The organism is Paraburkholderia tagetis, from assembly GCF_022213065.1.
In the GTDB taxonomy this organism is placed as follows: domain Bacteria; phylum Pseudomonadota; class Gammaproteobacteria; order Burkholderiales; family Burkholderiaceae; genus Paraburkholderia; species Paraburkholderia tagetis.
Genome location: NZ_JAKLJA010000009.1, coordinates 57672 through 172326 on the forward strand (window position 1 = coordinate 57672; position 114655 = coordinate 172326).

Sequence of the window (114655 nt, forward strand, 5' to 3'; positions counted from 1 at the left end):
GCCTCACTCGCTGCGCAAAAGTGGAACGCGAGCGGCGAGCTCGGCCTCGTGGTGGGCGCGACGTTTCCGAAGGAAATCGAGACGGTGCGTGCGCTCGTCGGCGACATGCCGCTCCTGATTCCGGGCATCGGTGCGCAAGGCGGCGATGTCGAAGCCACGGTGAAGGCGGGCCGCACCGCCAACGGCACGGGCATGCTCATCAACTCGTCGCGCGCGATTATCTACGCGAGCAAAGGCGAGGATTACGCGCAGGCGGCTGCAAGGGCTGCTGAGGAAACGCGCGACAGGATCAACGCGTATCGCTGATGCCGGCAGGCCGGTGCGCAGGGCACCGGCCCGCCTTGGAGTCTGTATTCGCGCTTCCCGAAACTAAGAAAGATCCTCGTGTATTTGAAGTAATTAAGAAAAGTCCCATTCGATACCCGACGCTCCCTCAGTAAGATCTGAGCCGTTGTGGGCGAGCTGTAGGAGAGATTCGTGATTTCCTCCGCTTGTTCATCGGAGTTCCGGCACGCGCTATTGGCCTGCTTCTGTAGGGGCCAACGCGTGATTGCCCTGGCTCGCAGCGCCGGGCGCGCAGACCAGCCAGGCAAATGTCTCGTTCCCGGTCGACGAATGGCGATCGTCGCCAGTCATCAGGCGACGCTCCAACGGAACACGCTGTAGGGAGCGTGTCGCGGATGGTCGGTGTGACCATCCGCATTTGGCAGGGCTTTTGCGGCGCATCCATGGGTGCGCCGCTTCTTTTTTGTGCACGGCGCCCGCACGGGCGCTTCAAAAAAGCACTCGCGTTCCCGAACGCAGCTCAATCCTTTCTTGCGGCCGCTATTCCCGCTATCCCAGCCGGCTTGCCGAATAGCTCGAGGATCCCGCGATGCAGCGGGTATTTGTCGACGAGCGCATTCACATCCGCAATCTCGAACTCGCTGAACTCGAACCCCGGCGCAACCGTGCAGCCCACGAGCGCATACGTGGACGGGTCGCAGCAGCGCGCCGCGAACCAGTGTCCTGCGGGCACCACCGCCTGAAATACCGTGCCCGGATGATCGAGCGCGTGGCCGAGCTTGCGCGTGGAGAGGACGCCGCGCTCGTCGATCGAATGAATCTCGACGGGCGAGCCCGCGTAGAAGTGCCACAGCTCGTCGGACCGGATGCGGTGCCAGGCCGAATAGGCGCCGTTCGCGAGGAGGAAGTAGATCGCGGTCGAGGCCGCGCGCAGGCCTTCGTCGGCCGGTGTGCCGTCGCGGCGGACCAGCTTGTCCGAACGGTAGGTTTCGCTGTAGTAGCCGCCTTCCGGATGGGGTTCGAGCCCGAAGCGGCGGATCAGTTCGTCGACGGCGCTGCCGGCATTCCGGACGCTGGCCGGGGCGGTTGAATTCTCGATGGTCATGGGTGCGGGCCTCCTTGTCCTTGTCGATCGCACGACGCTGTCAGGTTTGGCGTAGGGTCGGTCATCTCCGGGCGTTGGGCGTTCGAGGAGGCCGGACGGCTTCAGCGTTCCTTTTCGTCGATCAGCGCCAGCAGCCCTCGCAGCGCATGGGTTGCAGCCTGCACGCGGATCTGTTCGCGGTCGCCTTTGAAGACCAGCGTTTCGACGCTCGTGTGCAACCGGTTGCTCCAGCCGAACGACACCATGCCGACCGGTTTTTCCGGCGTGCCGCCACCCGGGCCGGCGACGCCTGTGATGGCGAGCGAAACTTGTGCCCGGCTGTTGCGCAGCGCGCCTTCGGCCATCGCGCGCGCGACTGGCTCGCTCACGGCGCCGTGCTTTTCGATGAGCTCGGCCGGCACGCCGATCATCTCCGTCTTCGCCTGATTCGAATACGTGACGAAGCCGCGTTCGAACCAGCCGCTGCTGCCGGAAATGTCGGTGATGGCGGTGGCGACCATGCCGCCGGTGCAGGACTCGGCGGTGGCCAGCATGATCCGGGCGTCACGCAGCTTGTTGCCGGCGCGGATGGCGAGTTGGTGAACGACGGAATCGGTAGACATGAAGAAGTGTCCGTGGCGGTGTGGCGGTTTGTGTTCGCTTGTGTTCTTTTGGGGAGCGGTGGCGGCGTGTGAGGCGTGCGTGGCGCTCAGACCGACATGCGCCAGAGCGCGACCACGAGCAGCGTGAAGAACGCGGCAACGAGGTCGTCGAGCATGATGCCGAAGCCGCCCTTGAAGCAGCGCTCGAAATAGCGGATGGGCGGCGGCTTGACCGTGTCGAAGAGACGGAATACGACGAACGCCCAGAGTTTGCCCATGAAGCCGATGGGCGTGATCATCAGCAGCACGAGCCAGAACGCGACAATCTCATCCCAGACGATGGCCGAAGGGTCTTCGGTACGCAGCGTCTTCGCGGTGAAGCCGGTGATGCCGATGCCGGCAAGAAAACCCACGACGATCAAGAGGCCCCAGTCAAGCACCGTGAAGTAGCGGTTGAGCACCTCGAAGGATGCCCATGCGAACAGGGTGCCGGCCGTGCCCGGCGCGAGCCGCGAAAGTCCGGCGCCGAAGCCGAGCGAGATGATATGCAGCGGATGCGTGAGCATGAACGGCGCGTCGGCGCGGCGCGGTCCCGTGCTGGCGGTGTTCGCGGCGTTGGGGCTTGTGGCGCCGTTCGCACCGTTTGTACCGTTTGTACCGGGCGAGCCGGAAACGGGCTGGCCGGCCGTCGCGAGTTTGTCGGCGGGCGAGGGCGTGGGGTCAGTCTGCATGGAAATGATCGAAGCCTTGCAACGTCAGATTGAGCGGCGCACCGGACGCGTCGCGCCACGCGATCGCGGGCCACGCCTGCGTGGTGCGCCTTGTTTGCGCATCGACCGCATCGGCGGTCCCGGCCGATGCGGGGGAGGCGGCCGTCTCAGGAGAAGTTATTGTACCGATGCGCGTCACGCGCACGCCCGCCTGTTGCGCCGCTGCCTCGACGGCCCCGCGCTGCGCTTGCGCCGCCGTGAAGCAGAGTTCGTAGTCGTCGCCGCCGGCGAGCGCACATTGCAGCTGTAGCGCGCGCGGCAGGCGCGCGAGCGCGTCCGAGAGCGGCAGCGCGTCCACGTCGATCTCGGCATTCACATGCGAACGCTCGAGGATGTGCCGCAGGTCGCCGGCAAGGCCGTCGGAGACGTCCAGCGCCGCGCGTGCGATGCCGGCGAGCGCGAGGCCGAGCGCAACGCGCGGCTCGGGGTATTCGAGCGCGCGGCGAAAATGCGTGGCGTCGGCGCCATCGATCCGCGCTTGCGGCCAATCGCCGCGCAGCACGCCCAGACCGGCACGCGCGTTGCCGGGCGTACCCGACACCCAGATGTCGTCGCCGGGCTGCGCCGCATCGCGCCGAAGCGCGGCGTCCTGGCGCACGGAGCCGAACACCGTGATGCATAGATTGAGCGGCCCGGCGGTGGTATCCCCGCCAATCAGCTCGCAGCCATACCGGTCGGCCAGCTCGAAAAGCCCGCGGCTGAACGCTTCGAGCCAGTCCTCGCGCGGCTTGGGCAGTGCGAACGCGAGCGTAAAGCCGAGCGGCGCCGCGCCCATCGCGGCGAGATCGGAGAGATTCACGGCGAGCGCCTTGTGGCCGAGCGCGTGAGGATCGACGTCGGAAAGGAAGTGACGGCCCTCCACGAGCATGTCCGTCGAAACGGCCAGCATCTCGCCGGCTGCGGGCGCGATCAGCGCGCAATCGTCGCCGATGCCCAGCGCGGCGCGGCGCGTGTTGGTGCGTGCGCGTCGCGCGAAATAACGGTCGATCAGGGAGAACTCGGAAAGCATGACGAAAGGTCTATGGCAAATGGCTCGGATGGTCTGGCGCGAGCCCCGCCGGCGGGGCGTTTCCCTCGTTCCGGTCGCGGCAGATGCGCTCCATCTGTAAAGAATGCTGTTGTGGATTGGCGCTACAATGCGATCGATCCAGATCTTGCCATTCTAGTCTGCACTCACGTCCTGCCTGCCATGTCGAATTCCGCCACGAACAAGCTTCGCGAAGCCGCCCTCGACTATCACGAATTTCCTGTGCCGGGAAAGATCGCGATTGCGCCGACCAAGCAAATGATCAACCAGCGCGACCTCTCGCTCGCGTACTCGCCGGGCGTTGCGTTCGCGTGCGAAGCGATCGTCGAGAATCCGCTGAACGCCGCGCGCTTCACGGCGCGCAGCAATCTCGTGGGCGTCGTGTCGAACGGTACGGCCGTGCTGGGCCTCGGCAACATCGGGCCGCTCGCGTCGAAGCCGGTCATGGAAGGCAAGGCGGTGCTGTTCAAGAAGTTCGCGGGCATCGACGTGTTCGACATCGAGCTGAACGAGACGGACCCACACAAGCTCGTGGACGTGATCGCCGCGCTCGAGCCCACGTTCGGCGGCATCAATCTGGAAGACATCAAGGCGCCGGAATGCTTCATCGTCGAACGTGAAGCGCGCAAGCGCATGAAGATCCCGGTCTTCCACGACGACCAGCATGGCACGGCTATCGTGGTGGCGGCGGCGTTCACCAACGGTCTGAAGGTCGTGGGCAAGGACATCAAGAAGGTGAAGCTCGTGGCCTCGGGCGCGGGCGCGGCGGCGCTGGCGTGTCTCGACCTGCTGGTCGACCTTGGCCTGCCGCTCGAGAACATCTATGTGACCGACCTCGCGGGCGTGGTCTACAAGGGCCGTACCGAGCTGATGGACCCGGTCAAGGAGCGCTTCGCACGCGAAACCGAAGCGCGCACGCTCGCCGAAGTAATCGAAGGCGCCGACATTTTTCTCGGCCTTTCCGCAGGCGGCGTCCTCAAGCCGGAAATGGTCAAGCAGATGGCCGGCAACCCGCTCATCCTCGCGCTCGCGAATCCCACGCCGGAAATCCTGCCGGAACTCGCGCTCGAAGTGCGTCCGGACGCCGTGCTCGCGACGGGCCGCACGGACTACCCGAACCAGGTGAACAACGTCCTGTGCTTCCCGTTCATCTTCCGCGGCGCGCTCGACGTGGGCGCGACCACCATCACGCGCGAGATGGAAATCGCCGCCGTGAATGCGATCGCGGAACTGGCGCGTCAGGAGCAGAGCGACGTCGTGGCTACCGCCTACGGCATCCAGGATCTGCAATTCGGGCCGGAATACCTGATTCCGAAGCCCTTCGATCCGCGCCTGATCGTGAAGATCGCGCCGGCCGTCGCCAAAGCGGCGATGGATTCAGGGGTCGCGACGCGTCCGATCGAGGACATGGATGCCTACATGCAGCACCTGCAGCAGTTCGTCTATCACAGCGGCACGACCATGAAGCCGATCTTCCAGCTCGCGCGCGCCGCCGAGCCGGAGAAGAAGCGCATCGTGTTCGCCGAGGGCGAAGAGGAGCGCATCCTGCGCGCGGTGCAGATCGTGGTCGACGAAAAACTCGCGAAGCCCATCCTGATCGGCCGCCCGGCAGTGATCGAGCAGCGCATGGCGCGCTACGGCCTGCGTCTTGTCGCGGGTCAGGACTACACGGTCGTCAACACCGACCACGACGAACGCTACCGCGAGTTTTGGCAGAGCTACGCGAAGCTGATGGCGCGCAAGGGCATCACGCAGCAAATGGCGAAGCTCGAAATGCGCCGCCGCACGACGCTGATCGGCTCGATGCTCGTGGAGAAGGGCGAGGCCGACGGCATGATTTGCGGCACCGTCAGCACGACGCACCGCCATCTGCATTTCATCGACCAGGTGATCGGCAAGAAGGCGGGCTGCAATGTCTACGGAGCGATGAACGCGCTCGTGTTGCCGAACCGCCAGATCTTCGTGGTCGACACGCACGTGAACGTCGACCCGACGCCCGAGCAGCTTGCCGAGATCACGATCATGGCGGCCGAGGAGGTGCGGCGCTTTGGCATCGAGCCGAAGGTCGCGCTGTGCTCGCATTCGAACTTCGGTTCGAGCCTCGCGCCTTCGGCGCAGAAGATGCGCGATCTGCTGGAGATCCTCAAGGAGCGCGCGCCGGACCTCCAGGTGGACGGCGAGATGCACGGCGACGTCGCACTCGACGCGAACCTGCGCCGCGAGATCCTGCCGGAGTCGACGCTGGAAGGCGACGCGAATCTGCTCGTCATGCCAAACATCGACGCTGCGAACATCTCGTACAACCTGCTGAAGACGGCGGCGGGCAACAACATTGCCATCGGCCCGATGCTGCTCGGCGCGGCCAAGCCGGTGCATGTGCTGACCGCTTCGGCCACCGTGCGCCGGATTGTCAACATGGCTGCACTGCTGGTCGCGGATGTGAACGCGGCGCGTTAGTTTTTCGGGCAAGCTCGCATCAGGCCGCATCCCCTGCGGTCTGATATTTCGCACAGATGGCTTCGTACCGGCGGCGCGCCGCTCGCCGCCGGTCTTGGACCCGCGTTTCAGGTTGATGTCTGGTGTCGTATGGCACCATTTCCACGGTTGTAAAATTTACCGGTTTGACGCTTGTGCGCGGTCAAGCCCGGTGTGCCCTCGCGGGTGCGTGATTGCTTCCAGGGACCATTAGCGATACCCTTACGTCTTTCATGGTCGTCGAACGCGTGATCCGAGAGGCGGAAATCCGGGGATGGTACGTGCATGGTACGTATAGGACTGCCTGATGATACGACCACGAAAGGTGGCGGCGCATTGGCCGGGTCGGCCCGTGCAAGCCATTGTTTTAGTGGGTATTCTGAAAAGCGTTCAAGCCGGATTCGGCATCTCCGGCGTTTTGCATCGGCGGCGTCAGGCGTTTTTCTGGCGATGGCGCTGGTGTGCTCGCAAGGCGCCGCAGCGCGTACTCAGGCGCCGGACGACGCTGGAGCATCGGTTGGCACGGTGAGCGTGGGCGAGTTGCCGCGCGAAGCGGTCAACACGCTCAGTCTGGTTGCTGAAGGCGGGCCTTATCCGTTCGAGAAGGACGGCGTCGTGTTCGGCAACTACGAGCGGCAGTTGCCGCGACAGCGGCGCGGCTACTACCACGAATACACTGTCCCGACGCCCCGTGCGCACAACCGTGGCGCGCGGCGCATCGTCTGCGGCGGTCCGCTCCGACGCACGGATAACTGTTATTACACCGACGACCACTACGCCAGTTTTAAGCGAATTGTTGAATGACACCGGGAAAAGCAGCATGAGCGATAACACTTACGCGCACGACCCGCAGGTCGCGAGCGATCTGTTCGCGTCCGGCGAGGGCAACCTGTTCCAGCGCGTCATGCAGATGCATCACGACGACCAGCAGCGCGATGCCGCGCGCAGGAGCGAAGCGAATTCATTGAACGAGGAGGCCATGAGCCTGTTTTCGACCGTCAGGCCGAATATCGTCCAGTCGATCCGCGCGTTTCGCGTGCAGGATCTCGCCGACGAGGCGCAGCGGCTGCAACAGCATTTCCTCTACGCGTATTGCGCCAACGCTCAGACCAAGCAGGAAGTGCTCGAAACCATTGCCACATCGTTTCTCTTTCCGAAGCATTTCGGCAAGAACTACGATGGTTTGTACGACTGCCTGACCGATCTGGTGCAAAAGGCCGGTGAACAACCGGGTTTCGTGGTCGTGCTGGATGGCCTGCCGATCGCGCAGAAGTTCGACAAGGACGGGCGCGAGACGCTGCTCGACGTGTTCCGCGAAGCTTCGGAGTACTGGGGCGAGCGCAAGGTGCCGTTCCGCGTCTTTTATTCGTTCGCCTGAGCGATATGCGGCGCCTTGAGGGCGCTATCGCTTGCCCGTCGTTTGCTATTTTTGCTGTTTGATTGCCGTCGCATTCTTGCGACAAAAATACACAGGCCCGCCGCATGATGACATGCGGCGGGCCTTGTCATTTTTACCTGCCTGGCGTTGCCTGCCTTGGCCGGCCCTTTACCAGCCGCCCCAGCGCGCGGCCAGTGCGGCGAGTACGGCGATGCCCGCCGTTTCGGTGCGCAGGATGCGCGGCCCGAGCCCCACGGCGATGAAGCCGTGATCGAGCGCCGCTGCTTCTTCCGGTGACGAAAAGCCGCCTTCCGGGCCCACTAGCACGGTGATCTCGCCTTGCGGCGGGGTGTGCGGCAGGGTTGCAAACGAGACATTCGCGCGCGGCGAAAGGAGCACGCGCAATTCGCCTTCACCAGGCGTTTTGGGCAATGAACCGAGCCACGTGCCGATCTCGCGCGTGGCGCTGACTTCGGGCATGCGGTTGCGCCCGCATTGCTCGCACGACGCCTGGACGATGCGCTGCCAATGAAACTGGCGGCGTACCGCGCGCTCGCCCACGAGGCGCACGACGCTGCGCGAGGTCGTGAGCGGCACGAAGTTCGTCGCGCCCAGTTCGACCGCTTTTTCGATCAGCCAGTCCATCTTGTCGCTGCCGGCAATGCCTTGCGCGAGCGTGAGCCGGTACGGCGGCTCGGTCTCGATGTCGCGGAACGGGCCGACGCGCACCTGCGTGTCGCGACGCTCCATGGCGATAATTTCAGCGCTGAATTCACCGCCCATGCCGTTGAATAGCACGATCGTGTCGCCGGGCTGCAACCGCAGCACCTGAACGTGGCGCGTCACTTCGTCCGGGAGAGTGAAGACGTCGCCGGACTGTAAAGAGTTTCCGACGAAAAAACGGGGCATAAGACAAGTTCTCATTGCTTCATGACAGATGGCGAGCAAGCGCCCAGCGGTAGCCGTCGAGGTCTTCGACCTGAGCAAAACGGTCACCCCAGAATTGGTCCTGCGGCTCGCTCAACGATTTCGCGCCAGCGTCCAGCGCTCGCGCATACACCGCGTCGACATCGTCGACGTAAAGGTAAAAGGATTGGGGGGCGATAGCATCCGTGCTCTTCGGCGTGCGCGCCGTCGAACCGAATGCGCCCTCCGGCGCGAACATCACGATCAACTGATCGCGATAGGTCATTTCCACATGCATCACCGCACCGTCGTCCTCCACGCAATCCCGTACCGCAAAGCCGAAAGCCGCCCGGAAAAACTCGATTGCGGCACGCGCGTCGCGCACCGTCAGATACGGCGTCAGCCACGGCACGCCGGCGGGGCGGGGTGGGGTCATCGGATTCTCCCGGTTCGGGTTTAGGGCGAGGCGGAGTTGCTGGAGGCTGTCTGAGTCGGCTGGCACGCAAAAGAATGTAACGAACTCAGCGATTCTCCAACGTTGCGCTTCCTAAAACTGTAGGAATTGGCCTAGTTTATCGCGGGAGGACTGAGGCGCCGTCAGACGTGCCGCATGCAGGCGCGCACCATACAACCGTGCTCCGCTCAGTTGGCTAACGCGTGCGCAGGTGTCGGGAAAACCGTACAGGGCATCGGCGGTGAGACGAAAGGGGCGCGGCAAGGTCAAGGCAGATAAATCGGACCAAGTTGAGGTAAATATACGGACATGCGGCCGAGCTACCGCCGCCTGGCAGCGCCCATCAGCGCGACTCCCATGCTGCGCAGCCGCGCACCGGATGCGCTCAGGCAGTGTTGGGGGCGGATCTACTTCGAATTCCAGACCAGCCGTGGCCTCGGGCAAATCCTACAGCCAGGGAAAGTCCCCACGATCTGTTAGAATATCGCCCTTTGCAGCCCTCTCCGTTTGCTCTGGCCGTTTGCGTCTTCCTGGCGCCGCATCGCGCGCCGTAGCGAACGTTTTTGCCGAGCTTCCGGAACCAACGCTGCTGCGCGCCTGCTGTTGAACACAGCCGCCCCAAGCCGCTTTTTGTACTCGTTCCCCGGACTCGACATGACGACCTCGTCCTCCCCCGCTACCACTCAATTAATGGCCAACGCGATTCGCGCGCTGTCCATGGACGCCGTTCAGCAAGCGAATTCCGGCCACCCGGGCATGCCCATGGGCATGGCCGAGATCGCCGTCGCGCTGTGGTCGCGCCATCTGCGCCACAACCCGACCAATCCGCACTGGAGCGATCGCGACCGTTTCGTGCTGTCGAACGGCCACGGTTCGATGCTGCTGTACTCGTTGCTGCACCTGACCGGCTACGACCTGCCGATGGCGGAGCTGAAGAACTTCCGTCAGATGCACTCGAAGACGCCGGGCCACCCCGAGTACGGCATCACGCCGGGCGTCGAGACCACCACGGGGCCGCTCGGCCAAGGTCTGGCGAACGCGGTCGGCATGGCGCTGGCTGAGGCGCTGCTCGCCGCCGAGTTCAACAAGGTCGACGCGAAGATCGTCGATCACCACACCTACGTGTTCCTCGGCGACGGCTGCCTGATGGAAGGCATCTCGCACGAAGCCTGCTCGCTTGCCGGCACGCTCAAGCTGAACAAGCTGATCGCGCTCTACGACGACAACGGCATCTCGATCGACGGCGACGTGGTCAACTGGTTCCACGACAACACGCCGGAGCGCTTCCAGGCCTACGGCTGGAACGTGATCCCGCACGTGGACGGCCACGACGTGGACGCCGTCGACGCGGCCATCCAGAAGGCCAAAGCGTCGGACAAGCCCACGCTGATCTGCTGCAAGACCATCATCGGCAAGGGCGCGCCCACCAAGCAGGGCGGCCACGACGTGCACGGCGCGGCGCTCGGCGGCGAAGAAATCGCCAAGTGGCGCGAAGCAGCCGGCTGGAAGTGGGAGCCGTTCACGCTGCCGCAGGAAGTCTACGCAGACTGGGACGCCAAGGCTGCCGGCGCGCAGCTCGAAGCCGCGTGGAACGAGCAGTTCGCCGCATACCAGACCAAGTACCCGGCCGAAGCCGCCGAGTTCGAGCGCCGCATGGCTGGCAAGCTGCCCGCCGAGTGGGCGCAGCAGGCTGCCCAGATCGTCGCCGGCGCGGATTCGCGCAAGGAAACCGTCGCGACGCGCAAGGCTTCGCAGCAGGCCATCGAAGGCCTCGCAGCCGCACTGCCCGAACTGCTCGGCGGCTCGGCCGACCTGACCGGCTCGAACCTCACCAACTGGAAGGCCTCGAAGGCCGTGCGCGCGGCCAAGGAAGGCGAGACCGGCATCCAGTGGGGCAACCACATCAATTACGGCGTGCGCGAGTTCGGCATGAGCGCGGCGCTCAACGGTATTAACCTGCACGGCGGCTACAAGGCGTTCGGCGGCACCTTCCTGACGTTCTCCGACTACAGCCGCAACGCGCTGCGCGTGGCCGCGCTGATGAAGTGCCCGTCGATCTTCGTGTTCACGCACGATTCGATCGGCCTTGGCGAAGACGGCCCGACGCACCAGTCGATCGAGCAGGTCGCGAGCCTGCGCCTGATCCCGAACATGACGCTCTGGCGCCCGGCCGACACCGTCGAAACCGCAGTGGCCTGGACCGAGTCGATTGCGCATCACGGCCCGTCGTCGCTGGTGTTCAGCCGCCAGAACCTCGCGTTCAACGAGCGCACGGATGCCCAGATCGCCAACATCGCGAAGGGCGGCTACGTTCTCAAGGACTGGAACGACGATATCCCCAGCCGCAAGATCATCCTGATCGCCACGGGCTCGGAAGTCGAACTGGCGATGAAGGCCGTCGAAGCGCTGCAGCGCGAAGGCATCGGCGCCCGCGTGGTGTCCATGCCGTCCACGAACGTGTTCGACAAGCAGGACGCCGAATACCGCGAGCGCGTGCTGCCCAAGGGCGTGCGCCGCGTGGCGATCGAAGCCGGCGTGACCGACTACTGGCGCAAGTACGTGGGCCTCGAAGGCGGCGTGGTCGGTATCGACACGTTCGGCGAATCGGCCCCGGCAGGCGTGCTGTTCAAGCACTTCGGCTTCACGGTCGAGAAGGTCGTTGCCACGGCCAAGGCTGCGCTCGACAACTAAGCTTCGCTCTCGGGCCCGCCTTGCGCGGGCCCGTTGTTTTTGAATTCGTTTTTGAATTCGTTGTGCGCGCCCCGTCGCGCCGCCCCAGCGAGGCGGGCCGCGCCAGCAGCATCGGTATCAGGATTTTTCAGCCCTCAGGAGATAAACCATGACCATTCGCGTCGCTATTAACGGCTACGGCCGTATTGGCCGTAACACGCTTCGCGCGTTCTACGAGAACGGCAAGAAGCACGACATCCAGATCGTAGCGATCAACGACCTGGGTGACGCGAAGACCAACGCGCATCTGACGCAATACGACACGGCACACGGCAAGTTCCCCGGCGACGTGTCGGTGGACGGCGATTACCTCGTCGTGAACGGCGACCGTATCCGCGTGCTGGCCAACCGCAACCCGGCCGAGCTGCCGTGGGGCGAGCTGGGCGTCGACGTCGTGATGGAGTGCACGGGCTTTTTCACGACCAAGGAAAAGGCCAGCGCGCACCTGAAGGGCGGCGCGAAGAAGGTGATCATCTCGGCGCCGGGCGGTAAGGACGTCGACGCAACGATCGTCTACGGCGTGAACCACAACGTGCTGAAGGCCGAGCACACGGTCATCTCGAACGCATCGTGCACGACCAACTGCCTGGCACCGCTCGTCAAGCCGCTGAACGACAAGATCGGCCTCGAAACCGGCCTGATGACGACGATCCACGCGTACACGAACGACCAGGTTCTGACCGACGTGTACCACGAAGACCTGCGCCGCGCGCGCTCGGCCACGCAAAGCCAGATCCCGACGAAGACGGGCGCCGCTTCGGCCGTTGGCCTCGTGCTGCCGGAACTGAACGGCAAGCTCGACGGCTACGCAATCCGCGTCCCGACGATCAACGTGTCGATCGTCGACCTGTCGTTCATCGCCAAGCGCGACACGACGGTCGAAGAAGTCAACGCGATCATGAAGGAAGCTTCGGAAGGCGCGCTCAAGGGCATCCTCGGCTACAACGAAGCACCGCTGGTTTCGGTCGACTTCAACCACAACCCGGCATCGTCGACGTTCGACGCCACGCTCACGAAGGTCTCGGGCCGTCTCGTGAAGGTGTCGAGCTGGTACGACAACGAGTGGGGCTTCTCGAACCGCATGCTGGATACGGCGGTTGCTTTCGCGAACGCGAAGTAAGCCCGCTTGTGCCGCCGCCGGGCCTTAAGGTCCGGCGCGTGCCACGAAAAAAACCGCTCCGAAGTCATTCGGGGCGGTTTTTTTTCGACCTTATTTTCCGGCGTCGATGGCAGGCGCCGGGGCGGGCGCGCTGGCGGGCGATGCAGGCGAGGGTGGCCTCGGGAAGTAGACGCCCGCGCGCTGGGCCGCATTGGCGATATGCGCTTCGATGGCTGCGCCCGCAGCCGCGCTGTCACGCGCCTTGAGCGCCGCAACGATCAGGCTGTGCTCGCGATGCGTGGAGAGCACGAGCTCGCGCCGGTAGAACGGCATGCGCTGGCTCTCCTTCATGATGTCGGCGCTGCTGCGCAGGATCGACTCGATCGCCGAATTGCCCGCGAGACTCACGATGCGCATGTGGAATTCGAAGTCCAGTTGCGCGGCTTCGTCGAGCTCCTCGCAGGCGAGCGCCTCATGCAGCATCCCGGTGTTGTGCTCGAGCCAGGCGATGTCGGCGTCGCCGATCGCGAGCGCCGCCATGCGTGCGGCGAAGCCTTCGAGCGCGTAGCGCATCTGGTAGGTGTCGGGCAGCGACGACTGATCGGCAAAGCGCCATGGGTGAGCACTCGTGGCTTGCGCATTCGTCACGTAGACACCCTTGCCCGCGCGGATCGACAGCATGCCGAGCGCTTCGAGCGTCGAAAGCGCTTCGCGCAGCGACGCGCGGCTGATCGCCAACTCCTCGGAGAGTTGCCGCTGGGCGGGCAGGAGACTGCCGACCGGGTACAGGCCGCCTTCGATCCGTGCGCGGATCGTGGCAACGGCGGCGTCGGTAACGGTATGCGGAACGTTCTTCATCGGATGACGTGGAGCACTCGCGTGGTCTGACCTGCATTGTAGTCTTACCCAGCGCACCTGCATGGTGCGCCGCATCAAAACCTTCTGGCGCGGCGCGCGATGGTTGGGCTGGTCTGCTAGCTGGTCTGACCACGCAAGGGTAAACACCGCGCTCAACTTCCTTGACTCCACTATATCGGCTTTCTACTATTCGCCATAACAGATCTGGTCAGACCAGTCGGAACAGTTGATCGCCCCCCCAAGGAGACAGTCGTGAGGAAGTTCTTCAATTCGCTATTTGGCCGTGTAGTGATTGCCCTCGTACTGGGCATCGTAGTTGGTGCGGTATTTCCCCATTTCGCCCAGTCCTTGCGGCCGCTCGGCGACGGCTTTCTCAAGCTCATCAAGATGGTGATCGGACCGATCGTGTTCTGCGTGGTCGTGGGCGGCATGGGTCACGCGGGCGACCTGAAGAAGGTGGGCCGCGTCGGTTTCAAATCGCTGGTCTACTTCGAGGCAATGACGACCGTCGCGCTCGTGATCGGCGCCGTGCTCGCGTATGCGACGCGTCCGGGCGCCGGCATGAACGTGGACCTGCATTCGCTCGATGCGGCCTCGCTCGCGACCTACACGGAGCACGCCAAGAGCCTGAAGGACACCGCTGGCTTTCTGCTGAAGATCATTCCCGATACCGCGTTCGACGCGTTCGCGAAGGGTGACATCCTGCAGATCCTCGTGTTCTCGGTGCTGTTCGGCAGCGCGCTCTCGCTGCTCGGCCCGAAGGCGCAGCGCGTGCACACCATCATCGACGAGCTCTCGCACGTGTTCTTCCGCGTGATGGGCTTCATCATCAAGCTCGCGCCGCTCGGCGTGCTTGGTGCGATCGCGTTCACGACCGGCACTTATGGCGTGGCCTCGCTCAAGCAACTCGGCTTCCTCGTGGTCGTGTTCTACGCGAGCTGCGCGGTGTTCGTCGTGGTCGTGCTCGGCATCGTGATGCGGCTCGCGGGCTTCAACATCTTCAAGCTGATCCGCTATCTGCGTGAAGAGCTTTCGATCGTGCTCGGCACCGCATCGTCCGACGCCGTGCTGCCGCAAATCATGCGCAAGCTCGAATGGATGGGCGTGAAGGACTCCACCGTCGGCCTCGTGATTCCGACCGGCTATTCGTTCAACCTCGACGGTTTCTCGATCTACCTCACGCTCGCCGTGATCTTTATCGCGCAGGCCACCAATACGCCGCTTTCGATTCACGATCTGATCGTGGTGGTGCTCGTGTCGCTCATCACGTCCAAGGGCGCGCACGGTATTCCCGGCTCGGCGATCGTGATTCTTGCCGCGACGCTCTCCGCGATTCCCGCGATCCCCGTGCTCGGCCTCGTGCTGATTCTGCCGGTGGACTGGTTCGTCGGCATCGCCCGCGCACTCACGAACATGATCGGCAACTGCGTCGCCACCGTGGTGGTCGCGGTGTGGGAGCGCGACATCGACAAGGCGCGTGCGAAGCGCGTGCTGAACTTCGAAGAAGGCTACCTCTACGCGCCGGCGGGCGAAGACGAAGCCGATGCACAGATGGATGCCCCGGCGCTCGGCGGCAAGCCTGCCCACGCGCTCTGAACCGAATGCGCCGCCCTGCCCGTGCGGGCGGCCTGTCTTCGAGAGCGTGACCGCGGTGTCCGGCGCGCTCTCGCATATGCAATTGAATATCTTCCCCGACGATGGCATCCCGTGCCGGAGTGTCGGGCGAACTGGCCTGAGCGAGGAGCTCGCATGAAAACCCTGCTGTTGGAACCCTTGACGCGCGAGGCCTTCGCGCCATTCGGCGACGTGATCGAACTCGACGGCGCGCACCATTTCCCGATCAACGGCGGCACCACGGAGCGCTTTCACGATCTGGCGTCGATCGACGTGGGCGAGGCGGGTGGCCGGCCCATCGTCAGCGTATTTCGCGCCCAGCCGCGCGCCTGGCCCATCGAGATCGCGATGATGGAGCGGCATCCGCTCGGCAGCCAGGCGTTCGTGCCGCTCGGCGACGTGCGCTACGCCGTGGTCGTCGCGCCGGCGGGCGAACTCGATCCGACACAATTGCGCGCGTTCTGGGTCGAGAGCGGGCAGGGCGTCAATTATGCGAAAGGCGTCTGGCACCATCCGCTGCTCGCGTTCGATCGCGTGAGCGACTTTCTCGTGGTCGACCGCGGCGGCCAGCAGCCGAACTGCGACGAGCTCGCGCTGGACGGCACCTGGCGGCTCGTGCACGCCGATGAGGCTGTCGCTCTCGCCTGAGCTTCGGCGCGGCTGCTGAGCAGCCCTCGCGACAAGGCCCGGCGCCGCACGCGCCGAATCCCGCCGGGGCGCACGCCTCTCAAAATCGCGGTGCCAGATTATGGCGCCCAGGCACGACGCCCAGGCATGCCCCAAAACGAAAACGCCACGGCAGGTTTGCCGTGGCGTTTTAGCTCGCGCGTGCCGGGGATTCCCCGCCCCGCGCACGCGCGCTGCTCGCTCAGTGCTTGCGGTGCGGGCAATTTTCCTTCGTACAGGCGCCGTACAGCGCGAGCGCGTGCTCTTGCAGCTTGAAGCCACGTTCGTTGGCAATTGACTGCTGGCGTTTTTCGATTTCGGGGTCGAAGAATTCCTCGACGAGGCCGCAATCGAGGCACACGAGATGGTCGTGGTGGCTGCCCTCGTTGAGCTCGAACACGGCCTTGCCGGATTCGAAGTTGCTGCGCGTGAGCAGACCTGCCTGCTCGAACTGCGTGAGCACCCGGTAAACCGTGGCGAGGCCGATGTCGAGCTCCTCGTTCAGCAGGTTGCGATACACGTCTTCGGCGGTGAGGTGACGCACGGCGCTATGCTGAAAAATCTCCAGGATCTTCAGGCGAGGCAGCGTCGCCTTGAGGCCGATGTTCTTGAGATCGGTTGGATTGGTCATGACGATAAGTCCCTGGAGTACAATGCTGGGTTCTTATGTTAACGGGTTTTTGCCGTTCCGGGCAGTTGCGGCGGAACTCGAACGAACGTCCACAGAATACGCGCGGCTTCGCGACAAGCCCGCACGGTGAGGGAAATGATTCCAGAATTCACAACGATCGGCCGTCGCCTGAGCGGCCGCCGCGTGGGGTGCACCCTGCTGGCCGCGGCCGCGTTCGCGACGCTCGCCGGATGCGGCACTTACGACAGCCTGACGCAGCGTGTTGCCCAAAGCATCACGCCATACCGCATCACCATCGTGCAGGGCAACTTCGTCTCGCAGGAAGCCGCCGCGCAGATGCACGCAGGCATGTCTCGCGCCGAAGTCAAGCAATTGCTCGGCACGCCGCTCCTGACCGACATGTTCCACGCAAACCGCTGGGACTATGTCTTCTATTTCAAGCGCGGCTCGACCGCCGTGGTCCAGCAGCGTGATTTCGTCGTGATGTTCGACGGCGACCGCGTGACGAGCTGGTCGGGCGGCGAAGACCTGCCGTCGAACCTCGAATTGCTCGCCGAAATCGACGGCGATAAATCGGGCAAGAAGGTCAAGGCCGTCGCGGCCGCGCCGGCCTCGGGCGCGTCGGCACCTGCCGCCGCGCAGGCTTCGGCCGCAGGCGCCACGGGCCCGACCGTCGGCGACACGGCGCGCACGCCGTCCTCGGAGCTCGGCACCGCCACTTCGCAATTGCCGCTCGACGCGAACGCGCAAGCCGCCGCGGCCGCGAACCGCGCCACGGAAGCCGTGCAGACGCCGTCTGGCCTGACGCCGTCGGTGCGATCGGGCACGCCGACCTCGACCGCGCTGCCGCAGGGCGTGGGCACGATGCCGTCGCAGATTCAGCTGCAGCGCAAGCCGATGCCGCAAATCCAGGGCGTGCCGCCGTCGAACCCCGTGGGTCCGGCTCCCGGCGCGCAGGGCACTGGCGGCAACGAATCGAACCCGCTGCCGCCGTCGCAGAATGCGCCGCTCACCGCGCCGCCCCAGGCGCCGGCGAACTCGAGCACGGGCGGCTGATCCCGGCGCCGCACATCGGGCTCGCGAGCCTGGCTCGCTTCTCGGGGAGTCGGCGCGGGAAAACATACAGGGCCTGGCGCCATGCGCTGGGCATTTCGTCGGCGGCTTCGGGCCGCCGCGCTTTTTGGCAGCGTCCCGCGTCCGCTTGACGGTCGCCCGATGGCCGCTTGATGGTCGCCTGATAGCCGCTTGACACCCATTCGGTCGTCGACGGTTTTTGGCTGGCGGCGCTGCCGGTTTCACGTTCGCAGGAAGAGCCATGAAAATCGCAATCGCCGGAGCATCGGGCCGCATGGGCCGCATGCTCATCGAAACCGTCCTGAATTCCCCCGAGGTCACCCTTTCGGGCGCGCTCGAGCACAAGGGCTCGGCCGCCCTCGGCCAGGACGCGGGTGCGTTCCTCGGCATGCAAACCGGCGTGCAGATCACCGACGATATCGAGCAGGTCTTCGCGAAAAGCGAGTGCCTGATCGACTTCACGCGCCCCGAAGGCACGCTCGTCCACCTGGAGGCCGCGCAGCGCCATGGCGTGAAGGTGGTGATCGGCACGACGGGCTTCGACGCCCAGCAAAAGGCACAGATCGGGGCCGCCGCGCAGAAAGTCGGCATCGTGTTCGCCGCCAATATGAGCGTGGGCGTGAACGTTACGCTCAAGCTGCTCGAATATGCGGCGCGCTTTTTCGAGACCGGTTACGACATCGAGATCATCGAGGCGCATCACCGCCATAAGGTCGACGCCCCCTCGGGCACCGCGCTTGCGATGGGCGAGGCCGTGGCGCGCGCGCTCGGGCGCGATCTCGACGACTGCGCGGTGTACGGCCGCAACGGCGTGACCGGCGAGCGCGATCCGTCGACGATCGGCTTTTCGGCGATTCGCGGCGGCGATATCGTCGGCGACCATACCGTGCTGTTTGCCGGAATCGGCGAGCGTATCGAGATCACGCACAAGTCGTCGAACCGCCTGTCCTACGCGCAGGGCAGCGTGCGCGCGGCGCGCTTTCTGCAAGACAAGGCCACGGGCCTGTACGATATGCAGGACGTGCTCGGCTTGCGCTGAGCGTCATTTGCTGGGCCGACCGCGCGCCAGCGCCACCAGCAGTCGACACGGAGGCAGGCGAGATCCCATGGCAGCGAGTACCGGAGTCATCCATTATCTGCAGACGAGCGACGCCGTCACCCACGCTGTGGCGTGGGTGCTGCTGGCCATGTCGATCGCGAGCTGGTGCTTCCTGCTGGTGAAGAGCTGGGTGCTCGTGCGCGCGAAGCGCCAAGGTCCCCGCGCGGTTGCGCAGTTCTGGCAGGCGCGTTCGCTTGCGGACGGCGTGGGCGCGATGCGCGCGCTCGACCGCGAGCGCGTGTTCCTGCCGCTCGCCGAGGCGGCGCTCGCATGCGCCGAGGCCGACACACCGGGTGTGCTGCTCGCGCGCGTGGACCGTGGCGAGCGCGTGCTGCGGGCGTTGCGCGGCGCGCTCCAGGCATCGCAGCGGCGGCTCGAATTCGGGCAGGTGCTGCTCGCTTCGGTGGGCAGCACGGCGCCGTTCGTCGGGCTGCTCGGCACGGTTTGGGGCATCTATCATGCGCTCGGCAGCATCGCGACGAGCGGCCAGGCGATGATCGAGAACGTGGCCGGGCCGGTGGGCGAAGCGCTCATCATGACGGCGTTCGGCCTGGTGGTGGCGATTCCCGCCGTGCTCGCCTACAACGTGCTCGGGCGCCTTGCACGCCAGCTCGGCGACGATCTCGACGGCTTCGCGCACGATCTGCACGCCTGGGCCTGTGCGCCCGAGGGTACGGCGCCGCGTCGCGAGGGTGCGCAAGGCGCGCAGCGCGAAGACGTGCGCGCCGGGTCCTTTTGATTCTTTCGATCCATTCGATCCGCACTGACCCGCCCATCGACTGCACTGACTGACCGGCAACTCGCGAGGAACGACGCACATGGCATTCGGCGGACTCGAGAAGAAACGCGATTCGGCGCCAATGGCCGATATCAACATGACGCCGCTCATCGACGTCATGCTCGTGCTGCTCGTCATCTTCATCATCACCGCGCCGCTCTTCACGCATGCGATCCGGCTCGATCTGCCGCAGGTCGCGGCCGAGCCCGTGCAGCAGACGCCGCAGACCGTCACGCTCTCCATCGACGCCGCAGGCAAACTTTACTGGAATGCCCAGCCTATCTCGCTCGATGAGTTGCGCACGCGCTTCACCGCTGCGGGCAAGGCGCCCGAGGCCCAGCAGCCCGAGCTGCAATTGCGCGCCGCGCGCGAGACGCGCTATGAAGTCATCGCCCAGGTCATGGGTGCCGCGCAGCAGGCGGGGCTTGCGCGCATCGGTTTCGTGACCGAGCCGCCGCCGCCCGGCCAGCATTGAGTGGGTCGAACAACGGTAGCGCAGAGCGCGACCAACTCAACGGTATAATCACCGTTTCCCTGTAAAAAAGCGGCTGCTGAAGCGGCCGCAGCCAGCGAGCGTCGCGCCCGGGCTTGTGTTCGGGCCGCCGCGCACGACCGGCCCGGTGCATCCGGCACCGAACCAGGCAGAATCCGCCCGAATCCGCGTTCCCCATCCACACCATGCTCGAAAAATACGTTCCCTCCGACGTCGAATCCGCCGCGCAAGGCGAATGGCGCGCCAGCGACGCTTACCGGACGGCCGAAACGGCCGACAAGCCCAAGTTCTACTGCGTCTCGATGCTGCCGTATCCGTCGGGCAAGCTGCACATGGGCCACGTGCGGAACTACACGATCAACGACGTGATGTACCGCTATCTGCGCATGAACGGCTACAACACGTTGATGCCGATGGGCTGGGACGCGTTCGGCATGCCCGCCGAGAATGCCGCGATGGCCAACGGCGTGCCGCCGGCGCAGTGGACTTACTCGAACATCGAGTACATGAAGGGCCAGATGCAGTCGATGGGCCTCGCGATCGACTGGTCGCGCGAAATCGCCACCTGCAAGCCCGACTACTACAAGTGGAACCAGTGGTTCTTCCTGAAGATGCTGGAGAAGGGCATCGCCTACAAGAAGACCGGCACGGTGAACTGGGACCCGGTCGATCAAACCGTGCTCGCCAACGAGCAGGTGATCGACGGGCGCGGCTGGCGCTCGGGCGCGCTCGTGGAAAAGCGCGAAATCCCGATGTACTACCTGCGCATCACGCAGTACGCCGATGAACTGCTCAATGACCTCGACGGCCTCGGCTGGCCCGAGCGCGTCAAGATCATGCAGCAGAACTGGATCGGCAAGAGCTTCGGCGTGAATTTCGGCTTCCCGTATGAGATCGACGGCGAGAAGAAGCTGCTGCGCGTGTTCACCACGCGCGCCGACACCATCATGGGCGTGACCTTCTGCGCGATCGCGGCCGAGCACCCGCTCGCCACGCGCCTCGCACAGGACAAGCCGGAGCTGCTGCCGTTCATCGACGAATGCAAGCGCGGCGGCGTGGCCGAAGCAGATATGGCGACGATGGAGAAGAAGGGCGTCGACACGGGCTTCACGGTCACGCACCCGATCACGAACGAGCAGGTGCCGGTGTGGATCGGCAACTACGTGCTGATGAGCTATGGCGAAGGCGCGGTGATGGGTGTGCCGGGCCACGACGAGCGCGACTTTGCGTTCGCGAAGAAGTACGACCTGCCGATCAAGCAGGTGATCGCAGCGGTTGGCGAGACCTACTCGCTCGACGGCTGGCAGGAATGGTATGGCGACAAGGAGCGCGCGGTCTGCGTCAATAGCGGCAAGTTCGACGGCCTGAACTACCAGCAGGCTGTGGACGCAGTCGCGGCCGACCTCAAGGCGCACGGCTACGGCGACAAGCAGGTCACGTGGCGTCTGCGCGACTGGGGCATTTCGCGCCAGCGCTACTGGGGCACGCCGATCCCCATCATCCATTGCCCGAGCTGCGGCGATGTGCCGGTGCCCGAGCAGGATCTGCCGGTCGTGCTGCCCGAAGACCTCGTGCCGGACGGCACGGGCAACCCGCTCGCGAAGTCGGAAGCCTTCCTGAACTGCAAGTGCCCGAAGTGCGGCGCCGCTGCGAAGCGCGAAACCGACACCATGGACACCTTCGTCGACTCGTCGTGGTACTTCTACCGCTACGCGGCGCCGGATGCGAAGACCATGGTCGACGATCGCACCGACCACTGGATGCCGATGGACCAGTACATCGGCGGCATCGAGCACGCGATCCTGCACCTGTTGTATTCGCGCTTCTGGGCGAAGGTGTCGCGCGATCTCGGCCTCGTGAAGTTCGGCGAGCCGGCGAAGAACCTGCTCACGCAGGGCATGGTGCTCAACGAGACGTTCTACCGCGAAGACGCATCGGGCAAGAAGACCTGGTACAACCCGGCTGATGTGACGGTCACGCACGACGACAAGGGCCGCCCGGTCGGCGCGACGCACAATGGCGACGGCCAGCCCGTGGTGCTGGGCGGCGTCGAGAAGATGTCGAAGTCGAAGAACAACGGCGTCGATCCGCAGGTGCTGATCGACCAGTACGGCGCGGATACGGCGCGTCTGTTCACGATGTTCGCGGCACCGCCCGAGCAGCAGCTCGAATGGTCCGGCGCGGGCGTGGAGGGCGCGAGCCGCTTCCTGCGCCGCGTGTGGACGTTCGGCTATGCGAACGCCGAAGCGATTCAGTCGCGCGCGTCGTTCGACGCAGCCGCGCTTTCGGACGTCGAGAAGACGGTGCGCCGCGAAGTCTATGGCGTGCTCAAGCAGGCCGACTTCGATTATCAGCGTCTGCAGTACAACACCGTCGTTTCGGCGGCGATGAAGATGCTCAACGCGATCGAAGGCGCCAAGGGCGCCGGCGCGGGCGTGCAGCGCGAGACCTTCGGCGTGCTGCTGCGCGTGCTGTATCCGGTCGTGCCGCACCTCACGTTCGAGCTCTGGAAGGCGCTCGGCTACGCCGACGAATTCGGCACGCTGCTCGATGCCCCTTGGCCCAAGGTCGACGAAAAGGCGCTGGAGCAGGCCGAGATCGAACTCGTGCTGCAGGTGAATGGCAAGGTGCGCGGCGCCGTCACGGTGGCCAAGGATGCGGGCAAGGACGTGATCGAAGCGGCCGCGCTCGCCCACGAGATGTTCGCGAAGTTCGCCGAAGGGCGCGCGCCGAAGAAGATCATCGTCGTGCCGGGCCGTCTCGTGAACGTCGTGGTCTGACATGACGTGCTGGCGGCGGAGCATGATCGACGCATCGTGCGCCGCCGCCGTTCTGAACCAGGGAGTCCAGGTGATTCGCAGATCGTTCCTGTTACTGGCGGGCAGCGCGCTGATGCTTTCGGCGTGCGGGTTCCAGCTGCGTGGCGAGCAGAACTACGCGTTCAAGCGCCTTGCCGTCGTTGGCGCGTCGCCGCCCGTGACGGCGCGTCTCACGCGCATGGTCGAAGGCGGCAGCGATTCGGTCGTGGTCGACTCGACGACCAATGCCGACGCCGTGCTGCGCGTGAGCGAGTCGCGCAGCTTCAGCACGCTCACGCTGAACTCGCTCGGCGTGGTCGAGGAATATCAGGTCAACTATTCGCTGAACTACACGCTCACGGCGCCGGACGGCTCGCCGCTGATCCAGCCGAGCTCGATCGCGCTGAACCGCGCGATGACCTATAGCGACCAGTACTCGACCGCGAAGGTCTCCGAATCCGATCTGCTCTTCGCCGACATGCAGAATGATGCCGTCGATCAGCTTACGCGCCGTCTCGCGGTTTTGAAGACCCTGCATCCCACGCCGGCCCAGGTCGTGCCGGGCGTCGCGCCTCGCGCGCCGCTGCCGCCGCCGCCGCTGTGATGCGCGTCTCGTCTTTCTTCTAAAGCGCGCCTCATGCAACTGCGACTGGACGCACTCGAGCCGCACCTCGCCAAAGGCATGGCGGGCCTGTACGTCGTCTACGGCGACGAGCATCTGCTCGCCCAGGAAGCGTGCGACCGCATTCGTGCGAGCGCGCGCGCCGCGGGCTTCACCGACCGCTCGGTGTTCACCGTCGAGCGCGGATTCGACTGGAGTGCGCTGCTCGGCGCGAGCCAGTCGATGTCGCTCTTCGGCGACCGCCAACTGGTGGAGCTGCGTATCCCGTCCGGCAAGCCCGGCAAGGAAGGCGCGGATGCGCTGAAGACGCTCGCCGCATCGGCGAAAGCGGCCGCGAATCCCGACGTGCTTACGCTCATCGCGCTGCCGCGTCTCGACGCGGCCACGCAAAAGTCCGCGTGGTTCACGGCGCTGGCGGACAGCGGCGTGGCGATCAAGATCGATCCGGTCGAGCGCGCGGCGCTGCCGAACTGGATCGGGCAGCGCCTGGCGCTTCAGGGGCAACGCGTCGCGCCCGGCGAAGACGGTCGGCGCGCGCTGCAATTCGTTGCGGAGCGCGTGGAAGGCAACCTGCTCGCGGCGCATCAGGAAATCCAGAAGCTCGGGCTGCTGTACCCCCAAGGCGTGCTGAACTTCGAGCAGATTCACGACGCTGTGCTCAATGTCGCGCGCTACGACGTCTTCAAGCTCAACGAAGCAATGCTCACCGGCGACGTCGGGCGTCTCGCGCGCATGCTCGATGGGCTGGAGGGCGAAGGCGAGGCTTCCGTGCTGGTGTTGTGGGCAGTGGTCGAGGAAGTCCGCACGCTGCTGCGCATCAAGCGCGGCGTGGCGGCGGGCAAGCCGCTCGCAATGCTGCTGCGCGAGAACCGCGTTTGGGGGCCGCGCGAGCGGCTCATCGGCCCCGCGCTCTCGCGGCTTACCGAGGCGACGCTCGAGCGCGGTCTCGCGCTCGCGGCGCGGCTCGATCGGCAAGTGAAAGGGCTTTCGGGGCAATCGCGCGCCGACTGGCGCAATGCGTTGCCGCCCGATGCCTGGGACGGCTTGTTCGAACTGGCGATGACGGTTGCTGCGCCGCGCGACACCGGTGCGCCGGCACGGTCGGCCCCGCCCGCGCGTGGCGCGGCGGCGGGGCGCGCGCAACCAGGCAGCCCAGCCGCGGCAGCGGCCGCAGCCGCCTCACGACCGCGCACCGCAGGGCCGGGGCGCAGGCCAGGCTAGTTGTGCTGGCCGGGCTTACCGCTCCGGCACCTGCAATCGGCTTCGTTCGGGCTATGGGTGTCACGCGCTGTCTGCGGCGCCCGAGCGGCGCCGGCTCCAGGGCGCGCGAAGCAAAGCCCGCCCGCTGGCTTTAAAATCGACCTAACCTGAACCGCGCAGCATCGGACCGCTTCGACCGGGCGCGCCGCATCACGACAGAAACCATGGATATCGACCAGTACATGACCGACCTCGGCCGCCGTGCTCGCAAGGCTTCGCGCGCGATGGCCCGAGCCTCGACGGCCGCAAAGAACGCCGCGCTCGAAGCTGTTGCGCAGGCGATCGAACGCGAGACCCAGCACCTGAAGGACGCCAACGCCCGCGACCTCGCGCGCGCGAAGGAGAAGGGCCACGACGCGGCGTTCATCGACCGCCTCACGCTCTCGGACAAGGCGCTCAAGACCATGGTGGAAGGCTTGCGCCAGGTGATGGCGCTGCCCGACCCGATCGGCGAAATCAGCAACCTCAAGTTCCGCCCGAGCGGTATCCAGGTCGGCCAGATGCGCGTGCCGCTGGGTGTGATCGGCATCATCTACGAATCGCGCCCGAACGTGACCATCGACGCGGCGGCGCTATGTTTGAAGTCGGGCAACGCCACCATTTTGCGCGGCGGCTCCGAGGCGCTCGAGTGCAACACGGCGCTCGCGAAGCTGATCGGCGAGGGGCTTGCAGCGGCCGGCCTGCCGCAGGACGCGGTGCAGGTGGTGGAAACCGCCGACCGCGCGGCGGTGGGCAAGCTCATCACCATGACGGAGTTCGTGGACGTGATCGTGCCGCGCGGCGGCAAGAGCCTGATCGAGCGCCTGATGGCCGAAGCGCGCGTGCCGATGATCAAGCACCTCGACGGCATCTGCCACGTCTACGTGGACGACCGAGCCGATCTCGCGAAGGCGCTCACCGTCTGCGACAACGCCAAGACGCACCGCTACGGCACCTGCAACACGATGGAGACGCTGCTGGTCGCGCGCGGCATCGCGCGCGAGGTGCTGCCGCCGCTTGGCCGGCTCTACCGCGACAAGGACGTGGAGTTGCGCGTGGACGCAGCCGCGCGCGCGATTCTCGCGGACGCGAACGTCGCCCCGCTCGTGGATGCCACCGAAGAAGACTGGCGCACCGAGTACCTCGCGCCGGTGCTGGCGGTCAAGATCGTCGAGAACCTCGACCAGGCCGTCGAGCATATCAATCACTATGGCTCGCATCACACTGACGCCATCGTCACCGAAGACCACGATCGCGCGATGCGCTTCCTGCGCGAAGTAGATTCGGCCAGCGTGATGGTGAACGCCTCGACGCGTTTTGCCGACGGCTTCGAGTTCGGCCTTGGCGCGGAAATTGGCATCTCCAACGACAAGCTGCATGCGCGCGGCCCGGTCGGCCTGGAAGGGCTGACCTCGCTCAAATACGTCGTGCTGGGCCACGGCGAAGGGCGGCAATAGTCGTCGAGCCCGATTCGAGCCGATTCGAGCCGACCGGTGCGCGTGCCCCCAAGGGTGCGCGCATTTCCCGCACGCCGTCCCCGCACGCCGTTTCCACAATTCGTACGCCGATAACAACAAGGATCGCCGATGCTCTGGGTCAAGACGTTTCACATCGTTCTGATTGCCTCGTGGTTCGCTGGCCTGTTCTACCTGCCGCGCATCTTCGTGAATCTCGCGATGGAGACCGAACCCGCGGCCACCCAGCGCCTGCTCATCATGGCGCGCAAGCTCTACCGCTTCATGACGATGATCGCCGTGCCCGCGCTGCTGTGCGGGCTGTGGTTGTGGCTCGTGGTGGGGATCGGGCGCGGGCAAGGATGGATCCACGCGAAAGTGGGCGTGGTGGTGCTGCTCATCGCCTATCACGCGTATTGCGGGCGTCTGCTCAAGACCTTCGAGCGTGGCGAGAACCGCCGCTCCGACAAGTGGTATCGCATGTTCAACGAGCTACCGGTGCTCGGCATGCTGGCTGCGGTGGCGCTCGTCGTCATCAAGCCTTTCTGACGCTCGCCCCTTTTCTTCCTCTCCCACTTCTTCCTTGACGGGCAGCATCAGATGCTGCCCGATTCCTTGCGGCGCATGCGTGCCCCGACGACGCGCCAGCCGTCCTCTCGTTTCATGAAAACATCGGCAAAGCGGTATTCGACCGGCTTGAAGCCCTGCGCGGGCGTATAGCGGTTGATGCCGGTGACGACGGCCAGATCGCCGAGCACCTGAACGCGTACGTCTTCCAGCACCTGTGAGCCGCCCGGCGGAAGTGCGGCAGCGGCGAGCAAATCGCGTTTCGATCGATGCACGCCATTAGGCAGGACTTCAAAGAATTTATCGTCCAGCAGATCGTTGAGCATGGAGCGGTCGCCGGTGGCGGCCGCCTGGGTCCATTGGTGTTCGAGAACTTGCAGATGGACCGCTTCGCTCGTAACGGGACTGCTGGGGACGGCGGCAAAGACAGCGCTGGCTGTCACGCAAGCGGCGGCGAGGGCGAACAGATGTTTCATGACGTTTCCTGGGTTGATCCGGCGAACCGGGCGGCTCGCAAAGACGGGAAACGATCGAATGATCGCCGGCGATGGCCGGCTAAAGAGGCGTTGAGCGCGAAGACCGCGCGATACGCGGGATGTTGTGTCCGCGTTTCCCGACATCAAAAGTGTATTTATCTGACGGATCGCCAGATATAGGACGAGTCTCAAAAGCGAAGAGGCAGTTCACGTGGTCAATGCGCAACACGAAGCGATATGTGGCATTACGCCGCAATTTTAAGATGAGTGGAGGGGCTAATTGTATGGGTAAGTGAGGCGCTCTCCTCTGGAGAAATGTCTGAATTTGAAAGCATCAAATCCATTAGGCGTGGAAGATTCTTATTTTTATTTTTAAAAATAAGAATCTGTAGGTTTATTTCTGACAAATTTCCTGTTTTTACTGTATTCAAGGTGGCGTTAATTGGCTTGAGGTGTGATGGTTTCTCAGTTAAATCTGTAGTACTTTGGTTTGGTTGTTATTCAACTATTAGGCGTGCCTGGGGCGATTTGTCAGGATCTTTGAGTGTGTCAGGGGCCTTTGCTTCGAGCCAATCAGCACTTTTTTCATGGCCTCTTTCTTTGGGAGTTTTCTTATATTCGCTGTTTTTCATGGTTAATAGAGTTACGCCTTGTTAATACCCTTGCGTATTGAGTGTGACTGAAAATTCTCAGTTAATTCTGACGGCATTGGCTTTCATGGTTTAACTGGAAGGACATATAGGTCAGTGAATTTTCAGGCTCAAGGGAATTGCATTGGAGCGGCTTGTGAATCCGCTCGTAACGCGTCTGCGTGAAATGTGCAGGCGCCGGTTGAGATCCCGTCTTTAATCAAGGTAAGGCAGAGAATGAACAAGACATATCGATCAATCTGGAATGAGTCCACGGGGACGTGGGTTGCTGTGCAGGAAAACGCCGCGTCACGGAGCAAGCGCTCATCGAAGCCGATTGTTTTGGCCACCAGTGCGATGGGAATTGCGACTGGTCTGCTGTCGGCGTCCGCGTTTTCCGCAACAGCCGGGACCGTCGGGCAGGGCGGCCTGGAAATCTGCTCGGGGGCGAAGGGCTACGCCTGGGGCTCGTCGGGTGGCAGCGAGGCGTTGGATTGCTCGACGGATGGCAAGGGCACGAGCGACGGGCTGGCCTTCTCCTTGAATAATGCCGGCGACACCAACGGCGGCTACGGATTTGGCGCCTCGACGGCGCAGGTTGCCGGCTATCAAAACGGTCAGCTCGACATCAAGGGAACGAACATCATGGTCGACGGACCTACGACGTTCCACGATGTCGTCACCATGAGCAACCAGAAGATCGTGCAACTCGCCTCAGGGGAAGTCTCGGCGGTCAGCGCGGACGCCATCAACGGTTCGCAGCTCTACGGCTCGGTCGAGAGCGTGGCAAAGAACTTCGGCGGCGGCGCAGCCATCGCGCCGAACGGCGCCATGACCTCGCCTTCTTACGCGCTGTCCGGCTCCACCTATAACGATGTGGGATCGGCACTGGCGGCATTGAGCGGCGAGTCCGGCAATGCGGTCCATTACGACTCTTCGGCACATACCGAGGTGACGTTGGGTGGCGCCGGCGCGACGGCGCCGGTAGCGCTGCACAACGTGGCGGCGGGTGCCGTGAACGCTAACAGTACCGATGCGGTGAACGGCGCGCAGCTCTACAGCGTGAACGATACGGTCACGAACATCGACAACAGCGTCGTCAAGATTCATAACACGCTGACCACGTCTGGCTGGGGCGCCCAGGCAACGTCGTCGAATCCGACCGGTTATACCTATGGCGGCTTCATCATGGACGCCAAGGGCAACGTAAGCAACCCGTCCGTCCTCTATGTGCCGAACACCATTGGTACGGCGAATTCGCAGATCGTTCTCGATCCGGGCCACGGTAACAGTGCCTACTTCGTGAACGGCGATCGTACTCAAGGCCTTCTGCCGAAGGGCACGGTCATCAGCAACGTTGCAGACGGCGTTCAGGATACCGATGCGACCAATGTTGGCCAGGTGGCGGAGATGATCGCGTCGCAAATACCTGGTGGCCTGGTGCAGGCGCCACGGCGGCTCATGGCCACGCGGCTGGGTGCTTCGCCGTCTGGGTCTGGCGTCGATCTCTCGACTGCAGACGGGCTGCCGTATAAGACTGCGGCGTATTACTCGCAGGTGCGAGGTACCGGAAATGCATCCGGTTCGACGTCGCCGACCGACGTGGCGCGTGCGAACGCCGCCGGCAGCATTGCCATCGGCTCGAATACGGAAGCGGACGGCGGCGGGAGCACGGCAGTGGGCGTCCAGTCGCTCACGACGGCGAACGATACAGTGGCGCTGGGCTCCGGCTCGGTCGCCAACGTGGCGAACACCGTGTCGGTGGGCAGTGACGGCACGGCCAGGCGCCTGGTGGTCAACCCCGACGGCAGCACAACAACGGTTCAGAGTCAGGCCAATACGCGCCGTATCGTGAACATGGCAGCGGGCCAGGGCGATACCGACGCGGTTAATGTGTCTCAGCTCAAAGGCATAACGAGCGCGCTGGGCGGTGGTGCCGCCGTGAATGCCGATGGCTCGATCGCCGCACCGACCTATGCCGTGGCGGGTGGCACGTATTCGGACGTAGGGACCGCGCTGAACGCGATGGACACGACCACGTCCGCCGGATTGGCCAATGCAGTGTCGTATGACACGTCGGCACACGACAAGGTGACGCTGGGCGGCACCGATGCAAGCTCACCGGTGAAGTTGACGAACGTGGCTGACGGCGCGCTGAGCGCATCGAGCACGGATGCAGTAAACGGTGCGCAACTGTTCGCCACGAACGAGAACGTGTCGAACCTCGCAGGCTCGGTGACCACGATCCAGGGCGACATCACGAACATCAACGGTCAGTTGGCCGATGCCGTGAAGTACGACTCGTCGGCGCACGACGCGATTACGCTGGGTGGCGAAGGCACAACTTCGGCGGTGGCGCTGCACAACGTGGCGGAAGGTGCGCTGAGCGCATCGAGCACGGATGCAGTAAACGGTGCGCAGCTGTTCGCGACGAACGAGAACGTGTCGAACCTCGCAGGCTCAGTGACCACGATCCAGGGCGACATCACGAACATCAGCGGTCAGTTGGTCGATGCCGTGAAGTACGATTCGTCGGCGCACGACGCAATTACGCTGGGTGGCGAAGGTGCAACTTCGGCGGTGGCGCTGCACAACGTGGCGGAAGGTGCGCTGAGCGCATCGAGCACGGATGCGGTAAACGGTGCGCAGCTGTTCGCCACGAACCAGAATGTGTCGAACCTCGCAGGCGATGTAACCAACATCGCGGGCGACGTCACGAATCTGGCGGGCAAGGTAGCCGACGCGGTGATATATGACACGTCGGCGCACAACTCTGTAACGTTGGGTGGTTCCGGCGCAACCACGCCGGTAGCCCTGCATAACGTTGCAGCGGGTGTGACGGCCAATGACGCAGTGAACGTGAGCCAGTTGACCTCTGCCGGCTTCAAGGTGGATTCGTCGACGGGTGCCGTGCTGAACAAGGCGGTCACATTCGACGAAGGATCGATTGCGTCGGGCTCGCCGACCGTTACGCTGGAACCGGGCACCGGCAATAGCGTCTACTACCGCAACAGTAACCGTAATGACGGTTTTCTGCCTAAGGGAACGGTCATCAGTAACGTTGCAAGCGGCATTCAGGACACGGATGCAGCCAACGTTGGTCAGGTGTGGGACATCTTGAACGGGCAGGACAACAGCCAGGCCAACGCCAGGGTGATGATGCCGCAGTTGCTCATGTCGTCTCGCACACTCCTTGGCGCATCGTCGGGGTCGGGTGTCGATCTTTCGACTGCCAATGGAGCACCTTACAAGACAGCAGCCTATTACTCGCAGGTTCGTGGCACGGGTAACGCATCCGGCTCGACGTCGCCGACCGACGTGGCGCGTGCGAACGGTGCTGGCAGTATCGCCATTGGCTCGAACACGGAGGCGGACGGTGGCGGTAGCACGGCAGTGGGTATCCAGTCGCTGGCGACCGCGAACGACTCGGTCGCTTTGGGCTCCGGCTCTGTGGCGAACCTGGCAAATACGGTGTCGATGGGCAGTGACGGCACGGCCACGCGTACGGTGGTCAATCCGGATAACACTACAACCACGGTACAGAGTCAGGCCAATACGCGGCGCGTCGTGAACATGTCGGCGGGCCAGGCCGATACCGATGCGGTGAACGTTTCGCAGATCAAGGGCATAACGAATGCGCTGGGCGGTGGCGCTGGCGTGAACGCAGATGGTTCGATTGCGGCGCCGAACTATGGCGTTGCAGGCACCAGCTATTCGGACGTGGGCTCGGCGCTCGCGGCGCTGGACGCGAAGCAAGGTGGCTCCCCAGACGCAGTGATTTACGACACCGCGACACATGACACGCTTACGCTGGGCGGCACAAAAGCCACGGCGCGTGTTGCGTTGAAGAATGTCGCGAACGGTGTGAGCACGTATGACGCGGTGAACGTGGCGCAGCTCCAGGCGATGGGCGCGAACGTCGACAGCTCGGGCAACGTGACGAACGCGTTTGTTGCGTACGACGACACGTCGAAGGGCTCGGTGACGTTCGGCGGCAAGGGCTCGACCGCGCCGGTAGCGCTGCACAACGTGGCGAACGGTTCGGTAGCCAATGACGCGGTGAACGTGGCGCAGCTCCAGGCGATGGGCGCGAACGTCGACAGCTCGGGCAACGTGACGAATGCGTTCGTTGCGTACGACGACACGTCGAAGGGGGCGGTAACGCTCGGCGGCAAGGGCTCGACTGTGCCGGTCGCGCTGCACAACGTTGCGGCAGGTACGGTGAGCGCGGCGAGCTACGATGCCGTGAACGGTTCGCAGCTCTACGGTCTGGCCTCGAGCACGGCAACTGCGCTGGGCGGCTCGACCGTCGTGAATGCGAATGGCACCATCAGCGCGCCGAGCTATGACCTTTCGGGCACGACTTACCACGACGTTGGGACGGCGCTTTCGGCGGTCATGGACGTCGCGAAGGGGGGCAGTCCGGATGCGGTGGTATATGACACGCCGTCACACAGCAAGATCACGCTGGGCGGTGCCAACACCACTAGCGGTCCTGTTCAACTGACGAATCTCGCGAACGCCACGCAGGCGAGCGACGCCGTGAATCTTGCGCAGCTTCAGGCGATGGGCGGGACTGTCGACAGCTCGGGCAACGTAACGAATGCGTTCGTTGCATACGACGACACGTCGAAGGGCTCGGTGACGTTCGGCGGCAAGGGCTCGACCGCGCCGGTAGCGCTGCACAACGTGGCGAACGGTTCGGTAGCCAACGACGCGGTGAACGTGGCGCAGCTCCAGGCGATGGGCGCGAACGTTGACAGCTCGGGCAACGTGACGAACGCGTTTGTTGCGTACGACGACACGTCGAAGGGTGCGGTGACGCTCGGCGGCAAGGGTTCGACCACGGCCGTAGCGCTGCACAACGTGGCAAATGCGACGGTAGCCAACGACGCGGTGAACCTCGCGCAGCTCCAGGCAATGGGCGCGAACGTTGACAGCTCGGGCAACGTGACGAATGCGTTCGTTGCGTACGACGACACGTCGAAGGGCTCGGTGACGTTTGGCGGCAAGGGCTCGACTGTGCCGGTCGCACTGCACAACGTCGCGGCAGGTACGGTGAGCGACGCGAGCTTCGACGCAGTGAACGGCTCGCAGCTTTACGGCTTGGCCAGCTCGACGGCCACCGCGCTTGGTGGCAAGACGAAGGTCAACGCGGATGGCACGATTACCGCGCCTACCTATGTCGTGGAGGGCAGTTCGTACAACGACGTTGGCTCTGCGCTCGACGCAATCGCAGCTGTCGCGACTGGCGGTTCGGTCGACGCAGTGATGTACGATTCGGGCAAGCACAACATGATCACGCTTGGCGGCGTCAACGGCACCGTCGGCCCGGTCAAGCTGACGAATCTCGCGAACGCCTCGGAAGCGAGCGACGCTGTGAACCTCGCACAGCTCGAAGCGATGGGTGCGAACGTCGACAGCTCGGGCAACGTGACGAATTCGTTCGTCGCGTACGACGACACATCGAAGAGTTCGGTGACGTTCGGCGGCGCGGGTGCGACTTCGGGTGTTGTGCTGCATAACGTGGCGGCCGGCGCGCAGGATCTGGACGCCGTCAACGTCGCGCAGTTGAAGGCCGCTGGCCTGAATGTCGACACCTCGGGCAATGTGTTGAATGCCTTCGTGGCCTACGACGACACGTCGAAGTCGTCGATCACGCTGGGCGGCGCGGGTTCGACCATGCCGGTCGCCATCCACAACGTGGCGAACGGTGCGGCGGCCAACGACGCGGTGAACGTTGCGCAGCTCCAGGCAATGGGTGCAAACGTCGACAGCTCCGGCAACGTGACGAATTCGTTCATCGCGTATGACGACTCCACGAAGAGTTCCGTCACCTTCGGCGGTATCGGCTCGACCACGCCGGTCAAGCTGCACAACGTCGCGGCGGGTGCCGTCACGGCAAGCAGCACCGATGCAGTCAACGGCGCGCAGCTGTACAACGTCGCGTCGAGCACGGCCAGCTCGTTGGGCGGTGGTTCGACGGTCAATGCCGACGGTTCGATCTCGGCGCCGACCTTCACGATCGGCGGCGACACGTACAACAATGTGGGTGGCGCACTTACGGGCCTTGATGGCCGCGTGACGAACATCGAGAACACGGTGACCAACATCGCGGGCTCGGTGGCCAATGCGGTCCAGTATGACTCGTCGGCACATGACAAGATCACGCTGGGCGGTACGGACGCTTCGACGGCGGTCAAGCTGACCAACCTGCAGGATGGCGAACTTTCGGGCAGCAGCACGGACGCCGTCACGGGCGCACAGTTGTACGCGACGAACGTGGAGGTCTCGAACCTGAACCAGGCGATTCAGAACATCAACATCAACGGTTCTGAATACATGTCGACCAACACGACGAACGGCCCGGCTTCGGCCACGGGCTCCAACTCGATCGCGGCGGGCGGCGGCGCAACGGCTTCGGGTGCGAACTCGACGGCAATGGGTGACAAGGCCGCGGCTACGGCTGACAACTCGGTTGCGCTGGGTGCGAACTCGGTTGCCGATCAGGCGAACACGGTGTCCGTCGGTTCCACGGGTAACGAGCGTCGGATCACCAACGTTGCGAACGGCGTGGCTCCGACCGACGCGGCGAACATGGGGCAGTTGCAGAGCGGCATGAATCAGCTGCAGAGCGGCATGAACTCCGTGGCGCGTAACGCATACGGCGGCGTCGCGGCGGCAACGGCGCTGACGATGATTCCTGATGTGGACCAGAACAAGACCATTGCGATTGGTGTGGGCACGGCCAACTTCAAGGGCTATCAGGCGGCGGCAATCGGGGCATCGGCTCGCATCACCCAGAACATCAAGGTGAAGCTGGGCGGTGGTTACGCATCGGGTGGCGGCGCTACCTACGGTGGCGGTATGTCGTACCAGTGGTAAGCGCCTGATGACGGAGGCGGCGCAGTCTGGCCGTTTCCGTGCACGTTTTGCCATTCATCGTTCAGTTCTCGCAGCTTGAACGCAAAGCGGACTCCCTCGGGAGTCCGCTTTTTTCATTGACGATTCGTTTCGCGTGCGCCGAATCGGCGCGACGCGTTTAGCTGTTCGCGTCCAGCCTCCGTCGCGCGATGATGTCCTTCGCGCTGGAGAGTTTTTCTGCCAGCGCAGGGCCGCGCTGCAGCGCCACGCCCACCGCAAGGATGTCGCCTATCGCGAGATGCGAGGTGCGCGAGGTCATCGGCGAGAAAATGTCGGTGTCTTCGTCGACGTTCGCGTGCAGGCCCACGCTCGCGAGGCGCGCGAGCGGCGACGTGCCGTGCGTGATTGCGATCACTTTCGCGCCCCGGCTGAGCGCTGTTTGCGCTGCATCCACGACGTCGCGCGTACGCCCGGTATTCGAGATGGCGACGACCACGTCGCCCGGCCCGAGCAGCGCCGCCGACATCAGGAACGTGTGCGGGTCCGAATAGGCGATGCTCGGCATGCCGAGCCGAAAGAACTTGTGCTGCATGTCCTGGGCCGCGATGCCCGAACCTCCCGCGCCGTAGAACTCGATGCGCGATGCCTTGGCGAGCAGGTCGATGGCGGCGCCGAGCGCGTCCGTGGAGAGGTTGTTGCGCACCTGCACGAGTGCTCCGATCGTCCGGTCGAGCACCTTTGCGGCGACGCCGGGTACCGGCTCGTCCGGACGCACGTCGCGGTAGACAGCGGGCATCTCCGTGGGCAGGTCGGCGGCCACGGCCTGGGCGAGGCGGATCTTGAATTCGCGAAAGCCCGAGAACCCGAGCGCGTGGCAGAAGCGCGCGATGGTCGGCTGGCTTACGCCTGCGCGCTGGGCGACCTCGGTCATCGAAAGGTCGAGCAGTTCGCGCGGCGCTTCGACGATGTAATCGGCGAGCTTGCGCTCGGACGGGCGCAATTGTTCGCGTATGGCCTTCACTTGGGACAGCAGCATCGGAAAACTCGCACTATGCTGAAAGATCCGTGGACTATAGCGGATCGATGGATATGTACAAAAACTACAAGAATCGGCGAAAAGATGCAAGGCGGGTTTGGTCCGGGCAAGTGCTGATGCTGTAAACGCGGGATTATTCAGCGTTCGCATGATTCGATTCCTGGGCAAGGCTGGGATTGCTAGCTTGTAGTTTTTCTACTAACATCGCTCCATCGCTGACCGGATCGCGCGATGCGTCCCCGAGCGTCCCGCGAGATAAAAATGGAAGGAGATTCGATGGTTTCCCCGCATTCGCAGTTGATGAAGGTCACGCAGCGCGTGATCGAGCGCAGCAAGCCAACGCGCGAGGCCTATCTCGCGCGCATCGCGGCGGCGCAGGACCGTTTCCCGGCGCGCGGCGCGCTTTCGTGCGCGAATCTCGCTCACGGCTTCGCCGGTCTCGAGGGGCGCGACAAGATTGCCATCAAGGCGATCCGCGAGCCGAACATCGGCATCGTCTCGTCCTATAACGAGATGCTTTCGGCTCACGCGCCGTATAAGGATTTCCCCGACATCATCAAGAAGGCGGCCCGCGACGTCGGCGGCGTCGCGCAGTTCGCCGGCGGCGTGCCCGCGATGTGCGACGGCGTCACGCAAGGCAATGCCGGCATGGAGCTGTCGCTGTTCTCGCGCGAAGTGATCGCGATGAGCACGGCGGTCGCGCTCACGCACAACATGTTCGATGCGGCGCTGTGCCTGGGTGTGTGCGACAAGATCGTGCCGGGGCTGTTGATCGGCGCGCTGCAATTCGGCCATCTGCCCACGATTTTCGTGCCCGCCGGTCCGATGACGAGCGGCATCTCGAACGACGACAAGGCCAAGGTGCGCCAGAAGTTCGCGACCGGTCAGTGCGATCGCGAGGCGCTGCTCGAATCCGAGGCGGCTGCGTACCACGGCCACGGCACCTGCACGTTCTACGGCACGGCCAACAGCAACCAGATGCTGATGGAGGTCATGGGCCTGCACCTGCCGGGCTCGGCGTTCATCCATCCGCACACGCCGCTGCGCGACGAACTCACCGCCGCGGCTGCGCGCCGCGTGCTCGAGCTCACCGTGGAGCGTGGCAACTACACGCCGATCGGCCATGTGGTCGACGAGAAGGCCGTGATTAACGGCATCGTCGCGCTGATGGCGACGGGCGGCTCGACCAACCATACGCTGCACCTCGTGGCGATGGCGCGCGCGGCGGGCATCATCATCGACTGGAACGATTTCGACGAGCTTTCGGCTACGGTGCCGCTGCTCGCGCGCGTCTATCCGAACGGCAAGGCCGACGTGAACCATTTCCACGCGGCGGGCGGCATTGCCTTCCTCGTGCGCGAGCTGCTCGATGGCGGTCTGCTTCACGAAGATGTGAAGACGGTGGCGGGCGAGGGCCTGCGTCACTACACCGAAGAGCCGAAGCTGCTCGACGGCAAGCTCACGTGGGTGCCGGCGGTCGAGAAGAGCGCCGATACGGCCGTGCTGCGCCCGCTTCCCGAGCCGTTCCAGCCGGACGGTGGCCTGCGTCTGATGCAAGGCCGTATTGGCCGCGGCGTCATCAAGATTTCGGCGGTGGCGCCTGATCATCGCCTGGTGCGCGCGCCGGCCGTGGTGTTCGATTCGCAGGAAGCCGTGCAGGAAGCGTTCGATCGCGGCGAGCTCGAGCGCGATTTCGTGGCCGTCGTGCGCTTCCAGGGCGCGCGCGCCAACGGCATGCCGGAGCTGCACCGTCTCACGCCGCTGCTCGGTGTGCTGCAGGACAAGGGCTTCCACGTGGCGCTCGTGACCGACGGGCGCATGTCGGGTGCGTCCGGCAAGGTGCCGGCCGTGATCCACGTCTCGCCGGAAACGCTGCTGCACGGGCCGATCGGCAAGGTGCGCGACGGCGACATCGTCGTGATCGATGCGGTCGCCGGCGTGCTGGACATCGAAGTGGATGAGGCGGAGTGGAGCGCGCGTCCGGTCGCGCAGCCCGCGCATCAGGAAAGCAACGAAGTGGGCTTCGGCCGCGAGCTGTTCGGTGTTTTGCGCGCCGCAGCGGCGCCGGCGGAGCTGGGCGCGTCGGTGTTCGGTCCGCTCGTCGGCGAAGTGCCGGCCACGCCTGCCGCTGTGGGCGCCGCTGCGTCTGCCGCACAAACGACGAACTGAACGACGCAATTGCGCGCCGTAACTGAGTGACGCAACTGAGTGACGCAACTGCGCGCCAAACTGAATTCATCATCAAGGAGCCTGATCATGGCAACAAGCACGGTGGCCGACATTGTCCGCCTCGGCCCGGTGATCCCGGTGCTGGCATTCGAGACGTCCGAGCAGGGCGAGAACGTTTCGCGCGCGCTGCACGCGGGCGGAGTGAAGGTGCTGGAGATCACGCTGCGCACGGCGGCCGGCCTCGAGGCGATCGAGCGCGCCGCGCAGATCGCGCCGGACATCGTCGTCGGCGTGGGCACGATCACCAAGCCTGAGCACTGCGCACTCGCGAAGAAGGCTGGCGCGCAGTTCGGCGTTTCGCCGGGCCTCACGCGCGAGATTCATCAGGCGTCGCTCGATGCCGGCCTGCCGCTGCTGCCCGGTGTCATGACGCCGACGGACATCATCGTGGCGATGGAGCTCGGCTACGAGATCGTCAAGTTCTTCCCGGCGGTGCCGGCCGGCGGCCTCAACATGCTGCAGGCCTTTCATGGCCCGTTCCCGACGCTCAAGTTCTGCCCCACCGGCGGCATTACCGCCGAATCCGCGACCAACTTCCTCGCGCTGCCCAACGTGGTCTGCGTGGGCGGTTCGTGGCTCACGCCGAAGGCGGCGCTCGCCGCCCAGGACTGGGCCGAAGTGACGCGTCTCGCGCGTGCCGCGAGCGAACTGGCGCGCCCGGTGCGCTGAGGTCGTCTGAAGTCGCATGTTGTACCGGTACTGCGGGCGTTCGCGCCCTGATTTTTCATGACACATCCACGAGCCGCGCAGGCTGTGCCCCTTGGGGCGCGTCGCCTGCGCGGCTCGTTTGTCTTTCGCTCGTTTTTCAGGCGCACGGCGCCGAAAATCGCTATAACGTCTACAAACCCGGCCCTCGATAGCCGGGCCCTTCCGCACGGCCGCGGAAGGACAATGAACAACTAACTGGAGAAGAGCCTCATGGGAGTGGCCCACGGCAGCACGCTGCTGATTTATGCGGTCGTCGCGATCGCTGCGCTGATCTTCATGATCACGCGCTGGAAGGTCTATCCGTTCCTCGTCCTGATCATCGTTTCGCTGTTGCTCGGCCTTGCCGCCGGCATACCGATGGATCAGATCGTCAAATCGTTCGAAACCGGCAACGGCAACACGCTCGGCCACATCGCCGTCGTGGTGGGCCTCGGCACCATGCTCGGCAAGATGATGGCGGAATCGGGCGGCGCCGAGCGCGTCGCCACGACGCTCATCCGCTGGTTCGGCGAGAAGAACATCCACTGGGCGATGATGTTCGTCGCGATCATCGTGGGCTTGCCGGTGTTCTTCGAGGTCGGCTTCGTGTTGCTGATTCCGATCGCGTTCAACGTCGCCAAGCGCACCGGCAAATCGCTGCTGCTCGTCGGCTTGCCGATGGTGGCGGGCCTGTCCGTCGTGCACGGCCTGATTCCGCCGCACCCGGCCGCGCTGCTCGCGGTGCAGGCGTATCACGCCGACATCGGCAAGACCATCGCTTATGGCCTGATCGTCGGGATTCCGACCGCGATCGTCGCGGGTCCGCTCTTTGCGCTGCTGATTCACCGCACGGTCAAGCTGCCCGAGAATAATCCGCTCGCGGCGCAGTTCATCGGCGACCTGAAGCTCAAGGACGATCATGAGCTGCCCAGCTTCGGCGTCACGCTTTTCACGATCCTGCTGCCCGTGATCCTGATGCTGGTCGGCAGTTGGGCGGACCTCGTGTTCACGCCGAAGTCGTTGCCGAGCAATCTGCTGCACTTCGTCGGCACTTCGGACGTCGCGCTGCTGATTGCCGTGCTGGTCAGCTTCTGGACCTTCGGCGCGCAACGTGGCTTCAATCGCGCGCAAATCCAGAAGTTCTGCGGTGACTGCCTTGCACCGATCGCGGGCATCACGCTGATCGTGGGCGCGGGCGGCGGCTTCGGCCGCGTGCTGATGGACGGCGGCATTTCGAAGGAGATTGTCTCCGTGGCGCAGTCGGCGCATCTTTCGCCGCTGCTGTTCGGCTGGTTCGTCGCGGCGCTGATCCGTCTCGCGACCGGCTCGGCCACGGTCGCCATGACCACGGCTTGCGGCATCGTCGCACCGGTTGCGGCCGCGAGCGGCGCGGCAGTGAGCCCCGAGTTGCTCGTGCTCGCGACGGGCTCGGGCTCGCTGATTTTTTCGCACGTCAACGACGGCGGCTTCTGGCTGATCAAGGAATACTTCGGCATGACCGTCGGCCAGACGTTCAAGACCTGGTCGCTCTGCGAGACCATTATTTCGCTGATGGGTCTCGGGCTGACGTTTGCTCTCGCGACTGTGGTGTAAAGAGGAGCGGTAAATGATCCTGATCGCAATGGGTGTGTCGGGTGCGGGCAAGACGCGCATCGGCGAGTTGCTGGCTGAGCGCCTGCATTGCAGCTTCACCGACGGCGACGCTTTTCATAGCGAAGCCAACAAGAAGAAGATGCACGACGGCATCCCGCTCACCGACGATGACCGCTGGCCGTGGCTGCGCACGATCCGCGCGGCCATCGAGGAAAAGCTGCGTGCGCACGAGACGGCCGTGTTCACGTGCTCGTCGCTCAAGCGTTCGTATCGCGACATCCTGCGTGGCGGCGACCGCGACGTGTGCTTCGTGTACCTGAAGGGCAGCATCGAGGTGCTGCACGAGCGTCTGGCGTCGCGCACGGGCCACTTCTTCGATCCGTCGCTGCTGCAAAGCCAGCTCGACACGCTCGAAGCGCCGGGCGTGGACGAGGCGATCGAGGTGAGCATCGAGCACACACCCGAGCAGATCGTCGACGAGGTGATGAAGCAGCTGGAGACGCGTCGCGCGAGCTGATCGCTCAATGCGGATGTGAAGGATGTGACGGATATGAAAAAAGGCGCTTCGTTCATTGTGAACGAAGCGCCTTTTTGTTTGCTTTGGGTTTGTAACGGCGTGCTGGCTGCGCCGATGCGGGCGAACCCGCCGGCGCGGCGCGCAGTGCTTACGAAATGCGCTTGGCCAGTTCCGCTGCCTTGCCGATGTACGACGCGGGCGTCATCTCGAGCAGACGCTTTTTCGCGTCTTCGGGAATCGCCAGGCCGCCGACGAACGTCTGCAGCGCTTCGCGCGTGATGCCCTTGCCGCGTGTGAGTTCCTTCAACTGCTCGTACGGATTCTCGATGCCATAGCGGCGCATGACCGTCTGCACTGGCTCGGCGAGCACTTCCCACGTGGCGTCGAGGTCGTCGTTCAAGCGCTGCGGGTTCACTTCGAGCTTGTCCAGACCGCGGATCAGCGCGTCGTATGCGAGCAGCGAATAGCCGAACGCGACGCCGATGTTGCGCAGCACCGTCGAGTCGGTGAGGTCGCGCTGCCAGCGCGAGACCGGCAACTTGTCGGCGAGGTGGCGCAGCGTGGCGTTCGCGAGGCCGAGGTTGCCTTCCGAGTTTTCGAAGTCGATCGGGTTGACCTTGTGCGGCATCGTCGACGAGCCGATCTCGCCGGCCTTGGTCTTCTGCTTGAAGTAGCCGAGCGAGATGTAGCCCCACACGTCGCGGTCGAGGTCGAGCAGGATCGTGTTGGCGCGCGCGACGGCGTCGAACAGTTCCGCCATATAGTCGTGCGGCTCGATCTGGATCGTGTACGGGTTGAACACGAGCTTCAAACGCTTCTCGACGACTTCCTTCGAGAACGCTTCCCAGTCGAATTCCGGATACGCCGAGAGATGCGCGTTGAAGTTGCCCACCGCGCCGTTCATCTTGCCGAGCAACTCGACCTTTTCGATGCGCTGGATCGCACGTGCGAGACGCGCCGCGACGTTGGCGATTTCCTTGCCGAGCGTCGTGGGGCTCGCGGGCTGACCGTGCGTGCGCGAGAGCATCGGCTGGTCGGCGTGCGCGTGCGCGAGCTTCACGAGGCGCTCGTACACCGAGCGCAGTGCCGGCAGGACCACATGCTCGCGGGCGCCCGCGAGCATCAGGCCGTGCGAGGTATTGTTGATGTCTTCCGAGGTGCAGGCGAAGTGGATGAATTCGCTCGCGCGCTCCAGTTCCGGCTGGCCCTTCACCGATTCCTTGAGCCAGTACTCGACGGCCTTCACGTCATGGTTCGTCACGCGCTCGATGTCCTTGATGCGCGCGGCGTCGTGCGCCGTGAAGTTCTCGGCGAGCTTGAGCAGGAATTGCTCCGAGGCTTCCGAGAAGCGCGGCACTTCCGCAAAGCCGGCTTGCGAGAGCGCGATCAGCCAGTGGATTTCCACGGTCACGCGGTTGCGCATGAAGGCGGCTTCCGAGAGCCAGTCGCGCAGGGCTTCGGTCTTCGAGGCATAGCGGCCGTCGAGCGGGGAGAGCGCGTTGAGCGCGAAGAGGGTATCGGGACGAGTGTCGGACATGATGGGGACGTAACGTATGGCGTTACGATCAGAAAGGAACCGGGGGGAGCCGGATATTTTATCACCACGCTGACAGGGGCCGGGCAGGAAAGCCATCTGCAAGGGCCGAGCCCCGACACCAGCCGCGAGAAACGCGAGTGGGCGCTTTCGAACTCCTCTGACGGACTGGCGATATGAGACGGAGATATCGTAACGAGGTCGGCGGCGTTCGCCGCCTTGTGCTTTCCCGATCAGCATGAACCACGAATCCGTTCTTTCCTCGTCCGGCGCTCCCGGCCATGAGATCGCCATGCTTCTCGAAGCCGGCCTCGAGCATCATCGCGCGGGCCGGCTCGACGAGGCTCAGGCGCTTTATCGGCGTATTCTCGAATCGCGACCGGATCATCCCGGCGCGCTGCACTACCTCGGCGTAATGGCGCTCAATCGAGGCGACTTTGTGAGCGCGGCTGAGTTTATGGATTGCGCGCTCGCGCAAGTGCCCGGCGACGCTGAAATACTCTCCAATCGCGGCGTGGTCGCGGCGCGGCTGGGCGATCATGCCGCCGCCGCCGCGTTGCAGCGCAAGGCTATCGAGATCGCGCCTGACTTCGCCAACGCGCACAACAATCTTGGTAACGCGCTGATGGAACTCGGCGATTTCGCGTGCGCGGAGCAGCACTACCGGCGGGCGCGCTTGCTCGACCCGCGCTCGGCGCATTTCGCGTTCAATCTGGGCCGCGCGCTCGAAAAGGCCGGCCGCGCTCCGGAGGCTATTGCGCAGTATCAGGACGCGTGTGCGCTCGAACCGGACGACACGCAAACGCTCATGCATCTCGGCAAGCTCCTGCGCGCGGCTGCGGAGCATGCGCAGGCCGCGGCCTGCTTCGAGCGGATCGTCCTGCTCGAACCGGAGAACGCTAACGCGCACTTCGAGCTGGGTTACGTCTACGACGCGATGCACCGGTATGAGGAGGCGATTCCTCACTATCGGCGCGCGGTGGCGCTCAAGCCCGACGCGGCGGGCGCCGTGAACAATCTCGCGTTCGCGCTCACGGCACTCGCGCGCTACGACGAAGCAGAAGTGAACTATCGCCGCGCGCTCGAACTAAGTCCAGGCCTGCCGGAACCGCAGTTCCAGCTCGGCATGCTGCTGCTTCGGCGCGGCGAATATGCGAGGGGCTGGCCGCTCTTCGAAAACCGCAAGACCACGACGGTCGGCAAGCCCAATTATCGCAAGCTGCCGTGCGCCGAATGGCAGGGCGAGCCGCCAGCGGGCAAGCGCTTTCTGATTGCGCGCGAGCAGGGCGTGGGCGACCAGATCCAGTTCGTGCGCTACGCGAGCCTGCTTGCCGCGATGGGCGCGCAGGTCGACGCGTGGGTCGCGCCGGAACTGGCCTCGCTCGCCGCGACGGTGCCGGGCGTGGCGCATGTGCTCGACACCGCGCCCGGCGACACAGCGCTCTCTGAGCGCTACGACTACTGGTGCGACGTGATGAGCTTGCCGCTGAAGTTTCCCGGCCGGCCGATCCATGCGCCTGTGTCCTACATGCACGCCGATGCCGGGCAGGCCGTCGCCTGGCGCGCCCGCGTGGACGCGCTCGCGGGCGGCGCAGGGCGCCGCATCGGGCTCGTCTGGGCCGGTAATCCACGCCACCTTTTTGATGCGTTCCGCTCGGTGCCGCTCGCGACCTTGTTGCCGCTCGCCGCGCTCGAGGGCAATGCGTGGTTCGCGATCCAGAAGGGACCGGGCGCCGCGCAGCTTGCCGACGTGGCGGGGCGCTGGCCCCTTCATGCACTCGGCGACGATCTCCACGATTTCGCGAGCACAGCCGCGCTCATCGAGAGCCTCGATCTCGTGATCACCGTCGATACCTCGGTTGCGCATCTCGCGGGCGCGCTCGGCAAGCCGGTGTGGGTGCTGCTTGCCGCACAGCCCGACTGGCGCTGGGGCATGGGGCGCACCGATTCGGTCTGGTATCCGTCGGCACGGGTGTTCCGGCAGTCCACGCTCGGCTACTGGGGTGGCGTGGTGAGCGAGCTGGAGGCCGCGCTGGCGACCGAACACAGCCGAACGGGAACCGAAGCCGGACGAACCAAAAGAGACCCGGGCAGGCTCGAGCGGGCCTAGAATGCGGACTTCTCATCCGCACTCTGGCTTCGCATGGAACTCAAATGGCTCGAAGACTTCGTTTCGCTAGCGGAAACGCATAGTTTCAGCCGCTCGGCCGAGTTGCGGCATGTGACGCAGCCGGCGTTCTCGCGTCGCATTCAGGCGCTCGAAGCGTGGCTCGGCACCGAACTGATCGATCGTTCGGTCTACCCCACGCGGCTTACCTCGGCGGGCCAGGTGTTCTACGAGCAGGCGCTCGCGATGCTCTCGCAGTTTCACGAGGCGCGCACGCTGCTGCGCGGCCACACGGCCACGCCCGCCGCGACGATCGAATTCGCGGTGCCTCACACGCTCTCGCTCACGTATTTCCCGCGCTGGCTTCAACGCATCGAAGCGAAGCTCGGCCGAATCCACACGCGCCTGCGCGCGCTGAACGTGCACGATGCAGTGCTCTCGCTCGTGGAGGGCGGCTGCGATCTCGTGATGGGCTATCACCATCCGAGCCACCCGGTGACGCTCGATCCGGCGCGCTACGACACGCTCACGCTCGGCATCGAGCCGATCAGCCCGTACTCCGCGCCGCAGCGCGCGGGCCGCGCGCGCTACACGCTGCCCGGCACGGCCGATGCGCCCTCGCCGTATCTCTCCTACACGCCGAACGCCTACCTGGGCCGCATGACCGAGGTGATCGTCGCCAATGCGCCGACGCGGCTGTACCTGGACCGCGTCTACGAAACCGACATGGCCGAAGGCCTCAAGGCGATGGCGCTCGCGGGCCACGGCATCGCATTCCTGCCGCACAGCGCGGTGGAGGACTCCGTCGCGCAAGGCAATCTGATCCGGCTCGACCGCGGCACGCGCGGCGTGCCCGAGGGCCAGTTCACGCTCGACATGGAGATTCGTCTCTATCGCGACAAGCTCGCCTCGCAGGGCGACGACGCGCGCGAAGCGCTCGTGCGCGCGCTCTGGGACGTGGTGAGCGACGAGGTCGCGCGCGGCTAGCGCGACGCCAGCACGATGCGGCTGCGGATCGGTGAGTGATTGCGCGAAACTTACGGCGCTGTAACCCGATCGCCATCCCCCTCCACCATATAGTCGCCGGCGACAGCTTCTTTCGATTTTGGAAACGTTATGCGCGAAAAGCATAATGGGATGATCAAACGGCATTGGATTTCGTGTGGGTGTTTTCTGACAATGGCACCACTTCATCGATCGCTGGAGCGTTCATGTCTTCCCAATCGCAGTCTGCAGTGTCTTCGGTTCCGTCCTATCTTCATGCGGACGATCTCGGTCCGTGGGGCAACTATCTTCGTCAGGTCGACCGCGTGGCGCCGTATCTCGGCCCGCTCTCGCGCTGGCTCGAAACGCTCAAGCGTCCGAAGCGTATCCTGATCGTCGACTGCCCGATCGAGCTCGATAACGGCACCGTTGCGCACTTCGAAGGCTATCGCGTACAACACAACGTCTCGCGCGGTCCCGGCAAGGGCGGCGTGCGTTACCACCAGGACGTTACGCTCTCCGAAGTGATGGCGCTGTCCGCGTGGATGTCGGTGAAGAACGCTGCAGTGAACGTGCCGTACGGCGGTGCGAAGGGTGGCATCCGCGTCGATCCGCGCACGCTGTCGCGTGGTGAGCTCGAGCGCGTGACGCGCCGCTACACCAGCGAGATCGGCATCATCATCGGACCGAACACCGACATTCCCGCGCCGGACGTGAACACGAACGAGCAGATCATGGCGTGGATGATGGACACGTACTCGATGAACCAGGGCCAGACGGCCACGGGCGTCGTGACGGGCAAGCCCATCTCGCTCGGCGGCTCGCTCGGCCGTCGCGAGGCAACGGGCCGTGGCGTGTTCGTCGTGGGCTGCGAAGCGGCGCGCCGCAAGGGCCTGTCGATCGAAGGCGCACGCATCGCCGTGCAGGGCTTCGGCAACGTGGGCGGCATCGCCGCGCGCCTGTTCCAGGAAGCGGGCTCGAAGCTCGTGGCCGTGCAGGATCACACGGGCTCGCTTTACAAGTCGACGGGTATGGACGCAGCGGCGCTGCTCGAGCACGTCGCCAAGACGGGCGGCGTGGCGGGCTTCGGCGGCGCTGACATGCTCAGCAACGAAGAATTCTGGACTATCGAAACCGATATCCTGATTCCGGCCGCACTCGAAAACCAGATCACCGAACACAACGCGGGCAAGATCCGCACGAAGATCATCGTGGAAGGCGCGAACGGCCCGACCACGACGGCTGCCGACGACATCCTGCACGACAAGGGCGTCCTCATTATTCCGGACGTGGTGGCGAACGCGGGTGGCGTGACCGTTTCGTACTTCGAGTGGGTGCAGGACTTCTCGAGCTTCTTCTGGACCGAGGGCGAGATCAACGAGCGTCTGGAGCGCGTGATGCGCGAAGCGTTCACGGCAGTCTGGCAAGTCGCGAGCGAGCAGGGCGTGTCGATGCGTACGGCAGCGTTTATCGTTGCGTGCAAGCGCATTCTGATGGCGCGCGAAATGCGCGGCCTGTATCCCTGATCGAAGCGCGATCGCGCTGAGCAAGGCCTCCGGCAGCGGTAAAAATTACGCTTTAGATCGTTGCTGAAAGAAGGCGGGCGGCCCCCAAAAGGGGCCGCCCGTTTGTGCATTTCCCGGTGGCCGTGCGCCCAGGCAACGCCAGGGTCCATCTTTATTCTTTCAATAAAATTACTTTGCTACACTGGCGGCGATTCTTGCCAAGGAGATCAAGGATGAAATTCAAAAAGGCGGCGCTCGTTCTCGCTACCCTCGGTTTCGTTGCTGCGAGTGCGCATGCGCAGGACTCGGGAACGCTGAAGAAAATCAAGGACACGGGCGTCATCGCGCTGGGTCACCGCGAATCGTCGATTCCGTTTTCGTACTACGACGACAAGCAGAATGTGGTTGGCTACTCGCAAGACTTCGCGATGAAGATCGTCGAAGCGGTTAAGCAGAAGCTCAACATGCCTAACCTCAAGGTCAAGATGGTGCCCATCACGTCGCAGAACCGCATTCCGCTCGTGCAGAACGGCACGATCGACATCGAATGCGGCTCCACGACCAACAACGCCGAACGTCAGCAGCAGGCTGCCTTCACGAACACGATTTTCGTGATCGGCACGCGCCTCATGACGAAAAAAGATTCGGGCATCAAGGACTTCGCCGACCTGAAGGGCAAGACCGTCGTGACGACGGCAGGCACGACGTCCGAGCGCCTGCTGCGCAAGATGAACCAGGACAAGAGCCTGGGCATGAACATCATCAGCGCGAAGGACCATGGCGAGTCGTTCATGACGCTTTCCACCGGCCGTGCGGTGGCGTTCATGATGGACGACGCGCTGCTCGCGGGCGAGCGCGCGAAGTCGAACCATCCGGGCGATTTCGTGATTGTCGGCACGCCGCAATCGCATGAGGCATACGGCTGCATGATGCGCAAGAACGACCCCGAGTTCAAGAAGGTCGCCGACGAGGCCATCGCGAAGGTCGAGACCTCGGGCCAGGCCGACGCAATCTACAAGAAGTGGTTCGAATCGCCGATTCCGCCGAAGGGGCTCAACCTGAACTTCCCGGAAAGCGAGGATATGAAGGTGCTCTTCAAGAGCCCGAACGACAAGGCAATCGACTGAGCTTGGCGCAAGCCTGATCGGCGTATAAAACAGAACGGAAGAAGCCGCGCTTCTTCCGTTCTTTTTGTTGGAGGCTCTTCATGTCCTACCACTGGAACTGGGGCATTTTGCTCAGCCCGGTCTCGACGGGCGAACCCACCACCTATCTCGGCTGGCTGATCTCGGGCCTCTGGGTGACGGTCTCGGTGTCGCTGTGTGCTTGGGTGATCGCGCTCATCGTCGGCTCGTTCTTCGGCGTGCTGCGCACGCTGCCGAACAAATTCGCCGCCGGCGCGGGCACGGTCTATGTCGCGATCTTCCGCAACATCCCGCTCATCGCGCAGTTCTTCATCTGGTACTTCGTGCTGCCGGAAATCCTGCCGCCCTCGCTTGGCAATGCGTTCAAGCAGTCGCCGCCGGGCGTGCAGTTCTTCACCGCGTCGGTCATCTGTCTCGGGCTCTTCACGGCGGCGCGCGTGTGCGAGCAGGTGCGCTCGGGCATCAACGCACTGCCGCGCGGCCAGCGCGCTGCTGGTTTTGCGATGGGCTTCACGCAGTGGCAGACGTATCGTTATGTACTGCTGCCGGTTGCCTACCGCATCATCGTGCCGCCGCTCACCTCCGAGTTTCTCAACATCTTCAAGAACTCGGCGGTCGCATCGACCATCGGCCTGCTCGATCTTTCCGCGCAGGCGCGCCAGCTCGTCGACTACACCGCGCAAAGCTATGAGTCGTTCATCTCGGTCACGCTCGCCTACGTGCTGATCAATCTGGTCGTCATGGCGCTGATGCGTTGGGTCGAGGCGAAGTCCAGGCTGCCCGGCTATATCGGAGGCAAGTGATGCATCATTTCGACTGGAGCGGTATTCCGGGCGCGCTGCCTACTCTTTGGACGGGCGCGATCGTCACGTTCAAGATCACGGTGTGCGCGATCATCGTGGGTATTCTGTGGGGGACGCTGATTGCGCTCATGCGCCTGTCGGGCGTGACGCTGCTCGGATGGTTCGCACGGGGCTATGTCACGGTGTTCCGCTCGATCCCGCTCGTGATGGTCCTGCTGTGGTTCTTCCTGATCGTGCCGCAGTTGCTGCAGAGCCTGCTCGACCTGTCGCCCGACATCGACATTCGCCTCGCTTCCGCCATGATCGCGTTTTCGCTGTTCGAGGCCGCGTATTATTCGGAGATCATTCGCGCGGGTATTCAGGCGGTGCCGCGCGGGCAGGTGAATGCGTCGTTCGCGCTTGGCATGCGCTACGGCCAGGCCATGCGCTATGTGGTGCTGCCGCAGGCGTTTCGCGCGATGGTGCCGCTTCTGCTCACGCAGGCCATCGTGCTCTTTCAGGACACCTCGCTCGTCTACGTGATCAGTCTCGCCGACTTCTTCCGCACGTCCACCAATATCGGCGATCGTGACGGAACGATGGTCGAGATGGTACTGTTTGCGGGCGCATGCTATTTCGTGATCTGCGTGATCGCGTCGAGCCTTGTGAAAGGTCTTCAGAAAAAGGTCGCAAGATGATTTCAATTAAGAACGTTTCGAAGTGGTACGGCCCGTTCCAGGTGCTGACCGACTGCACGACGGAAGTGAAGAAGGGTGAAGTGGTGGTGGTGTGCGGGCCGTCGGGCTCGGGCAAGTCCACGCTCATCAAGACCGTCAACGGGCTCGAGCCGTTCCAGCAGGGCGAGATTCTCGTGAACGGACAGTCGGTGGGCGACAAGCGCACCAACCTCTCGAAGTTGCGCGCGAAAGTGGGCATGGTGTTCCAGCACTTCGAGCTGTTCCCGCATCTGTCGATCACCGAGAACCTCACGCTCGCGCAGATCAAGGTGCTCGGCCGCGGCAAGGACGAAGCCACCACGAAGGGCCTGAAGCTGCTTGACCGCGTGGGCCTGCGCGCGCATGCCGACAAATACCCGGGCCAGCTCTCGGGCGGTCAGCAGCAGCGCGTGGCGATTGCGCGTGCGCTTTCGATGGACCCCATCGCGATGCTGTTCGACGAGCCCACCTCCGCACTCGACCCCGAGATGATCAACGAGGTGCTCGACGTGATGGTGGAGCTCGCGCAAGAAGGCATGACCATGATGTGCGTGACGCACGAAATGGGCTTCGCGAAGAAGGTCGCGCACCGCGTGATCTTCATGGACCAGGGGCTCATCGTGGAGGACGACAAGAAGGAAGCGTTCTTCGCCAGCCCGAAGTCGGACCGCGCGAAGGACTTTCTCGCGAAGATCCTGCACTGAGCGTTTCGCGCCGGGCATGAAAAAACCGCGCAGGCCTTCGGGCCTTGCGCGGTTTTTTTTCGTTCGGGCGGCGAGGGTGCTTCGCGCGCGCCAGACCGGTTTTATTCCTGCATTAGCGCAGCCTCATTCGCCCCAAGTCTGCAAGGCGGCCGCAGCTTGCGGATCCACCGCGCCCGGCTGGGCCACGCGCGATGCGCTTGCGGAGGCATCCATCGACGGATTCCTGAGCTTGTCGAGCACCTTCTGCGGCACCGGCACGCTCGCACGCGCGGCGACGTCGCCGTGCTGGAACATCAGCAGGTCGCCGGGGGCGAAGCGCGTCCAGACTTCGTTGTCGGTGAGCGGCGCGGTGGCGATCACGGACACGCGGTCTTCGGGCGTGGTGTATTTCGCGAAGTCGATCGATACGTCGGCGTCGACCAGATGTGCCGTGGAAAACGGCCAGCTACGCACCAGGTAGTAGAGATGCGTCGAGCAATGCGCGAACAGCGCCTGGCCGTTCGACATCAGGAAGTTGAACACGCCGAACTGCGTGATCTCGCGCGTGAGCGATTCCAGCGCCGCGAAAAGTTCGTCGAGCGGCGGCTGTGTACCCGGAAATGCCTTGCGCAGACCTTCCAGCAGCATGCAGAAGGCCTGCTCGCTATCGGTGGTGCCAACCGGCTGATAGATGCCCGAGATGCCCGGATTGAAGTCCTGCAAGTCGCCGTTGTGCGCGAAGATCCAGTGGCGGCCCCAGAGCTCGCGCTGGAACGGGTGGCAGTTCTCGAGCGACGTGTGCCCCTGGGTGGCCTTGCGGATATGGGCGATGGTATTGCGCGACTTGATCGGGTAGCGCTTGACCATCTCGGCGATGGGCGAGCGCGCCGATGCCTCGTGGTCGATGAAGAGGCGGCAGGCCTTGTCTTCGAAGAACGCGATGCCCCAGCCGTCGGCGTGGTGGTCGGTGACGCCGCCGCGCGCCGCGAATCCTGTGAAGGAGAACGTGACGTCCGTTGGCGCGGCGCAGTTCATTCCGAGAAGTTGGCACATGGTGCTTAAAGTACGTAACGCAGGTACCGTTGCGGCGGGTGAGGCCCGACGTGCGACCCGGTACAATGATGATTTTCCAAGCATATCACCGGGCTGCGGCGCGCTGGCACCAAATTTGTCGGATGCATTCCCGGCGGGCGAGAAAGCGCGCTGGCGGGACATTCGTGCCTGGTAGTTGCCGTTCGAGTTGCCGTTCGGGCTGTCGTGCGCGCGCGACGCCGCGCGCCTGCCGCTGCGTCGCTTCGATGCCTTGCTTCGCTGCCTTGCAGTCCGTGCTTTGCCGTCCACGCCTCGTAGCCTAATTTCGCTGTCCGATCATCAGCCGCGCATCGCGCCTCACACTAGCCATGAACGCTTCTACTCCCACGACTCTCACGCTCGCCCGCCCCGACGACTGGCACCTGCACGTGCGCGACGGCGCGATGCTCGCGGCGGTGCTGCCGCACACGGCGCGCCAGTTCGGCCGCGCGATCATCATGCCGAACCTGAAGCCGCCGGTCACGACCACCGAGCTGGCGGCCGCTTACCGCGAGCGCATTCTCGCGGCGGTGCCCGCGGGCGTGCAGTTCGAGCCGCTGATGACGCTCTATCTCACCGACAACACGCCGCCCGAGGAAATCCGCCGTGCAAAGGCGAGTGGGTTCGTGCATGGCGTGAAGCTCTACCCGGCGGGCGCGACCACCAACTCGGACGCGGGCGTGACCGACATCCGTAAATGTGCGAAGACGCTCGAGGCGATGCAGGAAGTGGGCATGCCGCTCCTGGTGCACGGTGAAGTGACGAACGCGGACATCGATCTGTTCGATCGCGAGAAGGTCTTCATCGACCGCGTGATGACGCCGGTGCGCCGCGATTTTCCCGCGCTGAAGGTGGTCTTCGAGCACATCACGACGAAGGACGCCGTCGATTACATTCGCGCGGACCACGCGGCGCCTGGCCTGCTGGGCGCGACGATCACGGCGCACCACCTGCTGTACAACCGCAACGCGCTGTTCCAGGGCGGCATCCGTCCGCATTACTACTGCCTGCCGGTGCTCAAGCGCGAGACGCATCGCGTGGCGCTCGTCGACGCGGCCACTTCCGGCGACGCGCGCTTTTTCCTCGGCACCGACAGCGCGCCGCATCCGAAGGGCCTGAAGGAGCATGCATGCGGCTGCGCGGGCTGCTATACGGCGCTGCATGCGCTCGAGCTTTATGCCGAGGCGTTCGACAACGCCGGCGCGCTCGACAAGCTCGAAGGCTTTGCGAGCTTTTTCGGCGCGGACTTCTACGGCCTGCCGCGCAGCGCGGAAACGGTCACGCTGCGCCGCGAGCAGTGGACGCTCCCGGCGGAAGTGAGCGTCGGCGACGCGCCGGTCGTGCCGCTGCGTGGCGGCGAGACGATCGGCTGGAAGCTGGTTTGAGCGTTGCGACGCCCGGCACAGCGACGCCCGGCACAGCGACGCCCGGCACAGCGACGTCCGGCACAGCGACGCTTGGCACAGCGACGCTTGGCACAGCGACGCTTGGCACGGCGACGCTTGGCACGGCGACGCTTGGCACGGCGACGCCCGGCGTTGCGACGCCCGGTGCGCCGATGCCCGCCACAGCGACGCCCGACGGACCACACCCGAGGCCGCCTCGCCGGACTTTGCCCGAGGGCAGTTTCGCCGACATCGACTGGGCGCGCCCCTGGTTCGCCCAGCACGAAGCGCGCGGCCGGCGCTGGCAGCAGGCCGCGCTGGCGGGCTACGCGCACTATCTCGACGAACTGAACGCGGATGCGCACGCCGCGCGGCAGTTCACGGGCCGCGGCCAGCAGCTCGCGTTCATCGCGCAGGACGATCTTCCCGAGGGCGCGGCCTACGAGGCGCACATTGCCGCGACGGGTTGCGTGCCCACGCGCCACAACCTCCACGACTTCTTCAACGCGCTGGCCTGGTTCGCGTTCCCTCGCATCAAGGCGGCGCTCAACGCGCGCCAGGCGGCGGCGATCGACGTGCTGGGCGTGGGACCCACGCGCGGCGGCGTGCGCGACGCGCTCACGTTGTTCGACGAGAACGCGGTGCTGTTCGCGAGCGCCGACCCCGCGCTCACGCAGGCGCTGCGCGGTTTCGACTGGCGCGCGCTGTTCGTCGACGGACGCGCGGCATGGGAGTCGGCCGCGAGCGAGACGGCGGGGGCGATGGCGGCTGTGATGCACGGTCTGGCACACGCTCCGGCGCGCTGCGAAGTGCACGTGTTCGGCCATGCGCTGCTGGAAAAATTGATCGCACCCTATGCGGCGTGCACGGCGCACGCCTGGGTGGTCGATGTGCCGCCGGCGTACTTCGCGTGGCCGCGCGCGCAGCGAAATGCGTATCTCGACGAAACGGTGAGCGCGACGCTCGCCGCCGACGCGCAACTGAACGGGCGCAGCTTCTCGCCGCTGCCGGTGCTCGGTATTCCGGGCTGGTGGGCGCCAAATGAAGCCCCGTCGTTCTACGACGACATCACGATCTTTCGCCCGGGACGGCGCGCGCGCTGAGCGCGCCGCGCATGACTCATCGGGCGCATCGGGCGCGATATGCCGCCCCGTGCTAATATCGCGCCTGCGCAAAGCAGGCCAGGCAGTCGCGGCCCCGAGGTTCACGCCGAGGGGGCGAGGAAAGTCCGGACTCCACAGGGCAGGGTGATGGCTAACGGCCATCCGTGGCGACACGCGGAACAGGGCAACAGAGAACAGACCGCCGATGGCCCGATTTCGGTCGGGATCAGGTAAGGGTGAAACGGTGCGGTAAGAGCGCACCGCGTCTGCGGCGACGTAGACGGCACGGTAACCTCCACCCGGAGCAATTCCAAGTAGGCAGGCGCGCATCTTCGAGATGCAGGACGGGGCCCCCGTCTCGTCTGCGGGTAGGAAGCTTGAGCGCGTCAGCAATGGCGCGCCTAGAGGAATGGCTGCCACGCGCGGCGTGCCTTCGGGCGTGGCGCGTGCACAGAATCCGGCTTATCGGCCTGCTTTGCCACCTCATTCCCGCCGCGTTTCCTCTCGAAGCGACGGCAAAAAGCCGGCGCACTCCATCGGAGCGCGCCGGCTTTTTTTACGTCGACACGGCGAGCGGATCGAGTGCGATCCCGGCGCGATTCAAGCGTTACTTAAGCCGCGACGATCTCGAACGAGTGCGTGATTTCGGCCGTTTTGCCGATCATGATCGACGCCGAGCAATACTTGTCGTGCGAGAGATTGATCGCGCGCTCGACGGTGGCCGGGTTCAGATTCTTGCCGGTCACGGTGAAGTGGAAGTGGATCTTCGTGAAGACCTTGGGGTCTTCGCTCGCGCGTTCGGCCTTCAGCGTCACGTTGCAGCCGCTCACTTCCTGACGGCTCTTCTTCAGAATCAGGACCACGTCGTAGGCCGTGCAGCCGCCCGTGCCGAGCAGCACCATTTCCATCGGGCGCGGCGCGAGGTTGTGGCCGCCGCCTTCCGGCGCGCCGTCCATGTTGACGAGATGGCCGCTACCCGTTTCGGCTGCGAACGCCATGCCGTCCTGACCCATCCAGCTTACTTTGCATTCCATGCGTTTGCCCCTGCGCAAAAATTCTCGATTTAGCCGGCATTGTAGCCCGGCCCTACTGGTATGTCCGGGGGGACAGGGCGCATCCGGATGATGCGTCCTGATTGAATGTTGCGACGCGGCATCTTGGGAACAAGCCGGAATTCCCTCATGCAATTAGGGATTTTGCTCTAGCCGCCACGTGCGGTTTGGCGCGCCCCATTTCATAGTTGATTGATTTATATAGAAAATATCTGGTTTGCCGCTTGCCTCTTCGTTTTCACATTGTGAGGCCTGTTTTCATGATGTAAATTCCCTTGCATTGCACAAGCCGATCCGTATAATTCATCTCATTGGTTGTCGTGCTTCACGACACCTCAGCATGTCTCCTCCACCCTCCTCCAAAAGGTGGATTAAGCCCGAACAACGCGTTCGGGCTTTTTTTATTTCTACATGACACCAAAAATTTGGCTCGGCTGGATTTTTTCCTTTATAATCGTGGGTTTCCCGCATCCATGCCCGCGGGAAACTGGGAGTCCGTAAAGGGAACCCCAGAACAGGGAGAGCCTGCGCCGGCGCCGACGAGCGTCACCATACAAGCAGGACAGAATCAGGGCACAGCATATTTTTTGGATCGATCATGAAGACTTTTTCCGCCAAGGCACATGAAGTGCAGCGCGAATGGTACGTGATTGACGCGACGGATAAGGTTCTCGGCCGTGTCGCCAGCGAAGTGGCACGCCGTCTTCGCGGCAAGCACAAGCCTGAGTTCACCCCGCACGTCGACACGGGTGATTTCATCATCATCATCAACGCCGGCAAGCTGAAGGTCACGGGCAACAAGACCACCGACAAGAAGTACTACCGTCACTCGGGCTACCCGGGCGGTATCTACGAAACGACGTTCGGCAAGATGCAAGAACGCTTCCCGGGCCGCGCGCTCGAGAAGGCCGTGAAGGGCATGCTGCCGAAGGGCCCGCTCGGCTACGCGATGATCAAGAAGCTGAAGGTCTACGCTGAAGCAACGCACCCGCACTCGGCGCAACAGCCGAAAGCGCTCGAGATCTAAGGGGAGCCCACATGATCGGTAACTGGAATTACGGTACGGGCCGCCGCAAGAGCGCCGTCGCTCGTGTCTTCATCAAGTCGGGCAAGGGCGACATCATCGTCAACGGCAAGCCCATCGCCGACTACTTCTCGCGCGAAACGTCGCTGATGATCGTGCGTCAACCGCTGGAACTCACGAACCACGGCACGACGTTCGACATCAAGGTGAACGTGAACGGCGGCGGCGAAACCGGCCAGGCCGGCGCAGTTCGCCACGGCATCACGCGCGCGCTGATGGACTACGACGCAACGCTCAAGCCGGCACTGTCGCAAGCTGGCTTCGTCACCCGCGATGCACGTGAAGTGGAACGTAAGAAGGTCGGTTTCCACAAGGCACGTCGCCGCAAGCAGTTCTCGAAGCGTTAATTTCGTATTGGCGCTTTGGTTCGCGCCCATTCCTTCGCGGGAGCGGGTGCGATGCCACTGCAAAAGCCGTCCGCGCTTATTGCGCCGGGCGGCTTTTTCGTTTGGATTTCGTTTGGCTTTTTCATGCTGTTGAACAATGAAGCCCGAGACGAGATGCATCAGCCGCAAAAAAGTGGCGAGAAACCCTTGATTTTCTGGGCTTAAGCACGATCTGCCGAAGAGCCCTACAATAGCGGCTAGAAGCTTTTTTGGAGAGTTCGAATGAGCGCTGTCACTGAGACCCCCGTGACTGAAATGCCCGGTCCCTTCGTCTTCACCGACGCTGCGGCTGACAAGGTCAAGCAACTGATCGACGAGGAAGGCAATCCGGAGCTGAAGCTGCGCGTGTTCGTGCAGGGCGGCGGCTGCTCGGGCTTCCAGTACGGATTCACGTTTGACGAGACCGTCAACGAAGACGACACCGTGATGAACAAGAACGGTGTCCAGTTGCTGATCGACTCGATGAGCTATCAGTACCTCATCGGTGCCGAGATCGACTACAAGGACGATCTGAACGGCGCGCAGTTCGTCATCAAGAACCCGAACGCCACGACCACTTGTGGTTGCGGCTCGTCGTTCTCGGTTTGAACGAGCAGCACAGCAGGCATTGAAAAACGGGGCATCAAGCCCCGTTTTTCATTTCCGCGCCCGCGGTTTTTATCGCGCTATGTTGCGATCTCGCTATCTCGGATAAATCGCCCCCAGCACGCGTTCGCCCGCCGCGCCCGTCACGGCCGGCAGATTGCCCGGCTCGCGCGCAACGCAGCGCATCGCGAGCCATGCGAAGGCGAGCGGCTCCACCTGCTGCGGCGGCACGCCCAGCGCGTCGGTTGTCGTGACCGGCACACACGCCACGCCGCCCGTCTCCAGCGCCTTTTGCAGCGCGCCCATCAACGCTTTGTTGCGTGCGCCGCCGCCGCACACATAAACGGCGCGGCAGTCCCCCGCATGACGCTCGATCTCGCGCGCGACGCTCACCGCGGTGAGCGCGACCAGCGTTGCCTGCACGTCGGCCGGGGCGAGCGATTCGAAACCCTTCAGCTTCTCGTCGAGCCACTGGACGTTGAAGAGATCGCGCCCCGTGCTCTTGGGTGGCTGCTCCTCGAAGAACGGCTCGTCGAGCAATACGTTCAGGAGCGGTTGATGCAGATTGCCGCTCGCCGCGAACTGGCCGTTGTCGTCGTAGGGCTTGCCCAGATACCGCTCGGCCCACAGGTCGAGCAGAGCATTGGCCGGGCCGCAGTCGAAGCCGCGCACCGCGCCCGTCGCTGCAAGGATTGTGATGTTGCTGATGCCACCGAGATTGCAGACCACGCGCGTTTGCTCGTGCGAGCCGAACAGCGTCGCGTGAAAAGCCGGCACGAGCGGCGCGCCTTGACCGCCCGAGGCGACGTCGCGGCTGCGGAAATCGGCGATCACGTCGATGCGCGCCAGCTCCGCGAGCAGCGCGGGATTCTGGATCTGCACCGTGAAGCCTTTCTCGGGCCGATGACGGATGGTCTGGCCGTGGGCGCCGATGGCGCGCACCTCGTCGGCGGAGAGATTGCCGGCGCGCAGCAGCTCGTGGCAGCAGACCGCATAGCGTGCCGCGAGCGCATTGCCCGCGAGCGAGGCGCGCACGATCTCGTTCTCGCCGGGCTGCTGGAGCGAAAAGAGCGCATCGCGCAGGCCCTGAGCGAAGCCCACGAAGGCTTCGGCCAGCACCACGGGCCGCTTGCCGTGCTCGAATCGCACGGCGATGCCGTCCACGCCGTCCATGCTGGTGCCCGACATCAGGCCGAAATACACGCCGTCGGCGGGGTATGCGCTGTCTTTGCGTGCGTCGCGTGGCGCCACGATGCTGCTCCTTTCGTGAGTGCGTGAGTGTGAGGCGGGGGGCTGGCGGTGATTATCACGTAAAATTGCGCTCTAAACCCAACGAAACGATCGAAGCATGAGCACCGAGTCCATCTCAAGCAATGGCGCTAACAGCAGCGCCAAAGACGCCTTTCCGGTCACCGACGAAGTCCGTCACGCGCTCGCCGTCACGAAGCGCGGCGTGGACGAATTGCTGATCGAAGAAGAATTCCAGCAGAAACTCGCCCGCAGCGCCGCGACGGGCAAGCCGCTGCGCATCAAGCTCGGCCTCGATCCGACCGCGCCCGACATCCACGTTGGCCACACGGTCGTGCTCAACAAGATGCGCCAGCTCCAGGATCTCGGCCACACGGTGATTTTCCTGATTGGCGACTTCACCTCGCTGATCGGCGACCCGTCGGGCCGCAACGCCACGCGCCCGCCGCTCACGCGCGAGCAGATCGAGTCGAACGCGAAAACCTACTTCGAGCAGGCCGCGCTCGTGCTCGACCGCGAGAAGACCGAGATCCGCTACAACAGCGAATGGTCGATGCCGCTCGGCGCCGACGGCATGATCAAGCTCGCGTCGCGCTATACGGTCGCGCGTATTCTCGAGCGCGAGGACTTCACCAAGCGCTTCCAGGGCGGCGTGCCCATCTCGATCCACGAATTCCTCTACCCGCTGATGCAGGGCTACGACTCGGTCGCGCTCAACGCCGACCTCGAGCTCGGCGGCACGGACCAGAAGTTCAACCTGCTCGTGGGCCGCGAACTGCAGAAGCAGTACGGCCAGGAACAGCAGTGCATTCTCACGATGCCGCTGCTCGAAGGCCTCGACGGCGTCGAGAAGATGTCGAAGTCGAAGAACAACTACATCGGCATCAGCGAGAAGCCCAACGACATGTTCGGCAAGCTCATGAGCATCTCCGACACGCTGATGTGGCGTTATTTCACGCTGCTCTCGTTCCGTCCGATGGACGAAATCGAAGGCTTCAAGCGCGAGATCGAAGCGGGCCGCAACCCGCGCGACTTCAAGGTGCTGCTCGCGCAGGAGATCGTTGCGCGCTTTCACTCGCAGGGCGACGCCGAGCGCGCGCTCGAAGACTTCAACCACCGCGCGAAGGGCGGCGTGCCCGACGACATCCCGTCGGTCACGCTCGCGGGCGCGCCGCTCGCGATCGGCCAGTTGCTCAAGCAGGCGGGGCTCGTGCCGTCCACGAGCGAAGCGCTGCGAAATATCGAGCAGGGCGGCGTGAAGATCGACGGCGCCACCGTGTCCGACAAGGGCCTGAAGGTCGAAGCGGGCGAGTTCGTCGTGCAGGTGGGCAAGCGCCGCTTCGCGCGCGTGATGCTCACCGCGTGATGACGGTTCGCGTTTTTGCAGGCCTGGGCGCGATGCACGTGCGCACGCTGAAGGAGCGCACGCGATGATCGCGCTGATTCAACGTGTGCGTCGTGCGGAAGTTCGTGTGGATGAGCGCGTGACCGGCGCGATCGGCCAAGGCCTGCTTGCGCTCGTTTGCGCGGAACGCGGCGACACCGAAGCCAGCGCCGACAAGCTGCTCGCGAAGCTGCTGGGCTACCGCGTGTTCAGCGACGCGGCGGGCAAGATGAACCTGCCGGTGCAGAACATCGACGGCAACGGCACGGCGGGCGGCCTCCTGCTGGTCTCGCAGTTCACGCTTGCCGCCGATACCAACAGCGGCCTGCGTCCGAGCTTTACACCCGCCGCGCCGCCCGACGAAGGGCGCCGTCTGTTCGACTATTTCGTCGCCGCTGCGCGCGACAAGCACCCGACAGTCGAGACCGGCGAGTTCGGCGCCGACATGCAGGTCTCGCTCGTCAATGACGGACCGGTCACGTTCTGGCTGCAGGTGCGCAATTAATCCACGACGCAGCCACGACTACGCAGCCACGATTACGCAGTCCCGACCACGCAGCCATGACCACGCAGATTCTCTTCATTCGCCACGGCGAAACCGCCTGGAACCGCATCAAGCGCATCCAGGGGCACATCGATATTCCGCTCGCCGGGAGCGGCGTCGAGCAGGCCCGATTGCTCGCAGCGCGTTGTGCGCGCGAGGCGCGCGCGGGTGTACGCCTCGACGCGATCTGGTCGAGCGACCTGATGCGCGCGCAACAAACCGCGCAGCCCATTGCCGAAGCGCTTGGGTTGTCGCTCCAGCTGACCGAAGGCCTGCGCGAGCGTAACTACGGTGCCTTCCAGGGCCACGACAGCGACGCCATCGCCGAACGCTTTCCCGACGAATACGCGCACTGGCAAACGCGCGACCCCGGTTTCGCTCCGCCCGAGGGCGAGTCGCACCGCGCGTTCTACCACCGCGTGCTGCACGCGCTGGAGCCGATCCTCGCTAAGCATCGCGATGGGCGCATCGCCTGCGTCGCGCATGGCGGCGTGCTCGATTGCATCTATCGCTTCGCGAACGGCCTCGCGCTCGACGCGCCGCGCGCCTGGCCGCTGCTCAATACGAGCGTGAACGTCGTCGACTTCGAGCGCGACGGTGCGGTGACGCGAGCACGCGTGGTCGCGTGGGGCGACGTCTCGCATCTGCCGGCCGCGAGCGCTGACGACAGCTTCAGGCACGCGTCCAGTCACACCGCCGAAACGAGCCGCTAACACCACGCGGTCCGTAGCGCCGGTCGTCTCGCGACCGGCGCGTTTCACCGCAGCAGCGTCCGCTGCGAACGTCAAGTCTCTTACCTGCCACTTTCAATGGCTTTCCAAAGGCCAACCGCAAACTGGTTGCGCCTGCTACCATTTGCCAGACCTTGGTGCTTCGCCGCGCGTTGAAGAGGGACGCGCACATCACGTGCAGGCGATGTCGGCGAGGCCGGGGTTGCGTACGAAAAAGCGAAAGGCAGTTTTTGGAACTGCAGTGACAAGAACAAACCGCAGGAGATTCTCAATGACGTTCAAGCTTCACAAGCTGTTGCCGGTGAGCGCCGCTGTCGTGACGTTCGCCGCGAGTCTGGCCACGGTGTCGGCCAATGCTTGCGCAGACGAAGTCGTCAAGATCGGTCACGTGGGTCCGCTCACGGGCGGCTCGGCCCACCTCGGCAAGGACAACGAAAACGGCGCGCGTCTCGCCATCGAAGAGATCAACGCGAAGGGCCTCACGATCGGCGGCCAGAAGGTCACGCTCGTGCTCGACGGCCAGGACGACGCGGCCGACCCGCGCCAGGCCACTCAGGTGGCGCAGAAGCTCGTCGACGACAAGGTCGTGGCCGTGATCGGCCATCTGAACTCGGGCGCGTCGATTCCTGCATCGAAGATCTATAGCGACGCGGGCATCGTGCAGATCTCGCCTTCGTCGACGAATCCGACCTACACGCAGCAGGGCTTCAAGACCACCTATCGCGTGGTGGCGACCGACGCGCAGCAGGGTCCCGCGCTCGCCAACTTCGCGGCCAAAAGCCTGAACGTGAAGACCGTTGCCGTGGTCGACGATTCGACCTCCTATGGCCAGGGTCTCGCGAACGAGTTCGAGAAGACCGCGAAGTCGCTCGGTCTGAAGGTCGTCTCGCACGATGCGACCAACGACAAGGCCGTCGATTTCCGCGCGATCCTCACCAAGATCAAGGGCGAGAACCCGGACGCGATCATGTACGGCGGCATGGACGCCACCGGCGGCCCGTTCGCCAAGCAAGCCAAGCAGCTTGGCCTGCGCGCGAAGGTGCTGGCGGGCGACGGCGTGTGCACGGAAAGCCTCGCACAACTCGCGGGCACGGCCGCCGACAACATCGTCTGCTCGCAGGCCGGCATGGCGCTTGAGCGCATGGACGGCGGCGCGGCCTTCTCGGCGAAGTACCAGAAGCGCTTTGGCCATGCGGTCGAATACGATGCGCCGTTCACCTACGATGCGGTGTACATCGTCGTCGATGCGATGAAGCGTGCGAACTCGACCGACCATGCGAAGGTCCTCGCGCAGATTCCGGGCACCGACTACAAGGGTGTGATCGGCGAAACGGTGTTCGATTCGAAGGGCGACCTGAAGCACGGCGTGATCTCGCTCTACAACTACAAGGCGGGCAAGAAGACGCTGCTCGACGTGGTGAAGATGTAAGACGCGCCCGGTCTCGAACCGGTCGGCGTTTCCGATGGGCGGCCAGCCTGCGCAAGCAGTCTGGCCGTTTTTCGTTGCGTGCGGGAAGAACGAAGGAGCGGCGGGCTCAGGGCGCCGGAGGCGCGGCCGCGCGCCGGCGCGCGCGCTTCGAGACGCCGTTGACGAGCGCCCAGCGCAACACGGGCGCGACCGCGCGCATGCCTGGCTGCACCATCGCGCGGCGGGCGAGGGCGAAGCGGTCGAAGCCGAGCATCTGCTGCGCGAACGGCGGTAGCAAGGCGATGCCCGCGTGGCGCATCAGCGCGCCGGCGGGGCGCATCGCCGGGCGCGGCACCGGCGCTTCCATCAGTACGCGCACGACTTCGCGCGTGCGCTCGCTCGCGACGAGCTCGGGGCGCATCGCTTCCAGATACGCGGCGACTTCGGCGCGCGAGCGCGGTACCTCGGTTGCGCCCAGCAACTGCGCGATGAGCGCGACTTCAGCGTAGTACTGGTCCTGCGCTTCGCCCGGCAATGCGGGATTCACATAGCGCAGATACGCGGCGAGAAAGCTCGATACCTCGGCCACGTGCACCCACGTGAGCAGCGCAGGGTCGCTCGCGCGATACGCGCGGCCATCGGGCGCGGTGCCCGTCACTGCGAGGTGGATTTTCTTCACGCGCTCGATGAGCGCGAGGGCGTCGGCGCGGCTGCCGTAGGTCGTGCCGGAGATGAAGGTCGCGGTGCGGCGCAGGCGGCCGAGAATGTCGGCGCGAAACGTCGAGTGGTCCCACACGCCCGCGAGCGCGAGCGGGTGCAAGGCCTGAAGGAGCAGCGCGCTGATGCCGCCCGTCATCATCCCGGCGAAATCGGCATGCACTTTCCAGCAGATGGTGTCGGGGCCGAAGAGGCCGGGATCGCCGGGCGGCGACGAGTAGTCGAGCTTCGGGCCGCTGCCCGTGGTGAGATGCGTGACGTTTTCGGCGAGCGTCATGCGCAGACGCTGCGCGATCTGGCCGACGAGGCCCGTCGGCTCGGGAGCGTTGGGAGGACGGCCGGCGTGATCGGACATCGTGTTCTTGCTCGCGCTGCGTCGTGCCTTGCCGCGCCTTACGGCGCGTCCGGGCTCCAGTCGCCGCCCGTCGATGCGTTGTCGGGGACGATCAGGCCGAAGTGCCGGTAGGTGAGCTGCGTGGCCACGCGTCCGCGCGGCGTGCGTTGCAGGAAGCCCTGCTGGATCAGGTAGGGCTCCAGCACATCTTCGATGGTGTCGCGCTCTTCGCCGATTGCCGCCGCGAGGTTGTCCACGCCCACCGGGCCGCCGTCGAACTTGTGCAAGATCGCTTCGAGCAGTTTGCGGTCCATCAGGTCGAAGCCCACGGGATCGACGTCGAGCATCTTGAGCGCGGCGTCGGCCACTTGCGAGGTGATCGTGCCGTCGGCCTTGACTTCGGCGTAGTCGCGCACGCGGCGCAGCAGGCGGTTGGCGATACGCGGCGTGCCGCGCGAGCGGCGCGCGATTTCGAGCGCGCCGTCAGGGTGAATATGCGCGCCGAGCAGCGCAGCCGAGCGCTGCACGATGCGCGAGAGCTCGCTCGCGTTGTAGAACTCGAGCCGCGAGACGATGCCGAAGCGGTCGCGCAGCGGGTTCGTGAGCATGCCCGCGCGCGTGGTCGCGCCCACGAGCGTGAACGGCTGGAGGTCGAGCTTCACGCTGCGCGCGGCCGGCCCTTCGCCGATCATGATGTCGATCTGGTAGTCCTCGAGCGCCGGATACAGGATTTCCTCGACGACCGGCGAGAGCCGGTGGATTTCGTCGATAAAGAGCACGTCGTTCGCTTCGAGATTGGTGAGCAGCGCCGCAAGATCGCCCGCGCGTTCGAGCACGGGGCCGGAGGTCTGCCGCAGATTGACCCCCATTTCGCGCGCGATGATGTGCGCGAGCGTGGTCTTGCCGAGGCCAGGCGGGCCGAACAGCAGCACGTGGTCGAGCGGTTCCGAGCGGCGTTTCGCGGCCTCGATGAAGATTTCGAGCTGGCCGCGCACCTTTTCCTGGCCGACGTACTCGTCGAGCTGGCGCGGGCGCAGCGCGCGCTCGAATGCCTCCTCCTTGGACGAGGCCGGCGTGGCGGCGATCACGCGGCTGGCGCCGGCGCCGGATGTGCGGTCTGCGGCGAGTTTGTCGGTTTCGATCATGCAGCGATTGTACCGCGCAGGCTATGCGGCGGCGGGGCCGTTCCTCGCGCCATGATGGCGTCGCAACTAACAGCGCGCTGCGAGCCTGCTGCGTGCTCGCTGTGAGACTGCTGTGAGCCCACTGCGGGCAGGCGCGAAGGCGATCAGGCTTTCGAGAGCACTTTCAGCGCGAGCTTGATGCCTTCGGAGACGCCCGTGCCGGCCGGCACGCTCTTGATGGCGGCGAGCGCTTCCTTCTCCGAATAGCCGAGTGCGAGCAGCGCGTTGAGGATGTCGTTCGCGTGATCCGAAGGCGATGCCGCGGCGGCCATGGCGCCGAGATCGGCACCGAGCTTGCCCTTGAGTTCGAGCAGCAGGCGCTCTGCGGTTTTCTTGCCGATGCCTGGCACGCGCGTGAGGCGCGCCGAGTCCTGCAACGTCACGGCCTGCGAGAGATCGTGCACGCTCATGCCCGAGAGCACGGCCAGCGCCATGCGCGCGCCGATGCCGCTGATCTTGAGCAACTCGCGAAACGTCGCGCGCTCTTCGATGGTGCCAAAGCCGAAGAGCAGATGCGCATCCTCGCGCACGATCATCTGCGTGAGCAGCACGATTTTTTCGCCGGTGCCGGGCAGGTTGTAGAACGTGCTCATCGGTACATCGACTTCGTAGCCGACACCGTTGCAGTCGATGAGCAGGTGCGGCGGGTTCTTTTCCAGCAATACGCCGGCAATGCGACCGATCATGGCGGATTCAGTGATGAGGGAAAGGGCAAGTGTAGCGGAGCGCGCCGTGCTGCGGCGTGCTTCTCGATTACGTTGGCACGACTGAAGGCGGCACGGGATACTGGCCCTTTGCAACTGCCATTACACGGTTTCGACGCTGCGGCCTCCGGCCTCGACTGCATTCGCGTAATACTTTTTGCCATCGCAGTACAGACCGCGCGGGTCGTATAGCGCACATGGCCACGAAGTAAAGTGCGCAACCGAATCGTGAACGTGCTCGGCCAGCAGTCCGTCCACGGCGGCGGGCAATGCCTCTTGGTTATCCCATGCTTCGAGGATCAGGTCTTCATACGCAGTTCGCTTGCGCGGCTCCGGTGGCGGCCAGTCGCGATTGCTCGCAGGGCGCACAATGGGATTGCGCAGATACGTCACCTGTTGCACGAGTCTGCGTTGTTCGCGCAGCAGTTGCCGAGCCTGTTCCTCAGGATGCGATGGAACGTCATAAGTCCACTGAGTGGGATGGCACTCCGGATGGTCGGAGTCAGTCGCAGGGGGCACGCTTTCACAGGCGGCACTGACTTTTCCGTACAGCCGTCCGAGTACGCGCGTTTCACGGGGCTGACGCTCCATGGCTGCGCGCCACTGGAAATTCAGGCGGCGATGTGCGTGTATCAGTGATTCAACGTCGTCTCCTTCTGCTGCTGGCAAGGCAGCCATATAGCCTTGGTATAGCGCGACAACTGGATCGTTATCGGCCAACGTGTAGTCTTCACGTAGTTTGGGATCAAGCTGCTTCGGCAATTGCATTGGCACTCCGGCCCGGATGGCCTCGGCCAGCATGTGGCGCAGCGGGATTCGCGCCAACCGGTTGCTGCGCCCCTGTACGTCCGGCTCGTACCCGCCGCCCACGTCCGAGTGCACGCCGGGATAGATCACTTCCTCACAGTTGCCCGGATAGACACGGTCCACTCGGACGGAATCTAGCGGGAACGCTTCACGCACCTCGTGCGCGGAAACGAAATGCACGCAGCGTTCGACTTCGGGCAGAATCGCCAGGGCACTGGCCCAATCGAGATGCAGCGTTGGCCCGCCGACCGACGCCACCGTGTCGAACAGCCCCATAAACTTGATGCGCACCGGCGTGCGCTCCCCGAAGGGGGCCTGCCAGACCAGACCACCATCCGTACGTTGGCATTTCGTTCTAGTCAACCGGCGTACAAAGGCCCGTGCTTCGGTCGCGCCGCGCGAGAAGCCGAAGACAGAAACGCTAATGAACTGCATGGCCTTCCACGCAGCGGAACCCCACTCGCGCTCAAGAATGCGCGAGAATTCCGCCAGTGCATACTGGATGCGCATCTCACCGCCCTTGCCCAGACCCAGACCCGCAGCGCCGCCTCTGTCATCCATAAGCTCGTCGGTGTAGCCCATGAACTTGGGTACCTTGAATGGGGTGCCCACGCCAGGGATATATGTTGGCGTGGCTCCTCTGCCTTCTTTATCTCTGGTTGCGGCGCGATACAGCTTGGCGACATTCGAAAGGCGCTGTAGCGGCTCGTCGATGTCAAGATTGTTGCCGGTGCCATCGAAGAAAAACGAGAGCTCGGGGTATAGACGGCACTTGGTATCGCGCAGCGAAAGCGGGCCAGCCTTGTTGGCAGGCGAGAGCAATTCCCCCATTTTTTTTCTGCCGCCCTCCCTTGCAGCGTCGAAGAGTCCATCGTCCGTAATGGGGGCACCAGCTTGGCGTACTGTCATGGCGTAGCGGTTCCTTTGTGGTTATTTGTCGGCACAACCAGATCGATTGGGCGAAAATGCGAGTTCTGCCGTGTCAAGGTTACGCAGGATCACGCAGACGTAGGCGTCGTCCTTCATGGGATCACGGTCGCTGTGAGGGCCGTTGGGTGGGAAATAAGCAGTAACGGTTCGCTGTTCGCGCTTTTTCAGAACGACCTTGGTTTGAGGATCAGACTCTTGGCCCCACGTCCACCGGACTGTCACCGGCTGGCGCCAGTCCTTGAGGCCTGGATAGCAACACGCAGCAGCGCTGCCGCCTGAGTGCTCATCAACATTTCCAGCCCAGTATTTGTCCACGAAGATATTTGTCGCGTACCGGTCCGTATGGTTGACCGGCACCATCGCCATCGCCTGGCCTTCGCTGGCGAAGGGATCATCGGGCAGGGCATGGCCGCAGGCCGAAAGCGCGATCACTGTGCCCACTGCAAGAAAAGTGGTACGCCGGGGCATCGCTAGTGAGCAGGCTGCGACGAAAGAGTACACAGAAAGGCGCTTTTTCAATCCGGGCATAGTCGGATTTCCTTTTTTGTTGACTGCATTGTTAGGCAGCCCGTCGCGATGGCAATGGGCCGCAATCGTCGGAGATGGCGTAATGGTTCCTTTGTCGCTACCTGTCGGCACAACCAGATCGATTCGGCGAAAATGCGAGTTCTGCCGTGTTGAGGTCACGCAGGATCACGCAGACGTAGGCATCGTCCTTCATGGGATCGGGATCGCTGTGTGGACCGCCAGACGGGAAGTGCGCAACGACCGTGTGCTGCTCGTCCGGCATAGTTACGGCATTCGTTTTGGGATCTTCCTCCCAGCCCCATGTCCACCTGATCGTGACGGGCTGACGCCAGTCTTTGAGACCGGGATAGCAGCACGCAGCAGCACCACCACCAGCCTGATGCGTTACGTCCCCCGCCCAGTACTTGTCCACGAAGATATTTACCGCGTACCGGTCCGTATGGTTGATCGGTACCATTGCCATCGCCTGGCCTTCGCTGACGAAGGGATCATCGGGTAAGGCATGGCCGCAGGCCGAAAGCGCGAACGCTGCGCCCACCGCAAGGACAGTGGTACGCGGAGACATCGCCAGTGAGCCGGCAGCGACGAAAGAGTACGCACAAGGGCGCTTTTTCAATTCGTGCATAGTCGGATTTCCTTCTTGTTGACTGCATCGGTAGGTAGCCAGTAGCGATGGCAACGGGCCGCAATCATGGGAGATGGTGTACCGGTTCCTTTGTTGTTATCTGCTGGCACAACCAGACGCTGAAGGCGAAAATCTGAGTTCCGCTGTATTCAGATCGCGCAGGATCACGCAGACGTAGGCATCGTCCTTCATGGGATCACGGTCGCTGTGTGGACCGCCGGAGGGGAAGTGCGCAACGACCGTGTGCGGCTCGTCCGGCATAGTCACGGCATTCGTTTTGGGATCTTCCTCCCAGCCCCACGTCCACCTGATTGTGACGGGCTGACGCCAGTCCTTGAGACCGGGATAGCAGCACGCAGCGGCACCACCACCAGCCTGATGCGTTACGTTCCCCGCCCAGTACTTGTCCACGAAGATATTTACCGCGTACCGGTCCGTATGGTTGATCGGCACCATTGCCATCGCCTGGCCTTCGCTGACGAAGGGATCATCGGGTAAGGCATGGCCGCAGGCTGAAAGCGCTACGGCTGTTCCAACCGCCAGTGCGGCGGTATGCAGAGACTTCGCCGAACGTGCAAATGCGGCTTTGAACCACGTAAGGCGGCGGGGAATAACTACTGGAAGCTTGCGGAACACATCCCGGTGATATGCCTGCCGTCCGCGTATGGCTTGCAGGTCCGCCATGGGCTGACCTCCTTGCTGATTGTCTCGGATGGGACGCAGCCATGTACCTCGGGATTGCAGGATGATAGGAGGCCGCAATATGGGGCTAATTCCGCCCTTGAAGGCTTTTACCGTGCGAGCACCGTCGATTCAATTCAGCAAAGTCTGAAAACTCATCGCTTATTATCAGGACGCAAGTCGCTGGCGAACTATCCGTCTCGGTACAGCCATCCGGCGGGTGGATAACGTACCCATCGGCATCGTTGCGACCTACCTCATACACGTCGCTACGGCTGCCGGTGACATCGTTCGACGGTGGCTTGGAAAGCCGCACCGGACTTTGTTCGGAGATCAGCGGAACGGAATATTAGCCCCGCCGTTACCCAATCAACCGCCCGCGCCGCACGCGCACGCCCTTCTTCGCGAGCGTGGGCGCGATGCCGCCGAGCGTCGCGAGCGCGTCGCCGCTGTGCGCGTGGCAGATCGCCATGCCGAGTGCGTCGGCGGCATCGGTGCCAGGCGTGCCCGTGAGGCTCAAGAGGCGCACGACCATCTGCTGCATCTGCTCCTTGGTCGCGCGGCCATAGCCCACCACGGCCTGCTTCAGTTGCAGCGCGGTGTATTCGGCCACCGGCACGCCGCCCGAAACGAGCCCGCAGATCGCCGCGCCGCGCGCCTGGCCGAGCAGCAATGTCGACTGCGGATTGACGTTGACAAAGACTTTTTCGATGGCCGCCTGGTCGGGCGCGTGCTGGCGGATCAGCGTGGAGACGCCTTCGAAGATGGTGCCGAGGCGCGTGGGCAGATCGGCATCGGCAGTGCGGATGACGCCGCTTGCGACATACGTGAGCTGATGGCCGTGACGCTCGATCACGCCGAAGCCGGTCACGCGCAAGCCGGGGTCGATGCCGAGAATTCTCATGAAATGCGGGAAAAACGGGTGTGCCTGGAATGTGCCTGCGATGGTACAACGAACGGCACAGGGGCCGCGAGCCTCGATGCATGAGGCGCCGGGCGCGCGCGGCGAAGAAAAAAGCCCGCGGGACGTCCGTCCAGCGGGCTTTGCGGCGAGGCGGCAGCGTGTGCAAAACGCGTGCAAAACGCGTGTAAAACGCGCGCCGCTCCCGGCCATCAATGAAGATCGATGACGATCAGTGACGGAAGTGGCGGAAGCCCGTCATCACCATGGCGATGTTGTGCTCGTCGGCGGCGGCGATCACTTCGTCGTCGCGCATCGAGCCGCCCGGCTGGATCACGCAGGTCGCGCCCGCGTTGACCACCACGTCGAGGCCGTCACGGAACGGGAAGAACGCGTCCGACGCGACTGCCGTGCCCGCGAGCTTGAGACCTGCGTTTTCGGCCTTGATGCTGGCGATGCGCGCCGAGTCCACGCGGCTCATCTGGCCCGCGCCCACGCCCATCGTCATGCCGTTCGCGCAGAACACGATGGCGTTGGACTTCACGAACTTCGCGACGCGCCATGCGAACATCAGATCGTCCATTTCCTTCGGAGTGGGGTGGCGCTTGGTCACCACGCGCAGTTCGTGCGGCTGCACGTTCTTCGCGTCGAGCGATTGCACCAGCAAGCCGCCGCCCACGCGCTTCAGATCGAACGTGTTATGGCCTTCGCCCAAGGCGATTTCGAGCAGACGCACATTCTGCTTCGCCGCGAACACGGCCTTGGCGGCGTCCGAGAACGACGGCGCGATCAGCACTTCGACGAACTGCTTCGACACGGCCTGCGCAGCCGCTTCGTCCACTTCGCGGTTGAACGCGATGATGCCGCCGAACGCCGAGGTCGGATCGGTCTGGAACGCCTTCGAATACGCCTCGTGCGCGTTCGCGCCCACGGCCACGCCGCACGGATTCGCGTGCTTGATGATCACGCAGGCCGGCGCGTCGAAGGTCTTCACGCATTCCCAGGCGGCGTCCGAGTCGGCGATGTTGTTGTACGAGAGCTCTTTGCCCTGGATCTGCGTGTAGTTCGCGAGCGCGCCAGCCGGCGCTTGCAGGTCGCGGTAGAACGCGGCGCTCTGGTGCGGGTTCTCGCCGTAGCGCAGGTCCTGGACCTTGTCGAACGCGAGGTTCAGCACGGCCGGGTAGGTGTTGCGCGACTTGTGCTCGAGCGCTTCAGTGAGGCTCGTGAGGTAGTTCGTGATCGCGCCGTCGTACTGCGCCGTGTGCGAGAACACCTTGGTCGCGAGGCGGAAGTTGGTGGCGTAGCTCACGGTGTTGCCGTTCGCGCGCATCTCTTCCAACACCTTCGCGTAGTCGGCGGGGTCGACCACGACGGTCACGTCGCGGTGGTTCTTCGCCGCCGAGCGCAGCATGGTCGGGCCGCCGATGTCGATGTTCTCGATCGCGTCTTCCAGCGAGCACTCTTCCTTCGAGATCGTCTGGACGAACGGGTAGAGGTTCACGACCAGCAGGTCGATCGTCGGAATGTCGTGCTTTTGGAGCGCGGCCATGTGCTCGGGCAGGTCGCGGCGCGCAAGGATGCCGCCGTGAACCTTCGGGTGCAGCGTCTTCACGCGCCCATCGAGCATTTCCGGGAAGCCGGTGTAATCGGCTACTTCGGTGACGGAGAGACCTGCGTCCGCGAGCAGTTTCGCGGTGCCGCCGGTCGACAGGATCTTGACGCCGAGGTCGGACAGCGATTTCGCGAAATCGACGATACCGGCCTTGTCGGAGACGGAGATGAGCGCTTGCTTGATCATGATGGGGGGGAGAAGTTGCCGAGGGATCGAGGAGTCCGCGCCAGAAGTCCAGTACCAGTGCCGTCCGTAAGAGCGGTGACGGTCGTTACAGCGGGCCGTTACAGCAGGCCGTGCTGCTGAAGCTTCTTGCGCAGCGTGTTGCGGTTGATGCCGAGATACTCGGCGGCCAGCGACTGGTTGCCGCCTGCCTGCTCGAGCACCACCTCGAGCATCGGTTTTTCGACGCACGCCATCACCATTTCGTAGACGTCGTGCGGGTTGCTGCCGTCGAGATCCTGGAAGTACATGCCCAGGCTCTCGCGGACGGATTGTTCGATGTTGTGCTTGCTCATGCTGCCAGTCGATCGGTGGGTTCGCGCTCGCCATCCGTGCCGTTCTCGTCGTCGACGTAGACGAGGCGCTCGGAAACGGCCTTTTGCTCGTCGAAGAACTGGTTGACGGCGGCGAGTTGGTCGCGTGTGGTGTCCAGCGTGTTCATGCGATGCCGGAACGCATTGGCGCCGCAAAGGCCGCGAGTGTACCAGCCGATATGCTTGCGCGCAGTACGCACGCCCGTAAACTCGCCATAAAACGCGTAGTGGTCCTCCAGATGCTCGTTCATGATCGTCTGGATTTCATCCACGCGCGGGGGCGGCAGCAGCTCGCCCGTGACGAGAAAGTGCTCGATCTCGCGAAAGAGCCACGGGCGCCCCTGCGCGGCGCGGCCGATCATGATGGCGTCCGCGCCCGTGAAGGCGAGCACGTCGCGTGCCTTTTGCGGCTTCGTGATGTCGCCATTGGCAACCACCGGGATGCCCGCCGCGGCTTTGACCGCCGCAATCGTTTCGTATTCCGCGTCGCCGTGATAGAGATCGGCGCGCGTACGCCCATGCATGGTGAGCATGGAAATGCCGCTTTCCTCCGCAATCCGCGCGATGGTGAGCGCGTTGCGGTGCTCGCGGTCCCAGCCCGTGCGAATCTTGAGCGTGACGGGCACGGCGTCGGGGCCGATGCCCACGGCGTCCACCACGGCCTTCACGATGCGCGCGACAAGCGGCTCGTTTTGCAGCAGCGCGGAGCCGGCCGCCACGTTGCAGACCTTCTTGGCCGGGCAGCCCATGTTGATGTCGATGATCTGCGCGCCGTTGGCGACGTTATAGCGCGCCGCTTCGGCCATCATCTCCGGGTCGGCGCCGGCGATCTGCACGGCGATGGGCTCGACCTCGCCCGCGTGGTTGGCGCGGCGCATGGTCTTCTCGCTTTTCCAGAGCTGCGCGTTGGATGCAACCATCTCCGAGACTGCGTAGCCCGCGCCCAGGCGCTTGCACAACTGACGGAACGGCCGGTCCGTGACGCCCGCCATGGGGGCGACGAACAGGTTGTTGCGCAGGGTGTGACGGCCAATTGTGAACATGTTGCGCGGACGAAAGCGGGAGGGCGCCCGGCGGGCTTCGACGGGTGTCGAAGGCGTTGGCGCGGCTGCGGCTCGAAAAGGGGAAACGCGTATTTTAGCGTTAACGAGATGGGTGGTCTCGGCTTGCGGACCCTGGTGTTGTTTGAGGCTTAACGCCTTCTTATCGAAACGCGATTCGACCCTTTCCTTTGCGAGCAGTGAATCGGCGGCGCCGATTGGTCATATCAATTCCGCTGCCCGAACATCATCTGCCGCGCGAGTGCCGTCTTGACCGGCGGCGCGAACTCGAGCGCCGTGAGCGCGAGGCCGCGCAGCGCCGCGAGCGGCGCGAAGTCGATGGTGAACAGGCGCGCGAGGGTGTCCGTCGCACCGATCGTCATGCGACGGTCGAAGGCGCGGCGGCCCGCGAAGTCGGCGAGTGCGAGCGGCGTGGCGCCGTGCTGGGCGAGGGCATCGGCGAGCGCGTGGGCGTCGCGCAGGCCGAGATTCAGACCTTGGCCGGCCACGGGATGCAGCGTTTGTGCCGCGTTGCCCACAGCCGCGATGCGGTTGTGGCCCGAAACCAGCGTGTCGAGTGCGTTCAGACCGAGCGGAAATGCCGCGCGGCCATGTATCTGCGTGAAGCGGCCCATTCGCGGGCCGAAGGCGGCGCCGAGCTCGGCGAGGAAATCGCCGTCGGAAAGCTGCGCGCGACGCTCGGCCTCGAGCGGCGACGAGCACCACACTAGCGCGTAGTCCGCGCCGCGCACGCCGCCCATCGGCAAAAGCGCGATCGGGCCTTCATTCGTGAAGCGCTCCCAGGCCACGTGCGGCTGCGGCGCCGAAACCGTCACCACGCCGACCAGTGCGGTCTGGCCGTAGTCGCGGGTGCGCTTCGGGGCGTGTTTCTGGTCATGGTTGGGCGTTTGTCCGGCTGCGGCGTGCTCGTGTGCGTGATCGTGCGCGTCCACGTCCGCGTCCGTGGCGGAGCCGGCTTCGCTCGAAGCGCTGGCGGATGCCGCGTGGTCTACCTCGGCGGCCCAATCGCGCATGGCCGATTCGTCTTGTTCCTCGTCCAGATCCGCCTCGGTACGCCGCGGTTTGTGCGCGGCCGGCGTTCGATAGAGCCCGCCTTCCGCGTTCACGAGAATGCGCGTGTGCAGCGTGCGCGCGACGCCCGCGCTTTGCACGGACAACGTCACGCGGTCGTGCTCGACGACCGGCTCGTGCGCATGCGTGTGATGGAGCCAGTGCACGCGCGTGCCGCGCACCGCGTGCGCGAGCGACTGCACGATCGCGCCATAGCGCGCGACATAGCCGAGTGCGGGCAGGTCGTAGTCGTGCCGGTCGATGAGCGTGCGGCCGAAGCGGCCGCGCTGCGAGACGTGGATGCGTTCGATGGGCGTCGCGTCCTGCGGCCACGCGAGCGCCTGCAGCAGCGTGCGGCTGCCCTGCGAGACGGCAATCGCGCGCGGGTCGCCGGCGCTGTCGTCCGGCTCGCGCGCGTCGATCAGCGCGACCGAGAGCGCCGCCGTCGCGCTGCGCCGCGCGAGCCAGCCGGCGAGCGCGAGCCCGACCGGCCCCGCGCCGACGATGACGACGTCGTACTCGCTGGGCGCGTGCCCGGTTCCGCTCGTGGTCCCGCTTGTTGCGTTCACTGCATTCATGTCGCTGCGTTCAGTTCAGATCGTTGGCTTTTTTGCTGCGCGCTCGAGCGTGCTTGTGCGTGCTTATGCGCGTGCGGCGGCTCGCCGGGGGGGGGGGGGGGGGGGCGCGTGCCGCTCGCGCGACTCATGCCGCTCACGTAAATCGAGTGGCTCACGCGCTGCGGCGCGCGTCCTGCATCAGCGCCTCGATTTCGTCGACGGTCACGGGCACGTCGCGCGTGATGAGCTCGCAGCCCGTGTCCGTGACGATGGCGTCGTCTTCGATACGGATGCCGATGTCCCAGTAGCGCTCGGGCACGTCTTCGGCGGCGCGCACGTAGAGGCCGGGCTCGACCGTGAGCGTCATGCCGGGCCGCAGCGTGCGCCAGGGCGGCGCGACGGCGGCGCCCGACGCAGCGGCGCCCGCCGCGTTCGCGGAGTTCGCGGAGTTCGCGCCATTTGCGCCATTTGCGCCATTCGTGGCCCCGCTGGGCTGCGCGCCTCGTTCGCGATAGTCGCCCGCGTCGTGCACGTCCATGCCGAGCCAATGCCCCGTGCGATGCATGTAGAAGCGTGCATAGGCGCGCTCGGCGATCACGTCGTCGACGCTCGCAAAGCGCTGCTTGTCCACGATGCCCGTATCGAGGAGCCCTTGCGCGAGCACACGCACGGCGGCCTCATGCGGCGCCTCGAAGTTCACGCCCGCGCGCGTGGCGTCGATGGCGGCCTGCTGCGCCGCGAGCACGATTTCGTAGAGCTCGCGCTGGGCGCTCGTATAGCGGCCGCTCGCGGGGAAGGTGCGCGTGATATCGGAGGCATAGCCGTTCAGCTCGCACGCAGCGTCGATCAGGATCAGATCGCCTTCGCGCACCACCGCGTTGCCGGCCGGATAGTGCAGCACACAGGCGTTCGCGCCTGTCGCGACGATCGAGCCGTAGGCGGGCGCCTGTGCGCCGTGCTTGCGGAAGGTGTAAAGCAGCTCGGCTTCGATCTCGTATTCGCGCATGCCGGGGCGGCACGCCTGCATGGCGCGCACGTGCGCGAGCGCCGAGATCTTCGCGGCGCGGCGCATGGTGTCGAGCTCGTGTGCGTCCTTGACGATGCGCATGTCGTCGAGCAGCGGCACGAGATCGTACGCGGCGGCCGGCGCGGTGACGCCGCCGCGCGACTGCGCGCGCACGGCATCGATCCAGCGTTTGACCTGCGCATCGAAGCGTTCCGAGGCCGCCAGCGCGTAATGCAGCGCCGGGCGATCGGCGATCAGGCGCGGCACCTGGGTGTCGATCTCGTCGACGGGAAACGCGGCGTCAAAGCCGAATGCCTCGCGCGCGCCGTCAGGCCCGAAGCGAAAGCCTTCCCACGTTTCGCGCTCGACGTTCTTCGCGCGGCAGAACAGGATCGCGGCGGGCTGGTTTTCGCCCGCGCTCGCATCGAGCACGAGCAGCGCCTCGGGCTCGGTGAAGCCGGTGAGGTAATAGAAGTAGCTGTCGTGCCGATACGGAAATTCGGTGTCGCGGTTGCGCGCCGCCTCGGGGGCGGTGGGCACCAGCGCAATGCCGCCGCCTTTTGCGCGTAACGCGGCGAGCACGCGTTCGCGGCGCGCGCGGTACAGCGCGGCGCCGCCGTCGGGGCCGCGCGGCGCATCGGCTGCGGCGCGCGAGGCGGCCGAGGCGCTTTCCGTGAGGGTCGTGTCCATCGTGCGATTGTAGCGCCTGGGTGTGACCCGCATTGGAACCCTCGGCGGCCGGGCCGTTCGCGGGCTGACGGCGCCCGCTGTTGCATCGAGCCGACAGGCGCGGGTCGGAGAAATCCAGCGCTACAGTAGGCGACCCGTCAGAATTTGACCATTCCAACGTATACTTCCGCCGGATTCCAGAAAAGGCAGGTGCGATGAAACTTATCGGTTCGCTCGGCAGCCCGTATGTCCGCAAGGCGCGGATCATGCTCGCCGAAAAGAAAATCGACTACAAGCTGGTGCTTGAAAACGTGTGGGGCGCCGATACGGCGATCCACGATTTCAACCCGCTCGGCAAGGTGCCATGTCTCGTGATGGAGGACGGCGAAGCCGTGTTCGATTCGCGCGTGATCTGCGAATACGTGGACATGCTCTCGCCGGTCGGCAAGCTGATTCCGCAAGGCGGGCGCGAGCGCGTGGAGGTGCGGTGCTGGGAGGCGCTCGCCGACGGCATGCTCGACGCCGCCGTGCTGATCCGCGCGGAAGGCACGCAGCGCACGCCCGAGCAGCGCAGCGAGGCGTGGGTCGCGCGCCAGCAGCGCAAGATTCGCGAAGGCCTGAACGCGATGGCCAAGGGCCTCGCGGGCAATGCGTGGTGCGCGGGCAACCGCTACACGCTCGCCGACATCGCGGTGGGCTGCGCGCTCGGCTATCTCGACTTCCGCATGCCGGAGCTCGACTGGCGCGATCCGCATCCGAATCTCGCGCGGCATTTCGAGAAGCTCATGCAGCGGCAGTCGTTCGTGGATACGGTGCCGCAGGCGTAGTGACGGAGTGACAGAGGTTGCGCGCCCGCTGCGAGAGCGTCGCGCGCGCCACCCTCAAATCATCAGACGATTTTCTCCACATCGGGCGCGAACGAATCGCTGCGCGCGACCGGCCACCACTTCTCGTACAACTGATAGCGATAGCGCCCTTCGACGAGGTCGCCGGGCTTCAGGTACCTGAGCAATTCCGACATCAGCTTCACTTCATACGACGACACGCGGCGCACGATGTGATGCGCCCGCAGATCGGCGGGGCTTTCGAGACCCGCGGCCTGGAGGATTTCCTGCAGCGCGTGCAGCGTATTGCGATGGAAGTAGTAGACGCGCTCGCCCTTGTCGGGCACGTTCAGCGCGTGCTGGCGCGCGGGGTCCTGCGTGGCGACGCCCGTGGGGCAGCGGTCGGAGTGGCACTTCTGCGCCTGGATGCAGCCCACCGCGAACATGAAGCCGCGCGCCGAGTTGACCCAGTCCGCGCCGATCGCGAGCGTCTTGGCGATATCGAACGCGGTGATGATCTTGCCGCTCGCGCCAATCTTGATCTTCTCGCGCAGGCCGATGCCCACGAGCGTGTTGTGCACGAGCAGCAGGCCTTCCTGGAGCGGCGTGCCGATATGGTCGGTGAACTCGATGGGCGCCGCGCCCGTGCCGCCTTCGGCGCCGTCCACGACGATGAAGTCGGGCAGGATGCCGGTTTCGAGCATGGCCTTGGCGATGCCGAAGAACTCCCACGGATGGCCGATACAGAGTTTGAAGCCGGTGGGCTTGCCGCCCGAAAGCTTGCGCAGACGCTCGACGAATTCGAGCAGGCCGCGCGGCGTGGAGAACTCTGAATGGCGCGCCGGTGAGACGCAGTCCTGGCCCATCGGAATGCCGCGCGTCTCGGCAATCTCGGGCGTGACCTTCGCGGCCAGCAGCATGCCGCCGTGACCCGGCTTCGCGCCTTGCGAGAGCTTCACTTCGATCATCTTGACCTGCGGCTCCTGGGCGAGGCGCTGGAACTTCTCCGCGCTGAACGTGCCGTCTTCGTTGCGGCAGCCGAAGTAGCCCGAGGCGATTTCCCAGATGATGTCGCCGCCGTTTTCGCGGTGATACTTCGACATCGAGCCTTCGCCGGTGTCGTGCGCGAAGCCGCCTTTCTTCGCGCCCAGGTTGAGCGCGCGGATCGCGTTGGCGGACAGCGCGCCGAAGCTCATCGCCGAGATATTGAAGATCGACATCGAATACGGCTGCTCGCGCTGTGCGCCCACCAGCACGCGGAAGTCGCTGCCCGCGAGCCTGGTCGGCGCGAGCGAGTGGCTGATCCATTCGTGTCCCACTGCCTTCACGTCGAGCTCGGTGCCATACGGGCGGCTATCGACGGTGTTCTTCGCGCGCTGGTAGACCACGCTGCGCTGCACGAGCGAGAAGGGTTTTTCGTCGGTGTCGTCTTCGACGAAGTACTGGCGGATCTCGGGCCGCACGAATTCGAACAGGAAGCGCAGATGGCCCCAGAGCGGATAGTTGCGCAGGATCGCGTGGCGCTGCTGGGTCATGTCGTAGATGCCGAGCGCGACGATGAGCGCGGGCACGATGGCGCACAGCCACGACAGATGATGGAGTGCCGATGCGATCACGCAGGCTGACAACAGCAGCACTGCACACCACATGGCGAGGTAACGTCGGGAAAACATGGGGAACTCCTCGATCTTTTGATTCGCTGCGCGAGGCGGGTTGTGGCCACGCGCGCCAGCCGCGCCCGGGTGAGGCGCCAGCGTGCCCGAATGATGCCGCAAGTTTGTGAAGTTGGCCGGGAGGACGGCAAAAGGCCGGAGGAGAGGAAAACCGGGGGAACAGCGGAGCGCACGGGGTGCGGATCGCGTGGCGCTGGGTGCGCCGCGCGAGCGAACTTACGCCTGGTCTTGTGCCGCCGACGCGGCGAACTGCGCGGACTTCTTGCGCGGCGAGCGCTTTTTCTTCGGCGCGACCGGGGGCGGCACGGCAGGCACGTGCGGTTCCAGCGTCGTCACGGCTTCGATGATGCCGCCGCCGAGGCACACGTCGCCGTCGTAGAGCACCGCCGACTGGCCCGGCGTCACGGCCCATTGCGCCGTGGGGAAGTGCAGCGCGAATTCACCCACACCCACACCCGCACCCGCACCCGCACCCGCACCCGCACCCGTGCCCGCACCCACGTCGCCTTCGATGCCCACGGGCGCAGCCTTGAACGAGCAGGGCGCGTCGGCCTGGCGGTAGCGCGTTTTCGCGCCGCACGCGTGGCCGTCGGCGGGCGGCTCGCCCGCGACCCAGCTCACGTTGCCCGCGCGCAGTTCGTGCGCGAGCAGCCACGGATGATCGTGGCCCTGCACGACGTAGAGCGTGTTCGTGGCCATGTCCTTGCCCGCGACGAACCACGGGTCGCCGCTACCGTCCTTGCTGCCGCCAAGGCCGATGCCCTTGCGTTGCCCGAACGTGTAGAACGCGAGGCCGATATGCTCGCCCACGACCTTGCCGTCGGGCGTCATCATCGGACCGGGTTTCGTCGGCAGATAGCGGTTCAGGAAGTCGCGGAACGGCCGCTCGCCGATGAAGCAGATGCCGGTCGAGTCCTTCTTTTTCGCGTTGGGCAAGCCAATCTGTTCGGCGATCTCGCGTACCTTGGTCTTCGGGATTTCGCCGAGCGGGAACATCGTCTTCGAAAGCTGCGCCTGGTTCAGACGATGCAGGAAGTACGACTGATCTTTCGTGTGATCGAGCGCCTTCAGCAGTTCGAAACGTCCATTGTTCTCGCGCACGCGCGCGTAATGGCCCGTGGCGATGGTCTGCGCGCCCAGCGTCATCGCGTGGTCGAGGAAGGCCTTGAACTTGATCTCGGCGTTGCAGAGCACGTCGGGGTTCGGCGTGCGGCCCGCCGAGTATTCGCGCAGGAACTCCGCGAACACGCGGTCCTTGTACTCGGCGGCGAAGTTGACCGCCTCGACGTCGATGCCGATCAGGTCCGCGACCGACACCACGTCGATCCAGTCCTGGCGCGTCGAGCAGTACTCGCCGTCGTCGTCGTCTTCCCAGTTCTTCATGAAGAGACCGACGACGTCGAACCCCTGCTCCTTGAGCAGCCATGCCGTAACCGACGAATCGACGCCGCCCGACATGCCTACCACGACCTTACGTTTGCTCATTTGTCTGCTGCCTTGTTGCTGCTCTCAGCCTGCTTTGGGTCCTTCGGTCCCGCTTTAGGTCCAATCGCGTGCGTGTGCACGAAGTCGAGCGGCACGCGTTTGCCCGCGAGGTAATCGTCGACGCACTGCATGACGAGCGGCGTGCGATGGCGCGCGCTTGCAGCACGCAGTTCGTCGACGCTCATCCACAGCGTGCGGACGATGTCCGGATCGAGCGCGCGTTGTTCCGGCTCGCTCGCCACGCTGCCGCAGTAGGTGAAGCGCAGATACGTCGTGCCGCTTTCGCCGGGCTTGCCGAAATGCGTCATGTACATGCCGATCAGTGCCTCGGGCGCGAACGCATAAGCGGTTTCTTCCAGCGTCTCGCGCACGACGGCTTCATGAAGCGTCTCGCCGGCTTCCAGATGCCCGGCGGGCTGGTTCAGGCGCAAGCCCGCAGGCGTGTGCTCCTCGACGAGCAGAAAACGCCCGTCGCGCTCGACGATTGCCGCCACGGTGACGTGGGGTGCCCAGGTTTCATTATTCATGGGCCGCTATTTTACCGGCACGCGCACAACGCTGCCGGGGGCCGGATCGCGCGTCCGGCAACGCGATGCAGACGGCATGCGCAACGCGAAGGCCGCCTGCACGTGGTCTCGCCGACCGGCCGGTCGGATATCTAAAAGTGTTGTGTGCAGTGCACAAAAAAGGGCAATTCCGGCTTATTCCTGCTTCAGTCGCGCTGGCGGTTTCGGTTAAAGTGGTGCGGCAGTTTGCCGTTGCAACAGAAAGCCGGCGAGCCTTGTCGGCCTCACACCGCTCGATTAGAGCCAGATTAGAAAGAAAGCAGGTCGAGGAGGAAACAGCGATGCATATCGGAGTGCCCGCGGAAACCCGGGCGAACGAGACCCGCGTGGCCGCGACGCCGGAGACAGTCAAGAAGTACGTCGCGCAGGGTCACACGGTCACCATTCAGGCAGGCGCCGGCACCGGCGCGAGCTTTCCCGACGACGCCTATGCGGCCGCGGGCGCGCAGATCGGCAACGCGGCTGCCGCGTTCGGCGCCGAGCTCGTGCTCAAGGTCCAGTCGCCATCGGTCAGCGAACTGGCGTTCATGAAGCGCGGCGCGGTGCTGGTCGGCATGCTCGACCCCTTTAACGCCGAGAACGCTGGGAAGCTGGCGGAGGCAGGCGTGACGGCGTTCTCGCTCGAAGCCGCGCCGCGCACCACGCGCGCGCAGAGCCTCGACGTGCTCTCCTCGCAGGCCAACATCGCCGGTTACAAGGCGGTGCTGGTGGCCTCGAACCTCTATCCGCGCTTCATGCCGATGCTCATGACCGCCGCCGGCACCGTGAAGGCCGCGCGCGTGCTGATCCTGGGCGCGGGCGTGGCGGGCCTGCAGGCGATTGCCACGGCCAAGCGCCTGGGCGCCGTGATCGAGGCCTCGGACGTGCGTCCGGCCGTGAAGGAGCAGATCGAGTCGCTGGGCGCGAAGTTCCTCGACGTGCCCTACGAAACCGATGAGGAACGCGAAGCGGCGCAAGGCGTGGGCGGCTACGCGCGGCCCATGCCGCCTTCGTGGCTCGCGCGCCAGTCGGCTTTGGTGCACGAGCGCGCGAAGCAGGCCGATATCGTGATCTCCACCGCGCTGATTCCGGGCCGCGACGCGCCCACGCTATTGCCCGCTGAAACCGTGCAGTCGATGAAGCCGGGCTCCGTGGTGATCGACCTCGCGGCCGGGCGCGGCCCCGTCGCGGATCAGGCCACCGGCCGGCGCGGCGGCAACTGCCCGCTCACCGTTGCCGACGAGGTGGTCACGCAACACGGCGTGCAGATCTGCGGCTACACGAATCTCGCGTCGATGGTGGCCGCCGATGCCTCGTCGCTCTACGCGCGCAACCTGCTCGACTTCCTGAAGCTGATCGTGACCAAGGAAGGCGCGCTCAATATCGATCTCGCGGACGACATCGTCGCGGCCACGCTGCTGGCACGCGACGGCGCCGTTACGCGCAAGACCTGAGGAGACCCGGCGATGGAACTGATCAACCATACCGTCATCAACCTGATCATCTTCGTGCTGGCCGTGTATGTGGGCTATCACGTGGTCTGGAACGTCACGCCCGCGCTGCATACGCCGCTCATGGCCGTGACCAATGCGATCTCCGCGATCGTGATCGTGGGCGCGATGCTGGCGACCGGCCTCACGGTGGGCGGCGCGGGCAAGTTCTTCGGCACCTTCGCGGTGCTGCTCGCGGCCGTGAACGTGTTCGGCGGCTTCCTCGTCACGAGGCGCATGCTGGAGATGTTCCGCAAGAAGGAACCGAAGAAGCTCGCCGCGTCCGGCAACAAGGAGGGCGCACGATGAGCATGAACGTCGTTACGCTGCTCTACCTGGTGGCGTCGGTCTGCTTCATCCAGGCGCTCAAGGGCCTCTCGAACCCGCGCAGCGCGCGCGCCGGCAATATGTTCGGCATGGTGGGCATGGCGATTGCCATTCTCACCACCCTTGCGCTGATTGCGAAGCAGTCCGCGCAGTTCGGCTCGAACCTCGGGCTCGGTCTCGGGCTCTTGTTCGGCGCGCTGGTGGTGGGCGGCGGCCTGGGCGCGTTTGTGGCCGCGCGCGTCGAGATGACCAAGATGCCGGAGCTGGTGGCCGCCATGCACTCGCTGATCGGTCTCGCGGCGGTGTGCATCGCCTATGCCGTGGTCTCGGAGCCGGCCGCGTTCGGGCTCGTGGCCGAAGACGCGCCATATGCGGGCTTCCTTCCTTACGGCAACCGCATTGAGCTCTTCATCGGCACGTTCGTGGGCGCAATCACGTTCAGCGGTTCGGTGATCGCCTTCGGCAAGCTCTCGGGCAAGTACAAGTTCCGCCTGTTCCAGGGCGCGCCGGTGGTCTACCCGGGCCAGCATCTGATCAACCTGATGCTCGCGCTGGGCATGATCGGCTTCGGCATCCTGTTCTTCCTCACGCAGTCGTGGCTGCCGTTCATCATCATGACGGCGATCGCGTTCGCGCTGGGCGTGCTCATCATCATCCCGATCGGCGGCGCGGACATGCCCGTGGTGGTGTCGATGCTGAACTCGTACTCGGGCTGGGCGGCGGCGGGCATCGGCTTCTCGCTGAACAACGCGATGCTGATCATCGCCGGGTCGCTGGTGGGCTCGTCGGGTGCGATTCTCTCGTACATCATGTGCCACGCGATGAACCGCTCGTTCTTCAACGTGCTGCTGGGCGGCTTTGGCGCCGAAGCGGGCGGGGCGGCGGCGGGCGGCGCGCAGGAGCAGCGGCCGGTGAAGTCGGGCTCGGCGGACGACGCCTCGTTCATGCTCGGCAATGCCGAAAGCGTCGTGATCGTGCCCGGCTACGGGCTTGCCGTGGCGCGCGCGCAGCATGCGTTGAAGGAGCTCACGGACAAGCTCGTGGAAAAGGGCGTGGACGTGCGCTACGCAATTCACCCGGTGGCAGGCCGCATGCCTGGGCACATGAACGTGCTGCTCGCGGAAGCCGAGGTGCCCTACGACATGGTGTTCGAGATGGAGGACATCAACAACGAGTTCGGCCAGACCGACGTGGTGCTGGTGCTGGGCGCGAACGACGTGGTGAATCCGGCGGCGAAGAACGATCCGAAGTCGCCGATCGCGGGCATGCCGATCATCGAGGCCTACAAGGCGCGCACGATCATCGTGAACAAGCGTTCGATGGCGGCGGGCTACGCGGGGCTGGATAACGAACTGTTCTACATGGACAAGACCATGATGGTGTTCGGCGATGCGAAGAAGGTGATCGAGGAGATGGTGAAGGCGGTGGAATAAGCGCCATTGCCGAAGTTTCCCGGCCACGAAAAAGCGCGCAGCGATGCGCGCTTTTTTACGCCTGCATTAGAACCACAAGCACAAGCGAAAGCACAAGCACAAGCACAAGCACAAGCACAAGCACAAGCACAAGCACAAGCACAAGCGCATGCGTACCCATACGCGGCGTTACTTCGACGGCGCTTCTACGCGTCGCAAATAGTCGGCGAGCCGCCTGCCGCTTACGTCGGGAAACGGTTCGAGCACTTCCACGTCGTTCATCCGGGCGATGTTGAAGTTGCGGAAGTCCTCGCGCATTTCGCACCACGCGCCGACCGTCCACTGCGCGCCCCAGTACACGAGTCCGAGCGGCCAGATGCGCCGTTCGGTATGCGCGCCGATGCGATCGCAATACGCGAAGCGAACCACGAGCCGCGCGTCGACGGCGCGATGCAACGCGTCCACCTTCTCCGAATACGCGGGATCGACGTGATACGACGGCGCGAACACGGCGATGCGCTCGAGCACTGCGCGCTTCTCGGCGGGCATGGCCGCGGCGATCTTCGCGAGCGCGCCGCGCGCACCGCCCGCGAGCACGGCGCCGCCCCAGGATTCGGCCATGCGCGCGCCCACGGCGAGCGCGGTGAGCTCGTCAGCGGTGAAGGTGAGCGGCGGCAGGCTAGCCGTGCGGGCGAGCCGGTAGCCGATGCCCGCTTCGCCTTCGATCGGCACGCCCGAAAGCTGAAGGTCGCGCACGTCGCGATAGACGGTGCGCGGCGACACCTCGAGCCACTGCGCGAGCTGCTGCGCGGTGGTGAGGCGGCGACCGCGCAGCAGCTCGGCGATGCGGAAAAGGCGGTCGGCTCGGCGGGTCATGGTTGGGCGGGCCAGAACGGTGGACGGGGTCCGGACTTGCTGGGCGGACTGCGCTGCGGGCGGCGCTCGTGCTCGTGTTCGCTTTTGCTTTCGCGCGGTAGCGCAGATGATAGCGCCGCTCAGCCCAGCTTGGCGGCGTGCAGGCCCACGCGGTTGCCTTCGGTATCGATGAAAAAACCGATATAGCCGTAATTGTTGGGCAGCTCCAGCGCGGGGCCTTGCTTCTTGCCGCCGGCCTTTTCCACGCGGTCGAGCACGGCCGTGATCGACGGATGCGCGTTCAGATACACGAGCACGCCCTTCGGGTCCGGCTTGGCGTCGCGTGGATTGAAGACGATGCAGCCGCCGGTTTCCGCCTCCGTGTGGGCGAACAGCGCCATCGGCACCCCGCCGACCACCTCGCGCTGCAGCGCCGTATCGAAGGCGGTTTCGTAAAACGTGGCGGCGCGGTCCAGGTCGTGCGCGGGGATTTCGAACCACGAGATGACACGGGAAACTTCATGGGAAACTTCGGTCGACATGATGCGCTCCTCGGATGCCAATAGTGTCGATGGCGGATGCGGTGAAATGGCGGCGGCTGGCGGGATGCCGTGGCGCCGGCCTGCCCGCTGCGCCGCTGCGCGCCGCGCGGGTCGGCGTAGAGACAGTGTGCTGAGGTGCTACTGACAGCGTGCTGTCAGTAGCTTTGACAGGACGATCCCGGGACCGTCATTGCCCGGCACAGCGCGGTGTCTGCGTACGTTTTCGAGAGAGAGGCGCGCGCAAATCTGCTGTAATCGGCGGGTCTATTCTCTTGGTCCGGCGGCTCGCGCTTCATGTCTCCAAACATCTCCATCATCACGCCCACGGCCAACCGCGAGGCCTTCCTGCCGGCGATCGCGCGCTGCGTGGCGCGTCAGCAAGTCGACTGGGAGTGGCTCGTGCTCGACGACAGCCCGCAGCCCAGCGCCTTCATGCGCCAGCTCGCCGACACCGATCCGCGCGTGCGCTACTACTGGTCGAAGCAACCCATGTCGATCGGCGCGAAGCGCAATTTCCTCGTGGGCGAGTCGCGCGGCGAGCTGATCGCCCACTTCGACGACGACGATCACTACGCCACCCACTATCTCTCGGGCATGGTGCGGCTGTTGCACGAGAGCGGCGCGCAGCTCATGAAGCTCTCGACGTTCTGGATGTATGCGCCGCATACGCAGTTTTTAGGCTACATGGACCTGAATGCGCGCGTGGGCCTGCATTACGTGCTCAAGGGCAAGGAAGTGGGCACGGTGACCTTTCACGAGAAGATGCAGATTGGCGCCGATTTCATTCTTTTCTACGGCTTTGCCTACGTGTACCGCAAGGCGCTGTTCGACATCGCGCGCTTCGACGATGTCAACCTGTGCGAGGACGAGAGCTTCATCCGCCGTGTGGTGGAATCGGGCCAGAAAGTGCTCGCCGCTGAGGACACTCAGGCGAGCTGCCTGCATCTGATCCACCCGGCTTCAACCTCGCGGTGCTTTTCGCGCCACTCGCTGCCGGCTTTCCTGCTGCCCAGGCTCTTTCCGGAGTACGAAGGATATCCGCTGCCCGTCGAGCCGGGCGGCACGGATGTCGGGCCTGCGCGAGTCTGAATTTGCGTCTGACGCGGAGTGTGTCTAAAGCAGGGGTGAGGGCTGTGCCGCCATGAGTGGACCATGCGCCTGGCAGCGCATGGTCTCGATGGCGATCAGCCGTTCTGGTCGGCGCTGCCCGGGCCCTTGCCGGCGGCGGCATCCTGGCCGGCGTTCGCGGGACGCTGGCGCACGCTGCCCGCGATCAGGTCGAAGCGGAACAGGCGGCATTCGAGCGCGCCGTTGAAGAGCGGCGTCTTGGCCGCTTCGCGCAGGCGCAACTGGCCCGGCAGCTTGCGGTCCGAGGTGAGGAAGAATGCGCGCCAGCCGGTGAAGCGCTGCTTGAGCGCGTCGCCGAGCGCCTGGAAGAATTCGGCGTCGGGCGCGTCGGTGTGGACGCGGCGGAAGGCTTCCTGAGCCTCATCGTCGTCGCGCATCTCGCGGGGCGCGCGCGCCTCGCCGCGCGCATTGCGCCCGCGCACCTCGATACGCTCGCCATACGGCGGATTCGCCACGAGGATCCCGTTGCCTTCGGCGGGCGGCGTCATGTTGCGCGCGTCGAGCTGCTTGAGCGGCACGTTGCCGAGACCCGCGCGCGAGAAGTTGGCGCGCGCCTTCTCGAGCATGACGTCGGAAATGTCGCTGCCGAAGATGCGCAGTTCCGGCGCGTGGCTCATGGCCGCGTTGCGCGCCGTGTTCGCTTCGCTCTTCAGATGGCGCCACGCGGCGGCGTCGGCCTGCTTCAGGCGCTCGAAGCCGAAGCTGCGCGAAAGCCCAGGCGCGATGCCGAGCGCGACTTGCGCGGCTTCCGCGAGAAACGTGCCGCTGCCGCACATCGGGTCGTAGAGGGGCATCTCGGGCGTCCAGCCGGTGAGGCGCAGGATGCCGGCGGCGAGGTTCTCGCGCAGGGGCGCGGCGCCCTTGTCCAGACGCCAGCCACGCTTGAAGAGCGGCTCGCCCGAGGTGTCGAGGTAGAGCGTGCAGTCGTTTGCGGTGAGGAAGGCGAACACGCGCACGTCGGGGTAGGCGGTATCGACGCTCGGACGCGCGCCGGCCTTGTCGCGCATACGGTCGCAAATCGCGTCTTTCACGCGCAGCGTGGCGAATTCGAGGCTGCGCAGCGGCGACTTGATCGCGGTGATGTCGATGCGGATCGTCTCGTTCGGCGAGAACCACTTTTCCCACTGCTGCTCGCGCGCGAGCGCGTAGATGTCCTGCTCGCCGCGATAGGGCCGCTGGGCGAGCTTCAGGAGCACGCGGCTCGCAATGCGCGAATGCAGGTTTGCGGCCATGCCGCCGGCCCAGTTGCCGCGAAAATGCACGCCGCCGGGCACTTCGGCGCCGACCTCGAGCGCGCCGGGCGGCAGGTGCCGCTGCGCGGTTTCGGCCAGTTCGGCGGCGAGCGGGGCTTCGAGGCCGCGCGGGCAGGGAGCAAAGAAATCGAAAGACATGAGAAAGAGAGGTGACGCTGCGGGGGGAAGGCGCCATTGTACGCGCCTTGGCGCGGCGGTTTCAGGCGGCTTGCCGCGCGAGCGGCGTGATGTTGGGGCGAGGCTGCTGGCGGGCTTGCCAAAGATCCCCCTGGATCTGCAAGCCGAGCCAATGTTCCGGTGTGGTGCCGAACGGCAGAGGCTCGATCCGGACGCGGCGTGCCGCGTCCGTCGAAGTATCCGCGTGAGATGTCAGCCCGCCGTTGCGGCGGCTGGCACGGGCTGCGGGCAGGCGAGGCTGGTCACGGGCGACATGCGCCCGGAGGTCTTCGCGCCACGCTTCGTCGTGGCTGTCGCACTCACCTGCGGCGTGGCGGCCAGCGTGCGCACGCCGCTTGCGATGACCTGCGAGAGTGCCGCCACCGCGCGCCGGTGGCCGGCCACGAGTGCGTCATATCCGTCGCCGACGGGCTCGTTGAGCATGCTGCGGCAGGTCATGATCGCCTGCGAGTCGAGCGAGCGCACGCTCCAGACCGCGTCGATGAGGGCATGCGAGCTCGGCCACGATTCGAAGCGCTGGACCTTCACGCTCACGCGGTAGACCGGCACGCCCTCGGGATGCGGCGAGCCGTACACGTCGATGGTGCCGAGCTGCTGCGTGAGATCGCCGGAAAGCGCACGGCGGATCTCGTCGCCGGGCAGCGAGGCCCAGCGTTCCTGCTCGAGCACCTTGACCCGGTTGGCGTCGTCCCACACGACGAGCTGAGCCTTCGCGACTTGCTGCGGCACGTCGACCGGCGCCAGCTCGACGAGCAAAGCCGGATTGCCCGTGGTCGAGGCGACGCCCGCGCGCGCGCCATCGTTGGCCGCGTCGGTGGGGCTCAGCGTATAGAAGTGGCTGCTGGGCGAGGCGCAGCCCGCGAGCGCCGCCGCGAGGGCGAGCGCCGCAAGGGCCGAGGCTGCCGGAAGCCGCAGGGGGAGCCCGCGGAACGTCATGGCTTGTCTCCTGATTTGCCGCGCAGCAGCGATTCGGGATGGCGCTCCAGATAATCGGAGAGCGCGTTGAGGGATTGCAACGTGCGCGTGAGTTCCTGCAGCGCCTGATGCACGTCCGATTGCAGCGGAGAGTCGTGCTGCAGCGTGGATTGCGCGGCGTTGAAGGTCTTCTGCGCCTCGTCGAGCGTGCCGCGCATCTGCGGCAGGATCTCGTCGTTGACCTTGCCGAACAACTGGTTGGCGTTCTTCAGCGAGTCGTTCAGGTTGTTGCCGATCTGGTCGAACGGGATCTTGTCGAGCTTCTTCGCGATGTCGGCGAGCTGCAACTGCAGTTCCTCGAGCGAGTTCGGAATCGTCGGCAACTGCATGGGGTCGCGGTCGAGATCCACCTTCGCGGCCGGCGCCTTCGGGAAGATGTCGAGTGCGACGTAGAGCTGGCCCGTGATCAGATTGCCGGTGCGCAACTGGCCACGCAGGCCGCGCGCGACGAGCCGCTTGACCAGCTCCTGGCTTTGCGCCGTATGAGGTGCGGGCGCTTCGCCGTGGATGCGGCGCGACAGACGCTGCGGATACAGGTTCATCGCCACTGGCATCGTGAAGTTGTGCGCCTTCTGGTCGTACTCGATGCCGATGTCGGTCACCTGGCCGAGCACGATGCCGCGGAAGTCGATCGGCGCGCCCACCGAGAGGCCGCGCAGCGACTGGTTGAAGTACATCACCACGCGCACCGGCGCGCCGTCCGGCTCGCGTATCGCTTCGGTTTCGTCGGCCGCGAGCGTGAATGTCGAGTTGTCGGGCGCCTGCGGGCCCATGGCCTGGCCGGGCGGCGACTGGAACGCGAGGCCGCCCACCACCACGGTCGCGAGCGATTGCGTGTTGATCTTGATGCCGCTCGAATCGAGCTGCACGTTCACGCCGCTGGCGTGCCACCAGCGTGTGTTGGTACCCACGTACTGATCGTAGGGCGAGCGCACGAACACCTGCACCGTCACCCCGTTGCCGTCCTTGTCGAGCGAGTAGCCCGTCACCTGGCCCACCTGGATGCGCCGATAGAAAATGGGCGTGCCGATGTCGAGCGAGCCCAGGTTGTCGCTATGCAGCGTGTAGCGGTGGCCTTTTTCGTCGATGGTCACGGCGGGCGGCGTTTCGAGCCCGACGAAGTCGCTCGTGGTTTCGTCCGAGCGGCCGGCGTCGGCGCCGATGTAGGAGCCCGAAAGCAGCGTGCCGAGGCCCGAGACGCCGCTTGCGCCGATGCGCGCACGCACGACCCAGAAATGGCTGTCCTTCTTGGCGAAGTTTTCGGCGTCCTTGGTGAGCTCCACGGTCACCAGCACGCGCGAGAGATTCGGCGAAAGCTTGATGGCGCGCACCGAGCCGATATCGACGTCCTTGTATTTGACCTTGGTTTTGCCCGGCTCGAGCCCGTCGGCGGAGAGGAAGCTGATCGTGATGGTCGGGCCGCGCGAGGCCACCGACTTCACCACGAGCGCAATGCCGATCAGCGCCGCGACGAGCGGCACGATCCAGACGAGCGAAGGGAGCCAGCGCCTCGGCTTGACGATGTCCGGTTCGGGCAGGTCGGGCGGCAACGAGCCACCGCCTGAAGGCGCGCCGCCGGAGGGCGCGCCGCCAGAGGGCGGGGTCGGTCCTTTCGGACTATTCATGAGGGCGATCCTGAGAGTGTTGCGAGAGTTGCTGTTTATCTTCGTCTACCGGATCCCAGATGAGGCGGGGATCGAATTGCATCGACGCGATCATCGTCAGGATCACGACCGAGCCGAACGCGATCGCGCCAGGCCCCGCTGTAATCACCGCAAGCGACTGGAAGCGTACCAGCGCGACGGTCAACGTGACCACGAACACGTCCAGCATCGACCAGCGGCCGATGAACTCGACGAGCCGGTAGAGCTTCGTGCGCTCGGCCGGGCGCCACGTGGAGCGGCGCTGCGCGGTCGTGCAGAGCAGGGCGAGCACGGACAGCTTGAGCATGGGCACGAGAATGCTCGCAATGAAGACGATCACCGCGAGCGGTGCGTCGCCCGAGGTCCAGAAGTAGGCGACGCCGCTCATGATGGTGTCGTCCTCCTCGCCGACGAGCGAAGCCGTATGCATCACCGGCAGCAGATTCGCGGGGATGTACAGGATCGCGGCGGCAAAGAGCAGCGCCCAGGTGCGCGTCAGGCTGTCGGGGGTGCGCACGTGCATCGGCGAGTTGCAGCGCCCGCAGCGCTCATGCGCGGCCTGGCGCGCGCGCGGCTGCACGTGGCCGCAGGCGTGGCAGGAGATCAGGCCGGCGTCGGTGGCGGTGACAAATTTCATCGGGATGCCTTGGTGCGCGGAGTGTTCATTGCGGGGTCCAGCCCGGGGCGTTTGCGCTGCCGCCGTGCCCCTTCGGCGCGTCCGGATCGCGGATTTCGGGGCTGGCGAGCGGGCTGATCGTGTCGGCCGTGCCGGCTGTGCCGCTGGTGCCGCTAGTGCCAGTTGTGCCACTGGTGCGGGTTGTGCGGGTTATGCCGCCAGGCACCGGGTCGGCGTTGCCAGCGGCTTCGCTCGCTTCGAGCGCCTCCTCGGCGAGCACCGCGGGCACCCCCGGGTCGAGCGCACCTTCCGGGTCGATATCGAGTCCACCGTCGAGGCCGGCTGCGCTTGCGTCGCGGGGGAGGGCATGCCCGGCGGCGCCATCGAAGCCGCCAGAGCCACGTGAGCCGCCCAGGTTACCAGGACCGCCCGGGCCACCGGACCCACCCGGCCCGCCCGAACCCGTTCCGTTGCCCGCCGGACCCGCACCGCCGCGGCGCGCGGCGCGCGCGTTTTCGCGCAGGGCGTCGGCGACGTCCCATAGCGTGCGCGCGTCGAAGGTCAGGACCACGGTGACCATGAGTGTGAGCGCACCGAACGCGAAAAGCGCGGTTTCCGGAATCACGCGTGCGAGGCTCACCATCTTCACGATGGTGATGAGCACGCCCAGCATGAAGACTTCGAGCATGCCCCAAGGCCGCACGAACTGGATCGTACGGAGTACGAGATTGAATCCCGGTGGAATGTAGCCGCGCCGGATGGGCAGGAGCACATAGAGCAGCGCGACCAGCTCGGTGAGCGGGCAGAGGATGGTGGCGAAAAAGACCATCACCGCGACGATCTCCATGCCCTCGTCCCACAGCACCACGAGCGCGCCGAAGAGGCTCGAGTGCGAGGTAATGCCATTGGCATCGAGCTCGATGATGGGAAACGACTGCGCGATGACGAACGTGACGAGCGCGGCGACAGTGATCGCGCAGATGCGATCGAGCTGCGATGAAGCGCTGTTATAGAGCGTGGCGCCGCAGCGCGTGCAGCGTGCGCTCTGTCGCCCGAGCAGGCGAGGCTTGTGGTAGAGCGCGTCGCACTCGTGACACGCAATCAGATTGTCCAGGGCCATGCGGGCAAAAGACGCAAAACGACGTGAACGGAACGAAGGGCGCAGGCGCTGCGGCGCGCCGGCTGCGGCACTGCCGGCCATGTTACCAAAGGAGGCCGATAGCACGTGTTTCCTTCGCTAAAGAGTGAGCGGCGAGCCGCGCGTCCGATGGCACGGGCCGCCATCGCAGCCCGTTCGCCGCCCCTTTGCAGCGCCTTCGCAGCCCGAACGGCGTGGGAGTGTGCCACGTTTGCTGCAACCGCGTGCTGCACCTGCGCAGCGGCCGTGCGCTAGCTCAGACCGAGCCGGCTTCCTGCCGCGGGCGTTGCCGCGCGTACCGTGGTGCACCACGGTACGCGAGCGGCGCCATGCGCGATCTCAAGATGCTTGCCTTCGCGCCACCAGGTTATCTTTCATTCTGAGCGGCCGGGTTATCGGCCATCCCTCCAGGGGGCTCGCGTGGGCGGCGGGTGCGATGGGTGGAGGTTCCGGCGCCCGGGTTGGGGAAGACCATGGAAGCATTGAGCGCACTCGCGCGTTTGACTGGAAGCCGGCCGCGCTTGGCCAGAGCGGGGGTGGCGCTCATGCGGGCCGCGCTCGTCGCGCCGGCCATGCTGGTGGCGAGTGGCGCGGCCTGGGCGCAAATGGACGCGGGCAAGAGTACGCTCGTGGCGATCTCGCGGCAAATGGGCGTGCCCGTGGAGGGCCGCTTCACGAAGTTCGACGCGCAGATCAGCTTCGATCCGGCGAAGCCGGCGGCGGGCATGGCGCGCCTGACGGTCGATACCGGCAGCTACGATCTCGGCGACGCGAGCTACAACAATTCGGTGCGCGGTCCCGAATGGTTCGACGCGAAGGCGTATCCGCAGGCCACATTCGTTTCCACGTCGATCATGTCGACTGGATCGAACCAGTACAGCGTGAACGGCAACCTGACGATCAAGGGGCATACGCAACCCGTCGTGGTGCCCGTCGTGCTCACGCAGCAGGGCGCGACGCAGACCTTCGACGGCACGCTGCCCGTTCAGCGGCTCGGGTTCGGCATTGGCACGGGCGAGTGGAAGGACACCTCGGTCGTTGCGGATGAAGTGCTGGTCAAGTTTCACATCGTCATCGCGCACAAGTAGCGGGCAACGCGTGCGGCGGCGCGGTTGTCTCGCGGCGTTGCCACGAGTCGTCACGAATTGCGATGAGTTTGAGCGGATACCGCAAGCCGACGCCACACGAAAAAAAAGCCGGTTCGCGAGAACCGGCTTTTTCGCTTGATTGCGTTCGATTGCGTTCGAGCGAACCTGGCGCCTTAAACCTGGGCGCCCGCGTTCGGATCGTTCGGATCGTGCTGCTCTTTCTTTTCCTTGACGAGGTCCTCGCGCTTCACGCCGAGCCACATCGCAATCGCCGCGGCCACGAACACCGACGAGTAGATACCGAACAGGATACCCACCGTCAGCGCGAGCGCGAAGTAGTGCAGCGTCGGGCCGCCGAAGAAGAACATCGAGAGCACCATCATTTCCGTACAGCCGTGGGTGATGATGGTTCGCGACATCGTGCTCGTGATCGCGTGGTTGATGACTTCCATGACAGTCATCTTGCGCTCGCGTCTGAAGGTCTCACGAATCCGGTCGAAGATAACCACCGACTCGTTCACCGAGTAGCCGAGCACCGCGAGCACCGCCGCGAGCACGGAAAGCGAGAACTCCCACTGGAAGAACGCGAAGAAGCCCAGAATGATCACCACGTCGTGCAGGTTCGCTATCACGCCGGCCACGGCGTACTTCCACTCGAAGCGGAACGACAGATAGATGATGATGCCGGCGACCACGCACGCGAGCGCCATCAGGCCGTCGGTGGCGAGCTCCTTGCCGACCTGCGGTCCGACGAACTCCACGCGCTGCAACTGCACCTGCGCATCCTGGGCCTTGAGCGTGGACATCACCTGATCGCTTTGCTGCGCCGAGGAGAGGCCCTGCTTGATCGGCAGGCGGATCAGCACGTCGCGCGAGGTGCCGAAGTTCTGGACCTGGGCGTCGCCGTAGCCGATCTTCGCGAGCGAATCGCGCACGGGTTCGAGCGGGACCGCCTGCGGATACTGGACCTCGATGACCGTGCCGCCCGTGAATTCGATCGACAGATGCAGGCCGCGGTGAAACAGGAAGAACACCGCCGCGATGAACGTGATGAAGGAAATCGCGTTGAAGATCAACGCGTGTTTCATGAACGGGATGTCTTTGCGGATGCGGAAAAATTCCATGTTCTTGACTCCGTATCAGCGCGACGAGCCCGGGGTGCCGGGGTCGCCTGGGTTGTTCCGGCGGCGCACGACCGGTTTGGCGCGCGCGGTGCCCTTGGCGCCGGTTTTCGCCGCGGCCTTTTCGGTTTCGCGAGGCTTCGTCGACGAGGCCATGGCGCGGCCCAGGTCGGTGTCGGCGTCGGACGCGCTCAGTGCGGGCGCACCCGAGTTCGTACCCGCTTCCGGCTCCGGACGCCACACCTGACCCACGGCCAGCGACTTGAGCTTCTTCTTGCCGCCGTACCAGAGATTCACGAGACCGCGCGAGAAGAACACGGCCGAGAACATCGAGGTGAGAATGCCGATGCAGTGCACGATCGCGAAGCCGCGCACCGGGCCCGAGCCGAACGCGAGCAGCGCGAGACCGGCAATCAGCGTGGTCACGTTCGAGTCGAGAATCGTTGCCCAGGCGTGCGCGTAGCCGTTCTGGATGGCCAGTTGCGGCGGCGCGCCGTGACGCAGTTCTTCGCGCACGCGCTCGTTGATGAGCACGTTTGCGTCGATCGCCATACCGAGCGCGAGCGCGATAGCGGCGATACCCGGCAGCGTGAGCGTGGCCTGCAGCATCGAGAGCACGGCCACGAGCAGGAGCAGGTTCACCGAGAGGCCGATCATCGAGATCGCGCCGAACAGCATGTAGTAGCAGACCATGAACACGGCGATCGCGGCGAAGCCGTAGACCACCGAGTCGAAACCCTTGCGGATGTTGTCCGCGCCAAGGCTCGGGCCGACCGTGCGCTCCTCGATGATGTCCATCGGCGCCGCGAGCGAGCCCGCGCGCAACAGCAGCGCGAGGTCGGCGGCGGCCTGCGGCGTGGGCTGGCCCGTGATCTGGAAGCGGTCGCCCAGTTCCGACTGGATCGTGGCTACCGTGAGCACTTCGCCCTTGCCCTTCTCGAACAGCACCATCGCCATCGGCTTGCCGATGTTGTCGCGCGACACGCTGCGCACCGAGCGCCCGCCCGCCGAGTCGAGGCGGATGTTGACCGACGGGCGGTTGTGCTCGTCGAAGCCCGCCGAGGCGTCGATGATGCGGTCGCCCGTGAAGATCACCTGCTTGCGCAGCAGCACGGGGCCGACGTTGCCTTGCGTGAAGAGCTCGTCGCCCGGCGGCACCGGGTCGGACGGGTTCGGATGCAGGCCGTTCGGGTCGGCGAGACGCGCTTCGAGCGTGGCCGTGCGGCCGATGATGTCCTTCGCCTTCGCGGTGTCCTGCACACCCGGCAGCTCGACCACGATGCGGTCGTCGCCTTGCTGCTGGATCACGGGCTCGGCCACGCCGAGCTCGTTCACGCGGTTATGCAGCGTGGTGATGTTCTGCTTGAGCGCGGCGTCCTGCACCGACTTCTTCACGGCCGGCGTGAAGGTGCCGACGAGCTGCGTGCCGCCTTCGGGTGCGTTCTGCGTGGCCCACACGAGCTCGGAGACGCCGCCCTGGCTCGAGAGCACCTTGCGCGCCTGCTCGGCCACGGCCGGATCGGCGAAGTTGATCACGACGCTCTGGTTGACGCGGTTCACGCCGCCGTCGCGGATGTTCTTGTCGCGCAGGATCGTGCGGGCGTCCGAAGCGTCGGAGTCGAGCTTCTTGTTGAGCGCGCCGTTCATGTCGACCTGCAGCAGGAAGTGCACGCCGCCGCGCAGGTCCAGACCGAGGTACATCGGCAGCGCGTGCAGCGCCGTCAGCCAGCGGGGCGATGCGCTTTGCAGATTCAGCGCGACGATGAAGTTCGGATCGCTCGGGTCGGGGTTCAGCGTCTTCGCGAGCACGTCCTTCAGGCGCAGTTGCGTGTCCGTGTCGGCGACGCGCACGCGAATGTTCGCGTTCATCGTCGAGTTGTCGAACGTGACGTCGTCAGCCTTGATGTTGTTCGCGGGGAGCGCGGCTTCGATCTGCGCGAGCGTGGTCGAGTCCAGCTTGACCGTGGCTTTGCCGCTCGATACCTGGACCGCCGGCGCTTCGCCGAAGAAATTGGGCAATGTGTACACGAGGCCGATGACGAGCGCCACCAGCATCACGACATATTTCCAGAGGGGGTAACGGTTCATTGGTTGGCCCAACGGGGGAAGGGAATGGCCTGCACGATGTGCGAGCGTCCGACCAAGCCTTCATGATGCCCCTGGCGGGCGTTTCAGTGGCGGGGCCGGACGCGCAAGGCCGCTCGTGGGTACGGCGGCCTGGAGAGGTCGATCGCTAGAGGCTTACAGCGACTTGATCGTGCCCTTCGGCAGGATGGTCGAGACCGACGACTTCTGCACGGTGATTTCCGTGCCGTCCGCGATTTCGACGCCCACGTAGGCTTCGCTGACCTTGGTCACCTTGCCGACGATGCCGCCGCTCGTAATGACTTCGTCGCCCTTGGCCATGGCGCTGAGCATGTTGCGGTGTTCCTTCTGGCGCTTCATCTGCGGACGAATCATGATGAAGTACAGCACGGCGAACATCAGAATGAGCGGCAGGAAGCTCATGAGGCTCGATTCTGCGCCGCCGGCTGTGGAGCCTTGGGCGAAGGCATTGGAAATGAACGACACGTTGGTCTCTCCGTTTATACGATCACTACGATCAAAGGTACGATCAAAAAGCGAGCCGGTTATTCTACCACCGGCAAGATTCGCGACGACGGCGCAAAATGGGCTTTCCGATCAAATGCTTATCTCGAATCCGGCCCCCGTGCGGCGTGCGCGCACATAAAAACCGGGCCGGCACCAGCGGACCGAAAGCCATCTCCGCGCCATTGTTGCGAAAGGTTATTGTAATGTCGGCGCCCGGCCTCAATCCACGCCGCGTGCGCGGTTCTCGGCGAAACGCTGACGGAACGCCGCGAACGTCTTCGTCTCGATCGCCGTGCGCATCTCGCTCATCAGCTCGAGGTAGTAGTGCAGGTTGTGGATCGTGTTGAGCTGTGCGCCGAGAATCTCGCCCACGCGGTGCAGATGGTGCAGATAGCCGCGCGTGAAGTTGCGGCAGGTGTAGCAGCCGCACTGCTCGTCGAGCGGGCGCAGCGAGTTGCGGTGCACGGCGTTGCGGATCTTGATGTCGCCAAAGCGCGTGAAGATCCAGCCGTTGCGCGCGTTGCGCGTGGGCATCACGCAGTCGAACATGTCGACGCCCGAGGCCACGCCCGCCACCAGGTCTTCGGGCGTGCCCACGCCCATCAGATAGTGCGGCTTGTCGGCGGGCAGCTTCGGCGCGATGTGCTCGAGCACGCGCATCATGTCTTCCTTGGGCTCGCCCACCGAAAGCCCGCCGATCGCGTAGCCGTGGAACGGCATCTGCGAAAGGCCGGCGAGCGACTCGTCGCGCAGGTCCTCGAACATGCCGCCCTGCACGATGCCGAACAGCGCGTTCGGATTGCCGAGACGGTTGAACTCGTCGATCGAGCGCTGCGCCCAGCGCATCGACATGCGCATGGAGTCGGCGGCGTCCTTGTGCGTCGTGGGCACGCCGTTGGTCGCGTAGGGCGTGCACTCGTCGAACTGCATGACGATGTCCGAGTTCAGCACCTTCTGGATCTGCATCGACACTTCGGGCGAGAGGAACAGCTTGTCGCCGTTCACGGGCGAGGCAAAGCGCACGCCGTCTTCCGAGATCTTGCGCAGCTCGCCGAGCGAGAACACCTGGAAGCCGCCCGAGTCCGTGAGGATCGGCCGGTTCCAGCCCATGAAGCGATGCAGGCCGCCGTGCGCCTCGATCGTCTCCAGACCCGGGCGCAGCCACAAGTGGAAGGTGTTGCCGAGGATGATCTGCGCGCGCATTTCTTCCAGTTCGCGCGGCTGCGTGGCCTTGACCGTGCCGTAGGTGCCCACGGGCATGAAGATCGGCGTTTCGACTACGCCGTGGTTCAGCGTGACGCGGCCGCGGCGCGCGAGGCCGTCGGTGCCGAGCAGCTCGAATTTGAGGCCGTTTTGGGGGCGTTCGCCCACGAGTTGACCCAAATAAGCACCGTGTTCGGCGCGTGCGTTGTTTTGATGACCGTCGGTCATGCAGTAACTCCTGTGCTACCGGAAAACAGTCCGGCGCAATGGCGGTAAAAGCCGCCGCGCACGATGGACGCGCGCGAGCGGCGAGGAAAATGTGGCGGACGAGCGCTTACGAATTGAGTGCGTCTTCCGTTCTCGTCAGCAGCATCGCGTCACCATAACTGAAGAAGCGATAGCGCTGCTCGATCGCGTGACGGTACGCGGCGCGAATCGTCTCGATGCCCGCGAACGCCGAAACCAGCATCAGAAGCGTCGACTTCGGCAGGTGAAAGTTCGTAACGAGCCGGTCCACCACGCGCAACGGGTAGCCCGGCGTGATGAAGATGTCGGTCTCGGCGGACGTGGCCGCCAGTGGACGGCCTTCGCGGTCGGCGTCGCGCGCGGCGGCTTCGAGCGCGCGCATCGAGGTGGTGCCCACCGCGATCACGCGACCGCCGCGCGCACGCGTGGCGACGATCTTGTCGACGAGCGACTGCGGCAATTGATACCACTCGCTGTGCATCGTGTGCTCTGCGATGTTCTCCACACGCACGGGCTGGAACGTGCCCGCGCCCACGTGCAGCGTGAGCGTGGCGCGCTCCACGCCTTGCGCGTCGAGCTGCGCGAGCAGCGCATCGTCGAAATGCAGGCCCGCCGTGGGCGCGGCCACCGCGCCCGGATTTTGCGCGAATACGGTCTGGTAGCGCGTCTCGTCGTGCGCGTCGGCGTCGTGCGTGATGTAGGGCGGCAGCGGCAGACGGCCAAATTGCTCGATCAGCGTGAGGCAGTCGTCGGGGAAATGCAGCGTGTAGAACGGCTCCACGCGTTCGCCCACGGTGACATCGAACGCGTCGGCCAGGCGCAGCACGGTGCCGGGGCCCGGGCTCTTGCTCGCGCGGATCTGCGCGAGCGCCGTGCGCGTGCCGGTCAGGCGCTCGACGAGCACCTCGATCTTGCCGCCGCTGGCCTTCTGGCCGAAGAAGCGCGCTTTGAGCACCTTGGTATCGTTGAAGACGAGCAGGTCGCCCGATGCGATGCATGCGGGCAGTTCCGCGAAGCGGCGGTCGATGAGGCGCGCGGGTTGCGTGTTGTTGTCCACCTCCAGCAGACGGCTCGCGCTGCGCTCGGGCAGGGCGGTCTGAGCGATCAGCTCGGGAGGGAGATCGAAGTCGAAATCGGAAAGCTTGAACATGCGGCCTGATGAAACGGAAAGACGGCTTAAGACCCGGCGCGTGGCGCTTTTGAGCAGGAGAACCGTGGAGCGATGGCTCGCGGTTGTGCCCCAAAAAACGGCCGCAATGCCCGCCTGCATACCGTCAGCGGCTATGATTGCGGGACATGCCCGTCTGGGACATGCCCGTCTGGGACGTGCCCGTTTGGGACATGCCCGTTTGGGACATGCCTGACTGGAGCGGGCTGCCGCGCGTTACGCGCTGCGCCTTGCCGGAAAGCCGATATTGTACTTGCGAAGCTGCTCATGCCCTCGTCCGTTAGCCGATTGATGTCCGAAGCCGAAGCCGCGAGCGAAGCGCACGACGACGCGCGCGCGGCCGGCGCGACGTCGGGCGGCGCACGCTTGCGCGGGCGCGGTGCGGCGCTCGAAGCCCCGGACGCTTTGCCAGTCGAGCGCGGCGAGACTGCGGCGCCACAAGCCGCCGCGCCGCGCAAACGCTCTGCCACGGAGTCATCCGCCGACAAGGCGGCCGACAAGGTCACCGGCGAGGCCACGAGCAAATCCACCAGCAAGTCCGCCGAAAAAGCCGCTGAAAAAGCCCCGGCAAAAGACAAGCCCAAGCTCGCCAAAACCGCCGACCGCCTCGCCAAGCTCGGCCTCACGCGCGACATCGATCTTGTGCTGCATCTGCCGATGCGCTACGAGGACGAAACCACGCTCACGCCCATCGGCGAATTATTGCCGGGCGGCGTGGCGCAGACCGAAGGCGTGGTGTTCGACAACGAGATCGCCTATCGCCCACGCCGCCAGTTGCTCGTGAAGCTGCGTGACCACAACGGCGACGAGCTGCATCTGCGCTTTCTGAACTTCTACGGCTCGCAGGTCACGCAGATGGCGCTCGGCAAGCGTCTGCGCGTGCGCGGCGACGTGCGCGGAGGCTTCTTCGGCATGGAGATGGTGCATCCGGCCGTGCGTGTGGTGGAGGGCGACACGCCGCTGCCGCAGGCGCTCACGCCGGTCTATCCGTCGACGGCCGGGGTGAGCCAGGCGTATCTGCGCAAGGCGATCGACAACGCGCTCTCGCGCGCCTCGCTGCCCGAATTGCTGCCTGATGCCGTCGCGCACGAATTCCTGGCGCCGCTCAATCTGCCGGCGCTCATGGACGCGGTGAAGACGCTGCATCATCCGCCCATCGACGCCGACGAGCACGAGCTGATCGAAGGCACGCACCCCGCGTGGACGCGCATCAAGTTCGACGAACTGCTCGCGCAGCAGCTCTCGCTCAAGCGCGCGCACGAGGAGCGCCGCACGCGCGCCGCGCCCGCGATGGCGCGCCACGTGGCCGGACGCGATTCCAGCACGACGCTGCTCACGCGCTTGCGCGCGGCGCTGCCGTTCACGCTTACGGGGGCGCAGGAGCGCGTGGTAGGGGAGATTGCGCACGACCTCGAACAGCCGCATCCGATGCAGCGCCTCCTGCAAGGCGATGTGGGCAGCGGCAAGACCGTGGTGGCCGCGCTCGCCGCCGCGCAGGCCATCGACGCCGGCTATCAGGCTGCGCTCATGGCGCCCACCGAAATCCTCGCGGAGCAGCACGCGCGCAAGCTGCGCGGCTGGCTCGAACCGCTCGGCGTGCAGGTGGCCTGGCTCTCGGGCAGTCTCAAGGCGAAGGAAAAGCGCGCCGCGCTTGAAGCCGCGGCGCTCGGCACGGCGCAGCTCGTGATCGGCACGCACGCGATCATTCAGGATGCCGTGGAATTCGCGCGGCTCGGTCTCGTGATCGTCGACGAACAGCATCGTTTCGGCGTCGAGCAGCGCCTCGCGCTGCGCGCCAAGGCGCAGAACGCGAAGCCGCCCGCACAGACAACGCCGGACGCTGCTGCCGCAGACTCAGATTCAGACCCAGACACAGACACGGCTACAGCGGCGCGCGAGTTCCAGCCGCACCAGTTGATGATGTCCGCGACGCCCATTCCGCGCACGCTTGCCATGACGTATTACGCGGACCTCGACGTTTCCACCATCGACGAACTGCCGCCCGGCCGCACGCCCATTCTCACCAAGCTCGTTTCCGACGCGCGCCGCGAAGAAGTCATCGCGCGCGTGCGCGCGGCGGCGCTCACGGGGCGCCAGGTTTACTGGGTGTGTCCGCTGATCGAGGAAAGCGAGACGCTGCAACTCCAGACCGCGGTGGAGACTTACGAAACGCTCGTGGCCGCGCTGCCCGAGCTCACGGTCGGGCTCGTGCACGGGCGCCTTGCGTCCGCGGACAAGGCCGCCGTGATGGACGCGTTCTCGCGCAACGAAGTGCAGTTGCTGGTCGCGACCACGGTGATCGAAGTGGGCGTCGACGTGCCCAATGCCTCGCTGATGGTGATCGAGCACGCCGAGCGCTTCGGCCTCGCGCAACTGCACCAGTTGCGCGGGCGGGTGGGGCGCGGCACGGCGGCTTCGGTGTGCGTGCTGCTCTATAGCGGGCCGCTCTCGCTCACGGGGCGCGCGCGTCTGCAAACCATGCGCGAGACCACCGATGGCTTCGAGATCGCGCGCCGCGACCTGGAGATTCGCGGCCCCGGCGAGTTCCTTGGCGCGCGTCAGTCGGGCGCGGCCATGCTGCGCTTCGCGAGCCTCGAAAACGACGCCTGGCTGATCGACCCCGCGCGCGAAGCGGCGGAATGCTTGCTGCGCGAATGGCCGCACGTCGTCACGCAGCATTTGAATCGCTGGCTCGGCGCGCGTGAGCAGTATCTGAAGGCCTAAGGCCCGTTCCTCGTTCACCCCCGGTAGCGTGCGCGAGCCCGCCCGATTTCCCCCCGTCCGCGCAAATTTCGCATTCGTGGAACCCGTGCGGAACCTGCGCAGCGCCGCGCCGTCTGACCATTCATCTGATCCCGCCCCGCATAGGGGTGTTGATTATTGGCGAATCACCGCCATAGGTGTATAAGTACAAACTATTGATTCACCTCTTTTGATTGGTCCCCAAAGAAATGACGCTCACTGAATTGAAATACATCGTTGCGGTCGCCCGCGAGCGCCACTTCGGACGGGCGGCCGAGGCGTGCTTCGTGAGCCAGCCGACCCTGTCGGTCGCGATCAAGAAGCTCGAAGACGAGCTGAACGTGCAGATTTTCGAGCGCGGCACGAGTGAGGTCAGCGTGACGCCTATCGGCGAGCAGATCGTGACGCAGGCGCAGCGCGTGCTCGAGCAGACGCTCGCAATCAAGGAAATCGCCAAGCAGGGCAAAGACCCGCTCGTCGGGCCGCTACGTCTGGGCGTGATCTACACGATCGGGCCGTACCTGCTGCCCACGCTCGTCAAGCAGATGATCAAGCGCGTCCCGCAGATGCCGCTGATGCTGCAGGAGAACTACACGCTCAAGCTGATCGAGTTGCTCAAGCAGGGCGAGATCGACGTGGCAATCATGGCGCTGCCGTTTCCCGAAACCGGCCTCACGATGCGCGCGCTCTACGACGAGCCGTTCGTGGTCGCGCTGCCGTCGGGCCATGCGTGGGAGCAGCGCGAGAAGATCGACCCGGACGACCTCAAGCAGGAAACCATGCTGCTGCTCGGCAGCGGCCATTGCTTCCGCGATCACGTGCTGGGCGTCTGCCCCGAGTTGATGCGCTTTTCGCAGAACGCCGACGGCATCCAGAAGACGTTCGAAGGCTCGTCGCTGGAGACGATCCGCCATATGGTGGCGAGCGGCGTGGGCATCACGGTGCTGCCGCGCATGTCGGTCACCGAAGTCAAACCCCATGCAGGCGGCGCGGATTCGGGGCTGCTCTCGTATGTGCCGTTCGACGAGCCGGTGCCGGATCGCCGCGTCGTGCTTGCATGGCGCAAGAGCTTTACGCGCATGCCGGCGATCGAGGCGATCGTCGACGCGATTCACGCCTGCGAGTTGCCTGGCGTGAAGCGGGTCGAGTTGCCCGCCGAGGCGGCCTGAGGTTCGCTTGAAGTTGGCTTGAAGTTAGCTTGAAGTTCTACCGCACCGCGCGGTTGGTGCGCGCGGTGCATTCCCTCCCGCTGTGCGGCGTTCGCCCGCTTAGCCTTTTCCCTCTGCGTCGTCGATCTTGCGTCCCCAATAAGTTGCGCCTATTCGATAGATTAAATAAATCAAATTTCAAATATCAATAGCGCTTGATACAGTTCGTCTCACTGATCCAAACCGAGACGAACTGGAGAAAGCGATGCAAACCAACGTTCCGAACACCGCTGCCCCGACCACTCCGGCGAGCGCCATCGCCGGCCTGCGCACCGTCGCGTTTTCGTTGCTCGTCGACCGGGCGCTCTCCGCCTGACGGCAAGCGCTGGCGCGCTCGCCGGCATCCCTGCATTGAAGGCCGTTTTTGAAGGCCGGTTTTAAAGGCCATTTAGCCGGACCGACCCCCATTCTTATCAGGAGTCCAGAATGACAGACCGTACCCTTACCTCCGCAGCAGGCGCACCCGTCGTCGATAACCAGAACTCGCTCACCGCCGGCCCGCGCGGCCCGGTCATGCTGCAGGACGTGTGGCTGATCGAAAAGCTCGCGCACTTCGACCGCGAAGTGATTCCCGAGCGCCGCGTGCATGCGAAGGGTTCGGGCGCGTTCGGCACGCTCAAGGTCACGCACGACATCTCGCAGTACACGAAGGCCAAGGTTTTTAGCGAAGTCGGCAAGCAAACGCCGCTCTTCATGCGCTTTTCGACGGTGGCGGGCGAGCGTGGCGCCGCCGACGCCGAGCGCGACGTGCGCGGCTTCTCGATCAAGTTCTACACGGAAGAGGGCAACTGGGACGTGGTCGGCAACAACACGCCGGTGTTCTTCATCCGCGATCCGCTCAAGTTCCCGGACTTCATCCACACGCAAAAGCGCGATCCGCGCACGAACTTGCGCAGCAACGTCGCGGCGTGGGACTTCTGGTCGCGTCATCCGGAGTCGCTGCATCAGGTCACGATCGTCATGAGCGACCGCGGCATTCCGAAGAACCATCGGCAGCAGCACGGCTTCGGCTCGCACACGTTTTCGTTCATCAACGCGAACAACGAGCGCTTCTACGTGAAGTTCCACTTCAAGTCGGCGCAGGGCGTGGAGAACTACACCGATGCGCAAGCGGCGCAGGTGGTGGCGCAGGACCGCGAATCGGCGCAGCGCGATCTCTACAACGAGATCGAGAAGGGCAACTTCCCGAAGTGGCATTTCCGCATTCAGGTGATGCCCGAGGCCGATGCCGCCAAGGTGCCGTACAACCCGTTCGACATCACGAAGGTGTGGCCGCACAAGGATTACCCGTTGATCGACGTGGGCACGATCGAGCTGAACCGCAATCCGGAGAACTATTTCGCCGATGTCGAGCAGGCCGCCTTTACGCCTGCGAACGTGGTGCCGGGCATCGGCTTCTCTCCGGACCGTCTGTTGCAGGGCCGCTTGTTCTCGTATGGCGACACGCAGCGCTATCGCCTCGGCGTGAACCATCATCAGATTCCGGTGAATGCGCCGCGCTGCCCGTTCCACTCGTTTCACCGTGACGGCGCGCTGCGCACCGACGGCAACCTCGGCGGCGCCGTGAACTACGAGCCGAGCCGCACGGGCGACTTCGCGCAGCGTCCGCAGGCCGGCGAGCCGGCGCTCGCGGCGGGTGCGGTCGATCACTACGATCACCGCGAGGACGACGATTACTACAGCCAACCGGGCGCGTTGTTCCGCCTGTTCGATGCAGGCCAGCGCGAACGGCTCTTCGCCAATATCGCGCGAGCCATCGCAGGCGTGCCAGACGAGATCGTGCAGCGGCAGATCGAGCATTTTCGCCGTGCCGATCCGGCGTATGCGCAAGGCGTGATCGCGGCGATTGCCGCGCTCGACGAGGCGCAGAAGCAAGCCACGAAGTAGGCCACGAAGTCAGCGGCGCAGTGCCGCTTTGAGGGCACTGCGCCGCCCGCAGGCAAGACATTGCAGGAGCACGATCATGACCAGGACGATGACGATGACACTCAAGACCGTGGGCCCGGGCCGCGGGGCCGCGATGGCGCGTACTCGCACCGAGGGTACGCAGGCGGTGCGCCGCGCGGTGGGCTTCGCGATCGTGGCGAGCGGCTTCGTGGCGCTCGCCACGCAAGGGCTCGCACACCTGATGCCCTTGATGGGCCATTGAGCCCGAACGCAGTCTCATCGCTACAAAAAGGAGTTCTCATGGCCAGGAAGCCTGCTGTGCAGCACGTGAACATCGGTATCGGCGACAAGGATCGCGAGAAGATCGCGCAAGGGCTTTCGCGCCTGCTCGCGGACACCTACACGCTGTATCTGAAAACGCACAATTTCCACTGGAACGTCACGGGGCCGATGTTCAACACGCTCCATCTGATGTTCGAGACGCAGTACAACGAACTGGCGCTGGCGGTGGACGCTATCGCCGAGCGTATCCGCGCACTGGGCGTGCATGCGCCGGGCAGCTACAAGGATTTCGCGAAGCTCTCGTCGATTCCGGAAGCCGACGGCGTGCCGGCCGCCGAAGAGATGATTCGCCAGCTCGTGGAAGGCCAGGAGGCCGTGGTGCGCACCGCGCGCGCGATCTTCCCGGCGACGGAAGCCGCCCACGACGAGCCCACCGCCGATCTGCTCACGCAACGCATGCAGACACACGAGAAGACGGCGTGGATGCTGCGCTCGATGCTGGCTTGATTTCGGAGCGGTAACGGAGCAATAGCGAAACGATAACGGCGCGGGTCGTGGCGTGCCGTTTGTGCCCGTCTATCGTGCCGGCTATCGTCTGCACTCATCGCGCCCGAATTTCGGCGCGCGACGATGATGAGCCGGCGGCGGGGCATTGCTGCTCTCGCCTACAATAGCGGCATCGTTTTTCCCGCTCCCATCATGTTCGCCCGACTTCCGCTCTATCTGCGGCTCGTCCGCATGGACAAGCCGATCGGCAGCCTGCTGCTGCTGTGGCCGACGCTCAACGCGCTGTGGATCGCCTCGAATGGCCATCCGTCGTTTTCCTTGCTCGTCATCTTCACGGTGGGCACGGTGCTCATGCGCTCGGCGGGCTGCGCGATCAACGATTACGCCGATCGCGACTTCGATCGCCACGTGAAGCGCACGGCCGAGCGCCCCATCACCTCGGGCCGCATCCGCGCATGGGAAGCGGTGGCGATTGCAGTCGTGCTCGCGTTCGTCTCGTTCCTGCTGATCCTGCCGCTCAATGCGCTGACCAAGCAGCTTTCGGTGGTCGCGTTGTTCGTGGCGGGCTCGTATCCGTTCACGAAGCGCTTTTTCGCGATTCCTCAGGCGTATCTGGGCATCGCGTTCGGCTTTGGCATTCCGATGGCGTTCGCCGCCATCCAGGACCATGTGCCGATGCTCGCGTGGATCATGCTTGTCGCGAACGTGTTCTGGTCGGTCGCTTACGACACCGAATACGCGATGGTCGACCGCGACGACGACATCAAGATCGGCATCCGCACGTCGGCGCTCACGTTCGGCCGCTTCGACGTGCTGGCGATCATGCTCTGCTATGCGGCCACGCTCGGCATCTACGTCTGGGTGGGCCTGACGCTGCATTTCGGCGCGCTGTACTGGCTGGGCTGGGCGGCGGCGGTGGGCTGCGCGATCTATCACTACACGCTGATCAAGGGCCGCGAGCGCATGCCGTGCTTCGCGGCGTTCCGCCACAACAACTGGCTGGGCGGTGCGCTCTTCGTCGGGATTGCGGCGCACTACGCCGCTGCGGGCATGTAAGCGATCCGGTCTCGCCTGGAACTGACGTAAAAAAAGCGCCTTTGGGCGCTTTTTTTACGGGTGCGATGCGGCTACACGGGCATCGCGAACAGGGCTTGCGGCTGGCTCCGGCTACCGGGCCGCACCGCATCACTGCTTGCCGAACTCCGCGCCCATCTCCTTCGCGCGCGCATCGGCGGCCAGCGCGCCGCGCACGATCGCGTCCTTGATGGCCGATGCGTCGAACGAGGCGAGCGCTGCGGCGGTGGTGCCGCCCTTGGACGTCACGCGCTCGCGCAGCACCGCGGGCGGCTCGTCCGACTGCAGCGCGAGCTGAGCCGCGCCCGTGAAGGTTGCGATGGCGAGCGCGCGGCCTTGCTGCTCGTCCATGCCGAGCTGACGGGCGGCTTCTTCGAGCGCTTCGATGAAATAGAACACATAGGCCGGGCCGCTGCCCGAGATGGCCGTGACGGCGTCGATCTTGCTTTCGTCGTCGAACCAGACCGTCTGGCTGACCGCGCCGAGCACGTTCGACGCCAGTTCGCGGCCCGCCGCGTCGACGCCGCTGCCGGCGCAGAGACCCGTTGCGCCCATGCCGATCAGCGCGGGCGTATTGGGCATCGTGCGCACGACGCGCGAGTGGCCGCCCAGCCAGCGCGAGAGGTCCTCGATACGGATGCCCGCCATGATGCTGATCACGACCTGATGCGCGCCCAGATGCGGCGCGAGCGATTGTGCGACCGCCTTGGCGATCTGCGGCTTTACCGCGAGCAGGACCGCGTCGTATGCGGCGAGCGCGGCGTCGGCGGCCTCACCGGTACGGATGCCGAACTGATCCGTGTTGCGCTTGCGTGCGTCTTCGTTGGGGTCGATCGCGTACAGGTCGCTGGCGGAGACGCCCTTGCGGATCAAGCCGCCGATGATTGCAGCGGCCATGTTGCCGCCGCCGATGAAGGCAATTTTCATGGTGATGGAGTGCGTCAGTGGATCAGTGGGAGTAATCGCGCGCGCCGAAGATGGCGGTGCCGACGCGCACGATGGTCGCGCCTTCGAGCACGGCGGCTTCAAGGTCCGCCGACATGCCCATCGATAGCGTGTCGAGCGCGAGGCCGTCGGCGCGCAGTGACTCGAAGAGTTCGCGCAACTGCCGGTGCGGCGCGCGCTGCGCGTCGAGCGTGCCTTCGGGCTCGGGAATCGACATGAGTCCACGCAGACGCAGGTTCGGCAAAGCGGCGATCGCATGCGCGACCTGCGCGGCTTCCTGGGGCGCCACGCCGCTCTTGGTCGCCTCGCCGCTCACGTTCACCTGCAGGCAGACGTTGAGCGGCGCCATGCCGGCCGGGCGCTGCTCGGAAAGGCGCTGCGCGATCTTGAGACGGTCGACGGAATGCACCCAGTCGAAACGCACCGCCACGAGGCGCGTCTTGTTCGATTGCAATGGTCCGATGAAATGCCATTCGAGACTCGCACGCAGGTCGGCGAGCGCCTCGATCTTGTCCACGGCTTCCTGCACGTAGTTCTCGCCGAAAGCGCGCTGTCCCGCTGCGTGCGCGGCGCGCACATCTTGCGCGGGGAAGGTTTTCGATACCGCGAGCAGCGCGACGGATTCCGGCGCGCGGCCCGCATTGCGCGCAGCGGCGGCGATGCGCTGGCGGACGGCTTCGAGATTGGGGGCGAAATCGGTCATCGACATGGAGGCCGGCCGCGGAATTGCCGCGCTTGCGCGCGTCCCGCGGCCGTAGTGGTGCACTGGTGCGAAAGGGCAATTATACGGACTATGCGGAGCGCGTCCGGCGCTCGAAATCCGGCATGCGGTTCGCCGAAAGTCCTACGCCGTATGGCCGACTGTTGGTGAAAGCGGCGCTTCGCTACGCTGGTTCATCACCGAAACTCAGCAAAACGCCCTCAGTTGGCCGCCAGCATATGTTCCACGAGCTCGATCCAGTGCGTGACCGGAATGGTCGTGCCGCTTTGCAGGTGCGCGATGCAGCCGATGTTCGCCGAAACGATCAGTTGCGGCTCCAGCGCCTTGAGCCGGTCCACCTTCTGGTTGCGCAGCGTGTAGGACAGTCGCGGCTGCGTGATCGAATAGGTTCCGGCGGAGCCGCAGCACAGGTGGCTGTCCACGGGCAGGCGCACGTCCAGCCCGAGCGCGGCGAGCACCTTCTCCACGCCGCCGCGCAGTTGCTGGCCGTGCTGCAGCGTGCAGGGCGGGTGATACGCCACGGTCTGAATGCCGCGCCGGCGCGTGGCCGCGATGAGCTGGTCCTGGAACGCGGGCAGGATCTCCGAAAGATCGCGCGTGAGCTCGGTAATGCGCTGCGCCTTCTCCGCATAGGCCGGGTCGTTGCGCAGCAGGTGTGCGTATTCCTTGACCGTCGCGCCGCACCCCGAGGCGTTCATGACGATTGCCTCCACGCCTTGCTCGACGTAGGGCCACCAGGCGTCGATGTTCGCGCGCACGTCGTCGAGCGCTTCGTCCACGTAACCCAGGTGCAGGCGGATCGCGCCGCAGCAGCCGGCCTGCTGCGCCACCACGGTTTCGATGCCGAGTGCGTCGAGCACGCGCGCCGTGGCCGCGTTGATGTTCGGCATCATCGAAGGCTGCACGCAGCCCGCGAGCATGAGCATCTTGCGCGGGTGCTTCGTGGTGGGCCAGGCGAGCGGACGCTGGCGTACCGGCACCTTGTCGCGCAGGCGTCGCGGCAGCAGCGTGCGCATCTGCTGGGCCACGCGCATGACTGGCGAAAACAGCATGCGTTGCGGCAGGAAGCTTGCAAGGAAGCGGCGCGTGAGGCGCTGGCGCAACGGGCGCGACACCATCTGCTCGGCATGCTTGCGGCCCACTTCCACAAGCCGGCCGTATTGCACGCCGGATGGGCAGGTGGTCTCACAACTGCGGCAGGTCAGGCAGCGGTCCAGGTGCGTGAGCGTGCTCTTCGTCACCGGGGCGCCTTCCACCATCTGTTTCATCAGATAGATGCGCCCGCGAGGGCCGTCCAGCTCGTCGCCGAGCAACTGGTAGGTCGGGCAGGTCGCGGTACAGAAGCCGCAGTGCACGCACTTGCGCAGGACCGCGTCGGCTTCGTCGCCGTCGGGAGTGTTGCGAATGAAGTCCGCGAGGTTCGTCTGCATTGCCGCGTGAAGGTCTTGTCAGAAGTCGGAATAGAGGCGCCCGCGATTGAAGATGCGGGCCGGGTCGAACGCGGCCTTCAGGCCACGGTGGATTTTCATGAGCGGCGCGGGCAGGGGCGTGAACACCCCGGCGCTGCGGTCGTAGTCGTGGCCGGTGCGGAACATCGTGGCATGACCGCCGGCCTGCTTCGCGCTGATGCGCACGGTTTGCGCGTCGGTTTCGGTGATCCACCAGCGTTGCGCGCCGCCCCATTCCATCAGTTGCGCGCCCGGCAACTGCAACGGCTCGGCAATCGAGGGCAATGCGAGGCGCCACAGCGCGGCACCGGGTGCAATCGAGGCGAAGAACGGGTCGGTCTGCTCGCGCAGTCCCGCCCAGAAGCGTTCCGCTTCCACAGCATCCACGACTTCGCCGCCCAGCGAGGTGCGCGCGGCCTTCACGCTCGCCTCCGCGCCCGCGAGCCGCACGGCGAGCGTGCCGTTGCGCCAGGCGCTGGCCGTCATCGGCAAAGGGTGGCCGCCCCATTCGTTGAGCTTGCGCACGGCGTCCGTGCCGTTCATGTCGAACTTGAGCGTGGTTTCCGCCTGTGGGACGGGCAGCACTTTCACCGAAAGCTCGAGAATCAGGCCGAGCGTGCCGAGCGAGCCCGCCATCAGGCGCGAGACGTCGTATCCCGCCACATTCTTCACGACCTGGCCGCCAAAATGCAGCACCTCGCCGTGGCCGTTCATGACGACCGCGCCCAGCACGAAGTCGCGCGCGGAGCCCGCACTCGCGCGGCGCGGCCCGGCAATGCCCGCGGCAATGCAGCCGCCGAACGTGGTTTGGGGGCCGAAGTGGGGCGGCTCGAAGGGGAGCATCTGGCCGTGCGCCGCGAGCGCATGTTCGATCTCGAGCAGCGGCGTGCCGGCGCGCGCCGTGATGACGAGTTCGGCCGGGTCGTAAGAAACGATGCCCCGGTGCGCGCGCGTGTCGAGAACCTCGCCCTCGAGCGTCTGGCCATACCAGTCCTTCGTGCCGCCGCCGCGTATGCGCAGCGTGCGCCCGTCTGCGCTCGCCGAGCGAATGCGCTCGGACCAGACCGTGACGATGTCGTCCTCTTCCATGATTTCCATGGCGTGTTTGTCGTTGTGGTTCGTTCGATTGTACTGACGCGCCTCACTCTGGCAACCCGGGGCAGGCCCGCATGGTGGCGCGGGACGTTCCCGCGATGCGCACCGACGCGCGCCGGCTCGCGGCGCGCGAGCGGAACCCAGGCGGAACCCGGCAATGCGGGTTGGAAGCGCGGTTTAAAGCGCGGTTTAAAAGCGCGGCAGATCCGGATGCGGCAGCAGATTCCCGCGCACGTGCATCCTGCCGTATTCGGCGCAGCGCGCCCGCGTGGGGATGCCCTTGTCGGGGTTGAGCAGGCCGGCCGGGTCGAAGGCATGCTTCACGGCGTGAAAAGCGTCGCGCTCCTCGCGCGAGAACTGCACGCACATCGAATTGATCTTCTCGATGCCCACGCCGTGCTCGCCCGTGACCGTGCCGCCCAGCTCCACGCAGGTTTCGAGGATGTCCGAGCCGAACGCCTCGGCGCGGTGCCACTCGTCGAGATCGTTGCCGTTGAAGAGAATGAGCGGGTGCATGTTGCCGTCGCCCGCATGGAACACGTTGATGCAGCGCAGCCGGTATTGCGCCTCCATCTCGTGGATGCGCGCAAGCAGCGGTCCGATCGCGCGGCGCGGCACGGTGCCGTCCATGCAGTAATAGTCGGGCGAAATGCGGCCCGCCGCCGGAAACGCGTTCTTGCGGCCCGACCAGAAACGCAGCCGTTCTTCTTCGGTGCGCGAGATCTGGATGCGCGTTGCGCCGTTCTCGCGCAGCACGACGGTCATGCGGGCGATTTCCTCGGCGACTTCTTCGGGCGTGCCGTCGGATTCGCACAGCAGGATCGCAGCGGCGTCGAGGTCGTAGCCCGCGTTGACGAACTCTTCCACCGCGCGCGTGGCGGGCTTGTCCATCATCTCGAGGCCTGCGGGAATGATGCCCGCGGCGATGATGCCCGCCACCGCGTCGCCGCCTTTCACGACGTCGTCGAAGCTCGCCATGATCACCTGCGCCGTCTGCGGGCGCGGAATCAGCTTGACCGTGACCTCGGTGACGATGGCGAACATGCCCTCGCTGCCGATCATCACCGCGAGCAGATCGAGGCCCGGCGCATCGGGGCCGAGCGAGCCGAACTCGACGATCTCGGCGTCCATCGTCACCGCGCGCACGCGCAGCACGTTGTGCACGGTGAGGCCGTACTTGAGGCAATGCACGCCGCCCGAATTCTCGGAGACGTTGCCGCCGATCGTGCAGGCGATCTGCGACGACGGGTCGGGCGCGTAATAGAGGCCGTAAGGCGCGGCCGCCTCGGACACCGCGAGGTTGCGCACGCCGGGCTGCACGGTGGCCGTGCGCGCGTAGGGGTCGACTTCGAGAATGCGCTTGAAGCGCGCGAGGGAAAGCACGATGCCGTGGCGGATCGGCATGGCGCCGCCCGAGAGGCCCGTGCCCGCGCCGCGCGGCACGATCGGCACGTCCAGGCGCCGGCAGATCTGCACGATGCGCTGCACCTGCGACTCCGTTTCCGGCAGCGCCACAGCAAGCGGCAGCCGCCGGTAGGCCGCGAGCCCGTCGCAATCATAGGCGACCGTGTCTTCTTCCCGATGCAGCAGGCAGTGCGCGGGCAGCACCGCCATCAACGCCTGAACCACTTCGCGCTGCCGTTGCGCGAGGACTTCCGGCGTGAGCTCAGGCAAACTCGCCTCCGGTGCGTTCATGTCTCCTCCGGTCCCATGCAGGATGATTGTTGCCCGTTCGTTGTCGGGATATGGCTGATTACGGTCCGCATATTGTTTGCCCGGGCCGTTGCACCCCACGTAGCTTGCCCGGGTTCGATCGGGGCGGTCAAACCCAGGCGTTCGGGACTACACCGCCCAACTGAAAATCTTGCCGGGGTTCATCAGATTGTGCGGATCGAGTGCGTGCTTGATGGCGCGCATCGTGTCGATCGTATCGGCGCCGTGCTCCTCCACGAGGAAGTCCATCTTGTGCAGCCCCACGCCGTGCTCGCCCGTGCAGGTGCCGTCCATCCGGATCGCGCGCTGCACGATGCGGTGGTTCAGGCGTTCGGCTTCCTCGATTTCCTCGGGCTTGTCCGGATCGATGAGGATCGCGACGTGGAAATTGCCGTCGCCCACGTGGCCCACGATCGGGCAGGGCAGCGGCGAAGCCTTGAGGTCGGCCTCGGTCTCCACCACGCATTCGGCGAGGCGCGAGATCGGCACGCAGACGTCCGTCGTCACGGCGCGGCAGCCGGGCTTGAGCTGCAGCATCGCGAAGTAGGCGCTGTGGCGCGCGTTCCACAGGCGGTTGCGGTCTTCGGGGCGCGTGGCCCATTCGAAACCTTCGCCGCCGTTTTGCGCGGCCAGCTCCTGCACGAGCTGCGCCTGCTCTGCCACGCCGGCTTCGGTGCCATGGAACTCGAAGAAGAGCGTGTGCTTTTCGCGCAGCGTCAGATTCGAATGACGATTGATCGCGCGCACCGCGAGCGAATCGATGAATTCCACGCGCGCGATCGGCACGCCCATCTGGATCGTCTCGATGACCGTGCGCACGGCCTCGGCCATCGACCCGAACGCGCACACCGCCGCGGACACCGCTTCGGGCTGCGGATAGAGCCGCAGCGTGATTTCGGTGATCACGCCGAGCGTGCCTTCGGAGCCTACGAAAAGACGCGTGAGGTCGTACCCCGCCGACGACTTGCGCGCGCGCGTGCCGGTCTTGACGACGCGGCCGTCCGCGAGCACGGCGGTGAGGCCGAGCACGTTCTCGCGCATCGTGCCGTAGCGCACGGCGTTGGTGCCGGAGGCGCGCGTTGCCGACATGCCGCCGATGCTCGCGTCCGCGCCCGGGTCGATCGGGAAGAAGAGGCCGGTGTCGCGCAGCGCTTCATTCAATGCCTTGCGCGAGATGCCGGGCTCGACGGTGACGGTGAGGTCTTCGGCGTTGATCGACAGCACGCGGTTCATCTGCGAGAGGTCGATCGAGACGCCGCCCTGGACCGCGAGCAGATGGCCTTCGAGCGACGAGCCGTTGCCATACGGAATGATCGGCACGCCATATTGCGCGCACAGTTTCACGATGGACTGGATCTCTTCGGTGTTATGCGCGAAGACGACGGCGTCGGGCAGTTGCGGGTCGAACGGCGATTCGTCGCGGCCATGATGGGTGCGTACGGCTTCGGACGTGGAGACG

Annotated in this window: 97 protein-coding genes, 1 other RNA gene and 3 pseudogenes (2 of these 101 only partly in view); 53 read left to right on the forward strand and 48 right to left on the reverse strand. The window is 65.0% G+C overall.

Features of this window, described 5'->3' with window-relative positions:
• Positions 1-306, forward strand: partial view of an orotidine-5'-phosphate decarboxylase gene (gene pyrF, locus L5014_RS13645; RefSeq protein ID WP_238464276.1) — the final stretch only. 510 nt of this gene lie to the left of the window's left edge; only the last 306 of its 816 coding nucleotides appear in the window; its start codon lies off the left edge, out of view; the stop codon is at positions 304-306.
• Between the two features lie 499 nt (positions 307-805).
• On the opposite strand, the gene L5014_RS13650 is transcribed toward pyrF, so the two are convergent.
• The 4 genes from L5014_RS13650 to thiL form a co-directional block, all read right to left on the reverse strand.
• Positions 806-1390 carry a cupin domain-containing protein gene (locus L5014_RS13650; protein ID WP_238464277.1) on the reverse strand — a complete coding sequence of 195 codons (585 nt, stop codon included), beginning with the start codon at positions 1388-1390 and terminating at the stop codon, positions 806-808.
• 101 nt (positions 1391-1491) lie between these two features.
• Complete coding sequence (locus L5014_RS13655; RefSeq protein WP_238464278.1) at positions 1492-1992, reverse strand: CinA family protein; 501 nt, start codon at positions 1990-1992, stop codon at positions 1492-1494.
• An 86-nt stretch (positions 1993-2078) separates the two neighbouring features.
• Positions 2079-2702 carry a phosphatidylglycerophosphatase A family protein gene (locus L5014_RS13660; RefSeq protein ID WP_238464279.1) on the reverse strand — a complete coding sequence of 208 codons (624 nt, stop codon included), beginning with the start codon at positions 2700-2702 and terminating at the stop codon, positions 2079-2081.
• Positions 2692-3750, reverse strand: a complete 1059-nt coding sequence (gene thiL / locus L5014_RS13665) for a thiamine-phosphate kinase (RefSeq protein WP_238464280.1) — start codon at positions 3748-3750, stop codon at positions 2692-2694. Before thiL ends, L5014_RS13660 begins: the two co-directional genes overlap by 11 nt.
• A 180-nt stretch (positions 3751-3930) precedes the next feature.
• On the opposite strand from thiL, the gene L5014_RS13670 reads away from it, so the two are divergent.
• The 3 genes and pseudogenes from L5014_RS13670 to L5014_RS13680 all read left to right on the forward strand — a co-directional run bounded on the left by L5014_RS13670 (position 3931) and on the right by L5014_RS13680 (position 7621).
• Positions 3931-6225 (forward strand): NADP-dependent malic enzyme, encoded by a 2295-nt coding sequence (locus tag L5014_RS13670; protein WP_238464281.1) that lies wholly within the window; start codon positions 3931-3933, stop codon positions 6223-6225.
• Positions 6226-6777: 552 nt separating this feature from the next.
• A pseudogene (locus L5014_RS13675) lies at positions 6778-7047 on the forward strand (ribonuclease); the annotation flags it as partial.
• 16 nt (positions 7048-7063) lie between these two features.
• Positions 7064-7621, forward strand: coding sequence for a barstar family protein (locus L5014_RS13680; protein ID WP_238464283.1), 558 nt, complete (start codon positions 7064-7066; stop codon positions 7619-7621).
• 168 nt (positions 7622-7789) lie between these two features.
• Here the strand turns inward: L5014_RS13680 and L5014_RS13685 are convergent, their stop codons facing one another.
• Both L5014_RS13685 and L5014_RS13690 read right to left on the reverse strand, forming a co-directional pair.
• Positions 7790-8530: a 16S rRNA (uracil(1498)-N(3))-methyltransferase gene (locus L5014_RS13685; RefSeq protein ID WP_238464284.1), complete on the reverse strand. Its 741-nt coding sequence runs from the start codon at positions 8528-8530 to the stop codon at positions 7790-7792.
• 19 nt (positions 8531-8549) lie between these two features.
• Positions 8550-8963, reverse strand: coding sequence for a VOC family protein (locus tag L5014_RS13690; RefSeq protein ID WP_238464285.1), 414 nt, complete (start codon positions 8961-8963; stop codon positions 8550-8552).
• Positions 8964-9635: 672 nt separating this feature from the next.
• Between L5014_RS13690 and tkt the strand changes: the two genes are divergently transcribed.
• Positions 9636-11672: a transketolase gene (gene tkt / locus L5014_RS13695; protein WP_238464286.1), complete on the forward strand. Its 2037-nt coding sequence runs from the start codon at positions 9636-9638 to the stop codon at positions 11670-11672.
• A 148-nt stretch (positions 11673-11820) separates the two neighbouring features.
• A complete protein-coding gene (gene gap / locus L5014_RS13700) occupies positions 11821-12831 on the forward strand; it encodes a type I glyceraldehyde-3-phosphate dehydrogenase (protein WP_238464287.1) in 1011 nt (336 codons plus the stop codon).
• A gap of 90 nt (positions 12832-12921) precedes the next feature.
• On the opposite strand, the gene L5014_RS13705 is transcribed toward gap, so the two are convergent.
• Positions 12922-13668, reverse strand: a complete 747-nt coding sequence (locus L5014_RS13705) for a FadR/GntR family transcriptional regulator (RefSeq protein WP_238464288.1) — start codon at positions 13666-13668, stop codon at positions 12922-12924.
• 252 nt (positions 13669-13920) lie between these two features.
• On the opposite strand from L5014_RS13705, the gene L5014_RS13710 reads away from it, so the two are divergent.
• Both L5014_RS13710 and L5014_RS13715 read left to right on the forward strand, forming a co-directional pair.
• Positions 13921-15264 (forward strand): C4-dicarboxylate transporter DctA, encoded by a 1344-nt coding sequence (locus tag L5014_RS13710; protein ID WP_238464289.1) that lies wholly within the window; start codon positions 13921-13923, stop codon positions 15262-15264.
• Between the two features lie 153 nt (positions 15265-15417).
• Positions 15418-15930 (forward strand): ureidoglycolate lyase, encoded by a 513-nt coding sequence (locus L5014_RS13715; protein WP_238464290.1) that lies wholly within the window; start codon positions 15418-15420, stop codon positions 15928-15930.
• Positions 15931-16150: 220 nt separating this feature from the next.
• Here the strand turns inward: L5014_RS13715 and fur are convergent, their stop codons facing one another.
• Entirely contained in the window at positions 16151-16579 is a 429-nt protein-coding gene (gene fur, locus L5014_RS13720) for a ferric iron uptake transcriptional regulator (RefSeq protein ID WP_035534104.1), read from the reverse strand.
• A gap of 135 nt (positions 16580-16714) precedes the next feature.
• On the opposite strand from fur, the gene L5014_RS13725 reads away from it, so the two are divergent.
• The 9 genes from L5014_RS13725 (at position 16715) to L5014_RS13765 (ending at position 26685) form a co-directional block, all read left to right on the forward strand.
• The gene (locus tag L5014_RS13725) at positions 16715-17635 is read left to right on the forward strand and encodes an outer membrane protein assembly factor BamE (protein WP_238464291.1); all 921 of its coding nucleotides are present in this window, start codon (positions 16715-16717) and stop codon (positions 17633-17635) included.
• A 259-nt stretch (positions 17636-17894) separates the two neighbouring features.
• Complete coding sequence (gene dapB / locus L5014_RS13730; protein ID WP_238464292.1) at positions 17895-18692, forward strand: 4-hydroxy-tetrahydrodipicolinate reductase; 798 nt, start codon at positions 17895-17897, stop codon at positions 18690-18692.
• Positions 18693-18759: 67 nt separating this feature from the next.
• Entirely contained in the window at positions 18760-19491 is a 732-nt protein-coding gene (locus L5014_RS13735; RefSeq protein ID WP_238464293.1) for a MotA/TolQ/ExbB proton channel family protein, read from the forward strand.
• 79 nt (positions 19492-19570) lie between these two features.
• Positions 19571-20005 carry an ExbD/TolR family protein gene (locus L5014_RS13740; protein ID WP_238464294.1) on the forward strand — a complete coding sequence of 145 codons (435 nt, stop codon included), beginning with the start codon at positions 19571-19573 and terminating at the stop codon, positions 20003-20005.
• A 203-nt stretch (positions 20006-20208) separates the two neighbouring features.
• On the forward strand, positions 20209-22803 hold the full coding sequence (leuS, locus tag L5014_RS13745; protein ID WP_238464295.1) for a leucine--tRNA ligase: 2595 nt from the start codon (positions 20209-20211) through the stop codon (positions 22801-22803).
• A gap of 70 nt (positions 22804-22873) precedes the next feature.
• Positions 22874-23425, forward strand: coding sequence for an LPS-assembly lipoprotein LptE (locus tag L5014_RS13750; RefSeq protein WP_238464395.1), 552 nt, complete (start codon positions 22874-22876; stop codon positions 23423-23425).
• Between the two features lie 33 nt (positions 23426-23458).
• Positions 23459-24664, forward strand: a complete 1206-nt coding sequence (holA, locus tag L5014_RS13755) for a DNA polymerase III subunit delta (protein WP_238464296.1) — start codon at positions 23459-23461, stop codon at positions 24662-24664.
• Positions 24665-24867: 203 nt separating this feature from the next.
• On the forward strand, positions 24868-26139 hold the full coding sequence (locus tag L5014_RS13760) for a glutamate-5-semialdehyde dehydrogenase (protein ID WP_238464297.1): 1272 nt from the start codon (positions 24868-24870) through the stop codon (positions 26137-26139).
• A 129-nt stretch (positions 26140-26268) separates the two neighbouring features.
• On the forward strand, positions 26269-26685 hold the full coding sequence (locus L5014_RS13765) for a CopD family protein (protein ID WP_238464298.1): 417 nt from the start codon (positions 26269-26271) through the stop codon (positions 26683-26685).
• A gap of 47 nt (positions 26686-26732) precedes the next feature.
• Here the strand turns inward: L5014_RS13765 and L5014_RS13770 are convergent, their stop codons facing one another.
• Positions 26733-27179, reverse strand: coding sequence for a nuclear transport factor 2 family protein (locus L5014_RS13770; RefSeq protein ID WP_238464299.1), 447 nt, complete (start codon positions 27177-27179; stop codon positions 26733-26735).
• A gap of 866 nt (positions 27180-28045) precedes the next feature.
• On the opposite strand from L5014_RS13770, the pseudogene L5014_RS39010 reads away from it, so the two are divergent.
• Both L5014_RS39010 and L5014_RS13775 read left to right on the forward strand, forming a co-directional pair.
• Positions 28046-28162: pseudogene (locus tag L5014_RS39010) on the forward strand (ESPR domain-containing protein); the annotation flags it as partial.
• 3 nt (positions 28163-28165) lie between these two features.
• The gene (locus L5014_RS13775) at positions 28166-34693 is read left to right on the forward strand and encodes a YadA-like family protein (protein ID WP_238464300.1); all 6528 of its coding nucleotides are present in this window, start codon (positions 28166-28168) and stop codon (positions 34691-34693) included.
• Positions 34694-34850: 157 nt separating this feature from the next.
• On the opposite strand, the gene L5014_RS13780 is transcribed toward L5014_RS13775, so the two are convergent.
• Positions 34851-35708 (reverse strand): MurR/RpiR family transcriptional regulator, encoded by an 858-nt coding sequence (locus L5014_RS13780; RefSeq protein ID WP_238464301.1) that lies wholly within the window; start codon positions 35706-35708, stop codon positions 34851-34853.
• A gap of 276 nt (positions 35709-35984) precedes the next feature.
• Here L5014_RS13780 and edd point away from each other — a divergent pair, with 276 nt between their 5' ends.
• The 4 genes from edd (at position 35985) to L5014_RS13800 (ending at position 40734) form a co-directional block, all read left to right on the forward strand.
• Positions 35985-37877: a phosphogluconate dehydratase gene (gene edd / locus L5014_RS13785; RefSeq protein WP_238464302.1), complete on the forward strand. Its 1893-nt coding sequence runs from the start codon at positions 35985-35987 to the stop codon at positions 37875-37877.
• Between the two features lie 87 nt (positions 37878-37964).
• Positions 37965-38606, forward strand: coding sequence for a bifunctional 4-hydroxy-2-oxoglutarate aldolase/2-dehydro-3-deoxy-phosphogluconate aldolase (gene eda, locus L5014_RS13790; protein WP_238464303.1), 642 nt, complete (start codon positions 37965-37967; stop codon positions 38604-38606).
• A gap of 249 nt (positions 38607-38855) precedes the next feature.
• Entirely contained in the window at positions 38856-40217 is a 1362-nt protein-coding gene (locus L5014_RS13795) for a GntT/GntP/DsdX family permease (RefSeq protein WP_238464304.1), read from the forward strand.
• 13 nt (positions 40218-40230) lie between these two features.
• Positions 40231-40734 carry a gluconokinase gene (locus L5014_RS13800; RefSeq protein ID WP_238464305.1) on the forward strand — a complete coding sequence of 168 codons (504 nt, stop codon included), beginning with the start codon at positions 40231-40233 and terminating at the stop codon, positions 40732-40734.
• 148 nt (positions 40735-40882) lie between these two features.
• Here L5014_RS13800 and purB read toward each other — a convergent pair whose 3' ends face one another.
• On the reverse strand, positions 40883-42271 hold the full coding sequence (gene purB / locus L5014_RS13805; protein WP_238464306.1) for an adenylosuccinate lyase: 1389 nt from the start codon (positions 42269-42271) through the stop codon (positions 40883-40885).
• A 289-nt stretch (positions 42272-42560) separates the two neighbouring features.
• On the opposite strand from purB, the gene L5014_RS13810 reads away from it, so the two are divergent.
• The 7 genes from L5014_RS13810 (at position 42561) to L5014_RS13840 (ending at position 50211) form a co-directional block, all read left to right on the forward strand.
• Positions 42561-44378 (forward strand): tetratricopeptide repeat protein, encoded by a 1818-nt coding sequence (locus L5014_RS13810; protein ID WP_238464307.1) that lies wholly within the window; start codon positions 42561-42563, stop codon positions 44376-44378.
• A gap of 33 nt (positions 44379-44411) precedes the next feature.
• A complete protein-coding gene (locus L5014_RS13815; protein WP_238464308.1) occupies positions 44412-45362 on the forward strand; it encodes a LysR substrate-binding domain-containing protein in 951 nt (316 codons plus the stop codon).
• 224 nt (positions 45363-45586) lie between these two features.
• Positions 45587-46885: a Glu/Leu/Phe/Val family dehydrogenase gene (locus L5014_RS13820; RefSeq protein WP_238464309.1), complete on the forward strand. Its 1299-nt coding sequence runs from the start codon at positions 45587-45589 to the stop codon at positions 46883-46885.
• Positions 46886-47097: 212 nt separating this feature from the next.
• Positions 47098-47991 (forward strand): glutamate/aspartate ABC transporter substrate-binding protein, encoded by an 894-nt coding sequence (locus L5014_RS13825; RefSeq protein WP_238464310.1) that lies wholly within the window; start codon positions 47098-47100, stop codon positions 47989-47991.
• A gap of 80 nt (positions 47992-48071) precedes the next feature.
• Entirely contained in the window at positions 48072-48812 is a 741-nt protein-coding gene (locus L5014_RS13830) for an amino acid ABC transporter permease (protein ID WP_238464311.1), read from the forward strand.
• Positions 48812-49489: a glutamate/aspartate ABC transporter permease GltK gene (gene gltK / locus L5014_RS13835; RefSeq protein ID WP_238464312.1), complete on the forward strand. Its 678-nt coding sequence runs from the start codon at positions 48812-48814 to the stop codon at positions 49487-49489. Before L5014_RS13830 ends, gltK begins: the two co-directional genes overlap by 1 nt.
• A complete protein-coding gene (locus tag L5014_RS13840; RefSeq protein ID WP_238464313.1) occupies positions 49486-50211 on the forward strand; it encodes an amino acid ABC transporter ATP-binding protein in 726 nt (241 codons plus the stop codon). The genes gltK and L5014_RS13840 overlap by 4 nt, the downstream gene beginning before the upstream one ends.
• Before the next feature lie 123 nt (positions 50212-50334).
• Here L5014_RS13840 and L5014_RS13845 read toward each other — a convergent pair whose 3' ends face one another.
• Positions 50335-51243: a class II glutamine amidotransferase gene (locus tag L5014_RS13845; protein WP_238464314.1), complete on the reverse strand. Its 909-nt coding sequence runs from the start codon at positions 51241-51243 to the stop codon at positions 50335-50337.
• A 347-nt stretch (positions 51244-51590) separates the two neighbouring features.
• Between L5014_RS13845 and pyrC the strand changes: the two genes are divergently transcribed.
• The 3 genes from pyrC to rnpB all read left to right on the forward strand — a co-directional run bounded on the left by pyrC (position 51591) and on the right by rnpB (position 54230).
• The gene (gene pyrC, locus L5014_RS13850; protein ID WP_238464315.1) at positions 51591-52646 is read left to right on the forward strand and encodes a dihydroorotase; all 1056 of its coding nucleotides are present in this window, start codon (positions 51591-51593) and stop codon (positions 52644-52646) included.
• Positions 52647-52819: 173 nt separating this feature from the next.
• Entirely contained in the window at positions 52820-53749 is a 930-nt protein-coding gene (locus L5014_RS13855) for a DUF3025 domain-containing protein (RefSeq protein ID WP_420800068.1), read from the forward strand.
• 70 nt (positions 53750-53819) lie between these two features.
• Positions 53820-54230: RNase P RNA component class A (gene rnpB, locus L5014_RS13860), an RNA gene on the forward strand.
• Positions 54231-54360: 130 nt separating this feature from the next.
• Here rnpB and L5014_RS13865 read toward each other — a convergent pair.
• Positions 54361-54783 (reverse strand): OsmC family protein, encoded by a 423-nt coding sequence (locus L5014_RS13865; protein WP_238464317.1) that lies wholly within the window; start codon positions 54781-54783, stop codon positions 54361-54363.
• Between the two features lie 616 nt (positions 54784-55399).
• On the opposite strand from L5014_RS13865, the gene rplM reads away from it, so the two are divergent.
• The 4 genes from rplM to erpA are packed head-to-tail and all read left to right on the forward strand — an operon-like array spanning position 55400 to position 56859.
• Complete coding sequence (gene rplM, locus L5014_RS13870; protein WP_028201949.1) at positions 55400-55828, forward strand: 50S ribosomal protein L13; 429 nt, start codon at positions 55400-55402, stop codon at positions 55826-55828.
• Positions 55829-55839: 11 nt separating this feature from the next.
• Complete coding sequence (rpsI, locus tag L5014_RS13875) at positions 55840-56232, forward strand: 30S ribosomal protein S9 (RefSeq protein ID WP_238464318.1); 393 nt, start codon at positions 55840-55842, stop codon at positions 56230-56232.
• Between the two features lie 51 nt (positions 56233-56283).
• The gene (locus tag L5014_RS13880) at positions 56284-56436 is read left to right on the forward strand and encodes a hypothetical protein (RefSeq protein ID WP_238464319.1); all 153 of its coding nucleotides are present in this window, start codon (positions 56284-56286) and stop codon (positions 56434-56436) included.
• A gap of 57 nt (positions 56437-56493) precedes the next feature.
• Positions 56494-56859, forward strand: coding sequence for an iron-sulfur cluster insertion protein ErpA (erpA, locus tag L5014_RS13885; protein WP_213297552.1), 366 nt, complete (start codon positions 56494-56496; stop codon positions 56857-56859).
• Between the two features lie 93 nt (positions 56860-56952).
• Here erpA and L5014_RS13890 read toward each other — a convergent pair whose 3' ends face one another.
• The gene (locus L5014_RS13890; RefSeq protein WP_338019288.1) at positions 56953-58107 is read right to left on the reverse strand and encodes an anhydro-N-acetylmuramic acid kinase; all 1155 of its coding nucleotides are present in this window, start codon (positions 58105-58107) and stop codon (positions 56953-56955) included.
• A 97-nt stretch (positions 58108-58204) separates the two neighbouring features.
• Between L5014_RS13890 and tyrS the strand changes: the two genes are divergently transcribed.
• From tyrS to L5014_RS13910, 4 genes are all read left to right on the forward strand, one after another.
• The gene (tyrS, locus tag L5014_RS13895; protein ID WP_238464320.1) at positions 58205-59470 is read left to right on the forward strand and encodes a tyrosine--tRNA ligase; all 1266 of its coding nucleotides are present in this window, start codon (positions 58205-58207) and stop codon (positions 59468-59470) included.
• A 64-nt stretch (positions 59471-59534) separates the two neighbouring features.
• Complete coding sequence (gene dtd, locus L5014_RS13900; protein WP_238464321.1) at positions 59535-59993, forward strand: D-aminoacyl-tRNA deacylase; 459 nt, start codon at positions 59535-59537, stop codon at positions 59991-59993.
• A 56-nt stretch (positions 59994-60049) separates the two neighbouring features.
• Positions 60050-60745: a histidine phosphatase family protein gene (locus L5014_RS13905; RefSeq protein WP_238464322.1), complete on the forward strand. Its 696-nt coding sequence runs from the start codon at positions 60050-60052 to the stop codon at positions 60743-60745.
• A gap of 289 nt (positions 60746-61034) precedes the next feature.
• Positions 61035-62192 (forward strand): branched-chain amino acid ABC transporter substrate-binding protein, encoded by a 1158-nt coding sequence (locus L5014_RS13910; RefSeq protein WP_238464323.1) that lies wholly within the window; start codon positions 61035-61037, stop codon positions 62190-62192.
• Positions 62193-62298: 106 nt separating this feature from the next.
• On the opposite strand, the gene L5014_RS13915 is transcribed toward L5014_RS13910, so the two are convergent.
• The 13 genes from L5014_RS13915 to L5014_RS13975 all read right to left on the reverse strand — a co-directional run bounded on the left by L5014_RS13915 (position 62299) and on the right by L5014_RS13975 (position 76094).
• Positions 62299-63243, reverse strand: a complete 945-nt coding sequence (locus L5014_RS13915) for an oxygenase MpaB family protein (RefSeq protein WP_420800063.1) — start codon at positions 63241-63243, stop codon at positions 62299-62301.
• A gap of 38 nt (positions 63244-63281) precedes the next feature.
• Positions 63282-64367: a Holliday junction branch migration DNA helicase RuvB gene (ruvB, locus tag L5014_RS13920; protein ID WP_238464324.1), complete on the reverse strand. Its 1086-nt coding sequence runs from the start codon at positions 64365-64367 to the stop codon at positions 63282-63284.
• 143 nt (positions 64368-64510) lie between these two features.
• Positions 64511-65092 (reverse strand): Holliday junction branch migration protein RuvA, encoded by a 582-nt coding sequence (ruvA, locus tag L5014_RS13925; RefSeq protein ID WP_238464325.1) that lies wholly within the window; start codon positions 65090-65092, stop codon positions 64511-64513.
• Positions 65093-65212: 120 nt separating this feature from the next.
• Positions 65213-66826: a T6SS phospholipase effector Tle1-like catalytic domain-containing protein gene (locus tag L5014_RS13930; RefSeq protein WP_238464326.1), complete on the reverse strand. Its 1614-nt coding sequence runs from the start codon at positions 66824-66826 to the stop codon at positions 65213-65215.
• Between the two features lie 21 nt (positions 66827-66847).
• On the reverse strand, positions 66848-67486 hold the full coding sequence (locus tag L5014_RS38800) for a DUF3304 domain-containing protein (protein ID WP_238464327.1): 639 nt from the start codon (positions 67484-67486) through the stop codon (positions 66848-66850).
• Complete coding sequence (locus L5014_RS13940) at positions 67473-68000, reverse strand: DUF3304 domain-containing protein (RefSeq protein WP_238464328.1); 528 nt, start codon at positions 67998-68000, stop codon at positions 67473-67475. The genes L5014_RS38800 and L5014_RS13940 overlap by 14 nt, the downstream gene beginning before the upstream one ends.
• Positions 68001-68096: 96 nt before the next feature.
• Positions 68097-68684, reverse strand: coding sequence for a DUF3304 domain-containing protein (locus tag L5014_RS13945; protein ID WP_238464329.1), 588 nt, complete (start codon positions 68682-68684; stop codon positions 68097-68099).
• Positions 68685-69042: 358 nt separating this feature from the next.
• Entirely contained in the window at positions 69043-69585 is a 543-nt protein-coding gene (gene ruvC, locus L5014_RS13950; RefSeq protein WP_238464330.1) for a crossover junction endodeoxyribonuclease RuvC, read from the reverse strand.
• Between the two features lie 229 nt (positions 69586-69814).
• Positions 69815-71380 (reverse strand): bifunctional phosphoribosylaminoimidazolecarboxamide formyltransferase/IMP cyclohydrolase, encoded by a 1566-nt coding sequence (gene purH, locus L5014_RS13955; RefSeq protein WP_238464331.1) that lies wholly within the window; start codon positions 71378-71380, stop codon positions 69815-69817.
• Between the two features lie 98 nt (positions 71381-71478).
• Positions 71479-71712, reverse strand: a complete 234-nt coding sequence (locus tag L5014_RS13960; protein WP_065065118.1) for a Fis family transcriptional regulator — start codon at positions 71710-71712, stop codon at positions 71479-71481.
• Complete coding sequence (dusB, locus tag L5014_RS13965; protein WP_238464332.1) at positions 71709-72773, reverse strand: tRNA dihydrouridine synthase DusB; 1065 nt, start codon at positions 72771-72773, stop codon at positions 71709-71711. Before dusB ends, L5014_RS13960 begins: the two co-directional genes overlap by 4 nt.
• Before the next feature lie 224 nt (positions 72774-72997).
• The gene (locus L5014_RS13970) at positions 72998-74419 is read right to left on the reverse strand and encodes a UbiH/UbiF/VisC/COQ6 family ubiquinone biosynthesis hydroxylase (protein ID WP_238464333.1); all 1422 of its coding nucleotides are present in this window, start codon (positions 74417-74419) and stop codon (positions 72998-73000) included.
• A 151-nt stretch (positions 74420-74570) separates the two neighbouring features.
• Entirely contained in the window at positions 74571-76094 is a 1524-nt protein-coding gene (locus L5014_RS13975; RefSeq protein WP_420800064.1) for an aminopeptidase P N-terminal domain-containing protein, read from the reverse strand.
• Between the two features lie 194 nt (positions 76095-76288).
• Here L5014_RS13975 and L5014_RS13980 point away from each other — a divergent pair, with 194 nt between their 5' ends.
• Entirely contained in the window at positions 76289-76900 is a 612-nt protein-coding gene (locus L5014_RS13980; RefSeq protein ID WP_238464335.1) for a glutathione S-transferase, read from the forward strand.
• A gap of 62 nt (positions 76901-76962) precedes the next feature.
• Here the strand turns inward: L5014_RS13980 and L5014_RS13985 are convergent, their stop codons facing one another.
• From L5014_RS13985 to L5014_RS13995, 3 genes are all read right to left on the reverse strand, one after another.
• Positions 76963-78570 carry an FMN-binding glutamate synthase family protein gene (locus L5014_RS13985; protein ID WP_238464336.1) on the reverse strand — a complete coding sequence of 536 codons (1608 nt, stop codon included), beginning with the start codon at positions 78568-78570 and terminating at the stop codon, positions 76963-76965.
• Positions 78571-78786: 216 nt separating this feature from the next.
• Entirely contained in the window at positions 78787-80055 is a 1269-nt protein-coding gene (gene mnmA / locus L5014_RS13990) for a tRNA 2-thiouridine(34) synthase MnmA (protein ID WP_238464337.1), read from the reverse strand.
• A complete protein-coding gene (locus L5014_RS13995) occupies positions 80052-80582 on the reverse strand; it encodes an NUDIX hydrolase (RefSeq protein WP_238464338.1) in 531 nt (176 codons plus the stop codon). Before L5014_RS13995 ends, mnmA begins: the two co-directional genes overlap by 4 nt.
• Positions 80583-80902: 320 nt before the next feature.
• Between L5014_RS13995 and L5014_RS14000 the strand changes: the two genes are divergently transcribed.
• The 3 genes from L5014_RS14000 to L5014_RS14010 are packed head-to-tail and all read left to right on the forward strand — an operon-like array spanning position 80903 to position 83850.
• The gene (locus L5014_RS14000; protein WP_238464339.1) at positions 80903-82054 is read left to right on the forward strand and encodes a Re/Si-specific NAD(P)(+) transhydrogenase subunit alpha; all 1152 of its coding nucleotides are present in this window, start codon (positions 80903-80905) and stop codon (positions 82052-82054) included.
• Positions 82055-82066: 12 nt separating this feature from the next.
• Positions 82067-82399, forward strand: coding sequence for an NAD(P) transhydrogenase subunit alpha part 2 (locus tag L5014_RS14005; protein WP_238464340.1), 333 nt, complete (start codon positions 82067-82069; stop codon positions 82397-82399).
• Positions 82396-83850 (forward strand): NAD(P)(+) transhydrogenase (Re/Si-specific) subunit beta, encoded by a 1455-nt coding sequence (locus L5014_RS14010; protein WP_238464341.1) that lies wholly within the window; start codon positions 82396-82398, stop codon positions 83848-83850. Before L5014_RS14005 ends, L5014_RS14010 begins: the two co-directional genes overlap by 4 nt.
• A 168-nt stretch (positions 83851-84018) precedes the next feature.
• On the opposite strand, the gene L5014_RS14015 is transcribed toward L5014_RS14010, so the two are convergent.
• Both L5014_RS14015 and L5014_RS14020 read right to left on the reverse strand, forming a co-directional pair.
• The gene (locus tag L5014_RS14015) at positions 84019-84705 is read right to left on the reverse strand and encodes a helix-turn-helix transcriptional regulator (RefSeq protein ID WP_238464342.1); all 687 of its coding nucleotides are present in this window, start codon (positions 84703-84705) and stop codon (positions 84019-84021) included.
• A gap of 119 nt (positions 84706-84824) precedes the next feature.
• On the reverse strand, positions 84825-85226 hold the full coding sequence (locus L5014_RS14020) for a VOC family protein (protein ID WP_238464343.1): 402 nt from the start codon (positions 85224-85226) through the stop codon (positions 84825-84827).
• A 294-nt stretch (positions 85227-85520) separates the two neighbouring features.
• On the opposite strand from L5014_RS14020, the gene L5014_RS14025 reads away from it, so the two are divergent.
• Entirely contained in the window at positions 85521-86315 is a 795-nt protein-coding gene (locus L5014_RS14025) for a glycosyltransferase family 2 protein (RefSeq protein ID WP_238464344.1), read from the forward strand.
• A 95-nt stretch (positions 86316-86410) separates the two neighbouring features.
• Here the strand turns inward: L5014_RS14025 and L5014_RS14030 are convergent, their stop codons facing one another.
• The 5 genes and pseudogenes from L5014_RS14030 to L5014_RS14050 form a co-directional block, all read right to left on the reverse strand.
• A complete protein-coding gene (locus tag L5014_RS14030) occupies positions 86411-87745 on the reverse strand; it encodes a THUMP domain-containing class I SAM-dependent RNA methyltransferase (RefSeq protein ID WP_238464345.1) in 1335 nt (444 codons plus the stop codon).
• A 231-nt stretch (positions 87746-87976) separates the two neighbouring features.
• Positions 87977-88720, reverse strand: coding sequence for a PqiC family protein (locus L5014_RS14035; protein ID WP_238464346.1), 744 nt, complete (start codon positions 88718-88720; stop codon positions 87977-87979).
• Positions 88717-90384: a PqiB family protein gene (locus L5014_RS14040; RefSeq protein WP_238464347.1), complete on the reverse strand. Its 1668-nt coding sequence runs from the start codon at positions 90382-90384 to the stop codon at positions 88717-88719. Before L5014_RS14040 ends, L5014_RS14035 begins: the two co-directional genes overlap by 4 nt.
• Positions 90377-91039 (reverse strand): paraquat-inducible protein A, encoded by a 663-nt coding sequence (locus L5014_RS14045; RefSeq protein ID WP_238464348.1) that lies wholly within the window; start codon positions 91037-91039, stop codon positions 90377-90379. Before L5014_RS14045 ends, L5014_RS14040 begins: the two co-directional genes overlap by 8 nt.
• 501 nt (positions 91040-91540) lie before the next feature.
• Positions 91541-92138: pseudogene (locus L5014_RS14050) on the reverse strand (paraquat-inducible protein A); the annotation flags it as partial.
• A gap of 563 nt (positions 92139-92701) precedes the next feature.
• Here L5014_RS14050 and L5014_RS14055 point away from each other — a divergent pair.
• Positions 92702-93244, forward strand: coding sequence for a YceI family protein (locus L5014_RS14055; protein WP_238464398.1), 543 nt, complete (start codon positions 92702-92704; stop codon positions 93242-93244).
• A 173-nt stretch (positions 93245-93417) separates the two neighbouring features.
• On the opposite strand, the gene secF is transcribed toward L5014_RS14055, so the two are convergent.
• From secF to queA, 5 genes are all read right to left on the reverse strand, one after another.
• Positions 93418-94368, reverse strand: coding sequence for a protein translocase subunit SecF (gene secF / locus L5014_RS14060; protein ID WP_238464349.1), 951 nt, complete (start codon positions 94366-94368; stop codon positions 93418-93420).
• A gap of 15 nt (positions 94369-94383) precedes the next feature.
• A complete protein-coding gene (gene secD, locus L5014_RS14065) occupies positions 94384-96453 on the reverse strand; it encodes a protein translocase subunit SecD (RefSeq protein ID WP_238464350.1) in 2070 nt (689 codons plus the stop codon).
• A gap of 153 nt (positions 96454-96606) precedes the next feature.
• Positions 96607-96936, reverse strand: a complete 330-nt coding sequence (gene yajC, locus L5014_RS14070; protein WP_238464351.1) for a preprotein translocase subunit YajC — start codon at positions 96934-96936, stop codon at positions 96607-96609.
• A gap of 240 nt (positions 96937-97176) precedes the next feature.
• Positions 97177-98388: a tRNA guanosine(34) transglycosylase Tgt gene (gene tgt / locus L5014_RS14075; protein WP_238464352.1), complete on the reverse strand. Its 1212-nt coding sequence runs from the start codon at positions 98386-98388 to the stop codon at positions 97177-97179.
• Between the two features lie 106 nt (positions 98389-98494).
• A complete protein-coding gene (queA, locus tag L5014_RS14080) occupies positions 98495-99556 on the reverse strand; it encodes a tRNA preQ1(34) S-adenosylmethionine ribosyltransferase-isomerase QueA (RefSeq protein ID WP_238464353.1) in 1062 nt (353 codons plus the stop codon).
• A 285-nt stretch (positions 99557-99841) separates the two neighbouring features.
• On the opposite strand from queA, the gene recG reads away from it, so the two are divergent.
• From recG to ubiA, 6 genes are all read left to right on the forward strand, one after another.
• Positions 99842-102298, forward strand: a complete 2457-nt coding sequence (gene recG / locus L5014_RS14085; protein ID WP_238464354.1) for an ATP-dependent DNA helicase RecG — start codon at positions 99842-99844, stop codon at positions 102296-102298.
• 227 nt (positions 102299-102525) lie between these two features.
• Positions 102526-103485, forward strand: a complete 960-nt coding sequence (locus L5014_RS14090) for a hydrogen peroxide-inducible genes activator (RefSeq protein WP_238464355.1) — start codon at positions 102526-102528, stop codon at positions 103483-103485.
• 465 nt (positions 103486-103950) lie between these two features.
• Positions 103951-105411: a catalase gene (locus L5014_RS14095; protein ID WP_238464356.1), complete on the forward strand. Its 1461-nt coding sequence runs from the start codon at positions 103951-103953 to the stop codon at positions 105409-105411.
• Between the two features lie 76 nt (positions 105412-105487).
• The gene (locus tag L5014_RS14100; RefSeq protein ID WP_238464357.1) at positions 105488-105673 is read left to right on the forward strand and encodes a hypothetical protein; all 186 of its coding nucleotides are present in this window, start codon (positions 105488-105490) and stop codon (positions 105671-105673) included.
• A gap of 38 nt (positions 105674-105711) precedes the next feature.
• Positions 105712-106200 carry a Dps family protein gene (locus L5014_RS14105; protein ID WP_238464358.1) on the forward strand — a complete coding sequence of 163 codons (489 nt, stop codon included), beginning with the start codon at positions 105712-105714 and terminating at the stop codon, positions 106198-106200.
• Between the two features lie 192 nt (positions 106201-106392).
• A complete protein-coding gene (gene ubiA, locus L5014_RS14110) occupies positions 106393-107256 on the forward strand; it encodes a 4-hydroxybenzoate octaprenyltransferase (RefSeq protein WP_238464359.1) in 864 nt (287 codons plus the stop codon).
• Between the two features lie 129 nt (positions 107257-107385).
• Here ubiA and proC read toward each other — a convergent pair whose 3' ends face one another.
• The 6 genes from proC to L5014_RS14140 form a co-directional block, all read right to left on the reverse strand.
• Positions 107386-108201: a pyrroline-5-carboxylate reductase gene (proC, locus tag L5014_RS14115; protein ID WP_238464360.1), complete on the reverse strand. Its 816-nt coding sequence runs from the start codon at positions 108199-108201 to the stop codon at positions 107386-107388.
• Positions 108202-108223: 22 nt separating this feature from the next.
• Positions 108224-108922, reverse strand: a complete 699-nt coding sequence (locus tag L5014_RS14120; RefSeq protein WP_238464399.1) for a YggS family pyridoxal phosphate-dependent enzyme — start codon at positions 108920-108922, stop codon at positions 108224-108226.
• 218 nt (positions 108923-109140) lie between these two features.
• Positions 109141-110370, reverse strand: coding sequence for a glycolate oxidase subunit GlcF (gene glcF / locus L5014_RS14125; RefSeq protein ID WP_238464361.1), 1230 nt, complete (start codon positions 110368-110370; stop codon positions 109141-109143).
• Between the two features lie 18 nt (positions 110371-110388).
• Positions 110389-111477, reverse strand: coding sequence for a glycolate oxidase subunit GlcE (gene glcE, locus L5014_RS14130; RefSeq protein ID WP_238464400.1), 1089 nt, complete (start codon positions 111475-111477; stop codon positions 110389-110391).
• A 195-nt stretch (positions 111478-111672) separates the two neighbouring features.
• The gene (locus tag L5014_RS14135) at positions 111673-113178 is read right to left on the reverse strand and encodes an FAD-linked oxidase C-terminal domain-containing protein (RefSeq protein ID WP_238464362.1); all 1506 of its coding nucleotides are present in this window, start codon (positions 113176-113178) and stop codon (positions 111673-111675) included.
• 147 nt (positions 113179-113325) lie between these two features.
• Positions 113326-114655 carry the 3' portion of an FAD-binding oxidoreductase gene (locus tag L5014_RS14140; RefSeq protein ID WP_420800065.1) on the reverse strand. It continues 95 nt past the right edge of the window, so only the last 1330 of its 1425 coding nucleotides appear in the window; its start codon lies beyond the right edge, outside the window — the gene reads right to left on this strand; it ends in the stop codon at positions 113326-113328.

What these genes read in the sequence shown, in the direction of transcription:
- L5014_RS13820 (WP_238464309.1), top strand. Translation starts at nt 45,587, where the DNA reads ATGTCTTCCCAATCGCAGTCTGCAGTGTCTTCGGTTCCGTCCTATCTT.
- tkt (WP_238464286.1), top strand. Translation starts at nt 9,636, where the DNA reads ATGACGACCTCGTCCTCCCCCGCTACCACTCAATTAATGGCCAACGCG.
- L5014_RS13845 (WP_238464314.1), bottom strand. Translation starts at nt 51,243, where the DNA reads ATGTGCCAACTTCTCGGAATGAACTGCGCCGCGCCAACGGACGTCACG.
- L5014_RS13830 (WP_238464311.1), top strand. Translation starts at nt 48,072, where the DNA reads ATGTCCTACCACTGGAACTGGGGCATTTTGCTCAGCCCGGTCTCGACG.
- L5014_RS13970 (WP_238464333.1), bottom strand. Translation starts at nt 74,419, where the DNA reads ATGAATGCAGTGAACGCAACAAGCGGGACCACGAGCGGAACCGGGCAC.
- L5014_RS13975 (WP_420800064.1), bottom strand. Translation starts at nt 76,094, where the DNA reads ATGGACACGACCCTCACGGAAAGCGCCTCGGCCGCCTCGCGCGCCGCA.
- L5014_RS14035 (WP_238464346.1), bottom strand. Translation starts at nt 88,720, where the DNA reads ATGACGTTCCGCGGGCTCCCCCTGCGGCTTCCGGCAGCCTCGGCCCTT.
- L5014_RS13760 (WP_238464297.1), top strand. Translation starts at nt 24,868, where the DNA reads ATGGATATCGACCAGTACATGACCGACCTCGGCCGCCGTGCTCGCAAG.
- L5014_RS14010 (WP_238464341.1), top strand. Translation starts at nt 82,396, where the DNA reads ATGAGCATGAACGTCGTTACGCTGCTCTACCTGGTGGCGTCGGTCTGC.
- L5014_RS13680 (WP_238464283.1), top strand. Translation starts at nt 7,064, where the DNA reads ATGAGCGATAACACTTACGCGCACGACCCGCAGGTCGCGAGCGATCTG.
- gap (WP_238464287.1), top strand. Translation starts at nt 11,821, where the DNA reads ATGACCATTCGCGTCGCTATTAACGGCTACGGCCGTATTGGCCGTAAC.
- L5014_RS14135 (WP_238464362.1), bottom strand. Translation starts at nt 113,178, where the DNA reads ATGAACGCACCGGAGGCGAGTTTGCCTGAGCTCACGCCGGAAGTCCTC.
- L5014_RS13945 (WP_238464329.1), bottom strand. Translation starts at nt 68,684, where the DNA reads ATGGCGGACCTGCAAGCCATACGCGGACGGCAGGCATATCACCGGGAT.
- queA (WP_238464353.1), bottom strand. Translation starts at nt 99,556, where the DNA reads ATGTTCAAGCTTTCCGATTTCGACTTCGATCTCCCTCCCGAGCTGATC.
- ruvB (WP_238464324.1), bottom strand. Translation starts at nt 64,367, where the DNA reads ATGATCGAAACCGACAAACTCGCCGCAGACCGCACATCCGGCGCCGGC.
- dapB (WP_238464292.1), top strand. Translation starts at nt 17,895, where the DNA reads ATGAAAATCGCAATCGCCGGAGCATCGGGCCGCATGGGCCGCATGCTC.
- L5014_RS13765 (WP_238464298.1), top strand. Translation starts at nt 26,269, where the DNA reads ATGCTCTGGGTCAAGACGTTTCACATCGTTCTGATTGCCTCGTGGTTC.
- L5014_RS13815 (WP_238464308.1), top strand. Translation starts at nt 44,412, where the DNA reads ATGGAACTCAAATGGCTCGAAGACTTCGTTTCGCTAGCGGAAACGCAT.
- L5014_RS13840 (WP_238464313.1), top strand. Translation starts at nt 49,486, where the DNA reads ATGATTTCAATTAAGAACGTTTCGAAGTGGTACGGCCCGTTCCAGGTG.
- mnmA (WP_238464337.1), bottom strand. Translation starts at nt 80,055, where the DNA reads ATGAGCAAACGTAAGGTCGTGGTAGGCATGTCGGGCGGCGTCGATTCG.
- L5014_RS13780 (WP_238464301.1), bottom strand. Translation starts at nt 35,708, where the DNA reads ATGCTGCTGTCCCAAGTGAAGGCCATACGCGAACAATTGCGCCCGTCC.
- L5014_RS13985 (WP_238464336.1), bottom strand. Translation starts at nt 78,570, where the DNA reads ATGTTTTCCCGACGTTACCTCGCCATGTGGTGTGCAGTGCTGCTGTTG.
- L5014_RS14095 (WP_238464356.1), top strand. Translation starts at nt 103,951, where the DNA reads ATGACAGACCGTACCCTTACCTCCGCAGCAGGCGCACCCGTCGTCGAT.
- L5014_RS14020 (WP_238464343.1), bottom strand. Translation starts at nt 85,226, where the DNA reads ATGTCGACCGAAGTTTCCCATGAAGTTTCCCGTGTCATCTCGTGGTTC.
- erpA (WP_213297552.1), top strand. Translation starts at nt 56,494, where the DNA reads ATGAGCGCTGTCACTGAGACCCCCGTGACTGAAATGCCCGGTCCCTTC.
- glcF (WP_238464361.1), bottom strand. Translation starts at nt 110,370, where the DNA reads ATGCAGACGAACCTCGCGGACTTCATTCGCAACACTCCCGACGGCGAC.
- L5014_RS13800 (WP_238464305.1), top strand. Translation starts at nt 40,231, where the DNA reads ATGATCCTGATCGCAATGGGTGTGTCGGGTGCGGGCAAGACGCGCATC.
- L5014_RS13650 (WP_238464277.1), bottom strand. Translation starts at nt 1,390, where the DNA reads ATGACCATCGAGAATTCAACCGCCCCGGCCAGCGTCCGGAATGCCGGC.
- L5014_RS13905 (WP_238464322.1), top strand. Translation starts at nt 60,050, where the DNA reads ATGACCACGCAGATTCTCTTCATTCGCCACGGCGAAACCGCCTGGAAC.
- L5014_RS13705 (WP_238464288.1), bottom strand. Translation starts at nt 13,668, where the DNA reads ATGAAGAACGTTCCGCATACCGTTACCGACGCCGCCGTTGCCACGATC.
- L5014_RS14100 (WP_238464357.1), top strand. Translation starts at nt 105,488, where the DNA reads ATGACCAGGACGATGACGATGACACTCAAGACCGTGGGCCCGGGCCGC.
- L5014_RS14055 (WP_238464398.1), top strand. Translation starts at nt 92,702, where the DNA reads ATGCGGGCCGCGCTCGTCGCGCCGGCCATGCTGGTGGCGAGTGGCGCG.
- L5014_RS13660 (WP_238464279.1), bottom strand. Translation starts at nt 2,702, where the DNA reads ATGCAGACTGACCCCACGCCCTCGCCCGCCGACAAACTCGCGACGGCC.
- dusB (WP_238464332.1), bottom strand. Translation starts at nt 72,773, where the DNA reads ATGTTCACAATTGGCCGTCACACCCTGCGCAACAACCTGTTCGTCGCC.
- leuS (WP_238464295.1), top strand. Translation starts at nt 20,209, where the DNA reads ATGCTCGAAAAATACGTTCCCTCCGACGTCGAATCCGCCGCGCAAGGC.
- L5014_RS13670 (WP_238464281.1), top strand. Translation starts at nt 3,931, where the DNA reads ATGTCGAATTCCGCCACGAACAAGCTTCGCGAAGCCGCCCTCGACTAT.
- ruvA (WP_238464325.1), bottom strand. Translation starts at nt 65,092, where the DNA reads ATGATCGGTCGCATTGCCGGCGTATTGCTGGAAAAGAACCCGCCGCAC.
- L5014_RS13810 (WP_238464307.1), top strand. Translation starts at nt 42,561, where the DNA reads ATGCTTCTCGAAGCCGGCCTCGAGCATCATCGCGCGGGCCGGCTCGAC.
- L5014_RS13865 (WP_238464317.1), bottom strand. Translation starts at nt 54,783, where the DNA reads ATGGAATGCAAAGTAAGCTGGATGGGTCAGGACGGCATGGCGTTCGCA.
- L5014_RS14015 (WP_238464342.1), bottom strand. Translation starts at nt 84,705, where the DNA reads ATGACCCGCCGAGCCGACCGCCTTTTCCGCATCGCCGAGCTGCTGCGC.
- secD (WP_238464350.1), bottom strand. Translation starts at nt 96,453, where the DNA reads ATGAACCGTTACCCCCTCTGGAAATATGTCGTGATGCTGGTGGCGCTC.
- L5014_RS13825 (WP_238464310.1), top strand. Translation starts at nt 47,098, where the DNA reads ATGAAATTCAAAAAGGCGGCGCTCGTTCTCGCTACCCTCGGTTTCGTT.
- purH (WP_238464331.1), bottom strand. Translation starts at nt 71,380, where the DNA reads ATGATCAAGCAAGCGCTCATCTCCGTCTCCGACAAGGCCGGTATCGTC.
- dtd (WP_238464321.1), top strand. Translation starts at nt 59,535, where the DNA reads ATGATCGCGCTGATTCAACGTGTGCGTCGTGCGGAAGTTCGTGTGGAT.
- L5014_RS13960 (WP_065065118.1), bottom strand. Translation starts at nt 71,712, where the DNA reads ATGAGCAAGCACAACATCGAACAATCCGTCCGCGAGAGCCTGGGCATG.
- L5014_RS13775 (WP_238464300.1), top strand. Translation starts at nt 28,166, where the DNA reads ATGGGAATTGCGACTGGTCTGCTGTCGGCGTCCGCGTTTTCCGCAACA.
- rplM (WP_028201949.1), top strand. Translation starts at nt 55,400, where the DNA reads ATGAAGACTTTTTCCGCCAAGGCACATGAAGTGCAGCGCGAATGGTAC.
- eda (WP_238464303.1), top strand. Translation starts at nt 37,965, where the DNA reads ATGGCAACAAGCACGGTGGCCGACATTGTCCGCCTCGGCCCGGTGATC.
- L5014_RS13930 (WP_238464326.1), bottom strand. Translation starts at nt 66,826, where the DNA reads ATGACAGTACGCCAAGCTGGTGCCCCCATTACGGACGATGGACTCTTC.
- proC (WP_238464360.1), bottom strand. Translation starts at nt 108,201, where the DNA reads ATGAAAATTGCCTTCATCGGCGGCGGCAACATGGCCGCTGCAATCATC.
- L5014_RS13880 (WP_238464319.1), top strand. Translation starts at nt 56,284, where the DNA reads ATGCCACTGCAAAAGCCGTCCGCGCTTATTGCGCCGGGCGGCTTTTTC.
- L5014_RS13910 (WP_238464323.1), top strand. Translation starts at nt 61,035, where the DNA reads ATGACGTTCAAGCTTCACAAGCTGTTGCCGGTGAGCGCCGCTGTCGTG.
- thiL (WP_238464280.1), bottom strand. Translation starts at nt 3,750, where the DNA reads ATGCTTTCCGAGTTCTCCCTGATCGACCGTTATTTCGCGCGACGCGCA.
- L5014_RS14030 (WP_238464345.1), bottom strand. Translation starts at nt 87,745, where the DNA reads ATGTCTTTCGATTTCTTTGCTCCCTGCCCGCGCGGCCTCGAAGCCCCG.
- ubiA (WP_238464359.1), top strand. Translation starts at nt 106,393, where the DNA reads ATGTTCGCCCGACTTCCGCTCTATCTGCGGCTCGTCCGCATGGACAAG.
- L5014_RS13915 (WP_420800063.1), bottom strand. Translation starts at nt 63,243, where the DNA reads ATGTCCGATCACGCCGGCCGTCCTCCCAACGCTCCCGAGCCGACGGGC.
- L5014_RS14025 (WP_238464344.1), top strand. Translation starts at nt 85,521, where the DNA reads ATGTCTCCAAACATCTCCATCATCACGCCCACGGCCAACCGCGAGGCC.
- ruvC (WP_238464330.1), bottom strand. Translation starts at nt 69,585, where the DNA reads ATGAGAATTCTCGGCATCGACCCCGGCTTGCGCGTGACCGGCTTCGGC.
- L5014_RS13980 (WP_238464335.1), top strand. Translation starts at nt 76,289, where the DNA reads ATGAAACTTATCGGTTCGCTCGGCAGCCCGTATGTCCGCAAGGCGCGG.
- recG (WP_238464354.1), top strand. Translation starts at nt 99,842, where the DNA reads ATGCCCTCGTCCGTTAGCCGATTGATGTCCGAAGCCGAAGCCGCGAGC.
- tyrS (WP_238464320.1), top strand. Translation starts at nt 58,205, where the DNA reads ATGAGCACCGAGTCCATCTCAAGCAATGGCGCTAACAGCAGCGCCAAA.
- tgt (WP_238464352.1), bottom strand. Translation starts at nt 98,388, where the DNA reads ATGACCGACGGTCATCAAAACAACGCACGCGCCGAACACGGTGCTTAT.
- gltK (WP_238464312.1), top strand. Translation starts at nt 48,812, where the DNA reads ATGCATCATTTCGACTGGAGCGGTATTCCGGGCGCGCTGCCTACTCTT.
- L5014_RS13655 (WP_238464278.1), bottom strand. Translation starts at nt 1,992, where the DNA reads ATGTCTACCGATTCCGTCGTTCACCAACTCGCCATCCGCGCCGGCAAC.
- edd (WP_238464302.1), top strand. Translation starts at nt 35,985, where the DNA reads ATGGTTTCCCCGCATTCGCAGTTGATGAAGGTCACGCAGCGCGTGATC.
- secF (WP_238464349.1), bottom strand. Translation starts at nt 94,368, where the DNA reads ATGGAATTTTTCCGCATCCGCAAAGACATCCCGTTCATGAAACACGCG.
- glcE (WP_238464400.1), bottom strand. Translation starts at nt 111,477, where the DNA reads ATGGAAGAGGACGACATCGTCACGGTCTGGTCCGAGCGCATTCGCTCG.
- L5014_RS13685 (WP_238464284.1), bottom strand. Translation starts at nt 8,530, where the DNA reads ATGCCCCGTTTTTTCGTCGGAAACTCTTTACAGTCCGGCGACGTCTTC.
- L5014_RS14045 (WP_238464348.1), bottom strand. Translation starts at nt 91,039, where the DNA reads ATGAAATTTGTCACCGCCACCGACGCCGGCCTGATCTCCTGCCACGCC.
- L5014_RS13715 (WP_238464290.1), top strand. Translation starts at nt 15,418, where the DNA reads ATGAAAACCCTGCTGTTGGAACCCTTGACGCGCGAGGCCTTCGCGCCA.
- L5014_RS14120 (WP_238464399.1), bottom strand. Translation starts at nt 108,922, where the DNA reads ATGACCGATTTCGCCCCCAATCTCGAAGCCGTCCGCCAGCGCATCGCC.
- L5014_RS14005 (WP_238464340.1), top strand. Translation starts at nt 82,067, where the DNA reads ATGGAACTGATCAACCATACCGTCATCAACCTGATCATCTTCGTGCTG.
- L5014_RS13690 (WP_238464285.1), bottom strand. Translation starts at nt 8,963, where the DNA reads ATGACCCCACCCCGCCCCGCCGGCGTGCCGTGGCTGACGCCGTATCTG.
- L5014_RS14040 (WP_238464347.1), bottom strand. Translation starts at nt 90,384, where the DNA reads ATGAATAGTCCGAAAGGACCGACCCCGCCCTCTGGCGGCGCGCCCTCC.
- pyrC (WP_238464315.1), top strand. Translation starts at nt 51,591, where the DNA reads ATGAACGCTTCTACTCCCACGACTCTCACGCTCGCCCGCCCCGACGAC.
- L5014_RS13940 (WP_238464328.1), bottom strand. Translation starts at nt 68,000, where the DNA reads ATGCACGAATTGAAAAAGCGCCCTTGTGCGTACTCTTTCGTCGCTGCC.
- purB (WP_238464306.1), bottom strand. Translation starts at nt 42,271, where the DNA reads ATGTCCGACACTCGTCCCGATACCCTCTTCGCGCTCAACGCGCTCTCC.
- L5014_RS14000 (WP_238464339.1), top strand. Translation starts at nt 80,903, where the DNA reads ATGCATATCGGAGTGCCCGCGGAAACCCGGGCGAACGAGACCCGCGTG.
- L5014_RS13725 (WP_238464291.1), top strand. Translation starts at nt 16,715, where the DNA reads ATGATTCCAGAATTCACAACGATCGGCCGTCGCCTGAGCGGCCGCCGC.
- L5014_RS13740 (WP_238464294.1), top strand. Translation starts at nt 19,571, where the DNA reads ATGGCATTCGGCGGACTCGAGAAGAAACGCGATTCGGCGCCAATGGCC.
- L5014_RS13995 (WP_238464338.1), bottom strand. Translation starts at nt 80,582, where the DNA reads ATGAATAATGAAACCTGGGCACCCCACGTCACCGTGGCGGCAATCGTC.
- rpsI (WP_238464318.1), top strand. Translation starts at nt 55,840, where the DNA reads ATGATCGGTAACTGGAATTACGGTACGGGCCGCCGCAAGAGCGCCGTC.
- L5014_RS14105 (WP_238464358.1), top strand. Translation starts at nt 105,712, where the DNA reads ATGGCCAGGAAGCCTGCTGTGCAGCACGTGAACATCGGTATCGGCGAC.
- L5014_RS13855 (WP_420800068.1), top strand. Translation starts at nt 52,820, where the DNA reads ATGCCCGCCACAGCGACGCCCGACGGACCACACCCGAGGCCGCCTCGC.
- fur (WP_035534104.1), bottom strand. Translation starts at nt 16,579, where the DNA reads ATGACCAATCCAACCGATCTCAAGAACATCGGCCTCAAGGCGACGCTG.
- L5014_RS13735 (WP_238464293.1), top strand. Translation starts at nt 18,760, where the DNA reads ATGGCAGCGAGTACCGGAGTCATCCATTATCTGCAGACGAGCGACGCC.
- L5014_RS14090 (WP_238464355.1), top strand. Translation starts at nt 102,526, where the DNA reads ATGACGCTCACTGAATTGAAATACATCGTTGCGGTCGCCCGCGAGCGC.
- holA (WP_238464296.1), top strand. Translation starts at nt 23,459, where the DNA reads ATGCAACTGCGACTGGACGCACTCGAGCCGCACCTCGCCAAAGGCATG.
- L5014_RS13795 (WP_238464304.1), top strand. Translation starts at nt 38,856, where the DNA reads ATGGGAGTGGCCCACGGCAGCACGCTGCTGATTTATGCGGTCGTCGCG.
- L5014_RS13770 (WP_238464299.1), bottom strand. Translation starts at nt 27,179, where the DNA reads ATGAAACATCTGTTCGCCCTCGCCGCCGCTTGCGTGACAGCCAGCGCT.